Annotated in this window: 99 protein-coding genes and 1 tRNA gene (2 of these 100 cut by a window edge); 3 read left to right on the top strand and 97 right to left on the bottom strand. The window is 40.7% G+C overall.

The features are described 5' to 3' along the window. The 11 genes from gpmI to G586_RS21590 all read right to left on the bottom strand — a co-directional run. Positions 1 to 46 carry the beginning of a 2,3-bisphosphoglycerate-independent phosphoglycerate mutase gene (gene gpmI / locus G586_RS0103035; RefSeq protein WP_026526517.1) on the bottom strand. The gene continues 1,502 nt to the left of window position 1, outside the view, so the window shows 46 of its 1,548 coding nt (coding positions 1-46); the start codon lies at positions 44 to 46; its stop codon lies beyond the left edge, outside the window. A 132-nt stretch (positions 47 to 178) separates the two neighbouring features. Next, entirely contained in the window at positions 179 to 1,156 is a 978-nt protein-coding gene (locus G586_RS0103040) for a hypothetical protein (protein WP_155834011.1), read from the bottom strand. 8 nt (positions 1,157 to 1,164) lie between these two features. Beyond that, complete coding sequence (locus G586_RS0103045; RefSeq protein WP_026526519.1) at positions 1,165 to 4,344, bottom strand: insulinase family protein; 3,180 nt, start codon at positions 4,342 to 4,344, stop codon at positions 1,165 to 1,167. A gap of 209 nt (positions 4,345 to 4,553) precedes the next feature. Continuing rightward, positions 4,554 to 6,254, bottom strand: a complete 1,701-nt coding sequence (locus tag G586_RS21585) for a DEAD/DEAH box helicase (RefSeq protein WP_081674159.1) — start codon at positions 6,252 to 6,254, stop codon at positions 4,554 to 4,556. Between the two features lie 115 nt (positions 6,255 to 6,369). Beyond that, on the bottom strand, positions 6,370 to 6,906 hold the full coding sequence (gene pgsA, locus G586_RS0103055) for a CDP-diacylglycerol--glycerol-3-phosphate 3-phosphatidyltransferase (RefSeq protein WP_026526520.1): 537 nt from the start codon (positions 6,904 to 6,906) through the stop codon (positions 6,370 to 6,372). Further along, the gene (gene rimO, locus G586_RS0103060; RefSeq protein ID WP_026526521.1) at positions 6,890 to 8,332 is read right to left on the bottom strand and encodes a 30S ribosomal protein S12 methylthiotransferase RimO; all 1,443 of its coding nucleotides are present in this window, start codon (positions 8,330 to 8,332) and stop codon (positions 6,890 to 6,892) included. The genes pgsA and rimO overlap by 17 nt, the downstream gene beginning before the upstream one ends. An 18-nt stretch (positions 8,333 to 8,350) precedes the next feature. Next, the gene (gene rpoZ / locus G586_RS0103065; protein ID WP_026526522.1) at positions 8,351 to 8,632 is read right to left on the bottom strand and encodes a DNA-directed RNA polymerase subunit omega; all 282 of its coding nucleotides are present in this window, start codon (positions 8,630 to 8,632) and stop codon (positions 8,351 to 8,353) included. A 23-nt stretch (positions 8,633 to 8,655) separates the two neighbouring features. Further along, positions 8,656 to 9,279, bottom strand: a complete 624-nt coding sequence (gene gmk, locus G586_RS0103070) for a guanylate kinase (RefSeq protein WP_026526523.1) — start codon at positions 9,277 to 9,279, stop codon at positions 8,656 to 8,658. Positions 9,280 to 9,297: 18 nt separating this feature from the next. Further along, complete coding sequence (locus G586_RS0103075; protein WP_026526524.1) at positions 9,298 to 10,185, bottom strand: YicC/YloC family endoribonuclease; 888 nt, start codon at positions 10,183 to 10,185, stop codon at positions 9,298 to 9,300. Between the two features lie 219 nt (positions 10,186 to 10,404). After that, complete coding sequence (locus G586_RS0103080; RefSeq protein ID WP_026526525.1) at positions 10,405 to 12,198, bottom strand: Rqc2 family fibronectin-binding protein; 1,794 nt, start codon at positions 12,196 to 12,198, stop codon at positions 10,405 to 10,407. A gap of 137 nt (positions 12,199 to 12,335) precedes the next feature. Next, complete coding sequence (locus G586_RS21590; RefSeq protein WP_081674161.1) at positions 12,336 to 14,567, bottom strand: LTA synthase family protein; 2,232 nt, start codon at positions 14,565 to 14,567, stop codon at positions 12,336 to 12,338. 144 nt (positions 14,568 to 14,711) lie between these two features. Between G586_RS21590 and G586_RS0103090 the strand changes: the two genes are divergently transcribed. Next, positions 14,712 to 15,554 (top strand): hypothetical protein, encoded by an 843-nt coding sequence (locus G586_RS0103090; protein ID WP_026526526.1) that lies wholly within the window; start codon positions 14,712 to 14,714, stop codon positions 15,552 to 15,554. Between the two features lie 93 nt (positions 15,555 to 15,647). Here the strand turns inward: G586_RS0103090 and G586_RS0103095 are convergent, their stop codons facing one another. The 25 genes from G586_RS0103095 to G586_RS0103220 form a co-directional block, all read right to left on the bottom strand. Beyond that, a complete protein-coding gene (locus G586_RS0103095; RefSeq protein WP_026526527.1) occupies positions 15,648 to 17,300 on the bottom strand; it encodes a putative polysaccharide biosynthesis protein in 1,653 nt (550 codons plus the stop codon). A gap of 3 nt (positions 17,301 to 17,303) precedes the next feature. Continuing rightward, positions 17,304 to 18,749: a glycogen synthase GlgA gene (glgA, locus tag G586_RS0103100; RefSeq protein ID WP_026526528.1), complete on the bottom strand. Its 1,446-nt coding sequence runs from the start codon at positions 18,747 to 18,749 to the stop codon at positions 17,304 to 17,306. A 41-nt stretch (positions 18,750 to 18,790) separates the two neighbouring features. Beyond that, on the bottom strand, positions 18,791 to 19,885 hold the full coding sequence (gene trpS, locus G586_RS0103105) for a tryptophan--tRNA ligase (RefSeq protein ID WP_026526529.1): 1,095 nt from the start codon (positions 19,883 to 19,885) through the stop codon (positions 18,791 to 18,793). 700 nt (positions 19,886 to 20,585) lie between these two features. Further along, positions 20,586 to 22,232: a transcription termination factor Rho gene (gene rho / locus G586_RS0103115; protein WP_026526530.1), complete on the bottom strand. Its 1,647-nt coding sequence runs from the start codon at positions 22,230 to 22,232 to the stop codon at positions 20,586 to 20,588. A gap of 239 nt (positions 22,233 to 22,471) precedes the next feature. After that, the gene (locus G586_RS0103120) at positions 22,472 to 23,383 is read right to left on the bottom strand and encodes an SPFH domain-containing protein (protein ID WP_026526531.1); all 912 of its coding nucleotides are present in this window, start codon (positions 23,381 to 23,383) and stop codon (positions 22,472 to 22,474) included. Between the two features lie 22 nt (positions 23,384 to 23,405). Next, positions 23,406 to 23,855, bottom strand: a complete 450-nt coding sequence (locus G586_RS0103125; protein ID WP_035772342.1) for an NfeD family protein — start codon at positions 23,853 to 23,855, stop codon at positions 23,406 to 23,408. Between the two features lie 40 nt (positions 23,856 to 23,895). After that, positions 23,896 to 26,472: an ABC transporter substrate-binding protein gene (locus G586_RS0103130; protein WP_026526533.1), complete on the bottom strand. Its 2,577-nt coding sequence runs from the start codon at positions 26,470 to 26,472 to the stop codon at positions 23,896 to 23,898. Between the two features lie 42 nt (positions 26,473 to 26,514). Further along, positions 26,515 to 27,732 (bottom strand): ABC transporter permease, encoded by a 1,218-nt coding sequence (locus G586_RS0103135; protein ID WP_026526534.1) that lies wholly within the window; start codon positions 27,730 to 27,732, stop codon positions 26,515 to 26,517. Next, positions 27,729 to 29,450 carry an HlyD family efflux transporter periplasmic adaptor subunit gene (locus tag G586_RS0103140; protein WP_026526535.1) on the bottom strand — a complete coding sequence of 574 codons (1,722 nt, stop codon included), beginning with the start codon at positions 29,448 to 29,450 and terminating at the stop codon, positions 27,729 to 27,731. The genes G586_RS0103135 and G586_RS0103140 overlap by 4 nt, the downstream gene beginning before the upstream one ends. Before the next feature lie 93 nt (positions 29,451 to 29,543). Further along, the gene (locus G586_RS0103145) at positions 29,544 to 30,497 is read right to left on the bottom strand and encodes a carbohydrate ABC transporter permease (RefSeq protein ID WP_081674163.1); all 954 of its coding nucleotides are present in this window, start codon (positions 30,495 to 30,497) and stop codon (positions 29,544 to 29,546) included. A gap of 1 nt (position 30,498) precedes the next feature. Next, positions 30,499 to 31,494, bottom strand: coding sequence for a carbohydrate ABC transporter permease (locus G586_RS0103150; protein ID WP_081674165.1), 996 nt, complete (start codon positions 31,492 to 31,494; stop codon positions 30,499 to 30,501). 4 nt (positions 31,495 to 31,498) lie between these two features. Next, the gene (locus G586_RS0103155; protein ID WP_026526538.1) at positions 31,499 to 32,863 is read right to left on the bottom strand and encodes a PFL family protein; all 1,365 of its coding nucleotides are present in this window, start codon (positions 32,861 to 32,863) and stop codon (positions 31,499 to 31,501) included. 68 nt (positions 32,864 to 32,931) lie between these two features. Next, positions 32,932 to 33,204 (bottom strand): ACT domain-containing protein, encoded by a 273-nt coding sequence (locus tag G586_RS0103160; RefSeq protein ID WP_026526539.1) that lies wholly within the window; start codon positions 33,202 to 33,204, stop codon positions 32,932 to 32,934. A 25-nt stretch (positions 33,205 to 33,229) separates the two neighbouring features. Further along, positions 33,230 to 34,027 carry an MBL fold metallo-hydrolase gene (locus G586_RS0103165; protein ID WP_026526540.1) on the bottom strand — a complete coding sequence of 266 codons (798 nt, stop codon included), beginning with the start codon at positions 34,025 to 34,027 and terminating at the stop codon, positions 33,230 to 33,232. Between the two features lie 74 nt (positions 34,028 to 34,101). Continuing rightward, positions 34,102 to 36,270, bottom strand: a complete 2,169-nt coding sequence (locus tag G586_RS0103170; protein WP_026526541.1) for a cell division protein FtsA — start codon at positions 36,268 to 36,270, stop codon at positions 34,102 to 34,104. Then, complete coding sequence (gene coaE, locus G586_RS0103175) at positions 36,270 to 36,878, bottom strand: dephospho-CoA kinase (RefSeq protein ID WP_242831960.1); 609 nt, start codon at positions 36,876 to 36,878, stop codon at positions 36,270 to 36,272. The genes G586_RS0103170 and coaE overlap by 1 nt, the downstream gene beginning before the upstream one ends. After that, positions 36,865 to 39,591, bottom strand: coding sequence for a DNA polymerase I (polA, locus tag G586_RS0103180; RefSeq protein WP_026526543.1), 2,727 nt, complete (start codon positions 39,589 to 39,591; stop codon positions 36,865 to 36,867). Before polA ends, coaE begins: the two co-directional genes overlap by 14 nt. A gap of 23 nt (positions 39,592 to 39,614) precedes the next feature. Next, entirely contained in the window at positions 39,615 to 39,941 is a 327-nt protein-coding gene (locus G586_RS0103185; RefSeq protein WP_026526544.1) for a zf-HC2 domain-containing protein, read from the bottom strand. Positions 39,942 to 40,293: 352 nt separating this feature from the next. Then, positions 40,294 to 41,661, bottom strand: coding sequence for an MFS transporter (locus tag G586_RS0103190; protein WP_026526545.1), 1,368 nt, complete (start codon positions 41,659 to 41,661; stop codon positions 40,294 to 40,296). A gap of 52 nt (positions 41,662 to 41,713) precedes the next feature. Next, positions 41,714 to 43,141, bottom strand: a complete 1,428-nt coding sequence (locus G586_RS0103195) for a glycoside-pentoside-hexuronide (GPH):cation symporter (RefSeq protein WP_026526546.1) — start codon at positions 43,139 to 43,141, stop codon at positions 41,714 to 41,716. Between the two features lie 6 nt (positions 43,142 to 43,147). Continuing rightward, positions 43,148 to 44,629, bottom strand: a complete 1,482-nt coding sequence (locus G586_RS0103200) for a DUF6937 domain-containing protein (protein WP_026526547.1) — start codon at positions 44,627 to 44,629, stop codon at positions 43,148 to 43,150. Next, positions 44,622 to 47,114: a glycoside hydrolase family 2 protein gene (locus G586_RS0103205; RefSeq protein ID WP_026526548.1), complete on the bottom strand. Its 2,493-nt coding sequence runs from the start codon at positions 47,112 to 47,114 to the stop codon at positions 44,622 to 44,624. Before G586_RS0103205 ends, G586_RS0103200 begins: the two co-directional genes overlap by 8 nt. A gap of 194 nt (positions 47,115 to 47,308) precedes the next feature. Continuing rightward, positions 47,309 to 47,391: transfer RNA gene (locus G586_RS0103210), tRNA-Leu, on the bottom strand. Between the two features lie 185 nt (positions 47,392 to 47,576). Next, positions 47,577 to 47,855: a hypothetical protein gene (locus G586_RS0103215; protein WP_026526549.1), complete on the bottom strand. Its 279-nt coding sequence runs from the start codon at positions 47,853 to 47,855 to the stop codon at positions 47,577 to 47,579. 21 nt (positions 47,856 to 47,876) lie between these two features. Beyond that, positions 47,877 to 48,626 (bottom strand): alpha/beta hydrolase, encoded by a 750-nt coding sequence (locus G586_RS0103220; protein WP_051204464.1) that lies wholly within the window; start codon positions 48,624 to 48,626, stop codon positions 47,877 to 47,879. A 239-nt stretch (positions 48,627 to 48,865) separates the two neighbouring features. Between G586_RS0103220 and G586_RS0103225 the strand changes: the two genes are divergently transcribed. Next, the gene (locus tag G586_RS0103225; protein ID WP_026526551.1) at positions 48,866 to 49,066 is read left to right on the top strand and encodes a hypothetical protein; all 201 of its coding nucleotides are present in this window, start codon (positions 48,866 to 48,868) and stop codon (positions 49,064 to 49,066) included. A gap of 97 nt (positions 49,067 to 49,163) precedes the next feature. Here the strand turns inward: G586_RS0103225 and G586_RS24575 are convergent, their stop codons facing one another. The 13 genes from G586_RS24575 to G586_RS0103290 all read right to left on the bottom strand — a co-directional run bounded on the left by G586_RS24575 (position 49,164) and on the right by G586_RS0103290 (position 64,900). Further along, positions 49,164 to 50,702, bottom strand: a complete 1,539-nt coding sequence (locus G586_RS24575) for an Ig-like domain-containing protein (protein WP_051204466.1) — start codon at positions 50,700 to 50,702, stop codon at positions 49,164 to 49,166. A gap of 90 nt (positions 50,703 to 50,792) precedes the next feature. Further along, positions 50,793 to 52,442: a putative manganese-dependent inorganic diphosphatase gene (locus G586_RS0103235; protein ID WP_035772346.1), complete on the bottom strand. Its 1,650-nt coding sequence runs from the start codon at positions 52,440 to 52,442 to the stop codon at positions 50,793 to 50,795. A gap of 108 nt (positions 52,443 to 52,550) precedes the next feature. Beyond that, positions 52,551 to 53,339 (bottom strand): hypothetical protein, encoded by a 789-nt coding sequence (locus G586_RS0103240; RefSeq protein ID WP_155834014.1) that lies wholly within the window; start codon positions 53,337 to 53,339, stop codon positions 52,551 to 52,553. A gap of 157 nt (positions 53,340 to 53,496) precedes the next feature. Next, positions 53,497 to 55,224, bottom strand: a complete 1,728-nt coding sequence (locus G586_RS0103245; RefSeq protein WP_035772348.1) for an ABC transporter ATP-binding protein — start codon at positions 55,222 to 55,224, stop codon at positions 53,497 to 53,499. Further along, positions 55,217 to 56,956 carry an ABC transporter ATP-binding protein gene (locus tag G586_RS0103250; protein ID WP_026526555.1) on the bottom strand — a complete coding sequence of 580 codons (1,740 nt, stop codon included), beginning with the start codon at positions 56,954 to 56,956 and terminating at the stop codon, positions 55,217 to 55,219. Before G586_RS0103250 ends, G586_RS0103245 begins: the two co-directional genes overlap by 8 nt. Continuing rightward, positions 56,953 to 58,533 (bottom strand): RsmB/NOP family class I SAM-dependent RNA methyltransferase, encoded by a 1,581-nt coding sequence (locus tag G586_RS26875; protein ID WP_026526556.1) that lies wholly within the window; start codon positions 58,531 to 58,533, stop codon positions 56,953 to 56,955. Before G586_RS26875 ends, G586_RS0103250 begins: the two co-directional genes overlap by 4 nt. Continuing rightward, the gene (locus tag G586_RS0103260) at positions 58,523 to 58,897 is read right to left on the bottom strand and encodes a metal-dependent transcriptional regulator (protein ID WP_026526557.1); all 375 of its coding nucleotides are present in this window, start codon (positions 58,895 to 58,897) and stop codon (positions 58,523 to 58,525) included. Before G586_RS0103260 ends, G586_RS26875 begins: the two co-directional genes overlap by 11 nt. A 168-nt stretch (positions 58,898 to 59,065) precedes the next feature. Next, complete coding sequence (gene rny / locus G586_RS0103265) at positions 59,066 to 60,625, bottom strand: ribonuclease Y (protein ID WP_155834015.1); 1,560 nt, start codon at positions 60,623 to 60,625, stop codon at positions 59,066 to 59,068. A gap of 102 nt (positions 60,626 to 60,727) precedes the next feature. Next, entirely contained in the window at positions 60,728 to 61,351 is a 624-nt protein-coding gene (locus G586_RS0103270) for a RecX family transcriptional regulator (RefSeq protein ID WP_026526559.1), read from the bottom strand. Positions 61,352 to 61,356: 5 nt separating this feature from the next. Next, positions 61,357 to 62,427, bottom strand: coding sequence for a recombinase RecA (recA, locus tag G586_RS0103275; RefSeq protein ID WP_026526560.1), 1,071 nt, complete (start codon positions 62,425 to 62,427; stop codon positions 61,357 to 61,359). A 203-nt stretch (positions 62,428 to 62,630) separates the two neighbouring features. Further along, the gene (locus G586_RS0103280) at positions 62,631 to 63,041 is read right to left on the bottom strand and encodes a hypothetical protein (RefSeq protein WP_026526561.1); all 411 of its coding nucleotides are present in this window, start codon (positions 63,039 to 63,041) and stop codon (positions 62,631 to 62,633) included. Positions 63,042 to 63,190: 149 nt separating this feature from the next. Next, the gene (locus G586_RS0103285) at positions 63,191 to 63,952 is read right to left on the bottom strand and encodes an RNA polymerase sigma factor region1.1 domain-containing protein (RefSeq protein ID WP_035772351.1); all 762 of its coding nucleotides are present in this window, start codon (positions 63,950 to 63,952) and stop codon (positions 63,191 to 63,193) included. 72 nt (positions 63,953 to 64,024) lie between these two features. After that, a complete protein-coding gene (locus G586_RS0103290) occupies positions 64,025 to 64,900 on the bottom strand; it encodes a membrane protein (RefSeq protein ID WP_026526563.1) in 876 nt (291 codons plus the stop codon). Positions 64,901 to 65,124: 224 nt separating this feature from the next. Between G586_RS0103290 and G586_RS0103295 the strand changes: the two genes are divergently transcribed. Continuing rightward, positions 65,125 to 69,396 carry a 2-hydroxyacyl-CoA dehydratase gene (locus G586_RS0103295; RefSeq protein ID WP_026526564.1) on the top strand — a complete coding sequence of 1,424 codons (4,272 nt, stop codon included), beginning with the start codon at positions 65,125 to 65,127 and terminating at the stop codon, positions 69,394 to 69,396. 57 nt (positions 69,397 to 69,453) lie between these two features. Here G586_RS0103295 and G586_RS0103300 read toward each other — a convergent pair whose 3' ends face one another. The 48 genes from G586_RS0103300 to G586_RS27330 all read right to left on the bottom strand — a co-directional run. Continuing rightward, the gene (locus G586_RS0103300; protein WP_026526565.1) at positions 69,454 to 69,930 is read right to left on the bottom strand and encodes a hypothetical protein; all 477 of its coding nucleotides are present in this window, start codon (positions 69,928 to 69,930) and stop codon (positions 69,454 to 69,456) included. A gap of 129 nt (positions 69,931 to 70,059) precedes the next feature. After that, positions 70,060 to 71,034, bottom strand: coding sequence for a homoserine O-acetyltransferase MetA (gene metA / locus G586_RS0103305; protein ID WP_026526566.1), 975 nt, complete (start codon positions 71,032 to 71,034; stop codon positions 70,060 to 70,062). A gap of 55 nt (positions 71,035 to 71,089) precedes the next feature. After that, entirely contained in the window at positions 71,090 to 73,114 is a 2,025-nt protein-coding gene (ligA, locus tag G586_RS0103310; protein WP_026526567.1) for an NAD-dependent DNA ligase LigA, read from the bottom strand. Positions 73,115 to 73,192: 78 nt separating this feature from the next. Beyond that, a complete protein-coding gene (locus G586_RS0103315; RefSeq protein WP_051204470.1) occupies positions 73,193 to 73,906 on the bottom strand; it encodes a pseudouridine synthase in 714 nt (237 codons plus the stop codon). 114 nt (positions 73,907 to 74,020) lie between these two features. Then, positions 74,021 to 74,860 carry an adaptor protein MecA gene (locus tag G586_RS0103320; protein ID WP_026526569.1) on the bottom strand — a complete coding sequence of 280 codons (840 nt, stop codon included), beginning with the start codon at positions 74,858 to 74,860 and terminating at the stop codon, positions 74,021 to 74,023. A gap of 123 nt (positions 74,861 to 74,983) precedes the next feature. Further along, positions 74,984 to 75,979: a hydrogenase expression/formation protein HypE gene (hypE, locus tag G586_RS0103325; RefSeq protein WP_026526570.1), complete on the bottom strand. Its 996-nt coding sequence runs from the start codon at positions 75,977 to 75,979 to the stop codon at positions 74,984 to 74,986. A 13-nt stretch (positions 75,980 to 75,992) separates the two neighbouring features. Next, positions 75,993 to 77,039 (bottom strand): hydrogenase formation protein HypD, encoded by a 1,047-nt coding sequence (hypD, locus tag G586_RS0103330; protein ID WP_026526571.1) that lies wholly within the window; start codon positions 77,037 to 77,039, stop codon positions 75,993 to 75,995. 3 nt (positions 77,040 to 77,042) lie between these two features. Continuing rightward, complete coding sequence (locus tag G586_RS0103335; protein WP_026526572.1) at positions 77,043 to 77,261, bottom strand: HypC/HybG/HupF family hydrogenase formation chaperone; 219 nt, start codon at positions 77,259 to 77,261, stop codon at positions 77,043 to 77,045. 19 nt (positions 77,262 to 77,280) lie between these two features. Then, positions 77,281 to 79,719: a carbamoyltransferase HypF gene (gene hypF, locus G586_RS0103340; RefSeq protein ID WP_026526573.1), complete on the bottom strand. Its 2,439-nt coding sequence runs from the start codon at positions 79,717 to 79,719 to the stop codon at positions 77,281 to 77,283. Between the two features lie 2 nt (positions 79,720 to 79,721). Then, complete coding sequence (locus G586_RS0103345) at positions 79,722 to 80,237, bottom strand: 4Fe-4S dicluster domain-containing protein (RefSeq protein WP_026526574.1); 516 nt, start codon at positions 80,235 to 80,237, stop codon at positions 79,722 to 79,724. A 29-nt stretch (positions 80,238 to 80,266) separates the two neighbouring features. After that, positions 80,267 to 81,352 carry a hydrogenase large subunit gene (locus tag G586_RS0103350; RefSeq protein ID WP_026526575.1) on the bottom strand — a complete coding sequence of 362 codons (1,086 nt, stop codon included), beginning with the start codon at positions 81,350 to 81,352 and terminating at the stop codon, positions 80,267 to 80,269. A gap of 20 nt (positions 81,353 to 81,372) precedes the next feature. Continuing rightward, positions 81,373 to 81,705: an NADH-quinone oxidoreductase subunit C gene (locus G586_RS0103355; RefSeq protein ID WP_026526576.1), complete on the bottom strand. Its 333-nt coding sequence runs from the start codon at positions 81,703 to 81,705 to the stop codon at positions 81,373 to 81,375. After that, positions 81,705 to 82,379, bottom strand: coding sequence for an NADH-quinone oxidoreductase subunit B family protein (locus tag G586_RS27325; RefSeq protein WP_026526577.1), 675 nt, complete (start codon positions 82,377 to 82,379; stop codon positions 81,705 to 81,707). Before G586_RS27325 ends, G586_RS0103355 begins: the two co-directional genes overlap by 1 nt. An 11-nt stretch (positions 82,380 to 82,390) precedes the next feature. Continuing rightward, positions 82,391 to 83,257 (bottom strand): respiratory chain complex I subunit 1 family protein, encoded by an 867-nt coding sequence (locus G586_RS0103365; protein WP_035772353.1) that lies wholly within the window; start codon positions 83,255 to 83,257, stop codon positions 82,391 to 82,393. Then, positions 83,257 to 85,194 (bottom strand): NADH-quinone oxidoreductase subunit 5 family protein, encoded by a 1,938-nt coding sequence (locus G586_RS0103370; protein WP_242831961.1) that lies wholly within the window; start codon positions 85,192 to 85,194, stop codon positions 83,257 to 83,259. The genes G586_RS0103365 and G586_RS0103370 overlap by 1 nt, the downstream gene beginning before the upstream one ends. Before the next feature lie 140 nt (positions 85,195 to 85,334). Further along, positions 85,335 to 85,772 carry a MarR family winged helix-turn-helix transcriptional regulator gene (locus tag G586_RS0103375; RefSeq protein ID WP_026526580.1) on the bottom strand — a complete coding sequence of 146 codons (438 nt, stop codon included), beginning with the start codon at positions 85,770 to 85,772 and terminating at the stop codon, positions 85,335 to 85,337. A gap of 157 nt (positions 85,773 to 85,929) precedes the next feature. Beyond that, positions 85,930 to 86,217, bottom strand: a complete 288-nt coding sequence (gene minE, locus G586_RS0103380; RefSeq protein WP_026526581.1) for a cell division topological specificity factor MinE — start codon at positions 86,215 to 86,217, stop codon at positions 85,930 to 85,932. Between the two features lie 15 nt (positions 86,218 to 86,232). After that, positions 86,233 to 87,021: a septum site-determining protein MinD gene (gene minD, locus G586_RS0103385; protein ID WP_026526582.1), complete on the bottom strand. Its 789-nt coding sequence runs from the start codon at positions 87,019 to 87,021 to the stop codon at positions 86,233 to 86,235. Between the two features lie 22 nt (positions 87,022 to 87,043). Continuing rightward, positions 87,044 to 87,799 carry a septum site-determining protein MinC gene (locus tag G586_RS21605; protein ID WP_051204472.1) on the bottom strand — a complete coding sequence of 252 codons (756 nt, stop codon included), beginning with the start codon at positions 87,797 to 87,799 and terminating at the stop codon, positions 87,044 to 87,046. A 101-nt stretch (positions 87,800 to 87,900) separates the two neighbouring features. Next, positions 87,901 to 88,851: a translation elongation factor Ts gene (tsf, locus tag G586_RS0103395; RefSeq protein WP_026526583.1), complete on the bottom strand. Its 951-nt coding sequence runs from the start codon at positions 88,849 to 88,851 to the stop codon at positions 87,901 to 87,903. A 150-nt stretch (positions 88,852 to 89,001) separates the two neighbouring features. Then, complete coding sequence (rpsB, locus tag G586_RS0103400) at positions 89,002 to 89,745, bottom strand: 30S ribosomal protein S2 (RefSeq protein WP_026526584.1); 744 nt, start codon at positions 89,743 to 89,745, stop codon at positions 89,002 to 89,004. A gap of 221 nt (positions 89,746 to 89,966) precedes the next feature. Next, positions 89,967 to 90,839 carry a hypothetical protein gene (locus G586_RS0103405; protein ID WP_026526585.1) on the bottom strand — a complete coding sequence of 291 codons (873 nt, stop codon included), beginning with the start codon at positions 90,837 to 90,839 and terminating at the stop codon, positions 89,967 to 89,969. Positions 90,840 to 90,870: 31 nt separating this feature from the next. Then, entirely contained in the window at positions 90,871 to 92,190 is a 1,320-nt protein-coding gene (locus G586_RS26510; RefSeq protein ID WP_051204474.1) for a DUF6115 domain-containing protein, read from the bottom strand. Positions 92,191 to 92,256: 66 nt separating this feature from the next. Continuing rightward, complete coding sequence (locus G586_RS24585) at positions 92,257 to 92,616, bottom strand: hypothetical protein (RefSeq protein ID WP_051204476.1); 360 nt, start codon at positions 92,614 to 92,616, stop codon at positions 92,257 to 92,259. Positions 92,617 to 92,688: 72 nt separating this feature from the next. Further along, complete coding sequence (locus tag G586_RS0103420) at positions 92,689 to 94,272, bottom strand: DUF342 domain-containing protein (protein WP_026526586.1); 1,584 nt, start codon at positions 94,270 to 94,272, stop codon at positions 92,689 to 92,691. Between the two features lie 26 nt (positions 94,273 to 94,298). Further along, a complete protein-coding gene (locus tag G586_RS0103425; protein ID WP_026509943.1) occupies positions 94,299 to 95,072 on the bottom strand; it encodes a FliA/WhiG family RNA polymerase sigma factor in 774 nt (257 codons plus the stop codon). 16 nt (positions 95,073 to 95,088) lie between these two features. Further along, positions 95,089 to 95,667: a hypothetical protein gene (locus G586_RS0103430; RefSeq protein WP_026526587.1), complete on the bottom strand. Its 579-nt coding sequence runs from the start codon at positions 95,665 to 95,667 to the stop codon at positions 95,089 to 95,091. Continuing rightward, positions 95,664 to 96,149 carry a chemotaxis protein CheD gene (locus G586_RS0103435; RefSeq protein WP_026526588.1) on the bottom strand — a complete coding sequence of 162 codons (486 nt, stop codon included), beginning with the start codon at positions 96,147 to 96,149 and terminating at the stop codon, positions 95,664 to 95,666. The genes G586_RS0103430 and G586_RS0103435 overlap by 4 nt, the downstream gene beginning before the upstream one ends. Positions 96,150 to 96,161: 12 nt before the next feature. Beyond that, positions 96,162 to 96,800, bottom strand: a complete 639-nt coding sequence (locus tag G586_RS0103440) for a chemotaxis protein CheC (RefSeq protein ID WP_026526589.1) — start codon at positions 96,798 to 96,800, stop codon at positions 96,162 to 96,164. A 23-nt stretch (positions 96,801 to 96,823) separates the two neighbouring features. Then, on the bottom strand, positions 96,824 to 97,303 hold the full coding sequence (locus G586_RS0103445; RefSeq protein WP_026526590.1) for a chemotaxis protein CheW: 480 nt from the start codon (positions 97,301 to 97,303) through the stop codon (positions 96,824 to 96,826). 33 nt (positions 97,304 to 97,336) lie between these two features. After that, positions 97,337 to 99,505 carry a chemotaxis protein CheA gene (locus G586_RS0103450; protein WP_026526591.1) on the bottom strand — a complete coding sequence of 723 codons (2,169 nt, stop codon included), beginning with the start codon at positions 99,503 to 99,505 and terminating at the stop codon, positions 97,337 to 97,339. Between the two features lie 69 nt (positions 99,506 to 99,574). Then, complete coding sequence (locus G586_RS0103455) at positions 99,575 to 100,648, bottom strand: protein-glutamate methylesterase/protein-glutamine glutaminase (protein ID WP_026526592.1); 1,074 nt, start codon at positions 100,646 to 100,648, stop codon at positions 99,575 to 99,577. Beyond that, positions 100,649 to 101,371, bottom strand: coding sequence for a flagellar brake protein (locus tag G586_RS0103460; RefSeq protein WP_026526593.1), 723 nt, complete (start codon positions 101,369 to 101,371; stop codon positions 100,649 to 100,651). Positions 101,372 to 101,396: 25 nt separating this feature from the next. Then, positions 101,397 to 102,317: a MinD/ParA family protein gene (locus G586_RS21620; RefSeq protein WP_051204478.1), complete on the bottom strand. Its 921-nt coding sequence runs from the start codon at positions 102,315 to 102,317 to the stop codon at positions 101,397 to 101,399. A 47-nt stretch (positions 102,318 to 102,364) separates the two neighbouring features. After that, positions 102,365 to 103,669 carry a flagellar biosynthesis protein FlhF gene (flhF, locus tag G586_RS0103470; RefSeq protein ID WP_026526594.1) on the bottom strand — a complete coding sequence of 435 codons (1,305 nt, stop codon included), beginning with the start codon at positions 103,667 to 103,669 and terminating at the stop codon, positions 102,365 to 102,367. 1 nt (position 103,670) lies between these two features. After that, positions 103,671 to 105,725 carry a flagellar biosynthesis protein FlhA gene (flhA, locus tag G586_RS0103475; protein ID WP_196811539.1) on the bottom strand — a complete coding sequence of 685 codons (2,055 nt, stop codon included), beginning with the start codon at positions 105,723 to 105,725 and terminating at the stop codon, positions 103,671 to 103,673. 120 nt (positions 105,726 to 105,845) lie between these two features. After that, positions 105,846 to 106,994 (bottom strand): flagellar biosynthesis protein FlhB, encoded by a 1,149-nt coding sequence (gene flhB, locus G586_RS0103480; protein ID WP_035772361.1) that lies wholly within the window; start codon positions 106,992 to 106,994, stop codon positions 105,846 to 105,848. Further along, positions 106,981 to 107,760, bottom strand: coding sequence for a flagellar biosynthetic protein FliR (gene fliR / locus G586_RS0103485; protein ID WP_026526597.1), 780 nt, complete (start codon positions 107,758 to 107,760; stop codon positions 106,981 to 106,983). The genes flhB and fliR overlap by 14 nt, the downstream gene beginning before the upstream one ends. Positions 107,761 to 107,774: 14 nt before the next feature. Then, on the bottom strand, positions 107,775 to 108,044 hold the full coding sequence (gene fliQ, locus G586_RS0103490) for a flagellar biosynthesis protein FliQ (RefSeq protein WP_026526598.1): 270 nt from the start codon (positions 108,042 to 108,044) through the stop codon (positions 107,775 to 107,777). A 218-nt stretch (positions 108,045 to 108,262) separates the two neighbouring features. Beyond that, the gene (fliP, locus tag G586_RS0103495) at positions 108,263 to 109,195 is read right to left on the bottom strand and encodes a flagellar type III secretion system pore protein FliP (RefSeq protein ID WP_026526599.1); all 933 of its coding nucleotides are present in this window, start codon (positions 109,193 to 109,195) and stop codon (positions 108,263 to 108,265) included. 4 nt (positions 109,196 to 109,199) lie between these two features. Beyond that, positions 109,200 to 109,544, bottom strand: coding sequence for a flagellar biosynthetic protein FliO (locus G586_RS0103500; protein ID WP_026526600.1), 345 nt, complete (start codon positions 109,542 to 109,544; stop codon positions 109,200 to 109,202). Positions 109,545 to 109,563: 19 nt separating this feature from the next. Beyond that, the gene (gene fliY / locus G586_RS0103505) at positions 109,564 to 110,838 is read right to left on the bottom strand and encodes a flagellar motor switch phosphatase FliY (RefSeq protein ID WP_026526601.1); all 1,275 of its coding nucleotides are present in this window, start codon (positions 110,836 to 110,838) and stop codon (positions 109,564 to 109,566) included. Between the two features lie 4 nt (positions 110,839 to 110,842). Then, positions 110,843 to 111,826, bottom strand: a complete 984-nt coding sequence (gene fliM / locus G586_RS0103510; protein WP_026526602.1) for a flagellar motor switch protein FliM — start codon at positions 111,824 to 111,826, stop codon at positions 110,843 to 110,845. A gap of 69 nt (positions 111,827 to 111,895) precedes the next feature. Next, on the bottom strand, positions 111,896 to 112,435 hold the full coding sequence (locus G586_RS0103515) for a flagellar basal body-associated FliL family protein (protein WP_026526603.1): 540 nt from the start codon (positions 112,433 to 112,435) through the stop codon (positions 111,896 to 111,898). A gap of 19 nt (positions 112,436 to 112,454) precedes the next feature. After that, a complete protein-coding gene (locus G586_RS0103520; protein ID WP_026526604.1) occupies positions 112,455 to 113,459 on the bottom strand; it encodes an OmpA family protein in 1,005 nt (334 codons plus the stop codon). After that, positions 113,459 to 114,265, bottom strand: coding sequence for a motility protein A (locus tag G586_RS0103525; RefSeq protein ID WP_026526605.1), 807 nt, complete (start codon positions 114,263 to 114,265; stop codon positions 113,459 to 113,461). The genes G586_RS0103520 and G586_RS0103525 overlap by 1 nt, the downstream gene beginning before the upstream one ends. A gap of 38 nt (positions 114,266 to 114,303) precedes the next feature. Further along, on the bottom strand, positions 114,304 to 114,546 hold the full coding sequence (locus G586_RS21625) for a flagellar FlbD family protein (RefSeq protein ID WP_035772364.1): 243 nt from the start codon (positions 114,544 to 114,546) through the stop codon (positions 114,304 to 114,306). A 576-nt stretch (positions 114,547 to 115,122) separates the two neighbouring features. Next, on the bottom strand, positions 115,123 to 115,343 hold the 3' portion of the coding sequence (locus tag G586_RS27330) for a flagellar hook-basal body complex protein (RefSeq protein ID WP_051204480.1). It continues 2,464 nt past the right edge of the window; only the last 221 of its 2,685 coding nucleotides appear in the window; the start codon falls outside the window, past its right edge; the stop codon is at positions 115,123 to 115,125.

The following is a 115,343-nucleotide window of genomic DNA, read 5'->3' on the forward strand; positions in this document are numbered from 1 at the left end:
CGAATCCGTCCATAATTAATAAAACTGTTGGTTTAGAACCCTGCATATTATTGCCTCCATTGTATAAATATAATGCTTATAATGTAGAAAAATAAGCGATTAATCGGTTTCCACAAAGTAGTATACCCATAAATCGCTTGTTTTTCAAATAAACTTTTTATATTAATTCACATTATATCTAGTTTAGCGTTTTCTCTAATCTCTCAATATGCTCCCTTACAGCATTCCTCTCATCTTCTGTCATCCTCTTCCTGTTTCCTCCGATGACATTGTATTCCACAACCTTAATCAGCTGTGAACTTCCGCTATTTAGTCCTTCATCGATTTCAAGCTCATTTTGAAGTGACAAAATAGCGATAACAGAGTTTAGAACATTGCCATTTTCATCAGCAGCCTTATATAAGAAATCACGGACAGGCTTTTTAACCTCTTCCGAATATGTATCCTCAGAATCAAGCATAATTTCAGCTGCCACAAGCAGAAGCATGCTCTCTTCTATAAGGTCACCGCCACCATATGAGAGACGTTTTGACATATCACTAAGTCTTAGCTTATATCTCTTCTGTCTGGACATCTTCTGCGGCATTCCTGCCATAAGAGAATGGTCGTAGGCATTTCTTATATCCTTATCTGTTTTCAAAAGCTCGGTAAATGCAAGCATAAGCGCGGTAACTGTTTTGCTGCTAAGATCATCGTCCCTGCTGCTCATTCTGATTACGCTATCTCTCTCATTTGTATCATCATTTTCATCATCAGCCTCCTTAAACTGACGTGATATAAGGAAATGAGCAGCGTCAAGTGCTGCGTGCATAATATCTCTTGAAAATACCGGATCAAGATTCTCGTATACTCTGGATCCAATACACATTACAGCCGAAAATACCGCAATTTCAAAGATGGACTCATCATAAACACCCTTATCAATATTATTCATAAGGCCAAGTTCTCTGTTTTCATAATCCCGGTACATTTTTTCCAGAACATGACTTGTGGATTCGACCATATTCCTGATATTTTCGATATCACCATAACTCGTATTTTTTTCAGATAATAATTCAAACTCATAAAGTCTGAATGCAGTACCAAGATCAGCAGACTCGTTTTGAAGAGCCATAGCTCTCTCAATAAATTTATTCTCTATAATCTCGTTTTTCATCATGCGTACTATTGTAGTTTAAAGTTCAAAACTTCGTCAAATGAATCCTTATCTGCTGTAATCTTTGTTTCATTTCCTGTGGTAGCTACAGCCGCATTTTTCAAGACATTTTCAAAACACTGTGCTGCTTCTTCCTGCAAACCGATATCGGTATTTCTTATGTCATTAACAGCCTCAATATAGCCGGTTTCATCAAGCCCTAAGATATCTCTGTGAATCCTCTTTACAACATCATTCCAAATGCCACTCGTGTTGGCAGCATCACCATAAGCTCTAAGAACATAGCCCCGGTAGTCCTCTTCGTCAAATTCAGAAGTTTTAATATATTCCGGTATCTCCATAAGGGCATCTATTGATTCTTTTACATTTGGATCCGAGTATGTATACCCGATAAATTGGTCGCAACTCATGGCTGCTTTACAAGCCGCTGAATAAGCACCCATTTGAAATCTAATCTTTGGTGTTACATACTTATCACTTGCTGCGTAAATAAATGGTATATATGCTCCTCTGAAGTTTTCGTCAGTTTTAAAATCTCCATCAATAGAAGTATAATACTGAGAATCCTCAACAATGATTCCGGTCTTGAGTGCATGCACAGGAAGCTCATAACTATTTTCACCGACTTCACTCTCAGGAAGTTCACCAAATTTTGTTGCTGCGGTTTTAATAACTTCTTCATTCTCTGTTTTATCTGCAGCGGATGCGAATATAAGATTTGTCTTTGTTAAAGCCTTTTTCCTTACAGCATCTATATCTGATACCAAGGCTTCAAAAGCATCATCGGAATCAATGTTTTCATCGATATCTGAGATATTCTCATAAAAACCGGGATCATAAATATCAAGCGAAAACCTTTCCGTATCAGCTAATAACGTCGTTCCGGCTGCCTGAGAATAGGACCTGGCCAGGGTAAACGCATCAAACTTTGCAGGATTATAGTTCTCGCGATTTTGTGATATAACATGCTTGATATTTGCTTTGTCACTCAAATCGGTATCACAAATGACATTCATAACCAGATCCAGTGACTTATCAAAATCTTCGTTTAATCCTCTCCAAAGAACATCAAGTATTGGTCTGTGATTTTCCTTTGCCTCCTCATTAGGATAAAAGAGGCTCAAAGAAAATCCATTCAAATATTCGCTTTCAAGTAGTGTTAGCTCGTCTGTATTATATTTTGAAGTATTTACTTCAAAGAAGAAGTCTGTATAAAGCATCAGTGTTCTGATTTCTTCTTTTGATAAATTACTTAAATCAAAGTATATTTCATAATATCCGCCCCTTGATGCATCAACATCTCCCAAATAATATGTAATTCCATCCTCCTGTCTTTTTTCAAATGTCGCCGTCTCAAATTCCGGCAAATCTTTAATATCAATCAAAAAGTCATTATTAGAAAGCTCTTCTTCATTCCATTCATTAAACTCTTTTGTCTTCTGTACTAATTCCTGAATCTCTTCATCTGACATCTGTTCCTTCATGTTTTTCAGGTAATCAGCTAATTCTTTATCGTGTTCCTCTGCCAGCCCGGGCTTAGGTATGCATGCAATAAGCGCACTCCTTCTGGGTGTCAATGCCTCCTTTGCAAGCTTTTTAAATGAAAGCTGATCCTCATCTGCAATAAGCTCATCAAGGATTCTTTCATATTCTTCATAATAGTCGGTTCTTCCGGTTCTTCCCCAATATGTGTTATAAACACCGCTTAAGTTAACTCCCACATTTGAAGCGTCTCTAATGAAAATCGTACTTAACTCTGATTCCTTGACATCTGCTTCAAATATCTCCTTTGGAATTCCGTTCTCAGCTATCTCCGTTAAGGTATACTCTGCTATTTCCTTAAGTGTCTGCATTTGATCTTCGTTAGCATATTGCATCGAAAATAGAAGCATTGGCTTTGCCACATCCGTTCCGACAGCAGCGTAGACAGGATTTGAAATGCCTTCTTCTATAAGCTTCTTATTCATACATGACGCATTATTGTTTATAAGTGTTGTCAAAAAATCAAGCTGAATAAGTTCATCGGGAGTAGCATCCTCCGCATCAATACCATAGTAAATTACACCACTGTTCTCTACAGAGTCGCCTTCATATGCCGGGATATATTCAACCTTCTCAACATATCCATCCTCTGCATGAGGATCTTCATATTTACTAAGATCTGTTCCATAAACATCGTATTTTGAAAGATACTCTGTGTCGAGGAATTCCAAAAATCTATCAATATCAAGATCTCCATAAAGTGAGATCAGACTATTGTCAAAATGATAGCATCTTTCATAAGTTTCAACCGTATGTTCATATGTAAGATCATCATAATGATGTTCAGCTCTGCCGATCATATTAGATGCAATCTGACCGGGGAACAAAGCATCCAAAATCGCATTTATACCCTCATCGCCAATGTCAGTTAAAAATCCATAATCCTCAGCATAAACAGTTCCGTTAATACTGATATCACCTTCAGGATCATCAAGCTCAAATCTTATTGCTTCTCTGTCAAATATTTTTTCATTTTTCAAAATATCAGGATCAACCATACAACTCATGTATGCATCCATCATTGTCATGAGCTGATCCTGACTCATGGATGAAACAGGATAATATGTTGTAAGCAGATTAGTATGTGCATTTACATAGGTATTATAGGATTTATTGATAACATCAAAGAAAAGGTCCTTAGAAGGATATTTAGCAGAGGACGCAATTATTGCATGCTCAAATACATGATTAGTATCGGTTTCGTCAATATAGGGAGTCCTATATGCGATACAAAATGACACTTCCGGGTCTGAATTCTTGGTGTAAACCAGATCTGCTCCGCTTTTTTCATGCTTGAAGGAATAGATATCTGAACTAAGAAAACGGCTACTATATAGATCATTTAATTTAAATCCGTGATAAGTCTCACCAACAGTCATTTCACCTGCGGCCTCATCACCGGCATCATTTGCTTCATCAACATTTTCTGTTTCTTCATCTGAATTTTCATAAGCCGTTTCATCGACACTACTAGCTTCTTCAGAAGAATTCTCTATTTCTTCATCCTTACTACTTTCTTTTGCACTGTCCGAAGCCTCAGTAGTCTGTGAATCCTGCTTGTTCGCATTATTATTAGTCGTTTGCGCACTACCGCATCCGGCAAGCAGACATGATGTAAGTATTATTGCTATTATTTTCTTTTTCATTCTAATCCCTCCAACGTTTTTCGTTTTCAGTTCGTTATCTGGAAAATTGAATACTTCTCCACATTAATCGCAATCACCTACATTTTAACTTCACTAAAAATCGCTCTCAATTAAATGTCTATTAACTTTTTCTTACATTAAAATAAGCAAACATGCGAAAAAAAGCTTCATGGAATTCTCTTCCACGAAGCCTTTTAGCAATCTATAATTTAGTTTTCTCTTCTTGCACCAAGCTTTTCTGTTTTAGGTCTTGTATTTCTTCTAAATTTATCACCTGATGCCTTCTTGTGAAGTCCCTTAGGATCATTGATACGTCTGCTGTCATGTCCGTATCTGGAATCGCGGCGTCCCTTGCCGTCTCCTCTGCCTCTTCCGTCTCTTGATCCATGGCCATTTCTACCATCGCGGCCATCACGTTCGTCTCTTCCGTAGCGTCCGCCATTTCTATTTCTGGCATCTCTGCTCTTCTGGCCTCTGTAAATATCGCGCTTTCTCGGTTTAAGATCGAGCTCTTCAGGAGCCTTACCCATCTTGAGTCTCATAAGACCTGCTGCGAGCTGTTCGATTGTATACTCATCCTCAGCAACCTTATCATTTAAAAACTCAAGGCAATCTGTGATCTCACCTGCCTCAATAAGATCAATAACCTCTGAAAAAAGTGTTCTGGCCTTTGCTCTTGTTATTTCCTTTACTGAAGGAACCTCTCCTTCTTCGATCTTAGTATGGCAGATTCTCTCAATATCTCTGAGCTTATACATCTCTCTCGGAGAAACGAGTGAAAATGACTGGCCGCTTTTTCCTGCACGTCCTGTACGTCCGATTCTGTGAACATAATACTCAATGTCCTCAGGAATATCGTAGTTGAATACAGCAGTTACTCCGCTTACATCAATTCCTCTTGCAGCAACATCAGTCGCAATAAGGAAATCAGCCTGTCCGAATCTGAAAAGGTTCATAACTGTATCTCTCTGATACTGTGAAAGATCTCCATGAAGTCCCTCAGCTCTGTAGCCCTTATTCTTTAAGTTGCTTGTAAGCTCATCAACCTTTCTCTTGGTATTGCAGAATATAAGACTTCTCTTAGGCTGATGATACTCGATAAGTCTTGTGAGTACTTCCTCTTTATAATTGGAGGGAACCACATAATAGTACTGCTCAATAGACTTAACAGTGATTTCCTTGGGAGTCATCTTTATGTACTCAGCATCATGCTGATACTTTCTTGTGATCTGAAGAATAGGCTCAGGCATTGTAGCAGAGAAAAGCGCTGTCTGTCTCTCCTCGGGCATACCCTCAAGGATGGTCTCAATGTCATCCCTAAAGCCCATATCAAGCATCTCATCTGCTTCATCCAAGACAAGTACGCGCACGTCTGCCATTTTCATGGTATGACGTCTCATATGATCCATAACACGTCCGGGTGTTCCAACCACAACCTGAACTCCTGATGAAAGCGCTCTGATCTGTCTGGAAATATCCTGTCCGCCGTATACCGGAAGCACCTTAATACCATGCATGTACTTACCAAAGCTTCTAAGATCATCAGCAGCCTGCATAGCAAGCTCTCTTGTAGGGCAAAGAACAACAGCCTGAAGGTGTCTGTTATCAGGGTCTATCTGCTGAAGAAGCGGAATACCGAAAGCTGCTGTCTTACCTGTTCCAGTCTGAGCCTGTCCGATAATATCAACGCCCTTCATCATCACAGGAATAGCTGCCTTCTGAATAGGTGACATATACTCAAAGCCCATCTCAGTGATAGCTCTCAGAATCCTTGAGTCGATACCCTCTGCCTCCTCATATCGAGCCTTCTCCTCGCTATGAGGAGCAGCTTTTACCTTCTCCTTGGAGGCGGTAACAGCCTCAGATATTCCTTCAATGTTTTTCTTGATCTCGTCTAAAATATTCGACATAAAAATCCTTTCGTTTTATAAAATAAAAAGGGGACAGCATAAAATGTTGTCCCCAAAGTAAACATATACACAAATTGAAACTATAGCACGAAATTAAATAATGTACAAGTGCGAATTACATGTCTCCACTCATAACATCTTTGTTCTTAATGATGTAATCAAGAAGTGAAATGATTGTAAGTGCAAGTGCGATGTACATGATAATTGTAGTAATAAGACGAAGCTGCGGAATATTAACTATCATCAGAATTACCATAAACATCTGGAAAGTAGTCTTAAACTTCCCCCAATAGCTTGCTGCGATAACGCGTCCGTTCTCTGCTGCAATAAGTCTGAATCCGCTAATAATAAACTCTCTCGCGATGATTATTACTACGATCCAGGAAGGAATCTGTCCAAGTTCTATAAGGCAGATCATTGCACTGCAAACAAGAAGTTTATCCGCAAGTGGATCCATAAATTTACCAAAATCAGTTACAAGATTATATTTTCTTGCTATCTTACCATCTGCAAGATCAGTCAGTGAAGCAATTATAAATATTGCAAGTGCTATCCACTTATCTGCCGGTCCAAAAATATTAGCCAGCAAGAAAATCACAAAAAAAGGAACTAAAATTACTCTCAGTACTGTAAGCTTATTCGGTAAATTCATTTTCATCTTCTTTCCCCTCCATTAACTCCCCAATCAGGTCATAGTCATTTGAACCGGTAATAAGTACATCGACAAACTGTCCGCTCATGAGATCATATGGAACATTCATGATAAAAAGATATCCATCAACATCAGGAGCATCCATATATGTTCTGGCTACATAAGTACTGCCTTCGTATTCATCATCGTCATCATCAGCAATCCTGCCTTCAATAACAGCACTTACAACCTGTCCAACTCTGTTTTTTGCAGCGGCAAATGCAATTTCCTGCTGCGCTTCCATTATATCATCTCTTCGCTTATTCTTCACCTCTTCTGAAAGCTGATTTGGCATTTCTCCGGCAACAGTTTCTTCCTCCTGAGAATAAGAAAAGCATCCGAGTCTGTCGAATTTCATTTCCTTTATAAAGGAAAGCGATTCGGCGTGATCCTCCTCTGTTTCACCGGGGAAACCGGCGATAAGAGTAGTTCTGATACAAATATCCGGAATCTGTGATCTTAAATAGCTTATCCTTTCAGCAATATCGGCTCTTGTGGTAGCTCTCCCCATTTGCTTTAGGATGTGATCAGATCCGCTCTGAAGCGGAATATCCAGATAATTGCAAACCTTAGGCTCATTTTTTATAGTCTCAATAAGCTCGTTGGTGATTTCCTCCGGATAGCAGTACATAATACGTATCCATTTTAAATCCTCAATCTCAGCAAGCCTGTGAAGCAGCTCAGGAAGCGACTTTTTCCCATATAGATCAATTCCATATAAGGTTGTTTCCTGTGCAACAAGAATTATCTCTGTAACTCCCTGATTCACAAGTGCCTTCGCTTCTTCGATAAGCTCTTCCATAGGAACACTTCTGTATTTTCCCCTTACCTTGGGGATTACACAGTAGGTACAGTTCTTATTGCAGCCCTCTGCAATTTTTAAATAATTGTACTGACCACCAGTGGTCTGTACTCTTTTAAAATTACCCTTAGGCTTCATATCGAGGCTATCAAGAAATATTCTTCTGATCGATGAAGTATTGGCGCACTCAGGTCCATCATCCTGGCTTTTCAATATATCGCTATCACCATTTTCAGCAAGGACGCTGTCAAGCGCCTCAACAATGTGCTCTACAGATGCGGTACCAAGAATCCTGTCAACTTCCGGAATCTCTTTTAGTACTTCCCCGCGATATCTCTCAGCAAGACATCCTGTAACAATAAGAGCTTTGTACTTACCGCTTTTTCTGTACTCACCAAGCTCTATGATGGTATTTATACTTTCTTCCTTCGCATCACCAATAAAGCAGCATGTGTTGACCACTGCTGCTTCTGCTATTTCTTCATCATCTGTAAATTCATGCCCCCGCTGTGACAGCATTCCGAGCATGACCTCAGAGTCAACACGGTTTTTGTCACAGCCGAGAGATACAAATAATATTTTCATATAGGTTACCTGAAAGAATTACTCTTCACTTGTTTCCTCTTCGTTAACATCAAGAAGAGCTTCCTTCTCCTCGTCAGAAAGAATTCTGAGTTTATCAGCGTTGAGCTCATCAACAGCGATTGAAAGGAACTTCTCCCTATCCTTAACTCTTACCATAGGCTCATCACCTGCAATAAGCTGTCTTGCTCTCTTAGCTGTTGCCATGACGATGGAATATCTTGAGCTGATGATAGGCTCATTTCCTTCTTCAACGTCCTTATTAACTACCTTCATAAGATCAACATATGACGGATGTATCATGTTAGTCCTCCATTATTAAAAAATTACTTTAGCTCTGACAGCTGCGCTCTTATTCCCTCTATGAATTCCTTGTTACGGGAAGGAGCAAAATGTGCTGCCTGTATTATCTCATGCATCTGCTTAACGCAGGTGTCAAGATCGTCATTGATTACTATATTATCATACTCGTCAATACCCTGTCCCTCTTCTTTTGCTCTGAGCATTCTTCCGTGTATGACTTCATCTGTTTCCGTGCCTCTTCCGCGAAGTCTTTTCTCGAGTTCTTCAACAGAAGGAGGTGTTACGAAAAGAAGCAGCGCCTCGGGGAATTTCTTCTTTATCTGAAGCGCACCCTGTATCTCAATTTCAAGAATTACATCTTTACCTGCATCAAGCTTTTCCTGGACAAATTTCTTGGGAGTCCCATAGTAATTGCCAACGTAGCATGCATGCTCGTAAAGCCCGTCCTCTGCAATCAGCTTCTCAAATTCTTCCTTTGACATAAAGAAGTATTCTCTGCCGTTTTCTTCACCGGGTCTGGGACTTCTCGTGGTAGCTGATATCGACAATGCATAATTGTCATATCTGTTTATAAGCTCCTTCATCAAAGTTCCCTTGCCGGCTCCTGAAAAACCGGAAACAACAACTATAATACCTTTGTTATTCATTTAGTCTATCTTCCTATCTTACTCAATATTCTGAATCTGTTCACGCACCTTCTCAACATCAGTCTTAAGACTGATTCCTCTGTCAGATATCTCAAGGTCCGTAGATTTTGACAAGATAGTATTGGACTCTCTGTTCATCTCCTGTGCAAGGAAGTCCAGCTTACGGCCAATTCCTTCCTTATCATCGCCCTTATTAAGAGCATCCCTCATTGCCTTCACATGACTGCGAAGTCTGACAAGCTCCTCATCAACGGAAACCTTATCAGCGTATAAAGTAACCTCCATGATAAGTCTGTTCTCATCAACCGCCTTATCCTCAAGGAGTTCCTTAACCTTATCCCTTAATCTGTTTCTGTACTCCTCGATGATAACAGGAGATCTCTCGGTGATGAAATCAACACTCTCAAGCATTCCTTCAAGCTTCTCATCGAGATCCTTATGAAGGAATTCTCCTTCCTTCTGCCTTGCAGCCAGGAACTCTTCACCGGCCTTATCAATGGCCTTTTTAAGAGTCTCCCACATCTCCTCTTCGTCAAGCTCTGCATCTTCCATACTGAAAACATCAGGATATTTTGACAAAGAAGAAACTCGGATATCATTATCGATACCAAAGTCCTTAGACATCTGCTTGAGATACTCAAGATATTCAGCAGCGATCTCCTTATTGTATCTTACTCTGGTATCTGTCTCGGAAAAGTCCTCATATGTTATGAAAACATCAACCTTTCCTCTTTTAACAAATTGCTTAAGTTCATTTCTGATCTTAGATTCAAGTGCGTTAAACTTCTTAGGCATCTTGATGTTAATGTCGAGATACCTGTTGTTTACGGACTTCATCTCTACCGTAAACTTGTGCTTCTCATCGGCCACCTCACTGCGTCCGTAGCCAGTCATGCTGCAAACCATAAGTTCCTCCTAAGGATTGTAAATTGACGTTCCACGGATTTCTATTTTCTCTCAAGCTATAATAGAAATACCTCTTTTAATAATATGTGAGAACACAGTAATAGTCAATGTTGAAAGCGGTTTTATAGTTCTTTGTTGGTAATACTTATTAATACAACAAAATCTTTCAATGATAACACGCGTGTTCTTGCGTTTTATTTTTATCATTTTAACTATTTTTTATTCAACTTCCTTCAAAGCTGAAATATCCGTACTGATTACCATTGAATAATTTGTGTAATAAACCACAAATCCTGGCTTTGCGCCGCCGGGTTTTTTAACGTCCTTGCGCTTAAGGTAGTCGATCTCAACCTTATCCTGATCCTTGCCCTTGGAGTAGTATGCAGCAAGTGAAGCAGCTTCCTCAAAGGTTCTGTCAGGAACTTCCTTGCCTTCGGTTATGAGAACAACGTGCGATCCCGGTATCCCCTTTGCATGGAACCACCAGTCACCACCGTTTGCCATCTTGAAGGTCAGCTCATCATTCTGGTAATTATTTTTGCCGACATAGATGTGGAAGCCATCACTGCTTATGTAATGGAAGGGCTTACTCTTTGATCTTTGGTTTCTCTGATTCTTGCCGTTTTTGCCCTTGCCACTTATTCTGTCAGCTGCGCTGCCCTTGATATAGCCGCCTTCAATGAGCTCTCGCCTGATATCCGTGAGGTCTTCTTCCTGTCTTGCTATATCCAGTGACGCAGCAATCGATTCAAGATGTGAAACTGTCTCACTTACTTCTTTCATCTGAACCTCGAGAGCCTCAGCAGTTCTCTTCATCTTGGTATATTTATCAAAGTACTTCTTAGCGTTCTGAGCTATTGTGAGCGTGGGATCAAGTGTTATCTTTACATCTTTTCCTGTATTGTAGTCATTTACAGTAATGGACTTAGCATCAGGCTCAGCATTATAGCCGTAAACCGTAAGGAGTTCACCGTAAATCCTGTATTTATCCTTCTTCTCCGTATCCCTAAGCTGATTGGTCTGAAGGTCCAGGGTTCTGATATTCCTCTCAAGAGCTGTGGCAACAACCTTTCTAAGATCAGATGATTTCTGACGTATCCTTGTTACAGTATTTTTCTCTGAATAAAAATCCAAAAGAAGCGATGATATTTCGTCGTACTCCTTGTACGAAGAATCGTCTCCGGAATGGAACATTGTAAGCGGAATCGCCGCATATTCCTTAGGCTTATCGTTTATATATATAAGCTCAGGAGAAAACTCATCATTCCTTATCTGCTCCATCATCTCATTAAAAGCATCCCACAATCTAACAGATTCACCATTTTCCAAAGCAATAGCAGACTTATCAGAGTCAATGTCAGCTCTATAGCATATCTCTCTTGATATCACAGGTGAAAGTCCAGTAAAGCTCTCATACAAAGCCTTGAAAACAGGCTGCCCTTTAGAAGGCACAAGGCTCATGAACTCATCCTTTGTAGCCTTTATCGGATTGATCTTATCCTGCGCTGTCGGTACAAAATAGTCTCTTCCCGGAAGCACCTCACGAACTGAGCTCACTGAAGAAGGGATATGCTTAATTGAATCAATTATCTTATTATCCTCATCAACAAAAATAATATTGCTGTATTTTCCCATAAGCTCCATCAAAAGTGTCTTATGGCGAAGGTCTCCCATCTCATCGAGGTGCTCGATCTCAATTCTTATAATTCTCTCAAATTCAGGCTGATAAACATCTATAATCTTGCCGTTCTGAATGTGCTTTCTAAGAAGCATGCAGAAATTAGGCGCTGTCATAGGGCTCTGCTTATTCTCATCCGTCATGTAAACAAGAGGAAGCGAAGCATCAGAAGACATAAAAAGTCTTCTCTGTCCTCCGCCGTTTTCTACTGCCTTGCGGACAGTTATGAGAAGCTCATCCTTCTCTGTCTGTGCAATCTTATAGATTCGTCCGCCCTTTAGTTCTTTTTTTATGTCGCGCACAATGTTCGCAACTGTAATTCCATCAAATGCCATGTTACCCTCATCCGTCAGCTTCGCTGACACCTGTCTTCGCTCCGCTTCGGTCCGCGCAAAACCGACATCCCCCGGATGTCGTGCGCCCCCAAAGGGGGAAGGCATATATTATTTTGTCACCCCACATAGGAGGATGTTTAATATCTTCTACATTCCTTATCCAGAAGATCAAAATTTACATAATCGGCAATTCTGCCGTTTGAATTGTTTACAACGGCAAAATGTAAGCCTTTTCTTTCGATCATGATATTGTCACCATTAATCTTAAGCATGAAATCCTTATCATTAAAGCTGTCCCAGCTTCCCTTAAGGTGATAAGAAAGGTTTTCATTCACTTTTCCCTTTACATTCACGCTATCCTTTGTAGCATAGCTGTCATTAAGCTCGCTATTAATTGCAGCGACAAGTGTAATATCCTGTCCCTTAGGAATATCACCGTTTATTCCAAGTGCTTTTAGTGCTTCAATGTTTTCGCCGGTCAGCCTCATGGCACCGCTCTTTCTTGTTGTGATGAAAACAGTATAATCACCGCTATCTGCATAAGATTTAAGTGCCTCCAGATATTCCTGAAAATCTGTCTGCTTAAGGTTCATATCCCCTCTTTGCGTAAACAGATTTATGTCAGAGCCCAGTGCTCCTCTGCAATATACATTAAACTCTGTGTCCTTTGGATTAATATCTTCCAATGGAATCTCAGCTACGTAATCGCCATCAGAATTTTGTTCCATCACATAGGTCCTTTGATTATCACTATTACCCTCGACATTTACAACAACGTCTATGCTTTGAATTTTCTCTACAACGCCCTTTATATTACTTACGACTACTCTTACAACATCTCCGTCAATAGTTATGTCGGTATCTGCAGATGCACCTTCATAATTCTGCTCCATTGCCATTTCATCAGTGATGCCTGCAAGCTCATTCATGAAATGTGACTTCCTGTTAAGCTCACTTGTCATGGTATCCATCTCATTTATTTCAAGAAGAGTTTTCTCAGAAGAAAACAGATTTGTTCCAAGTCCCAGTCTGTCACCTTCTATCTTTGCACCAAGAGATGCAATTGTGGTGGGGTACATATCAAAGGTTGTATATGCTCTCTTTTCGCCAAGCTGTTTCGATACTCCTGGATTTATAAAGCAGGTATATACAGTTCTTGTGTAGTCCTCTGGAATCATCGCACAAAAATCCGCATCCATTGTAGGATGGTCACCTACAAGAACAATAGTTGTGTTTTCATAAAAATCCTGTTCCTGTATCCAATTAACGAATTCAACAGCCTGTCTGCTTGCACATGAAAATACATTTGAATACTGGTCATCAAATTCATCCTCACAAAGTCTGCATACATAACCGTCTTCAAAGTGTGTATCAACGGTTAGAAGAGTCAGGTTAAAGGGCTCATCGCTTTTTGAGAGCTCAGTCAGCCTGTTCTTTGCGTATTCATAAAGCTTTTCATCTTCAAAGCCCCACCATACTCCGTAATCCTCAGGAATCCATCCCTGAGCCTTAGCATAAGGATAGTCAACGATATCAAAATCTCCGTGAGTCTTAAAGAAAAGCTCTCTTCCTCCAAAGGTAGCATTGGATCCACACAGGTATTCCTGATGATAGCCTTCGTCCTTAAGTACATCACCAAGTGCCCTAACAGTAGGGAAAAATGTCTCCTGCTCGGACATACTGTTAGCATCGATACTTATCTGTAGGGGAAGTCCTGATGACTGTGCAAAAATAGCACCCATAGTCCAGTCAGTACCAGGCATGGAATAACCGCCGTTTAACTTATCCGTTCCTTCTCCAAAGAACTCATTTTGGAGCGCAAGATCAGTCAACTCCGGGATTCTGCTCTTTTCAAATCCGCCGCCATGCTCTTTGTCGGTGTCAGTTACCTCTGTAGATTCCAGATAAATGTAAACAAGGTTCCTCTTCTTTTCAGGGAATTCAATTTTTACTTCATGAGGATCAGCATAATTGTCCTTGATAAAGGTCGATGCATGAAGCTGCTGATCGATATAGGAACTCATATCAAGCTGTATCCATGTGTAAGTAAGAGCAGCTATAAGTGCAGCTACCGAAGCAGCAATTGCAATCAAAACTCTTTTCCCACCAAGTGCTTCTTTTTTCACAAAAGTAAGAAATAAGAAAAGCACCAATGCAGCAACACATGTTGGCAAGAAAGCTCTCATAATAAATAGCTTAATCATCGCATGAGATGCTCCAGAAAGAGACATCTTGACGTTGAACATAAGCTCATTAACAGTCATAGTATTCCAGGTATTGAAAAACCACAGCGATGTAAACATTAATAAAAATGGAATAGCCAGTATTATTGTTAAAATGAGATTTTTAATTATATTTCTTTTCTTCACGATTGTTCCTTAAATGTTATAATTATTTTTGGTTTTACCAAACTAGATTATTTTAGCATAACAGACAAAAGCATAAAAGCAATAACGCCCTATTATTCCAATGCCGGCGCCAAATATTATTCTTTTATCAGGGAATTTGTTCAAATGAAAATAAGACCTCTTAAAAACTTCACAAGTCTAGCAGTTCTTGGTACTCTGCTTTTTTGCATTTCTTTTATTTGCGGATGCGGCAATACCGTTCCGGATAACATCAATGCTATGCGCAGCACCTTTTCAGAAAATAAATATATAATTCATGCCTGCGGATTTATAAATGATGATGAGGGTAATGAATACGATTACACAAACTCAAAGGAAGCTCTTGAAAGAAGTCTTTCTGTAGGAAACAGAATTATAGAAATAGATTTCCACTACACAAGCGACCATGCTCTTGTTTGCGGAAAAGCCTGGGGAGATCTCTATCTTAACGGAAAACAAATGACACCGGGAGAACCGCCTACTCTTTCAGAATATTTGCAGTGCAAAATATTAGATAAATTTACTGTCCTCACCTTTGATGATATAGCGCAGTATATGCGAGAGTACAAGGACATGATAGTCGTTACGGATACAAAGGAGACAGACATCGATACCTATAAAATGATTGCCTCTGACTATCCTGATATTGCAGACAGATTTGTAGTTCAGATATACCACGCTACCGAATATGATGCAGTAAAAAAAGCAGGCTTCCCTTATATTATCTATACATTATATGAAACCGAGAATTCCGAGCGTACTAAAGAAGCTCTTTTAAAAGCAGCAAAAAAGCCTCTTGTCGGTTTCACTTTTCATATTGATCTAACTAACGACTCGGAATTTATGGATGTAATGAAAAAGTCAGATACGCCTCTATTTGTTCATACCGAAAACGATGAATCAAAAATAAAGGAATATCTGACTGATGGTATTTCATGTATATACACAGATAGGATTGACCTAAAATAAAGCAAATTCCCTCTTAAAATGCCAAGGTATAGCGTACGCCCATTCCCTCATCGGATTGCTCTTCATACATATCACTGGAGTAATTCTGATATATCATGCATTCATAATATGAGCTTTTTTAAGAATACCAACAATTTTACTACCTTTAGGGAACGACAGTAATTCTTCTTCTGTCACGCCCTTCATCTTAACCATTCCTACAGCATATATTAGAACTGCCACAAACATTGCTACAAGTACAGCAATGAGATTTGCAAAATACTCTCTTGGTAATATCATTCCAATAAGGAATTTGAACAGCATATGTACTCCAAATGCAGCGCCTCCCATAAGTACTGAAACAAGTACCGGGATAATATACATTTTCAGCACATCCTGTTTAACATCAAGATATCGAGAAATAGACCATTCGTTTAGCACACACATCATGAGTGAATAAATTATAGCTGTGATGGCCAAAGCTTTGTTCCCAATATTGGTAAACAGCAAAAGCAGTACAAGTGCCACAGTCTGAACAATTAACGCTATAGCAGCATTAATAACCGGGATATTAACCTTTCCGATTCCCTGAAGTATAGCGTTACTTACAGTAGAAAGTGAATAAAACACAACAGTCACAGCCAATATCTGCATCAGAACACCTGCTTCATGTAGCGATGACTTCTGCGGGAAAAGAAGCATTATTATTGGCTCTGACAAAGCAAAGAGTCCCGCCGCAGATGGTATTGCAATCATGTTAATAAGGGTATATACCCTGACAACCATCTGAGAAGTTTTCTTATAATTCTTCTGCGCAAAGTATGTTGAAATGTTCGGTATGATAGCAGCTGCCGCAGCTGCAGCAATTCTTATAGGAAAATTACTTATTACCACCGATTTTCTTGTATAGACACCGAATCTGGTAATGACCTCATTATGCGGTATTCCTCTATAGCCAGTCATAAGCTTGGTAAACAGTGTCTGATTAAGTGTCGTTGGAAGCTGATAAATAAATGTACTGAAAATAAAAGGCGTTACTATCATGATTATCATTCTGAATATTTCATTGTATGTCATATCCTCATGATGATCATGAATGACTTTTCTTTTTATATAGTCCCTATTTATGTTATAAACAAAAAACATAAATATTAAAGCTATAACCACACCTGAGCCGGTACCAAGCGCACTTCCTATAGCACCATACATCGCTCTTGTGTGCTCATCGTACCCTCTCGAAACAGCAAGTCTTACAAGCAAAAGTGCCATACCAACTGAAACAATAGCATTTAAAATCTGTTCGACCAGCTGGGATACACTGGTTGGAACCATTGTCCTGTGAGCCTGAAAATATCCTCTGAGAACACCTAGCGGTCCAAATATAAATATTATGGGTGCAAACACTCTGACTACAGGAATCGAATTACCTGAAACAATCAGAGGCGCACCAAATAATAAAAAGATGCTTCCTAGTCCGCCCACTATGCACACATAAATAAGCGCACAGTGAAATATCCGCTGTGCGTTGCGATATTCGTGAACAGCAAGCTTCTGCGATAAGATTTTACTCATCGCAGAAGGTATGCTATATGACGAAATAAGCAATACAATATTATAGATATTATAAGCTGTACTGTAGTAGCCATTACCCTCATCACCAATAATTCCGGTAAGAGGTCCCTGATATAACAGACCAATTATGCTGCATATCAGTCCAGCCATTGCAAGGATTCCGCCTTGCACAATTACATTTTTCTTTTTACTCATCTTTTAGGGTCTAAGCCAGTCGTACATCTCCTGATATTTGGATGCTGATACTTCCCATGAGAAGTCTGCAGCCATTGCACGATCGATCATCTTGTTCCATTCACGCTTGTTGTCATAGTAAACTCTCTCAGCTTCGCGTACAGTACGCATCATCTCATGCGCATTGTAATTGAGGAAGCCAAAGCCTGTTCCCTTACTCTCATATTGGTTGTAAGGTTCAACAGTATCTGAAAGACCACCTGTCTGTCTCACAATCGGTACAGAACCGTATCTGAGCGCCATCAACTGTGAAAGTCCGCAAGGCTCGAAAAGTGAAGGCATAAGGAATGCATCAGAAGCTGCATAAATCTTATGTGATAAAGGATTGGAATAATAAATATTCGCTGAAACCTTATCCGGGAACTTCCATGCAAAATGACGGAACATGTTCTCGTACTGTTCCTCACCTGTTCCAAGAACAACTATCTGAATTGCATCCTGGCAAAGCTCATCAAGAACATAAGCAATAAGATCAAATCCCTTCTGATCAGTAAGTCTTGAAATAATACCGATCATCATGATCTTATCATCCTCAGGGAGACCAAGCTCTCTTTGAAGTGCTCTCTTGTTCTTAACCTTTTCTTTACGGAAGTTAATAGCATTATAAGGATAGTCGAGGAATTTATCTGTCTCAGGATTGAACTCAGTATAATCTATACCGTTAACAATTCCTCTAAGGTCATGATTTCTTGCTCTGAGAAGTCCATCAAGTCCCTCGCCATAAAACTCGGTCTTAATCTCCTCAGCATAGGTGCTACTAACAGTTGTAATAGCATCTGCATAAACGATACCACCCTTTAAGAGGTTAGCATCCTTATAATATCCAAGCTTATCGGGTGTAAAGTAATAATCCGGAAGTCCGGTAATATCCTGTACATCCTTAGCATCCCATTTACCCTGGAACTTAAGATTATGAATAGTCATTATTGACTTTATACCACGGAAAAATTCATTTCCCTGGAATCTCTCCTTAAGGTAAACAGGAATAAGTCCTGTCTGCCAGTCATGACAATGAATAATGTCAGGTCTGAAGCCTATTACAGGAAGAATAGAAAGTGCTGCCTTACTGAAATAAGCAAACTTTTCAATCTCCCAGATTACATCTCCGCCATAGGGAGCGCTTCCACCAAAGAAGTATTCATTATCAATAAAGTAATACTTAATACCGTCAACCTCGGCATAGAAGATTCCCACATATTCACTCTTCCAGTGGAAATCCATGTAAAAATTGGAAACATATTCCAATTTATCTCTCATCTCCTGTGACATGCAGGTGTACTTTGGAAGGATAACTCTTACATCAAAGTATTTCTTGTCAATATCCTTAGGCAAAGATCCAACTACATCTGCGAGTCCGCCGGTTTTAATAAATGGTACGCCTTCTGATGCAACAAATAGAATGTTCTTCATTTCGTGCCTCCATCATTGGAAGATTATTTTATTTCAGGTTATCAATCCTCTGTAACCTGATATTTTGCAGACTGCATAGCTATGAGCTCATCATCTGAGAAGTAATCGATTCTCATAGCCTTCTTAACATCACTTAAGGTCTTGGCTGCAACCTCTTCTGCAACCTCAGAGCCCTTCTTAATGACATCGTATACATAAGGAATATCCTTCTGGAATTCCTCTCTGCGCTTTCTGATAGGCTCAAGCTCTGTCTGAAGGACGTTGTTAAGGAACTTCTTCACCTTAACATCTCCAAGACCGCCTCTCTTATAGTGAGCCTTCATCTCCTCAAGATTTGCATAATCAGGAGCAAATTCAGCAAAATGTTCATCTTTTGCAAAAGCATCAAGATAGATGAATACAGGGTTATTCTCGACTTCACCCGGATCCTCAACACGAAGATGATTAGGATCTGTAAACATGCCCATTACTTTTTTCTTAATTGATTCCGGTGATTCGGAAAGATAAATGCAGTTGCCAAGTGACTTACTCATCTTAGCGGTACCGTCTGTACCGGGAAGTCTAAGGCATGCCTTGTTATCAGGAAGAAGAATATTAGGCTCGACAAGTGCCTCACCGTAAACTGAATTAAACTTTCTGACAATCTCTCTGCACTGCTCGATCATAGGCTCCTGGTCCTCTCCAACCGGAACGGTTGTTGCCTTGAATGCAGTAATATCAGCAGCCTGGCTGATAGGATAAGTGAAAAATCCAACAGGAATACTTGTCTCGAAATTACGCATCTGGATCTCAGCCTTAACTGTAGGATTTCTCTGAAGACGGGATACTGTGACAAGATTCATGTAATAAAACGAAAGCTCTGTGAGCTCCGGTATCTGTGACTGTACGAAAAGAGTGCTCTTTGCAGGATCAAGACCCACTGCAAGATAATCAAGAGCAACCTCAATAACATTCTGTCTTACCTTCTCAGGATTCTCAGCATTGTCTGTAAGCGCCTGAGCATCGGCAATCATAATAAAAATATCATCAAACTCACCTGAGTTCTGAAGCTCTACTCTTCTTCTGAGTGAACCGACATAATGACCGACATGAAGCTTCCCTGTCGGGCGATCGCCGGTTAGTATAACTTTGCGCATAACTTTTTTCATCTCCTTATATTTGTTCCAGAACCAAGATTCATTATACCAGGCTCTAAATATTGATTATATCAAAATTCCACACTTTTTTATATATAAACAAGCCGCTTATATCAATCCCAAATCAACATTCAATAATTGAAAAATCGTACAAACCTCTCTGAATCTTTGATTTTGAAACAAAAGTGGTTTTTTGAACACTGAATCATATAGAAATAGTATACCATGTTTTGCTCAAAGTCGCTTCATTATTGGAGAAATCTTTTATATATATTCCAAATTAAAATCACAGAATATTCTAAATCTCGTTTGTGATTAGATATAATTTCGAATTATTTTATATTTAGTTTATGATTTGTCCATATTCTGTACAAATTTAAACCTTACTATATATTTAACAGGAGTTAGAACTTCTGACTCCCCCAACAAAACTTTTTTCATACCGGGTTGTCGGGTTCCCCACCTGACAACCCCTCCTCCCAAAGATTACACGCTACGGCGTGTTTTTTTTTGGATAAATACGGTCAGAAATTGGATATACCAGTCTTAAACCTCCAATTGCAAAAAACGCACAATCGGTTTAAGACTGGTATATCCGATTTCTGACCTTACATATCGATAAAATAAAAAAACAAAACACTCTCTGCGTTTTTTCAAAGAAAAAGACCGAAGACTTATTCAAATCTCCGGTCTTTCTTTATCAATATCTGGCTATCTGTTTTTCAACCATGCGTACAAATTCTGTGTTGGTGCGTGTTTTTGCGAACATGTTGATACACTGGTCAACTGCTTCGTCTGCCTTCATGCCGTTAAAGCCCTTTCTGAGTGCGTTAACTGCGGCAAGCTCATCACGCTTAAGAAGAAGATCTTCTCTTCTGGTACTGGACTTAGGAATATTGATTGCAGGGAATATTCTTTTCTCCTGCATCTTTCTGTCAAGAACCATTTCCATGTTACCTGTACCCTTGAATTCCTCGTAGATAACATCATCCATCTTGGAGCCTGTCTCAACAAGTGCAGTTGCGAGAATCGTAAGACTTCCGCCCTGTCTCATTTTTCTTGCAGCACCAAAGAATCTCTTCGGCATATGAAGTGCTGCGGGGTCAAGACCACCTGAAAGTGTTCTTCCTGACGGAGGAACAACTATGTTATATGCTCTTGTAAGTCTTGTGATTGAATCAAGGAGTATCATAACGTCTTTGTTGTGCTCAACAAGGCGCTTAGCTCTTTCAATTACCATTTCTGATACTCTTTTATGATGCTCAGGAAGTTCATCAAATGTTGAATAGATTACTTCTGCGTTAGGTCCTTCAATACTCTCCTTGATATCTGTTACTTCCTCAGGTCTCTCGTCGATAAGAAGAACTATAAGGTGTATATCAGGATTATTCCTTCTTACTGAAAGTGCCACATCTTTGAGAAGTGTTGTCTTACCTGCCTTAGGCGGTGATACGATCATACCACGCTGACCTTTTCCTATAGGTGAGATAAGATCCATGATTCTCATGGAAATAGGGCATCCGGGATGCTCTAAGACAATCTGCTCTTCAGGGAAAATGGGAGTCATCTGCTCAAAATTCCATCTGCCCATAGCAACTTCCGGTTTGTATCCATTTATAGAATTAAGCTGAAGCAAAGCTCCAAACTTATCGTTTTCTTTCTTCTGTCTTGCTATTCCTTTAAGAATATCTCCGGTCTTAAGGTTATATTTTCTGATCATTCCGGGAGCGACATATACATCATTCTCACCGGGAAGATAGTTTTCGCAACGGATAAAACCAAATCCATCCTGCATAACCTCAAGAATACCGTCAGCCTCAATTCCGTTTGCAATTTCAGCTTCATCGGCAGGTGTTTCCTTCTTTGCATAGGAATCCTGACCATCTGAACTACTCTTCTGTTCCTGCTGCTTATTCTCTATGGTTTTATTATCTGAAACAGGCTTTCCTGCAGGCTTATTATCAGCCTGTGGCTTACCAGAAGGTTTACCTTCCGTCTGTGCCTTTGCAGTAGGCTTATTTTCAGCTGGTGACTTTCCGGAAGGCTTGTTCTCGGAATTACTTTGACTCTTGTCGTTTATAATAACCTTCTTTTTAAGCACCTTCTTTACGGGTGCTTTCTCAGCATCCGATGAAGTCTTTACTGCCTTCTTTTCAGGCTCTTCCTTCTCAGAATCTGTCTTATCACTTGCCTTACTTTTAGCCTCCTCTGCCTGCTGCTTTTCATAGAGCTCTAAAAGTGCATCAATAAGATCTGACTTTTTCATAGTAGTAACGCTCTTAATGCCATTACGCTTTGCGAGGTCACGCAGTGAAGCCAGTGTGAGTGTTTCTAATTTTTCTCTCAAAATATATTCCTTTCTACAAAATAAATTAAATTAAGTTATGTAAAATACAATTGGAAAAGTAATCGAAAACTTATTAAACCTAAGTCTGATTGTCGATAAGCTAATGCTTCAAGATTAAACTACCTTCGACTAATGTTCACATTACATCATAAAAGAATAAATATCAATAGAATTTTTTTTAAGAATTTATTAAATATAAGGGGAATTTAAGATTCCCCTTATATTATCAGTTTTACAACTTACTTGGAAACAATTTCCTTTAATGACTCTGCAAGACCTGCAACCCCTGCAATATTACTGGGAACAATGATCTTTGTTGCCTGTCCGTTAGCAGCCTTTTCAAATGCTTCAAGGCTCTTGATAGTAAGAACAGATTCATCTGCACCTGCTTCCTTAAGCATTGCAATACCATCAGCATTAGCCTTCTGGACACTTCTTATAGCCTCTGCTCTACCTTCAGCCTCTCTTATCTGTTTTTCCTTTTCAGCTTCTGCCTTAAGGATTGTTGCCTGCTTGTCAGCTTCTGCCTGAAGAATTTTACTCTGCTTCTCACCTTCTGCAACTGTGATAGCTGACTGCTTCTCACCTTCTGCAAAGAGAATCTTCTCTCTCTTTTCACGCTCAGCCTTCATCTGTTTCTCCATGGCGTCACGAATCTGCTCCGGAGGATTGATGTTCTTAAGCTCAACTCTTGTGATCTTGATTCCCCAGGGATCAGTTGCTATATCAAGAGCATCCTGCATCTGTGCGTTAATCTGATCACGACTTGTGAGAGTCTCATCAAGTGTAAGTGAACCGATAACATTACGAAGTGTTGTTGCTGTAAGATTCTCAATTGCTCCGATCGGATTTCTCACGCCATAAGCATAAGCCTTAGGATCAGATATTCTGAAGAAAACAATTGAATCAATCTGCATTGTTACGTTATCCTGCGTAATTACAGGCTGAGGCGGGAAATCACAATACTGTTCCTTAAGGTCAACCTTTCTGGCGATTCTGTCAATAAACGGAACCATAAAGTGCAGACCAACATCCCATGTCTCTTTGTACGCGCCAAGACGTTCAACAATGAATGAATGTGCCTGTGGAACGATTTTGATGTTAAGTGCAATAAGAATCAGAATTAGAACAATAGCGACGAAAATATACATATCTTCTCCTCCTTCATACCTTTTATGCTCTCTTTACGATGAGCTTATTTCCCTCAACTCTTTCGATAATAACCGTTTCGCCGGATGTTATGGCAATATCATCAGCACTTCGCGCATTCCAGGTAGTACCATCAAGTACTACAGCGCCGGTTTCTTTGATGTTATCAATATTCTTACTTACTGTAACCTTACGCCCAACCAGAGCATCAATATTGGTTTTCACTATTTTCCCTGAAAGGAGCTTTACCGATATGGGCCTTACCAGTAGCAGCATCAAAATTGATACCAGAATGAAGATCACTATTTGCAGCGGTAGGTTTCCACCGGCCACGGCTACTATAAATGCAGCCAGTGCACCGATGGCAAACCATATCGTAGAAAGTCCCTGTGTCAGGATTTCAAAAACAGCCATAATTACTGCCAGTATCAGCCAAAAGAACGTAGGCGACACCCCAAACAACGTATTATACATGCCAGTCACCTCTTCCCCAAATTAAGTAAGCAGACAGTTATCAGCTAATCTCATTTACATAGATCTGAACACGGCTCTGAATAATATCAGCAACTTCCTTTGCAGACTTCTGTCCGCTGAAATAAGCGGCAGCTTCTTCAGCAATGATATTAGCTACTTCATTATTTGCATTACCAACCTGATCAATGCTGTTAATAAAGTCAAGAATCTCATTAACTTCATCATCAGTCATAGGATCAACGATAACCTCCTGATCACCAACGTACCAGGTATCATCATACTCAATTTCCTTACCGTCCTCATCAATATAGGTCGGCTTTTTCTTGATTTTCTCAGCAAGCTCATTAACCTTATTCATGTTAACAGGCCATGCACCATCAATAGTTTTCTGATACTCATCAGAGAGGAAGAATCTCATAAACTCCCAACAACCGTCCTTAACCTTAGAAGTTGCACTCATTGTGAGCTGAAGGTTAGGATAAAGGGCTGAACCACTACCATTATCAGACGGGAATCCTACTGCCTTAACAGGCTGACCAAAGGTACCCTTCGCTTCGTAGTTGTAATCTGAGAAGGTATAAAGATAAAGTCTCTCAGCAAGTGCCATTCCTCTTCTGTAATATGAAGATGTCTCATAGCCATAGTCATCTTCCTCAAGCTCCTCAGGGAACTCATTTACAAATTCAAGAAGATGAATAAATGCGTCAGAATCATAGCTGCATGTAAGTGTTGACCAGTCAATATACTGTGAACCTGAAAGACTAAGTGCCATCTCCAGAACATCATCTCTTGTTAAAGGTCCGAAGATATTCTTATGCTCAATATTCTTCTCCTTTACAAGCTTCTCAAGCTCATCAATTGTCCATGTGTAATCATCATCGCCAACATCGCTCTTCGGAGCAACTACAGTCTCAACATAGAAGCTGGGAATCAGCTTATACATCTTACCATCAGTCTTAAATGCTTCCATAACATGATCCATGTACTGAATCTTACTAAGCTCGGGATCATTCTTGAAGTAATTAGTCATATCTTCAAACAGGCCCTTGGAAATATAAGAATCTACAGGCATATCTGAATCAAGCACAAGAATATCAGGAGCATTTCCTGAAACAATATCTGTATTTAGCTTATTTGCTCCTCCTGACATATCACTGTCGGAGTCAAACTTAGAATAATCACTTATTACAACACGATATTCATCATTCTGCTTATTAAACTTGATAATCTGAGCTCTTACATCATAGTCAATGTAGTTACATCCCAAAATGATCTGCTTTCTTTCGCTTACAGTCTTAGGATCAACCTTTGTAAGATATGTAAGGTTATAGTTCATATCCTCTGTAGGAATCAGAGCCACAAACTCAGTATCAGAAATCGGTGCAAGCTGAGAAACGCCATAGGTATCGATATCTGAATCAACGAAATTAAGGAGCATCTTTACCTGAGGATCTCCAAGCTTATATGAATAGATACCCTCTGATCCTGATGCAAAGAGATCATTTTTACCTGCTCCTGAATAGAAAGTGTATTCATAGAAAGTTGTATCAACAGCTCCAACCTCAGTCGCTTTATCAGACTTTAGATCAAGCTTGTAAAATGTCTGCTCGTTACCATTTACAAATGCTGTAAAGCTGCCGTCACCAAGCTTGTAAACTGAAGCCGAAAAGCCATATTCATCGTCAACATTTTCAAAAGCAATGTCAGACTGCTTTGTACCGTCAGCAGTACTGTATTTATGAATACCCAAGGTATCTGAAACAAGAAGTGTTTCATTATCAGCTACAACAAAAGAATTCACGTAATAATATGACTCGGTAGTAGTATCGAGCTCCTGTCTCCATACCTCTGTACCATTATTATCATATTTAGTCATATAATACTTATCAGAATCTTCTGAACTACCAAAATCTACCTGAGAAGGCTCTTCTATCGGAAGAGTAACATCTCCCTGACCACCTTCGGCAGGTTCAGCAACAACCTTCTCTTCAGCCTCTGAGTTTGAGGTCTCAGAACTTGTATCATCAGCCTCTGTGCTTGTCTCTTCAGCATCTTCGTCTACATCTTCTGAAGCCTCATCTTCAGCTGAGTACTGAATTACATCGCCCTCAACCTCACCATCACCATCACCTTCAAGTTCAATACCACCATCGTCTAATAAGATCTCTGAGGTAGGTCCATCTACACCCTCAATACCATAGTCACCGAAATAATAACCGGCATACTTGACCTCTAAAGTGTATACAGATCCATCATCAGAAAGCACAGTATTATACAGCGTAAGATTTTCTTTATTAGCAAGCTCAATAGTCTCTAAGTTACTGCCATCCTTATCAAATGTATAAACGCATGTCTTGTTGCTTCCATCGTCATTTATTACATTTGCGACAGCATAAATTTTATCACCATATGTACCAAGTGATGATATGTTTGAAACATCAACATTTGCTCCCAGATTTATCGGATTATCCTTGAACACATATGCACTGGCATCATGACTTGCCTGATCTTCAGGAGCCACTTCCTTCTTCTTTCCGCATCCACAGCCAACCATCGTCACAGCCATAACTGCAGCAAGAGATGCGCTCAGGATTCTCTTTAGATAAATTCTCTTCATTAAATATCCTCCTTATTTACGTACAAACCAACTGAATAAACGTTAAAAATATTTCCATTTTTCGTTATGATATTTCATGTTTGATTCAAGATTGTACTTCCAGTCAGCGGCCTTTTCAACGAGCTGCGAAACGGTCCACTTCCTGTGTCTATAGGCCTGAATCACAATAATAGCAACCATAATAAAGATTATTATCTGGCATATTATCTGAATCAGAAAAATAACAGCAAGAATGTTTTCATAAGCTCTGGCATTATTCTCCCAATATGGGTAAATTACCGGCTTAGTCTGCATTCCCCTGGTATTAAACTTACCAATAAGATCAAGCAGATGCCTGTCTTCAAACCTGGCTGAATTGTCAACTACCTCAACCTGAGTTGTATTAAGCCCAAGCTTATCGATAACAAAATTTGCAGCATAGTTGTCTACTGTGTTGGGCATAACTACTTCCATACATACAATGCCCTTTGCCTGGGTATCAACATCTGAGGTTCCTGCTTCTGCCTCTTCATCATTCTTTGACGCTACAGTGAACTTACCAAGTGTTCCATCAGTTGAAAGTACGGAAGCATCAATCTTACCATATGTCGCAAGAGACTCAAAGGACATAAAAATTGTAGGAAAAACCATACCGGATGCCTTGACATATTTTCCGCTGTCTTTTTTTACAACTCCGGCAATATAATGAGGCACTCCTCCAAGGATGATGCTTTCACCAACTATATCATTTGATCCAAAAAGCTGCCATGCAAGCTCTTCATCCAATATGACATAGTCCTTCATAACTATATCGCCCGTGAAATAGTTACCACTCATGACCTGCATAGGATGAAATTGGAAAAAGTCTCCGCCAACACCAATAGCGACAGCAGTTACAGATTTCAAACCCCTGGTTATTTCAATACTGCCAACACCGCTGAAGCAATAATTCCAGACAGCATTGCCACCCTGGGTACTTGCATCAGCCTCCTGAAAGCCGTCTGCTATGAGGCCTTTATTTATCTTGTAAGCATACTCACTAACAGTATCGGCATTTACTCCCTGTGCCTCAGAAAAGAACATGCTGACCTGCCCGCATCTTGTCTCATCTGACCATCTTTTTCCCATCATCTGATCATATTGATGATTCGCAGTGTAATTCCTATATGCATCAAGACCCAAAACAATGAGAAAAAGTATCAGTATAACTGAAAAGTATATGATCTGCTTTAAGCGCAGATTTTTGAAAAAATTCGTAATGTTATCTTTTATCTTTATCATTGATTATTAGCCAGTCTTACCTGATCACCTGATTTAATGGGGCTTGTTGCCGTTGTGATCACATATTCATCTCCCTCTAAGCTACCGTTAATAGCTGCTGTTGTATCATCTGAAGCAAGAACTTCAACGTCAACACGCGAAGCTATATATCTGTTACCAAGAGGACTGGACTTAGACTTAACGATAAGGATAAATTTACCGTTTGAATCTTCTCTTACTGCTCCTGCAGGAATAGTAAGATCATAATTATCAGACTTCTCACCGATCTGAAGGCTTACAGACTGACCATTTTGCACTTCCGGACTCTCAATTGAGAATGTAAGAAGCTTCTTTGTGTTGGGGTTCTGCTGGTCAGCAGTAATTGACTTAAGTGTTGCCTTAAAGTCTGTGTAGTACCATGCATTCTGAGGCTCTGCAATGTCACCGACCTTAAGCCTCTTAGCCTGATCTATTGTAACTGAAAAGCTTGTCTGCATTCCCTTGCCATCAATCTGGATTCTTGCAACCGGATTCTCAGCACTTGTGGTCTCACCGGCCTTCATATAAAGCTCAGCAATAAGACCGTCAACAGGAGCTGTAATTGTAGCTCCAACGGATTCCTTTTCAAGCTTTTCAACTGTTTCCTTCTGTTCCTCTATCGCATCTCTCTGCGAATCAAGCTCAATCTCTTTTGAAATTTCAGTAATGAGCTCTGTTTTATCAGTAGAAGCTCTTTCAAGTTCAAGAGAGGTTTTATTCTTAATATCCTGAAGTGTTGCAGACTGTCTCTGGTAATCACTATCTACCTGACCTGCCTGAGTAGTGATCTGTGATACGTCTTTAGTACCATTAGCCTGCTCAAGCTGAAGCTGGTTTTTCTCTTCTTCTAACGTTGCAATATATTCTTCAGCAGCAGCTTTCTGAATTTTTAGCTGTTCCAACTTCTTTTCTGCATTTTTCAGTTTCTTTTTAGCATCTTTATATTCCTGAGAATCTGTACCATAATTCTTCTTTGCATTGTCTCTTGCAGTCTCAGCTTTATCTACAGCACTTTCAGCACTAGTAGTATCAATATCTGATTTAGCAGACTCCAAAAGCTGATCAATCTCTGTGATTCTATATGTAATCTCAGCTTCTCTGTACTGAGGTGTAGCCTCATCGTAGTTATACTGTGCAGCTGTATATGACTGCGACTGAGAGTGCTCATCAATTGCAGCCTGTGCCTGCTCATCAGCAAGCTTTGCAGCGTCATATCTGTCAGTAGCAGATTTGAGTTTTGCCTGGAACTGATCCATTGTAAGTGTCTGACCGTTTCTTATACGATTAATGGCTTCATTTGAAAGATCTCCAGAAAACAGGGCTGTCTCATAGGTCTGCAGAAGATCATCAAGCTTTTGTCTTGCATCAACAAGCTCTGTTGATTCCTTATCCTCAAGATAGTAAATTGTATCACCCTTCTTTACCTGTGCTCCAACCTCTACGGCTACGCTCTTAATTACGCGCTCCTGGCTGACCTTAACTTCATAAGGATCCTTTGCCTCGACCGTACCTGTTCCTCTGATTACAGGTGAAATTGTTCCATCCTGAATCTGCTGAATAGCAACTTCAGGAAGTGAATAATTCATGATTGTGTTGGAGAAAAAAGTAAGTAATAGAAGGATTGCCAAAAAGGCAATTGTAATATCCTTTATTATGTCCTTTCTACTCTTCCTTGGTCTTTCATTTCTTACTTCAGACATACCTTTAATTCCTCTTCCCTTAAATCTAATTCGCGCCTGCCGTTTTACTCCTTTATATTTAATGCAGGCTATAACACAAAATACAGTGACACTCTATCCTTTCAATCCGCCCTGATATGATATACCTTCAATCAGATACTCTTCCCCATATAAGAAAATCAAAAGCGGAGGCACAAGGTAAATAACCGCAACCGCAAATGCAAGGCTTATCTCACCGGTATTTATCTTAGACAAGAATACCGACAGCGGATGAAGCTCATCATTATTAAGCAAAATAAGCGGCTGTTCAACCATATTCCAATAATCTATGAATACAAGAATGGCAATGGATATAAGTCCGCTTTTACAAAGCGGCGCGCATATCTGTGTGAATATCTGCCATTCACTTGCACCATCTATCGATGCAGCTTCCATAACTTCTGAAGGAATTCTTCTTATAAACTTCGTAAGAAGATAAACTGCAAAGGGTGAAAAGAATCCCGGAAGCCATATAGCCCATCTGGTATCAAGTATTCCCAACCATGAAGTTACAAGATAATTCGGAACCAGTGTTACCTGATAAGGCATCAGCATCATAATGATATACAGGAAAAATATTATTTCTCTGACTTTACCTTTGTATCTTGCAAACCCATAGGATGCGAGCATTGCGATAAGTAGCTGCACTGTAAGGATCGGTACAACATATATCATACTATTCCAAAACTTCAGCAGATATTCCGGCGATTTAAACAGTACAGTATAGTATTGGTCAAACGTAACTATATCCGGAATAAACTTAAGGTTTACAGTTTTGGAGATGAATACCTTTCCTCCTGTTTCGGTAGTCTGAAAGACCGCGCCGTAATTGGCACTTATTTCAGATGAACTCATGAAGGAATTAGTTATTGTAAGTATTATCGGAAGCAGGAATAATACTGCAAAGATTGCGCATATAATTGTTCCTGCAACAATACCGTATTTATATATCTTTTTCTTTCTTCGTGCCTTCCGTATGGCTTTTTCATAAAATGCCACTTCACCGGTTGGCAGAGTCAGTCCCGCCATATCAGCCTTCTATATCCTTTCCGTACCGGTTTTCAGTATTAAACATAATAAGCATCAGAATAACGATCACCAGAGCCATTATGATAGCTGAAGCTGAGAGTTTCTGATAATCGACGGAAGCAAATGTATTATTCATAAAATGCTGCATCATATAGAGCGTCTTATATGGATAATCTCCGGTCATTAAGTATATCTCTCTAAATACCTTGAATGAATTTATAAGAGACATTATTGTTACAAAAAGTATTGTTGATGAAAGATATCTCATCTTGATGGTCCAGAATATCTGACTGTCAGTAGCACTCTCCAGTCTTGCAACCTCTATCAGATCCTTAGGCACACTGGAAAGCGCAGCCATAAACAGGATCATGTTATATCCCAGGTTTTTCCACAGGAACAAAACCACAATAACTATCTGAGCCTTATCAGATTTAAGCCAGTCTATCTTTGGTCCGCCAAAGTACATACCTACCACATTTACTATTCCGTTAAAGTGGAACAGAACCTGCCAGATAAGCACTATTGAAGCAATCGGAACCATCATAGGGCTCAGGAAAAAGCTTCTGAACTGGCTCTTGAATGGTATTCCGGATTCCATGACAACAGCTAGGAATAGTGATAACCCAACTGCCAAAGGAACCGCAATTATAGAAAACATAAAAGTATTATATGCTGCCTGTTTAAAGGCATTGTTAGTAAATACTCTGACAAAATTAGAAAAACCAACAAATTCCTTCTGAATCGGGTTGTTTACTACAGAATAGAAAACAACCACACAGAAAGGAAGCACAAAGAATGTAAGAACTCCCATCAAGCTGGGTAAAAGAAACGCCCAGGAAACAAGTGTCTCTCTGATTGTCTTTTTGGTGTTTCTATTTTTCTTAACAGGACGAGGCTTGTGTTCATTAGTCTGACCTGCAGCGTTTCTTCTCAGATATCTATTTAATTTTTCTGATAATCCCGAAACCTTTTCGGGAATCTTTTTAATTTTATCCATAGAATCAGTTTTTAAAGCTATGTATAGGAGCCGGTATCCTTCCTCCTCTGTTTACGAATTCATCACATGAAAATGTATTAACACTCATAATCGGACCAAAGCCTAAAAGTCCGCCAAAATCAACTGTCTCACCGGCCTTCTTGCCAATTACGGGAATAAGTCGTACTGCCGTAGTCTTCTGATTGATCATACCGATAGCCATCTCATCTGCGATGATTCCGGAAATAGTAGTACTCTTTGTATCACCGGGAATAGCTATCATATCAAGACCAACTGAGCATACGCAGGTCATTGCCTCCAATTTCTCAAGTGTGAGAGCTCCGGCATTTACAGCGTTGATCATGCCCTGATCCTCACTCACAGGAATAAACGCTCCTGATAAGCCTCCGACATATGAGGAAGCCATTGCGCCACCCTTCTTAACCTGGTCATTCAAAAGCGCAAGTGCAGCTGTTGTTCCGGGAGCACCTGCATGCTCAACTCCGATTTCGTGAAGAATATCAGCAACACTATCACCGATTGCAGGTGTAGGTGCAAGCGAAAGATCAACAATTCCAAAAGGAACGCCAAGTCTCTCGGACGCTTCCTTTGCTACAAGCTGACCTACTCTTGTTACCTTGAACGCAGTCTTTTTAATTGTCTCACAGAGGATTTCAAAATTCTCTCCTCTAACCTTCTCAAGAGCAGTCTTAACAACTCCGGGACCACTTACGCCGACGTTAATAATTCTGTCAGCCTCTGTCACACCATGAAAAGCTCCTGCCATGAAGGGATTATCGTCAGGGGCATTGCAGAATACAACAAGCTTTGTACATCCTGCGCTATCGTTATCCTTAGTAGCTTCAGCTGTTTTTACTATAACGTCACCAAGAAGTCTTACAGCGTCCATGTTAATACCGGTCTTAGTTGAACCGACATTTACTGATGAACAAACAACGTCTGTTGATGACAAAGCCATAGGAATAGACTCTATAAGAAGTCTGTCAGCCTCTGTCATACCCTTGCTAACAAGAGCACTGTAACCGCCAAGGAAATTTACGCCAACGTCTTTGCCGACCTTATCAAGTGTCTTGGCAATAGTAACGAAATCCTCCGGTGTCTTACATGCAGCAGCACCAATAAGAGCAATGGGAGTAACTGAAATTCTCTTATTGACTATCGGAATACCGAATTCTTTTGCAATATCCTCACCGGTCTGAACAAGGTCCTTGGCTGAACCGTATATCTTTTCATAAATATTCTTATTAAGTGTATTTAGATCTGAACTAATGCAATCCAAAAGGCTGATACCCATAGTAATGGTTCTGACATCCAGGTTTTCCTTTTCGATCATCTCATTAGTTTCAGAGACTTCGTTTATATTTATCATGATATCTCCTTAGAGTCTGTTTTAATGTTAAGCATCATATCTTTTGACTTAAATCTTCTATGTATTGATCAGATTCTATGCATAGAATCAAAGATTTCTTCTCTCTGACACTTTATAACTACTCCAATCTCTTCTCCAAGACTGTCAAGTGTATCAGAAACCTCCATAAAGTCAACTTTGCTCTTTGACATGTCAACAATCATCATCATATTAAAATATCCTGATACGATTGTCTGTGAGATATCAAGAATATTTATCCCGTTTTCTGCTAAAAAAGTACATACCTTGGCAATAATGCCAACAGTATCTTTACCGACTACAGTAATGATAATTTTGTTCATAATAGTTTACTCCCTTTTATTTTTTTCATACTTCGATAACAGGAGAAAGCTCGTTTCTCGCAGCCACCATTATCGGAAAATCATTTCCATGGTACGGGTTCTCACCCATTTCTATTTCAACCCTCACTGTCTCATATGCAAGCTCGGGAAGATTGTTTTCTTTACTCAGGTGTCCCAGGAGAATTCCTTTAAGATCATCGTGCAGGATCCTGCACAGAAGTTCCCCACTTTTTTCATTGGACAAATGTCCCTTTTCCCCAAGTATTCGTCTTTTTAATTGATAAGGATACGGCCCTGACTGAAGCATTCTGACATCATGGTTTGCTTCTATCAGTATGGCATCCATTCCTTTAAGGTTTTCAACTGTATAATCATTGAAGCAGCCAAGATCGGTTGCAACACCGATTTTCTTTTTTCCGCATGAAATTCTGTAAGCCACAGGCTCCAAAGCATCATGCATTATAGTAATCGGATTGATTATAAGATCCTTCAAAGGCACCTTTTCATCCGCACGAATCTCGTGAAATTCAGAAGACAGCATTTCACCCTTCTTATCGCTTAATCGTATTCCCTGAATGGTTCCCTTTGTTGCGAAAACCGGAATATCGTATTTTTTTAGGATAGTGTGAAGTCCTGCTATATGATCCGAGTGTTCATGCGTGACAAAGATTGCATCTATGTCGGCCAATGAAAGGTCAAGCTTTGATAAACCTTCTTCTATTCTTTTCTTACTACATCCCGTATCTACAAGGATGTTCGTGGTATCGGAACCTACGTAAATACTGTTCCCACTACTACCACTTGAGAGGCTGGCAAGTCTCATCTAATGCAATCTCCGTTTCCATACTAAATATAAACTGTGAAAAATATGTGTCTATTCAGTTAAAAAAGTATTTTCTACTTCCAATAGACTTCTATACGATCTCCCTCATGTATAGCCTGCATATAATCAGGAGTTCCACCATTTAGGGTCGTAACTATTGATCTTCCGTTAGGTCTCTTTAGATCAAAATCTATGACATCGAATATATCTACAAAAATATAATCCGATTTTCCATGAAGTACAATAGGCTCATTATTAACTGTTACATGAAGATCATGTGTTATTACACGTCTTGCAGGCGCTGAAGCCCTTGGAGGTGCTGTGGTTGTCACTCCGCCACTTATGCTTACACTTCCGTCTTCATTTTCTTCGAGGTCAAAATCTGCGTCAGCATCATAAGAAGACTCTTCGTTCTCCTGCTCGATGGCAACCTCATCTGCATCCGGGAAGTTAGCATAGTAATCCATGATAGCATCTGCCCCGGTCTTAAACTCAACCTTGAAGTTCTCATAGACAGGTGTATCACCGTTTGCTACTTCATTATTAACAGTAATTACCATATCTTCGGACAGATCAATATCAAGCAGCTCAGCTATCTGCGCAGCTGTCTCATAATCCAGAATCTTGATCTCATCGCCGGACTGAATATTGTAGTAGCCTGTCTGGACTTCACCATTAACCTCAGCAGTTCTCGGTACATCGATACTCTTTCCGTCAACCGTTATATTAAAGGTTCCGCCAAATTCAGGAATATCACTTATTTCACTCTTACCGGGTTTACCTACTGTTGAACTGGTTACCTCGATAATGTCATTTGCATGAATCTTGGTATGAATATCAGCAGGTGATCCATTTAGTGTTATAATTGCAGGTTCACCGGGCTCACCTCTTACCATTCTCTCCTGTCCGTTGACTGAAAATCTAAGCTCCTCGCCTCGTTTCGGGAAGAGATCCTCATTAGGAAAATCTGCCTGCATTGCTGCATCTACGATAGCAAGCTTACCGTTGTCATATATCTTGGTCTGTTGTCCGTTGAAGGAAACAAATACAAAGTTATTGGACTGCTCATAGAAGCTTATGCAAATTCCAAGAGGTGTGACCATAAGAGAATCACGTTCAATGCTGTCATCATCATTGAGGAAGCGTATGCTCTTCATAACTTCCTCGCCTCGAAGTGCAACACGCTCTTCAGGAATCTTCATCTCCTTAGCAAGAGCTTTTGTGTAGCCCGGAACACAGCCGCCGCCACCTACAACAAAGACAGCACTTACAGACTTATTGCCGTTGAGCTGCTTAATCTGCTGAGTTACCATCCTAGACATTTTCTCAACAAGGGGCTTGATCATCTTGCCGATTTCTTTTGCAGAGATTGTCTTTTCAAGGCCCATGATGTCAACATATTTAACCTGATCCATGTGACTTGCGTCTATTTTTATCTGATCTGCGGTATTAAAATCAACAAGGCAATGCTGAGCAATTATCTCAGTAATTGAATCGCCCGCGATAGGAAGCATTCCGTATGAGGTAATAGTTCCATCGTCAGTAATACAAATATCGGATGTACCTGCACCAACATCAACGAGGGCGAGGTTCAGCATTCTGAACTGCGGAGGAATAGCAACCATCATCGCAGCTATAGGCTCCAGAGTCATGTTAGCAACCTTAAGGTCTGCTCTTTCGCAGGCTTTATAAAGACCATCAACACAGTCATCCGGAAGGAAGGTTGCTATAAGATCGATGGCAACTCTGCCGGCATTATGTCCCTCCAGATTAGCTATCTGATAATCATCCAGATAATAATGCATTACAGAATATCCAACCAGATAAAACTTCATGTCTGACTGGTTCTGTGCAAGGAATTCCTGATATGCCTTCTCAACAGCCTTAGACTCCAGGTTATAAATTTCTTCCTGAGTCAGCTCTCTGTTATCAGTGAACTCTTCCTCGAAGTTTGTCTTCATTGTTCGAAGCACACGACCAGCGGCAGCTATACACACATCTGTCAGATGAATCTCTGTCTTCTGTTCAAGCTTTTCCTTTACACGCTTTATAGTAGCTCCAACCTTGCCGATGTCATGGATCTGTCCATCAAGCATAGCTCTGGTTTCATGCTTTTCTACGCACTGAGCAATGACATTGAAGATTTCATCCTCCATGTAGCCTACTGTGCCCACCACGCTTCTTGTTCCGATATCAAGACCGAAAACTACATTTTTTTCAGATTGTTCTACCATCTCAGCCATTAGTTTTCCCCCAGCTTTAAATCAATTTGCCTTTTAGTGTCATTTTCATCGCCGCTATTATCTATTACAAAATCCGCATATTTGCGAAATTCTTCATCACGTAGCTGCCCCTTTAAAATGTCATCGATTTTCTCATCAGAATAGCCTCTTGAAGCTTTAAGACGTGCTCGTCTGACATCCTCATCAGCATATATATACCAAAGTTCATCGACTACTTTGTCATAGCCGTTTTCTATAAGAAGTGCTGCTTCTATAAAAAGATAATCCAGTATCTTCCTGCTTTTTTCCTTCTCTATTTCACCGAAGATGTAATTGTTCACCGCAGGATGAAGTATCTCATTTACCTGCTTTAAAAGCTTTTCATCCGAGAATATCTTTGCTGCCATTTTCTTTTTGTCTATCTCTCCGTCTTCCCCAAGTATTTCATCGGAAAGAAGCTCGACAATAGGCTCGTAGCAGCTTTGCCCCTTTAGCTTAATATCATTTGCCACCTGATCGGAAAAAATGATACGACAATTGCAGCTTTCTTGTATGTAATTAAGTACTGTGCTTTTACCGGCTCCGACTCCGCCGGTTACCCCGATTACCTTCACTTTATTTTGCCTCAAACCAATCGGAACCAGTGTGGCATTCTGCCTCGAGCGGCACAAGAAGATCTGCTGAATTTGTCATCTCTTCTTCAAGAATGGCCTTAACCTTAGCTTCCTCTTCAATCTTAGTTTCTATCAAAAGTTCATCGTGTATCTGCAGAATCATTCTGGAAGATAGCTGTTCCTTCCTGATTCTTCTCCATACACGGATCATCGCAATTTTCATTATGTCAGCGGCAGTTCCCTGAATCGGCGCATTCATTGCGACTCTCTCTCCAAACTGTCTCTGCATAAAGTTGCCTGACTTAAGCTCAGGCATCGGACGCCTTCTGTTATAGAGTGTTACTGCGTAGCCTTTTTCTTTGGCATCTGCTACAGCACCATCCTGGTAAGCCTTAACTCCGGGATATGTGGCAAGATAATCCTCCATATACTTTTTAGCATCGGATCTTGAGATATTAAGGTCCTCACTAAGACCGAAGGCACTTATTCCATAGACGATACCAAAGTTTACAGCCTTAGCATTTCTTCTCTGTATATCAGTAACATCTTCAAAAGGTATGCCAAATACCTTGGATGCTGTAATTCTGTGAATATCTCTGCCTTCATGATATGCATCAATAAGGCCCTTATCCCCTGACATATGTGCAAGGATTCTGAGCTCAATCTGTGAGTAATCCGCATCAGCAAAAATATATCCGTCCTTAGGAACAAATACTTTTCTGATAGCTCTGCCAAGCTCAGTCCTCATGGGAATGTTCTGAAGATTAGGCTCTGTGGAGCTTATTCTTCCCGTAGCTGTTATTGTCTGGTTGAAGCTTGTATGTATTCTCTCGTCAGCTTCGATATAAGCCGCAAGTCCGTCCGCATATGTGCTCTTAAGCTTTGTAAGTCCTCTGTATTCAAGAATATCCTTAACGATAGGATTCTCAGGAGCCAGCTTTTCAAGCACATCTGCAGCAGTAGAATAACCGGTCTTGGTCTTCTTACCACCCTTAAGTCCCATTTTTTCAAACAGAATCTCTCCAAGCTGCTTGGGAGAATTTATGTTAAACTCCTCACCGGCCTCGGTATGGATACTTTTTTCAAGTTCATCGATCCTACCTGTTAGGCGCTTGCCATAGAGCTTTAATTCCTCGCGCTTAACAAGGATTCCCTCTCTCTCCATATCATATAAGATATAGCTAAGAGGCATCTCTATTTCATTCATAAGAGAAAGCATCTGTGAATCATCAAGCTTCTTCTCTATGAGAGGCGCGGCCTTGAAAGCAACATAGGAAAGATATCCTGTGTACTCTTTTCTAAGCTGCTTATCAGCGTTTGCAGGATTCTCTTTTCCAAAAATCTGAGCCTTCGATCTAATGGTCATCTGAAGATATTCAGAAGCAATATCCTCAGGCATATAATCATTTTTAAGAGGATTGTTTAAATAAGCTCCTATAAGGACATCAAAGGAGCCTTCCTTCTTGTCCTCATAATGATCCACTTCGTATGGAGTAAAGTATCTGTAGGCATGCTTTATATCGTAAAAAGAAAGCCTGCAATCCTTAGAAAGCCCGGATAGCTTTTCTTCCACGAAAGCCGCCGTTATTTCATCATTAAGTTCAAAATACGAAACATTATCATCAGCAAAGCAAATACTTACACCGAGAAGATCAGTTGTTTCCGCCGGTTCCTCAAAAAGTGAGAGCTGACCGATTTTTTCAGCCTTTTTCACACCCTGAGAATCAGAAATAATACCGATTCCTATAAATTTGCTACTGTCACCCGAAGCGTATTTTGCTGCAGCCTTAAATACATCTTCAGCTTCTGCCTTAGTATTTATCTCTTTGAAATCGATCTTAACCTCTGTCTTAGTTACATTGCCGTCAAATTTAGAGAGTAGATTCCTGAAATTGAGCCTCTTAAACATTTCATAGGCTTCGCGATTAAAGATGTCATCTATTGTGGCATTTTCAAAAGCATAGTCAAACTCAGCGTTGACATCGATGGTAGCGAGCACCTTACTTAAGTCGCATAGATCTCTGTTTGCTGCAAGTGACTCACGTATCGATTTCTTTGAAATGTTATCAAGGTTATTGTAAATATTTTCAATTGAGCCATAGGTTGTCATGAGCTCAATCGCTGTCTTCTCTCCGACCTTGGGAACCCCCGGAATGTTATCGGAAGAATCTCCCATTAGTGCTTTTAATTCGATAAACTGTATAGGATTTACCTTATATAGTTCCTCTACATCCTTGGCAAAATAGTTTTCAATTTCTGTTTTGCCGGCCTTAGTCTTGGGTATCCTTACACAGATGTGCTCTGTTGCAATCTGGAGTAGATCTCTGTCACCTGATACAAGCCTTACCTCCATGCCCTCTCTCTCACCGCGCTTCGCGATAGTGCCAAGGATATCATCAGCTTCAAGTCCGGGCTTCTCCATGCGGCAGATATTCATGCTATCGAGAACTTCCTTCATAAGAGGTACCTGTTCTCTAAGCTCCTCAGGCATTGCCTTTCTTGTTCCTTTATATTCAGGATATATCTTATGTCTAAAAGTGGGTTCATGGACGTCAAAAGCAACAGTCAGATAATCAGGCTGCTCCTCATCCATTAGTCTGAATAGAATATTCAAGAATCCATAGACGGCTCCTGTATGCAGTCCCTCTGAGTTTGTGAGATCAGGGAGACCATAGAAAGCTCTGTTCAATATACTATGTCCGTCTATAAGTAATAATTTTTTCCCCATTAAAATATTCCCCGGTTAAACTTTTATCTAAGTGCTATTGAAAGTGCTATTGCAGCTATAATTTCAAGAACGACCATAACCTGCAAAAAATATGCAGTCTTCAAAAGCCGCTTTCTGAGCCTGAGTCTTGTCCAGGCATCATTCATAGTGGATTGTAGTTCGTTTGATAAATTAAAGGTACTACCATCCTCAAGTCTCTGAATACCTGTTTCAATCAAAAACTGTATCGTAAGCTCTTCTTTGCAGCTCTTGCAAGAGTCTATATGATTTAAAAATGATTCAAGAGAATAGTTATCCAGCTCATCACCTAAAAAGTCCGGTATCATTCTCTGAAATTCCTTACAATCCATAGTATCGCTAACCCCAATATCTTGTATGAACATAATATCGCAAAGCATACTACTAAACAATATATAGCATACACCAAAACTGTCCACTTTACAATGTCATTGGGCCAAGCGTGGGGGATTTATAAAAGTGACGCTGATATTGTAAATATCTGATTCTCAGACCTCTGATTGCTTACGCAAAATCGGTCTGAGAATCAGATTTTTTTATATCAGCTGGATGTTCATATAGGCCACGCTGTGGGAATGATATTTTGGTGTGGAGTATTGGTTAGTGCAAGGTCAAGGTAGAAATAAAAAGGCCCAATGAATTGTTTTATTCATTGGGTCTTTTGTTTTGGTTAAATATTATTTGTTAAGCTGCTTTTTTGGTTTTTTTTAGTTCGTCGATCTTGCCAAGGATCATTTTTTCATTGTACATGAGGAATAGTGTTGCTCCGACAAGGCAGGTTACTGTGGCGATGACAGCTGTCATGCGGTATGATGCTGCTGTCTTTGCAACGGTTACGGATGTGAACACAACCATTGCAATTGCCTGACCCATCTTGAATGCAAAGGTTCTTGCTGCAAAGAACATTCCGCTTCTGTCCTCACCTGTCTCAAGTCTGTTCCACTCAGCAACATCTGCAACACATGCCTGAGGAAGAATACCAAGAATAGCCATGGGAATTGCTGCAGTAATCGCAATAATAAAGCCCCATGCAAGGCCCTTACCGCAAAGGGATGTGATAAGGAATACGAAGGAATAAGCAAAGAAACCTGTCACAATCAGTCTCTTCTTACCAACCTTAGGCGCAAGCTTATTAACCACAGGGTACAGAAGTACGCTGATAAATGTCATTGTAGCAGTAAGTGCAAAGGTCCATGTATCCTCAATCTCCATGAGCTGTGTCTCATAAAACGCAAGACCTGTCTGGAAAAGAGTAAGTGCAAAGAAATAAATCACATCACTGTAAACGAATCTTCTGAACTGTCCGTTAGAGAATGTTTTAAGCAGTGAGCTAAATGCCTTTGTCTGACTGGGCTTACTATCGATATAATCTCTTTCCTTTATATAGAAAGAAGGAATGAGCATTGCGATGCATGCTATTGTTGCCATTATTGCAACAGCAAGTCTTACAGAACCTGCCTGACCTGCAACACCTTCAAGCATTGAAGCAACATTGGGAAGCATGAAGGATATACTCTGTCCAACAATAAAAGTAAATGAAATGTATGTTGATACATTTATTCTATGTTCCTGTGTATCACCGAGCTCTGCAATAAGTGCATTGTATGGTGTGCAGAATATTGTCATGAACAGATAGAAAACCATAAGAAGTGCAAAAAGCACAACATCATTCACAACAACACTTCCTGTCTGAGGAAGTACAAAGAGACCGATAGTTGCAATCGCAAAAGGAATTGCAACCGTTCTCATGAAAGGAATTCTCCTTCCTCCCCTGTAGTTACTTCCATCTGACCATCCGGCGATAAGCGGATCTGTAATCGCATCAAAGATTCTTCCAACTGCAAGAACCAAACCAAAAAGTGTAAGTTTAAAAAGAATCGGGACCTGTGTTATACCCGTAGCAAAAATACCTGTGTTAGGATTTGTCGCGCTGGGGCTACCTGTATAATAGTAAACCATCCAGTTTGAAACCACACCGGACAGCAGGCTCCATCCGAACTGTCCAATGGCAAAAATCCATAGTAACCCATTAGTTATCTGCTTCTTATTCATTTGTAATACCCTCCCGCGTTCGTTTTCCCTAACAAACGCCCAATACATTAAATCATTTTCTGCTGGCAATTTCAGCAGTAATTTCCTCTATCTTTTCATCAGTTAAGACATATCTCTTCTTAAACCAGAAAATCGCAAAAATTATTCCAACAACCGGAATAGCTGTCATAGTCATTCGAAGCCCCATCTTCTGCATATTACTTACTCCGGCTGCATAGTTGATTGAAGCAGCATCAGCTGCTGTATCATTACTAAGTGAAAGTACCTGAAGTGCAAGCGCTGCTATAAACGCTGATATACCTGATGCAAGCTTTACAACAAAGGTCTGCATTGAAAAAATAACCGACTCATCACGTCTATTATTCTTAAGTTCGCCATAATCTACAGTATTAGCAAGAAATACTGTTGTAATTACAGAGAGCATTCCATTTGCTGAAAAAATGAAAAATGCAGGTATAAACAGAATATAAACATTATCCATTGATGTAGATGCAAGTATCAAAAGTGAAATATATCCTGCTATAGCCATTCCCATGCTGATAAAATAAATCTTTATGGAAGTGAAGAATTTTCTAAGCAGCGGATAAAGTATCATCATTGCAAGTATCTGTATTCCGCCACCAAAGGTAGAAAACAGAGTATATGCATCTCTCCATTTAATTCCACCGAAATCGTATTTAAAGAAATAAATAACAAGATTTGATGTAATATAAATCGAGCAGTTTACGATTACTATTGCCACAACGACAGCCATTGCCTGATCATTCTGTATTAGCGCTCTGAACATTTCTCCGACTGATGCTGTTTTCATATCAACTGTAGATTTTTCTTTTACGTTAATGCAGCAGATAACAGTGAAAATCACAAACAAAACAGCGATTATTGCTGAAAAATATGAAAATCCAACTCTTTCAATCTCTCTATCTGATACCAACTGTGGACCAAATACTCTTCCAAGAGCTGCAACAGACATTACTGTAACTATAGTAATGATTGCTGAACCCACTCCTGCACAGGAACGGGCAAGAGTTGTGAGACCTTCTCTCTCCTTACCACCTTCTGTAAATGCAGGAATCATTGACCAATAGGGGATATCCATCATGGTATAAGTAACGCCCCAGAGAATATATGTAACCGCAGCATAGGTCACAAGGCCGCTTCCGCTTAATGTGGGCGGCGCTGTAAACATCAAATACAGAACAATTGCATTAGTGATGGTTCCTATAAGCAGCCATGGTCTGAATTTCCCCCATCTTGTTTTGGTCTTTCCGACAATAGCGCCCATTATAGGATCGTTAAATGCATCAAATACACGGGCCACCATAAGGATTACGCCCATTGCTGCAGCACTTACTCCAAGAATATCCTGGAAATAATATAAAACGTATGAAGCAGAAAGCATGTAAACCATATCTTTTCCTACAGCCCCAAGGCCATATGATACCTTTGCTGCTCCTGATAATTTATTATTTTCACTCATATCACATTACTCTCCCTTTTTCATTCCCATGGCAAGTTCTACTACTTTGTATGCTCCATCGTAAAGCCCTGCCTTTTTATTCTCTATAATGTTCTCACACATCTCATCAAGAAGCGGTGTTGTAAGGAACTGATCCAGCATCTGAACCGTATGAGGTATGTCTCTGCACTCAAGAGTGCCGTCTCCCACCTCAGCTGAATGTATTGCGCCCCACATTTCATGCTTTCCAACTCTCTTGATAAATAGCTTGGGAACAGGATAAAATGCCAGTTCACTTGGCTTGGTAACAAGTACATCACAGCTTCTCATAAGAAGATTTGTGCAATAAACTGCCTCAAAAATATTTTCATGCCAAAATCCATGAATTCCGCTTATATCATTTGAAAGATCAAGCGCACACTCAGCAAATTTTTCAGTGTCCTTAAAGTCTCCAAGATGCTCGGTAACATGCTCTTTCATCTCAGGAATCTCATTTTTAAGATCTTCCCAAACCTGTTTGTAATCTCCAACATTTACATAAAGAGCAGCCTCTTTTGCTCCGATTTTAGGAAGCAGGTATTTGATTATAGCTGCGAAGATTTCCTTCTGAGCACCGGCTCCACCTATTGTAAGAAGGAATCTCATGGGCTTTTTGTCTTTTCTTCTGGCAGTTCTTGCAGCGCAGTCGCTCTCAATATTTGCTACAAGCTCATGATCGATATAGTGTCCTGTATAAACCAGATCCTTCTGCGGCATAGGCTTGCAGATTTCTTTTTTGTTCATACCGTTAAGAATTCTGTATCCCATATATGCATTCCTGCACTGGATTGTATGAACTGAGCCTTCCGAAAAATGAAGAGCCATCGGCCAGTTGTCCGGAACCGCATTCACAACATGCTTCATTCCTGCATGGATAGCGGCCTGCGCAGGCCATACATGAGTTGCAATAACCGGTATATCCTTTGGAACGTTTTTATAAACAGGTGCCATAAGCTCTGCATTTGCCTGATCTGCAGCATTATAAGAAAGTGCCCTGAAGCCCTCATAGTTTACAGGCTCCCATACAAGCTTATTAAATATCGGGTTCTTTGAAAGTCTTGACCCCAAGGAATAAAGGTCATTTTGGGCACTTATTACCTTAGTACAGGTTGTGTGGGGATAAGAGTTAAGATCCATCCAATAAGGTGTATACCCCAGGTGCTTTGCACAGGAAGCCATAGCCATGCTGATTCTGTAATGACCGAAGCCCATTCTGATGTTACCGACTATAAGTCCTTTTTCCTCATCAAAAGGAAGTGTTCCTTTTACATCGCTTCCTTCAGGCATAACTTCAACATTCTTAACTCCGAGGCTTTCACCTATATAAGCATTTTCCTTAATATTGATCGGATAATTGGCGTTTCTGTCATCTCCGAACTTCTTAATATTTTTATCTCTTGTTTTAATTGCCTTTCTATATACACTTTCAGGCATCTCATTTCCAAATATTACCCTGGATTTTTCAGACATTACCACTTATCCTTTCGTTAATCTTAAAATCTATTTCCTTCTTTATTTTTTCACCACCGGCTCTTAGGTTAATAGTCAATTTTCCTGTTGAGCCATGGTGCCTCTTGGATTTTACATAAGTGCCTGCCATACCACCCCTCATAGGAACAGTTCTCGGACCAATTATTTCAATTGCACCTTCAGCCTTAAGCTTCGCAGGCTCTGCAAAGAACGGAAGAACATTACCGTTCTGGTCAACAACCCTGATTCTTACAGCAGCTACGTCATAGGATCTGTTCTCCATAAGCTCCGTATGACTGACTGTTATTTCAAGGTCTACTCCTTTTACAGTCTCTTTTATTATTGTTGCAGCAACTTCTCCGTTCCTTATTGCTTCAAATTTGAATGAAGTTGCCTTTCCGCCCCAATCTCCGATGTATTTCTGGTAAATATCCACGATATCTTTAACCGACATTCTGTGGAAAGCCATCATTTCAAATCCCGTAATCTTATCTGATAAAGATAGATTGTTCATTCCATATCTGGCTGCAGTATTGAGTGCTTTTGTCACTCTTTTTGCAAATCCTTTGGAAAACTTTTCATTTTCCGCAAGGCTTTCCCCGATAAAATCGTCTACGAGTATCGGGCCATGATGGAGTTTTTTAAACGGAGTGTTTTTCGGATAGTACTCCTTAATAAACACGTCGTTTTTATACATCTTCACTGAATCAGCATTCGTAAATAGCCATATATCACCACGTATGCATTCGGGATGCTCTCCTATATCCATAGATGATGACAGCTCAAGAACAGTCTTATCATCTCCCTGCATCGCATAACTCATTGCTGCAAGCTTGGGATTTCTGAACATATCCATTACGCCGTGATAGCAGATCCTATCTCCCGATCCAAAGTCTTTGTGTGTGTTGTAGTCAAACATACACCAGCCAATGCCGCCTGCTATATCATTCTCACCGGCGATTGCATCCATGACTCTGATATGTCTTATGGCATGCTCAACCCTTGTGTCTTCACAGTCAAAGGCCTTGGTAGGATACATATGTCCGTTGTATTCCGTAACCATATATGCCTTATTCATATCAGGAGTAGCCTTACTCTTTTTTATACATCCCGGAGTCTTACCATTATGTGAAAAGTCGTTTAATGTGTATACATCCTCGAGAAGATTCATCTTGGTAGCTGCTCTGACACCGCCTGTCGCCCTTGAAGGATCAAGCTCATGAGAAATATGATTTGTCTTATCATAAAACTCATCATCATCGGCTGATTCATTTATCCTGACACCCCAAATGAATATGGAAGGATGATTTCTGTACTGTTTTATCATCTCTCTTTCATTCTCAAAGGCCTGTTTCTTCCATTCCTCATCACCGATGTGCTGCCATCCAGGCATCTCAGTAAAGACAAGTATTCCCATCCTGTCACAGGCATCAATAAAATCCTGTGACTGCGGATAATGCGAGGTTCTAACTGCATTAAGACATAATTCCTCTTTTATTATCCTTGCATCCTCTATTTGCATTGAAGCCGGCATTGCATAGCCAACATAGGGATATGACTGATGCCTATTAAGTCCTCTTAGCTTTAGCTTTCTTCCATTTAAGAAAAATCCGTCAGACTTAAAGGATGCGTTTCTAAAACCGAACTTGACTACCTTTTCATCAATTAAGACATCTGATCTGTACACGCGAACAACAAACTCATATTGTGCAGGATTCTTGATATCCCAGAGGACTACAGGAAGGGTATGATAATCAAGCTTCATTCTCTTCTCCGCAGCAACCCTGTTCAGCTCGGATTCATTTATATATTCGTCCTTGACAGTATCCGGAACTACTCCGGAAGCACGTCTAAGTGATTCTGTGACAGTGCACCCTTCCAGAGATCCATCTAACTTGATTCTCGCATGAAGGAAGGAACCTATCGCTCTTGGAACAACCTCGTCCTCACTTAAATCCGCAGCAAACACCTCCGGAACCTCTGTATAAACAAAAGCATCCTTAACATAAGTCTTATCAGATACCTCCAGATAAACATCTCTGTAAATTCCGCCGTAAGTCATGTAATCCACAACAAATCCAAAGGGCGGCACATTGAGATTTTCTCTGCTATCAAGCCTTACAACAATGGTGTTTGGCGAATCATATTTGATCTTATCTGAGATATCAAACTCAAATGCTGTATATCCGCAGGAGTGCTTACCGAGTAATTCTCCGTTAAAATAGATCGTCGCTTCATGAGCTGCACCCTCGAAATGAAGTGCCACTCTTTTTTCCTTCCAGATGTGGTCTGCTCTAAAGGTCTTACGATAGCAGCTCACCATCTGATAAACAGAATCATCAAAATAGTTAAAAGCTGTTTCCGCAACAGTATGCGGAAGCCTTACGTTTAAAAGAGCTGTATCCTGATAATCAGGCTTTATCATCTCTTCACTGAATTCATTCTTAAATTTCCACTCATTGTTTAAATAGAGTTTTTTTCTCATTTTCGATCCTCTGCTAATCCAGGAAACGTAGCGCAACATACACGTTTCCGTCAATTTATAGTAACATTCTGTGCCAATACTTACAAGAAACGAAATGCTCAAATCTCGTTTCCCTATTTTGTGCAATTGTACAATAAAAAATGGAATTAATTGAGAAAGGCGCTCAGGTTAATACCTGAACGCCATAATAATCGTGCCGGTGGTGGGACTTGAACCCACACGCCCGTGAGGACAACAGATTTTGAGTCTGCATCGTCTGCCATTCCGACACACCGGCCTGTCATAAGAATGGATCTCTATTGCGAAATCCTAATGCGCGAGCGGTGTTGCGAAGCAATTAATACCTCTCAGCAAGCTGCGACTCACCTATGTTAACATATCAAAATTGGATATTCAAGCACCAATAAAATATATTATGAATTAAACACAAAATAATTTTCTGTTTGTTTTAAAAATGAGCAATCAACCGTCCCATTCCTCATATTCAAAGGTGCATTCTTTCCTGCCGGCTTTTTTACCCAAAAGATAAAATACGCCTGCTATCACAATAACCCCAATAAATACTGATAATCCAATGATAATCATGTTCTTTTTATCATTATCAAGATCATCAAAGCGCTCACAAGCATATCCATATGCATCCTTTGCCTTAGTCCCCGTAAAAGCAAGAACCTTCTCTGCGCTTTTTTTCAGATCATCGATATCAATATCCTGCAAAGTTTTATCAAATAAACCAGCCATAATAATCCCCCTTATGCATGGTTAATCCATGTTTTCTTGTATAAATGATATCATTTCCTTGCCGGCTTTAACAACCTCTTTTCCATAAAAAACATGCCCTGCATCTGTTATCTGAATAATTTTCGCCGCCGGAAATTTCTTTCTTGCATCAAGGCTGTATGACATAGGAACAACCTGGTCTATATTGCCATGAAGAATAAGCACATTTCTGTCATATTTCTTCATGCAATCGCTAATATCAAGTGAAAAAGCGTCTTCATAATATTTTCTGCCAACCGGAAGACCAAATACCATGGAAATATCTTCAATCATATCCTTATGGGGATATTTGTTTTTAGCATCATCAAAAAGAACATACGCAGGATACAGAAGTACCATTGCTCTTATTTCTTTCGGAGCCTTTGAAGCAGCTATAGTAGAGGCAACGCCTCCCTGACTTTCGCCCATCAAAAAAATATTCTTCCTGTCCGCAAACGGAGCTTTCCTGATGTTTTCGATTACAGCCTGAATGTCATCACTCTCAGTAAGAACAGACATATCAGTCATCTTTCCATCACTTTTTGATAATAGTCCCCCGCCACAAAAATCAAATATGTAACAGCCGATACCTTCCCTTACCAGTAATTCCGCATAAGGTCTTGTTCCTTCCCGACTGCCACCGAACCCATGAGCCATTATTACAATGGGATACCTTCCCTTGGCATCGTCCGGTAAATATAGTTCCCCAGAAATGTGATACCCGTCTCTCTCCACTATATATGTCTTTTGCATATCAGCCTCACATATAATACAGAACGACATTTTTCCGATAACTATTTTATCAAAATACGATATTATTAACAAGTTTTGGACTATCTATAAACGGTTAAAAAAACATAAAAATAATCTTCATTTTTTCGAAAGAAATCTATTGAATTAATTTCATTATGTAATACAATATATAGTAGTTGAGGAGAAATACTATCAACAACATGTATGAATACTATTATTGAGTTTATATGGGGGTTCTTATGTCAGCTGTTTTAGCACAAGAATTTGATATTGATCTGCAGAGCGATAATAAAATTGATTATATGCTTATCAGACATATGCTTCGTTCCATAGGTCTTAATCATTGGTCTGTTTCCAAGGCAATGGATGAATATGACGTACCTGAAGAACAGCGCGAGATTTATATGGAGACAATTGCTGACAAGTTTTTTGTCAGTTAATCAAGATAGTTAAACCCTATTCCATAAGATGTAAAAATGGACATTATATAATGTCCATTTTTGCTGTACTTATTTCTTTTCATAAAAGCATACGACTCTATTTTACAGTAACCTTGCAGGTTGCTTTCTTTTTGCCATCCTTTGTGGACACAGTAATTGTGCATTTCCCTTTACCCTTGGCTTTAACAACGCCTTTGTTGGTAATCTTGGCAACCTTTTTATTACTGCTCTTCCATACGAGCACAGTATCCTTAGCACCCGTTGGCGTTATTGTGGCAACGAGAGTGAATTTCTTTCCTTTTTTTATCTTAAGCTTTTTCTTATTAAGCTTAATTGATTTTACACTTGTATCTCCGCCTGTGACAGTTACATAGCAGGTTTCCTTCTTTCCATCCGGCGCAGAAACCGTAACCGTACAGGTTCCGGCAGAAACACCTTTGACTTTTCCGGATGAATCTACAGAAGCTATCTCCTTATCACTGCTCTTCCATGTAAGATTTGACTCAAATTTTGCAGGCTTAACCGTGGCCTTTAGTTGGCTTGTGGATCCCGCCTTAATAGTGAGTTTATCCTTACTTATTTCAAGAGACTTAACTGAAATGAAGGAGCCGACTGTTCCGGTATTATAACTGGCCTGACTCATAGGATGAGCAGATGTAAATGACGTATCCAAGTACTGAGACCATCTTGTATGGTCATCAAAATCCTTATCGCTCTTCATAAAGTAAGAATACTTTTCTTCATCTTTTCCCGCATCCCATGTCGCATCAATGTTATAGTAATAGCTACCTACTCGCACGATATTCCATCCATGGCCTCCGGTACTGGTATTCCCCGCAACAAATCTGCAATCCACACCGGCATCGTTAAGAAGTCTGTACACCAGTAGTGAGTATCCCTGGCATACAGCACTATTGTTGATAGCCGCTGAATAGCAGGTATACTTAATAGTCTGTGAGCTATTATCATACCTGACGTTATCGCAAACATAATTGTAAACAGCAAGGATTTTATCATATTCTCCCTTTGAAGCAAGAGAAAGACTATTTGAAATCTGTTTTACCTTTGCATTTACAGACTGTTCCTGAGCAGCAGTCGTATAGTAGGTCATATAAAAGGTGAATGTTCCACTGGTTTTACCATCTTTTTTGTTATAGGCTATCTGCATTCCCATGCCGCTATAGCCCCATTTCAGATAATCGCCCTCATCTCCCTTACCGGTATGCTGCATTGCCATATTAAAAGCACTGCTTTCCATCGATACCATTGTCGCAGCATCATAGTTTGTCCCGGGAAGTTCAAAATAAACATAGACATTCTTGTCCTTATTCTTAAGCTTTTCTCTAATTACAGCAGCAGCCTCACCAACAGTGCTGACCTTATTCTCCGCATTAAGTACAGCCTTCTCTGTAACCTTGAGCTCACCGGCATGATAAAGATCGTTTACCGAAACCAGTCCCGCATACAAAGGATTCACAAAATAAACTGCATCTGTTGTAGGAAGATACTGTTCATTTTCCAGATTTTCTTCTGCTGATGAAATAATTGGATTTTGCGCCGAAAAACTCACGAAAAGAAAGGCTATCAGAGCGATAGCAATGAACCTTACTTTATCCCTCATAAAGAAATTTTTCATTAAATAACCCTCAATAACGAAAAAATGTTACTGAGGGTATTATAACACATTTTGGAATTGTTGACATTTACATAGTGATAACTGATTTTATTATTGCCGAAGAGCTTCAACAATAGTAGGAAGAAGCTGCTTTTTCCTTGAAACCACACCTTTAAGCAGAGCAATATTATCACTTCCTGCAACAACATGGAATCCGGCATCTATTATACTTTCAGCCTTATTTCCTTCAAAAGCCACAATTGATGATTCACTGATAATATTCGTCATCATAAAGAAGATCATATCAAGTCCATCACTTTGCATAATATTCTTAAGCTCCGGAAGTACTCTGTCCTTTATCTCGGCGAGTTCCTCTGCGCTCATGGAATTAACCTGTCCGATACCGATTGTCTTATCCTCAACAGTGAACTTTTTAAAGTCCTGATGAACAATCTGGCTTGGTGTCTTGCTACCCATGTTAGAGCCTGCACGGAACATCTCTCTTGCGAATTCCTCAACATCTATCTCTGCAATGGCAGCCAGTTCATTTCCCGCCTGCTTGTCTATCTCAGTGCATGTAGGCGATCTGTACATAAGAGTATCAGAAATTATTGCAGACAACATAAGTGAAGCCATTGTCTTGTCCACCTCTATGCCTGATTCCTTGTACATGGAATAGATAATCGTGCATGACGAGCCAAGAGGCTGATTTCTGAAAAATACCGGATTAGCAGTTTCTATCGATGTACCAAGTCTGTGGTGGTCTATAATCTCGAGAATTTCCGCACTATCCGCACCATCTACAGTCTGGCTCTTCTCATTGTGATCAACAAGCACCAGCTGCTTTTTTCTTGCCCCCAATAAGTTACGGCGTGAAATCATGCCCACATAATTATCATTCTCATCGAGTACCGGAAAATATCTGTGCCTTACCTGTGCCATAGTCTGCTGAATATCTTCGATAAAATCATTCATATGAAAAGAAACAAGCTTTTCTCTTTTCATGATGGAACCAACCGGCGCACTTTCATTTATAAGTCTTGCAACCGTGAAGGTATCATAAGGCGTTGTTATAATTCTGCAGCCTCTCTCTTCGGCCAGTTTCTTAATAGTATTGGTAACCTTAGCATCAATACACACAACAATACAAGCCGCTTCATTCTCAATAGCAACAAGCTGTGTCTCGTATCTGTTTCCACAGATTACTATATCTCCGGGATCTATTACCTCTTCCATAATTTCAGGAGATGCTGTAGCGATAAGGACCTTACCCGTTGTTATCTGTTCAGACATATCTCCCACAAGCATATTGCCATCAAGAGTATCAACAATGTTGCCATAATAGGTCTTGGTTTCAGAAAGTATTGTAGCATCATGAACCTCCATGCATGTTTCCATTATGTCATTGGTCGTAATAAGACCTGTAAGCTTGCCATTTTCAGTCACGCAAAGAGTAACTACGTTCTCTTCCTTCATTCTCTCCCATGCGCGTTTAAGGGAAATATGATCATCTTCCGCATGGAGATCACGTATCTCCATATCACAGACCTGAGTTCTGACATCCTTAGTATAAATCGGAGACTGAATTCCAAATCTGCCTAGAACGAACTGTGTCTCCTCATTCAAGTGTCCGCAGCGTCTTGCTTCGTATTTGTCCTCTCCCGCGATCTTATTCTTGAGATTTGCATAGCAAATGGCCGCACATATTGAATCTGTATCTGGGTTTTTGTGTCCGATTACGTATACCGGTCTCTTCTTCATAAATATCTCCTGAAAATTGTAAGTGATACCATTTATAGGAATATGTAATTTATCATAAAACAAAAGGACAGTAAATACTGCCCTTTTATTTTAACTCATTTTATAAAATTATTTTACTTTTTTTACACGAAGCTGAACAGGAATGTTGTCACCATAAGATGCATTACTAAACTTAATATAGTATTTCTTTCCTTTTTTAAGCTTGATTGTCTTGGATTTTGCCCAGCCCGAACCTGCCGACAGCGTTGCTTCAAATCTGTCATCTTTCTTTGTCTTTGACTTAAATCCTTCTACCTTTGCAAATGAGTAGCCTGAGGTCTGCGTATTAACTGCCGAAAATTTATATTTTCCGGTACTTGGTGCTTTAAATACGTACCAGTCAACATCGGAATCCGTATCGCAAACAGCTCCGTTATATGTTTTATTTAACTTAATCTTCGTTGCATTTGAAGCGTAATTATTGCTTTCCTTCTCAAGATTTCCCGGGTCTTTGAAGTAAACCTTAAAGACAACATCAAGCTCTTCATCATTGAAGAAAGGCGAATAAGTCAGCGTAGCAGTCTGTCCGGGTTTAAAGACAAACCATGCCGAATAACGCTTTCCATCTCCCGGATATATGGAGTCCGAATAGTAATTGCGATAGTCTACTGTAAGCACAGCCTTAAGTGGTGAATATTGATCCCTACCTTCAACCGCAGTCTCTACGATTGTCATAGCATCGCTAGGTGTCGAAAATGTGAATGACTGCGCTTTACCATCGGAAATCTTAATTCTGTATTCCTGATTACCATTTATTACTTCAGCTGCTCTAACCTCATATGTATTTACAGTAAATGCACCTAAAGCAATAGCTGCAGACAGCACTATCCCCGTGAGTCTTTTTAAAACTTTTTTCATATCATATTTCCCCTTTTCTTTTATTTCTGTGCAAAGCACAGCCGTTCCCCCTGATACATCGTGATACCGTTTTTCCGGTAAGCGATGCAATAAGTTCCGTTTTTACAAACAGAACTTTGTTATTATAACATAAATCAGATAATGAGAAAACACAGAATTATTGCTCAAACTGGCTTCTGTAAAGCTCTGAATAGAATCCTCCTTTTTCAAGAAGCGAGTTGTGATCTCCCTGTTCTATTATGCGGCCATCCTTCATGACCAGAATTCTGTCAGCTTCCCTGATAGTCGAAAGTCTGTGAGCTACAATAAAGCTTGTTCTTCCAATCATCATCTTCTGAAAAGCACGCTGAATTCTCATCTCAGTTCTGGTATCGATAGAGCTCGTTGCCTCATCAAGAATCAGCATAGGCGGAACATTAAGCATAATTCTTGTAATACATAAAAGCTGCTTTTGTCCTTGTGATAAAAGTCCGCCATCTTCTCCGATTACAGTATCATAGCCATTAGGAAGCCTTTTAATAAAGCTATGAGCATGTGATTTCTTCGCTGCTTCAATCACCTCTTCATCAGAGTAGCCTGCTCTTCCGAGAGTTATATTATCTCTTATAGTCCCTGTGCGAAGCCATGTCTCCTGGAGCACCATACCATAGTTCTCTCTAAGGTTTTCCCTCTTTAAGTCTCTGATATTTTTATTCTCAACTATTATGCTTCCCTTATCGACATCATAGAAACGCATGAGCAGATTTATGATTGTCGTCTTACCGCTTCCTGTAGGACCGACTATTGCAACTCTCTGTCCCTCTTTAACGGACAAGGTAAGATTTTTTATAAGCTCTTTTTCCTTGTCATAAGAAAAGAAGACATCATCTATCTCAATATTTCCTTTTACATCTTCAAGTTTTTCAGGTGCATTGGTATCTGAGATTTCAGGTGTTTCATCAATGAGATCAAAAACTCTCTTAGCACATGCAAGCGCATTTTGAAGCTCTGTAACAACTCCGGAAATCTCGTTGAAGGGCTTTGTATACTGAGTCGCATAGCTCAGGAAAATTGTAAGTTCACCAACGCTCATTAAAGATCCGACACACACGAAAGCACCAAATAGTGCAACAAAAGCATAAACAATGTTGTTAACTACTCTTGTGCTTGGATTTGTAAGCGAAGATATAAACGTTGCCTTAAGGCTTGTTGCAGCAAGTCTGTCGTTAATTTCATTGAAAACTGTCTCATTTTCCGCTTCATGCCCAAATGCTTTGACAACCTTAAGGCTACCTATCATTTCGTCAATAAGGGCAGTCTGCTCAGCTCGTGCCTTTGATTGTTCGCCAAAAAGCTTATATGATCTTGTGGCGATAAATCTTGCAACAAGCAGTGAAACAGGTGTAAGTACAACTACAACAAACGCAATCTGCCACTGAAGGTAAAACATAAAGGCAAGTGTACCAAGTATTGTCACAACTCCGGTAAAGAGCTGGGTAAATCCCATTAGTAGTCCATCAGCAAACTGGTCCACATCAGCAATTATCCTACTTACCACTTCACCCTGTGGATGGGAATCAAGATACTCAAACGGAAGTATCTGCAGCTTATCAAAAGCATCATTTCTCACGTCTCTTACAACACCGAAAGTAATCTTGTTGTTTACGCCGTACATAAACCACTGGCATAGTGCAGATACAATAACAACTATCCCCATTCTGATAAGAAGCTGTCTTACAAGGTCAAAATCAACGTCACCTTTTCCTATTATGCAATCCACTACCTGTCCTGCAATGATTGGTGCGTAAAGTGCTAGTATAGCCGATACAACAGCAAATAGTATGGAAAAGAAAATCAAAACTCTATATGCGGCTGCATATTTCAGGACTCTTTTAAGTTCACGCATTTGCAGCCTCCTTTCCAAACTGAGACTCATAGATTTCTCTATAGGTCTCACTGTTCTTAAGGAGTTCTTCATGGGTGCCGATGCCGTCTACGTGACCATCATCTAGAACAATTATCTTGTCGCAGAATCTTATGGATGCTGCTCTCTGGGAAACAATAAACGTAACCGGTTTATAAGGAAGCTTTGCTATAGCATTTCTAAGATTTTTATCTGTCATATTATCAAGAGCAGATGAACTGTCATCGAGAATAAGTACCTCCGGCTTTTTCACAAGTGCTCTTGCTATTGTCAGGCGCTGCTTCTGACCTCCGGAAAGATTTCTTCCTCCCTGTGTTATTTCAGCCAGAAGGCCTCCCTTCTTTTCTTTGACTACTTCTGATGCCTGAGCCGCATTTAGCGCATCCCACATTTCCTCATCACTGGCATTTTGGTTACCCCAGAGAAGGTTATCTCTGACCGTTCCCTTAAAGAGGACTGCTTTCTGAGGGACAATTCCTATTATTTCCCTAAGTGATTTAACACTAAGCTCTCTTACGTCCCTGCCCTTGAATCTGACAGTTCCCTCAGATGCATCATAAAATCTTGGGATGAGATTTATAAGCGTTGTTTTTCCGGAACCGGTTCCACCGATAACGCCGATTGATTCACCTTTCATAGCCGTAAACGAAACACCTGAAAGAGAATCCTCACTGTCCCCCGTGTATCTGGCGCATACATTCTCAAAAGAAATAACCGGCTCACCATCGGAAATCACAATGCTCTTTGCATCCAAGCTGCCATCTTCCATGGAGCCTTTTTTCTCAAGCATAAGCTGAACTCTGTTTCCGCATGCAAATGATCTTGTGATGTTTATAATTAGATTGGCAAGCTTAACAAGCTCAACAAGAATCTGTGACATATAGTTATAAAGAGCCACAACTGCGCCTGTTGAGAGAGCCCCGACATACACCTTATCCGCGCCCTGCTTTAAGAGGATTATTATTGCAAAATTAAGAACAACATAGGTTATCGGGTTCATTAAAGCAGAAATTCTTCCAACGTATTCCTGGAGCTTTGTAAGCTTCTCGTTTTTCTCCTTGAAAACTGTCGCCTCTTCATTCTCAAGTCCAAAAGCTCTAATCACTCTTACTCCGGAGAGATTCTCCCTTGTACGTCCAAGGACTTTATCAAGGAGTTCCTGCACCATCTTATATCTTGGTATTCCCCAAAGCATGATTCCAAATACAACAACAGAAAGAACCAGAATGGTTATAAGAAAAATAAGTGCCTGCTGAAAGTCGATCGTAAATGCCATGACCATAGCACCAAATACTACAAAGGGTGATCTTAGGAGCAATCTTAATGTAAGATTGACACCTGATTGTATCTGGTTAATGTCGCTGGTCATTCTTGTTATAAGCGTAGTTGTTCCAAGAGTATCTATCTGTTCATATGATAGTCCCTGTATATTCTTGAAAAGAACCTTCTTTATCGAAGCTGCAAAGTATGCAGAGGCCTTAGCAGCAAAATACTGAGCTGTGACAGAGCAAATATATCCAACAACTGCCAGCATTATCAGAACAAGACTCATCCTGATGATGTACGGTTTGTCACTGTTTCTGATTCCATTATCGATTATCGCAGCAACCACAAGCGGAACAATCAGTTCAAAGCTTGCCTCTAACAATTTGAAAAGCGGTCCCATGGCCGCTTCCAAAGTGTATTTCTTTATATATTTAAGTAGCTTAATCATGTATAAATTCTAAGTCCTTTCGGATAATGATTTTTAAAAATGCCCCCTGCATATTTAGCCCATCCAAGGCTATATCCCGCTGTTGTAACAAGATACCATCCGTTTTGCATGTCCGCTTCCCTAAAGCTCATACCACCTATAAACTGCATGGACTTTTCGGAAAGTTCGTATGTAAGCTTTACGTTCTCTTTAGAAAGTGTAAGAGCAAGAGCATGTGAAGGCTCAAATCTGCCGTTCTTAATTGTTCCAAGATGAAGTCCGGGACGCATTACAGAAAGGCCATTTATTCCCGGCATACCTTCTGGCGCAAGATAAAGCTGTTCGCCAAACATAAACGGAGTACCACTAAATACTCCCTCAATTCTTACTAAAGACTTGGCTCCTCTTTGGCCTTTTTTACCGGACTTATTCTTTTTATCACCTTTAGAATCATCAGATCTTTTCGCAGTTTCCTCAGCAAAAGATACATCTACAAGAAATTCATTGGCAAACTCGATAAATGACTTAATGTCATCACTATTTACAGTTTTAAGCTTACCATTAATCCCATAGAGTCCTTTATTTAAAGTGATATCGCCAGCCTTTTCAAATGCAGCAAGAAAATGGCCTTCGCCGCTTATTCTATGAGGCCATAATCTGACTGAGCATTTTGAAAGACTTGAATCAAGTAAATCTTTATCAATGTTTTCCAAGGAATTATTTTCATCTTGAGGATGACTAATTGCACTAAGTGCACCATCATTTAATATACTTTCAAGGTATCTGGCCTTTCCACGTTCCATGCCATCAAAGAGCTGTATATCTAATGGCTTTAGCCCCATCGATATCAAATTATGTACCTGAAGTTCATCCTCTTCAGGTGCAAAGGTACAGGTCGAATAAACAAGCCGCCCACCCGGAGCAAGCATTTTCACAGCTTCTATCAGAATGTCCTTTTGCCTTTTTGCGCATAAAGCAACATTTTCAAGGCTCCAGTTATCAATCGCCTCATCATTTTTCCTGAACATACCCTCACCGGAACAAGGTGCATCCACAAGTATCTTGTCAAAATATCCCTCGAAAATCTCCGAGAGTTTTTCAGGTCTCATATTAGTAACAAGTGCATTTCTTATTCCAAGTCGTTCAATATTCAGCGAAAGAATCTGTGCTCTCTTTTTATCTATCTCATTAGTAACAAGAATACCTTCTCCATTCATTCTGCAAGCAATCTGTGTACTCTTGCCACCAGGAGCTGCGCAAAGATCAAGTATCTTCTCACCAGGCTTTGGATCAAGATAATGCACCGGCGCCATAGCACTGGGCTCCTGAATATAATATAATCCGGCCTCATGAAAGGGGTGCTTTCCGGGAGCTCCATCGGAATATACCCTGGCATTCTTTTCCCAATCGACCTCGTTAGTTATTCTGATATCAGCGTTTTTTAGGTCATCCAAAACCTCATTTTTTAAGCCCGTTACTTTAAATGGGTTAATTCTTAACGCAGATATCTTCTCTCCCGAAATAGCTTTCTCAAAATCAGGATAATCTTCTAAAAGTAATGCTCTAATTCTATTTTCAAAGTTAATATCAAAGCTCATCTTTATGCTCTTTTATAAATTTCTTTATTCCTTTAAAGGTCTCAGGACTAATAATATGCTCGATTCTGCAAGCATCGTTTTCAGCAATTTCAGGGCTGACCTTAGCTGTAAGCATAAGGAACTTGGTAAGATTTGTATGTCTGTCATAGACACTTTTAGCCTTCTTTAAGCCATCTTCCGTAAGCTCAAGCTCACCATCATCAGCTACTGTTATATAACCGTTTTCCTTTAATATTCCAACTGCTCTTGAGACACTGGGTCTTGAAAACCCAAGTTCATTAGCAACATCTATTGATCTAACATATCCATTTTTCTTCTTTAAGAGATATATTGTTTCGATATAGTCTTCACCGGATTCCTGCATGATAACCTCCTTAAATCTGAAATATTCTGAGTAATAGTATATTATAAACTGTTAGCATCATCAAACAGAAACTTAAAGAAATATAAGTGTTTACGGCATGAAAATACCCTCATTACTGTTATCCAATAATGAGGGTATATATCTGTCTCTTCTGTAGTTACAGCGTAATTACTTCGCGTAATCAGTTGCTCTGCTCTCACGAATAATATTAACCTTGATCTGTCCGGGATATTCCATCTCGTTCTCAATCTTCTTAGCAATATCTCTTGCCATTAATACCATATCGGAGTCGCTTATCTGCTCGGGAACAACCATTACTCTGACTTCTCTTCCGGCCTGAATAGCAAATGAGTGATCAACGCCCTTAAAGCTTCCTGTGATCTCCTCGAGTTCTTTTAATCTGCTGGTATAAGTTTCCAGTGTCTCTCTTCTAGCTCCGGGTCTAGCAGCTGAAATTGTATCAGCGGCCTGAACCAATACTGCTATGAGTGACTGAGGCTCAACATCACCATGATGTGCCTCAACTGCATTGATGACGGTTGCAGACTCTTTATACTTCTTACAAATATCAACACCAAGTGAAATATGTGAGCCTTCCATTTCATGATCAACAGCCTTACCGATATCATGAAGAAGACCTGCTCTCTTAGCTATACGTACATCAAGCTCCAATTCTGAAGCCATAAGTCCACAAAGCTGTGATACTTCAACTGAATGCTTAAGTGCGTTCTGACCATAACTTGTACGGAAACGCATACGACCAAGAAGTTTGATAATTTCAGGATGAAGTCCGTGAACACCTGCTTCAAGTGCGGCATTCTCACCCTCTTCTTTAATCTTGTTGGCAACTTCCTTCTGTGCCTTCTCAACCATCTCTTCAATTCTTGCAGGATGGATTCTTCCATCTACAATAAGTTTCTCAAGAGCAATTCTTGCAACTTCTCTTCTGATAGGATCAAATCCTGAGATAACAACTGCCTCAGGTGTATCGTCAATAATAAGATCTACACCTGTCATTGTCTCGAGAGTTCTGATATTTCTACCCTCACGACCGATAATGCGTCCCTTCATCTCATCATTGGGAAGCTGAACAACTGAAATAGTTGTTTCGGAAACATGATCAGCGGCACATCTCTGAATCGCATTAACTACGATTTCCTTAGCACGCTTGTCTGCTTCTTCCTTTGCCTCCGCTTCCATGTTCTTAATCATGACTGCGGATTCATGTTTTACGTCATCTTCAACAATTTTTAAAAGATACTCTTTTGCCTGCTCGGAGGTTAAGCCTGAGATTTTCTCAAGTTCCTGTCTTCTCTGCTCATCCAGCTTTGCAACCTCTTGCGTTTTCTTGTTCAATGCATCTTCACGTGCATTTAAACTGGCCTCTTTCTTCTCAATTGCTTCTGATCTTTTCTCGACATTTTCTTCTTTCTGCTGAACTCTACGTTCTGAACGTTGAACCTCTGCTCTCCTATCCCTCACTTCTTTTTCAAGCTCATTTCTAGCCTTAAGTGATTCTTCTTTTACTTCCAGGAGTTTTTCGCGCTTCGATTCATCGGCAGCTCTTACAGCATCGTCGATGATTTTTCTTGCCCTTTCCTCTGCGGTTCCGATCTTACTCTCATTCTCCGCGTCAATTTTCTTTTGACGGAAGGTCATGATCAATGCGGTTACCAGTACTGAAATGACAAGAGTTGCTGCTACTGCTACAAGTATAATTGTAAGCATACAGGAGCACCTCCTTATTCAATTTTCATTGTACGATATTTTGTATAAAACGAATTAAAAATGCATTATTTCATACAATATAACAACATATTAAGTTTAAACTTAGATGGTGCTTGTGTCAAGAGATAACGCTTTGCCGATAACGTCATTACTAAAGCCTTTTCGATACAAAAAAGCCATCAGTTTTTGTTTCTCTTCAAATGTTATTGAATCAGGATCGTAGTGCTTCTTCTTTAGAAGACTTACACACAGTGCCAGTTCAGGATCATTGTCTTCCTCGGTATAGGCTTCACTTAAGAGTCTTTCAATAATATCCGATGAAACACCTTTTTGAATCAGATCATGTTTTATCCTGTTTCTGCTTCTAAGATTCATCTGATATGCTATATAATCTCTTGCAAATCGTTCGTCATCGATATACTTATATGATTTAAGATAAGAAATTGCATCGTCTATTACCTCTTCCGTATACATCCCTTCTCTTAACTTATCTCTAAGCTTGCGTTCAGTATAATCTCGCTTCTGCAAAAGATTCATTGCTCTAAGTTTAGCTCTCTTTGGAATTACCGTTTGGGTTATTTCATTAAAAACAGGCGAAGAAATCTCTTCGCCTGTATGCAAACCATAACCTCTAATCTCTCCCCTGTACAGGATAAATGCGAATTCACCATCTATAAATACTTTAGATCGCTTATTATCTAACGCTACTATATCCGTTACAGTCATAAATGTTATGCCTCTTCTGTTTTTGATGTCTTAGTCTTTTTTCCTGTGGCTACAGGCTCTTCTCCCTTAGCCTCTTCGCCACCTTCAAGACCATAATGCGCTCTTACCTTAGCAGCGATCTCTTCAAGAACCTCGGGGTGCTCTGCAAGATATGTCTTTGCATTCTCACGTCCCTGTCCGATCTTATCACTGCCGTACTGATACCATGCTCCGCTCTTGTTAACAATATCAACTGCTGCAGCAAGATCAAGAACATCTCCTGTATAAGAAATTCCCTTGCCATACATGATATCGAATTCTGCCTCTTTAAACGGCGGTGCAATCTTATTCTTAACAATCTTGACTCTGGTGCGGTTACCGATAGATTCACCACTCTGCTTAAGAGTCTCAATTCTTCTGACATCCATTCTGACTGATGAATAGAACTTAAGGGCACGTCCGCCGGTTGTGGTCTCCGGATTACCGAACATAACGCCAACCTTCTCACGAAGCTGATTTATAAATATAACTGTACAGTTGGATTTGCTGATAACAGCTGTAAGCTTACGAAGAGCCTGTGACATAAGTCTCGCCTGAAGACCAACATGAGAATCACCCATATCTCCATCAATCTCTGCCTTGGGAACAAGCGCTGCTACAGAGTCTACAACAACTATATCGATAGCGCCTGAGCGTACCATTGTCTCACAGATCTCCAGTGCCTGCTCACCTGAATCAGGCTGAGAAATATAAAGATTATCAACATCAACACCGATGTTCTTAGCATATACCGGATCAAGAGCATGCTCAGCATCAATGAATCCTGCAATGCCGCCTCTCTTCTGAACCTCTGCGATCATGTGAAGTGTAACTGTGGTCTTACCACTGGATTCCGGTCCATAAATCTCAACAATACGTCCCTTAGGAATACCTCCAAGACCAAGTGCTATATCAAGGCTAAGTGAACCTGTGGGAGTAGTCTCCACGCTCATCTGTGCTGAAGGATCACCAAGCTTCATAACTGCACCCTTACCAAATTGCTTCTCAATCTGACCAAGTGCTGCCTCTAATGCTTTCTGCTTATCTTCTCTTTCCATACTGATCTTCTCCTTTTCTTTCAGAACAAGCGTTCTGTAATGATAATAAAACAAATGTTCGTTTGTGTCAACATAAAAAAACTCAAATTTTTACCTATAAACAAATAAAAAATGGAAAAATTGGCGACACGCCATAATTAAGACTTTTGTATATTACACATACAAAATGGAAAAGTCAACAAGAAATATTTATCTTCCACCTATCACACTGAGAACGCAAACAAAGCAAGCTTAGAGATTACAAGCTCCCTTACGATCATTCCTGCTTTTTCCTTCTCTTCTGCAGAAATAGCAGCAAATTCATTCATGGTATAGATTTTTTCCTGATAATGATCAGCTTTGCCTTTTCTCAACTGACTGACTCTGATCTTGGACTTAAGCTGCTTATATACGCGGAACTCATAGTCCTCCTCAGTGATATAGTAGAGATGACTTTCCAGGGTTGTTGAGGGATCCATATCTTTTATAATGTATCTCTCAACAATAGTCTTAAACTTGAACGGTGCCATTTCATCCGCGAGGATATCCTTATAGCTGAGTCTTGCTCCAAAATAATATCTTGAAACATCCTGCATCATGTATTTAAAATCATCCTCGTTTACAATGTTATACAAGCACTTATCCCCTTTGCTCTAAACTGATATTATCATTTTCGGTGTCCAATATTTGCCACACCTGTCATAATTTTTGCCGGCTAACAAAAACAGCCGGCATTTTTATAATCTCATCAACAAAATTATTTCAATTTTCACTAATGATTAAATTATTTATTTTCAGGAGTATAACTAATATCCTCTATCTGATTACCGCATGCCTTTATAGCTTCGAGTATCTTTGATTTCTCCCAGCCTGTCTCTTCTGCAAGTTCATCAACCGTGCAGCTTCTTCTAAGTTCATCGGCAAGTTCCTTGGCCTTGTCCGCTACCTCCTGAACAAGCCGAACTGCTTTCTGTGCCCTTGCGGTTTCAGCAGCATCATCTTCAATCAGATTTTCCATGGCATCCATTACCATCTGTGCCAGATAAGCATCACATTCCTTATGGTCATCAACTGAAGAAAGATCATTTGACGCCTTCATAAGAGCGATATTCCCTTCCCCAATAAGGTCCTCCAGTAAAACGCCCTGCTCAGCATAGAGCTTAGCAACATCAACGACCATAGGGAGACTGAGCTCAACAAGTCTTTTCTTTGCATCTGCTTCACCGGCCATCGCAGCTATAGTTATAGCCTCTTTTTCACCATCCGAAACAGTTTCAAGCATAGAGAGCTCCTCAAGATATTCCGAGAGATAGCCCGTCTCCTCTTCGCTTAAATATTCTGTTGAATCAATTGCTTCACCCACACCAATATTGTGTGCTTTTAAGTAATCATAAATAAGGCTGTACTGTGCATCACTAAGTTCGAGTGCCTCAAATGCATCCCTTATTTCATCTTCCGTAACAGTTCCACCCTGTCTCCTTGCATGCTTTGTAAGCTCAGACAAGGTCTTGGCAAATTCCTGTTCTTTATTATCAAGATTAGACATATAAATCCCCTTTGTAATTCAGTTCTTTCTCAGGCTAGTTAAAATCAGCCTTATTACGAATACACTATTTAATCACTTTACATGAGTATGTGTAAACAAATGCTCCTGGCAATACTCATAATTGCCATTGCACTTAGAGCAGAATCTGAATTCCAGAGTCGGATCATCATTCTCAGATCTGCCGCATACTGCGCATTTATGCTTAGTTATGCCTGGAGGTGTTATCTTCACTGAACGCTTAAAGTCATTCCTTCTCTTAACCTCCTTGGGACGAAGGTGCATAAGACGGCCACCTGAAAACCAGAAAATCGCAAATGTAAGAAGTGAGGCTGTAATTGCAAAGAACAGATAGATATTACCACCTAAAAATGCCGAAATTGCTTCAAATGCAAGCCAACAGCCATAAACTATTCCAAGCCACTTCATCTTGAGCGGAATTATAAACATAAAAAGTACGACATTGTCAGGGAAGGTCGCTGCAAATGCAAGCAGAATCGACATATTTATATAATATGTGCTGAAAACATATGAAATTGTCTGCATAAGCATGGATATTTCCGTGCTACCAAGATCTGAACCATACATGATCATTACATATGCATAAGATAAAAATGATGCAATGATCATCAAAAGAAGTCCTGTGAATATATAGAGATTATACTTATATTCTCCCCAAACTCTCTCCATCGTAGTACCAATGGAATAGTAAAAGTACAGCATAATCAGCACGAAAAACAGATTACTCTCTGACGGTGGTACGATTATCCAGGTCACAAGTCTCCATACCTGTCCATGAAGAATAGCATATGGATTCAGAGTCAGGTAATTTAATAATCCCGACAAAACAGGCGCAAATCTTAAAATATAGCCTATGATATAACAAATTATCAGAATCAAAGTCAGATTCCTTATAGCATATTTTCCAAATTTCTTCTCAAATTCGCTCATAATACTCCAATCAAATCCCTTTTTAAAGGTTCAATTTTATTGCGCAGAATACGCATTTCTTTAAGAGTTTATCACACTTTTGGGCCTTTTGCACCTCAGTTTGCATAATTGATTTTTAAAGTTTCTTAGATTATAATGTAGCGTAATGCGCTTTTTATTAGCAATATAAATATAAGTAGTTACAGTACACATTTTAAAGTTTTAAGGTTCAGAGGTTTTTATTTATGATTTCAAAGGACTACACGCTTGGTATTGATATAGGTTCTACGACTGTCAAAATCGCACTTATGGATGCTGACAGAAATATTGTCTTTTCAGATTATAAGAGACATTTTGCCAACATTCAGGAGACCCTTTTATCACTTCTTCAGGATGCAGCTAAGGTAAGCGGTAATGTCACTCTTCATCCGGTTATAACAGGATCTGGCGGACTGACTCTTGCCAGCCACCTTGAAGTTCCTTTTGTTCAGGAAGTTATATCCGTATCTACCGCACTTAAGGCTCTTGCTCCGAAAACTGATGTAGCAATTGAGCTTGGTGGTGAAGATGCCAAGATTATTTACTTTGAAGACGGTAATGTTGAGCAGCGAATGAATGGTATCTGTGCAGGTGGTACAGGCTCCTTTATTGACCAAATGGCATCTCTTCTTCAGACAGATGCATCGGGTCTTAATGACTATGCCAAGAATTATCAGTCACTCTACACCATAGCTGCACGCTGCGGTGTATTTGCAAAATCAGATATTCAGCCTCTTATCAACGAAGGTGCGACTAAGGAAGATCTCGCTGCTTCAATTTTCCAGGCAGTTGTTAATCAGACTATCAGCGGACTTGCCTGCGGTAAGCCTATCCGCGGTCATATCGCTTTCCTTGGTGGTCCTCTTCATTTCCTTTCCGAGCTTAAGGAAGCTTTTATCCGCACATTGAAGCTTGATGATGAGCATATTATAGATACAGACAATTCTCATCTGTTTGCTGCAATCGGTTCAGCTATGAACGCAAAGGAAGATTGCTTCTATTCAATGGTTGATATGATTGGCAAGCTCAGTCACAAGATAACTATGGCTGCCGAAGTTTCTCGACTCGAGCCTCTTTTTGAATCTGAGGACGAGTATAAGGAGTTCTTAGACCGTCAGAACAATTATCGCGTAAAAACGGCTAAGCTTGATAACTATAGAGGCAATGCTTTTCTCGGAATTGACGCAGGTTCAACCACAACAAAATGCGCACTGGTATCAGAAGACGGTGATCTTTTATATTCATTTTATTCAAGCAATAACGGAAGTCCTTTAAAAACTGCTATCAGCTCCATCCAGGAGATATATAAGCTTATGCCTGAAGGCGTTAACATTGCCCGCTCCTGCTCTACAGGTTATGGAGAGGCTTTGCTAAAATCCGCTCTTATGCTTGATGATGGTGAGGTAGAGACAATAGCTCACTACAATGCTGCTGCATTCTTTGATCCTGAGGTTGATTGTATTCTTGATATCGGCGGTCAGGATATGAAATGCATTCATATAAAAAACGAGACTGTAGACAGTGTTCAGCTTAATGAAGCATGCTCTTCAGGTTGCGGAAGCTTTATTGAGACCTTCGCAAAGTCCCTTAATTATAGTGTTCAGGATTTTGCAAAGATCGCTCTTTTTGCTGAAGCTCCCATAGATCTCGGAACACGTTGTACTGTATTCATGAATTCACGAGTTAAGCAGGCACAGAAGGAAGGTGCTTCTGTCGCTGATATTTCAGCAGGTCTTGCATACTCTGTTATTAAGAATGCTCTTTTCAAGGTTATCAAGGTTTCTGACGCAAAAGAACTCGGAGACCATATTGTAGTACAGGGTGGAACATTCTATAACGATGCTGTACTCAAGGCTTTTGAGAAGATTTCAGGTGCCCAGGTTACTCGTCCTGATATCGCAGGAATCATGGGTGCGTTCGGTGCTGCTCTTATAGCAAGAAACAGATTCCATGAGAAAAACAGCTCTAAGACCACCATGCTTACTATTGATCAGATCAATAAACTTGAGTATTCAACAAGCATGACAACCTGTCAGGGATGTACAAACCACTGCCGCCTCACTATCAACAAATTCACAGGCGGACGTCAGCACATTTCCGGTAATCGCTGTGAGCGCGGTATCGGTAAAGTTAAAAATGCTGCAGGTATCCCTAATCTTTTTGATTATAAATATAAGAGAATTTTCGATTACAAGCCGCTTAATGAAGTCGAGGCAAAGCGCGGAACAGTTGGTATACCCAGAGTGCTTAATTTCTATGAAAATTATCCTTTCTGGTTTACATTCTTCACCAAGCTTGGATATCGCGTTGTTTTGTCACCCAGATCAACACATCAGATCTATGAGCTCGGTATTGAATCTATTCCCAGTGAATCAGAATGCTACCCTGCTAAGATCTCTCACGGACATATTGAATGGCTTATCAGAAATAACGTGGACTTTATCTTCTATCCCGGACTTTTCTATGAGAGAGATGAGGTAGAAGGTGCAACAAACCACTACAACTGCCCTATTGTTACCTCTTATTCCGAGAACATCAAGAATAATGTTGAATCAATAACAGAAGGCAAAGTAAAGCTCAGAAACCCCTTCATGTCATTTACAAGTCTTAAAACTGCAACCGACGCTCTCGTTAAGGAGTTTTCAGAAATTCCTGCCGGCGAGATCATAAGCGCTGCAAAGGATGGCTGGCATGAAATGGAAATAGCCAGAGACGATATCCGTAAAAAGGGTGAAGAGACTCTTCGCTGGATGAAGGAAAATAATAAGCACGGTATCGTTGTTGCCGGTCGTCCCTATCATGTGGATCCCGAGATCAACCACGGTATACCTGATATGATCTGCTCCTATGGTGTAGCAGTCCTTACTGAGGATTCCGTATCCCATCTTGGAACACCTGAGAGACCGCTTATCGTATCTGACCAGTGGATGTACCACTCACGTCTGTATGCTGCAGCAAGCTTTGTCCGCACCAGAGATGACCTTGATCTCATTCAGCTCAATTCCTTCGGATGCGGTCTTGACGCTGTAACAACTGATCAGGTTAACGATATCCTTTCAGGTTCTGATAAGATTTATACCTGCCTAAAGATCGATGAGGTCAACAATTTAGGTAGTGCCAGAATAAGAGTACGTTCACTCCTTGCTGCTATTCGCGTAAGAGCTCAGAAGGAAAACCGTGAGCGTCAGATCGGCTCAACAGCCATTAACAGGAAGCTTTTCACAGAGGAAATGAGACAGAATTACACAATCCTCGTACCGCAGATGTCTCCTATTCACTTCGACATCATAGAGCCTGCCATGGCTGCCTGCGGCTACAATATTGTTGTAATGCAAAACGACAATAAGCATGCTATCGACATGGGTCTTAAATATGTAAACAATGATGCATGCTATCCTTCACTCTGGGTTGTAGGTCAGATTATGGATGAGCTTCATTCAGGCAAATATGACCTTAACAAAACTGCAGTACTTATGAGTCAGACAGGTGGTGGTTGCCGTGCTACTAACTATGTTGGTTTTATCAGACGTGCTCTTAGAAAAGCCGGCATGGAGCAGGTACCGGTTATCTCTGCTAACCTTAGTAAACTCGAGGCTAACCCCGGCTTCCATATTAACTTAGAGCTTCTTCAGAGAGCTGCTTATGGTGCTGTATTTGGAGATATATTCATGAGATGCGTATATCGTATGCGTCCTTATGAGAAGGTACCCGGATCTGTTAATGCTCTTCACGAAAAATGGAAGAAGAAATGCATAAGCTTCGTATCCGAAAAGCATATGAGTTTCTTTAAGTTCCAGCGCATGTGCAAAGAGATTGTTGAGGACTTTGATAAAATCGAGATAACGGATGAAATCAAACCTAGAGTTGGTGTTGTTGGTGAGATCCTTGTTAAGTTTGCACCGGCTGCCAATAATCATCTTGTAGAGTTGTTGGAATCAGAAGGTGCCGAGGCAGTAGTTCCTGATCTTTTGGACTTCATGCTCTACTGCTTCTACAATCAGATATACAAGGCTGATCACCTCGGAACAAGTGCTAAGACAAAGGCTTTTTGCAGAGCAGGAATCTGGGCTCTTGAAAGACTCCGCGGTGGTGCAACAAAAGCATTTGAAAAGAGTGTTCACTTCGATGCTCCCACAAGCATCTACAAGCTCGTTGAATATGCAAAGCCTATAGTTTCAATCGGTAACCAGACCGGTGAAGGATGGTTCCTCACTGGTGAGATGGTTGAGCTCATTAAGGAAGGTGCTTCCAATATCGTCTGCACACAGCCCTTTGGATGTCTCCCAAACCACGTAGTAGGTAAGGGTGTTATCAAGCAGATGAGAAAGCTTTATCCCGGCTGCAACATTGTAGCAATTGACTACGATCCGGGTGCCAGTGAAGTAAATCAGCTTAACAGAATCAAGCTTATGCTCTCTACTGCTCATACCAAAGCACAAGAGGAAGTAAGACTGGAAGAAGCAAAGGCAATTTCATAATAGTTTATAAAGCAGTAACAGCCGGTGCAATTGCACCGGCTGTAATAATGTTCTAATTTATTTAGCTTTATCCTTAAGCTTATCTATGTCATCCTGAAGACGCTCCATAGCAAACTCATTAGACCTAAGAGCTAAATGAGCTTTTAGTGAACGGTTGTGTACATCATTCCTCTTCTTAAAATAATCAAGAAGACCTTCATCTTCAATTTTTAAATATCCGTCAGCTATGGCTCCGGGAAGAACGAACTTCTTTACCACATCAGAAAACTCAACTTCGATGTATTTGCCTTCCTGCTTAACAATGGTTCCCTTACCAAACTTCTCATGGCTGATTTTTAAATCCAGCGCATCTTTATCTCCAAGAGCTGCTGCTTCTTTATCGAGATCATCAATCTCTTTTTCCATATTGGCATGCTCAGCCTTAAGTTCTTCCATCTTCTTAGCATTTTCTTCAAGAAGTTCTTTGGTTCTCTTGGTTCTGGTCTTAGTTGTGGTCTTAACTTCCTTCTCTTCCTCTTCAAGATCTAAACCCATCGCATACCCCTTTTCCGCAGACGTAAATCTGCATTGATAAACATAATCGATATATAACATTTTACCTTATTTACTAGCGTTTGCGGTGGATATTAGTCTTTTTTCATAAAACTTTTATGTTTTATAAAGTCAATTCTTACTATTTTCTTCAGTCAGAATTTTCGTTGCCTTAAGCTTTCTCTCCTCATTGAGTATCTGTCCCCACTGATATGGAGTTGCCTGATATACATAATAATCAAGCCAGTTTGAGTAAAGATTGTTACAGTGTGATCTCCATGTGAGTCTGGGAGTATTATCCGGATCATCATCGGGATAATAGTTTTCAGGTATATGAATAGGCAGATCCTTACTGAGATCACGAATGTATTCGTTATGAAGAGTCAATCTGTCATACTCAGCATGTCCCATTACGAAGATGTTCTTTCCATCACGGCTCATGCACAGGAAAACTCCTGCTACTGTAGATTCGGCTAAAACCACCAGATCCTTGCAGGCATGAATATCAGCTGAAGGCGATTCAGTATGTCTTGAATGTGGCATTAAGAAAACATCATCAAATCCTCTTACAAGCGGCACCTTTCTATTCTGAACAGTATGCTCAAAAAGTCCGAAAAGCTTCTCCTGCAGTGGTCTTTTTTGTATTCCATAATGATAATATAGTCCAGCCTGAGCTCCCCAACAAATATGGAAGGTTGATGTTACATTAGTTTTGGACCACTCAAAAATATCACAGAGTTCATTCCAATAATCAACCTCTTCGAACTCCATCTGCTCTACCGGTGCGCCGGTAATAATAAGACCATCATAGGTATTTTCCTTAAGTTCATCAAAGGTATGATAGAACCTGTTAAGATGGTTGGGTGAAGTATTGAGCGATTTATGGCTCGAAACCCTCATAAATGATACGTCAATCTGAAGAGGCGTATTTGATAAGGATCTTAAGAGCTGAAGCTCAGTATCCTCTTTTAAGGGCATCAGATTCAATATACAAATATTCAAAGAACGAATATCCTGATGCATAGCGCGGTTCTCATCCACAACAAAGATGTTCTCTTTTTCAAGTATTCCCCGCACCGGGAGATCATTCATAATCTTAATAGGCATTTCATATCCTCCCCTGACCTTATGAATATAGGTAGATTCCTACAAGGTCTGTATATTATTTTATCATTTCCAAAAACTCAGCTTCACTGATTATTTTTATACCAAGATCCTGAGCCTTAGTCAGTTTACTTCCTGCAGCTTCTCCTGCAAGAACCATTGAAGTCTTTTTCGATACACTTCCTGCAGCCTTACCACCATTTTTCGTTATGAGTTCCTCAGCTTCTTTACGTCCAAGAGTCGGCAATGTACCTGTTACTACAATAGTCATACCACTCAGCTTATCGGAAGCCCCCTCATCCTCTGTAACAGTCATATTAACGCCGGCTTCCTTCATTCTAAGTATAAGCTGCTCATTCTCCTCATTATGGAAAAACTCGTACAAGTCATTTGCTGTAGTCTCTCCAATATCTGGCATGGATAAGAATCCATCCACTGTTATTTTGAAAAGATCCGTCAGATCAGAAACATGCTTCATGATCTCTCTTGCTGTAGCCTTGCCGACATTTCTTATTGCAAGTCCCGTAAGCAGCATAACCGGATCATTTGTCTTGGACTTTTCAATCTCTGCCAAAAGCTTATCCGTATTCTTTTCCTTACCGATTATACCTTTTTCAATCATCTCATCACGATATTTATAAAGCTCATAAATATCGGCATAATTCTTGAGGTATCCATCCTTTGTAAGTGCTTCTATTAAGGTATCGCCAAGTCCCATAATGTTCATGGCATCCCTCGATGTAAAATACGCTATAGTTCTTGTAACCTGAGCAGGGCAAGTCGGATTAACGCATCTTATATCCGCAGTATCCTCCTCCCGCACAAGCTTGTGGCCACATACAGGACAATTCTCCGGAGCCATGTAAATCTCTGAAGGCTCTTCAACGCATCCGTTCAGCTTAGGTATAATCTCTCCTGACTTAAAGAGCTTATATGCACCGCCTATACCAATCTTCATATCCCTTATATAGTCCTGATTATGAAGAGTTGCCCTTGAAACAGAAGTGCCGCAAAGTCTTGCCGGCTTTCCGGTCTCTCTGTCATGAAAGCTTCCTGTAAATGTAAGCTTACCTGTTCTTCCCACATCTACAATAATCTCATCCATAACTACTATTTTTTCTTCAGGCGGATACTTATAAGCGATATGTCCGCTGGAATATTTGCTGCCAGCCGGGAAGTCATCTCTCCATGCTGTTCGGTCAACCTTAATTACTGCCCCGTCAAGGTCAAAGGTAAGATCAAATCTCTCTTCGCCAATAGCATCAATAGCTGCAAGAACATCTTCCGCACTGCTACATAATCTGTGCCTTACCACCGGTATTCCTAAGCCTTCAAGAGTATCAAGTGCTCTGCAATGGCTCTCCATAAGCTCAGCAGGTCCATCCTGAACATTGAATACAAACATTCTAAGGCCACGTTCTTTTGTAACTGCACTATCAAGCTGCCTTAAAGTACCTGCAGCAAGGTTTCTGGGATTTGCTGCGAGCTTTTTCCCAAGCTTTTCCTGTTGCTCATTGAATCTGTCGAAATCCTCGTGAGACATGTAGACTTCCCCTCGAAGTTCAAGATACTCGGCATCATATTTGATTTCTTTTTGAACATCAGGAATAACAAGCGCGTTTATGGTAACATCCTCACCTATTCTTCCGTCTCCCCTGGTCTCAGCCATAACAAGCTTCATATAGCCCTGTTTATCCGGATCTGCCTCATATCTGAGGGTCATGCTAAGTCCATCAATTTTTTGTTCAACGGAAAACTCCGCTCCGGGATGCTTCTCATGGACCTTATTAATCCAGGAAGTCACATCTTCCTTGTCAAACACATCCTCTATTGAAAGCATAGGCACATTATGCGTTACCTTAACTCCCGCCTCTCTTTTAGCAGTGCCTCCAATGATCTGGCTGGGAGAATCCTTTGTAATAAGCTCAGGATACTCCTTCTCCATTTTCTTGAGTTCCTGCATCATCTGATCATACTCATAATCAGATATCTCAGGCGCATCCTGGTTGTAGTAAAGATCCATATTATGCCTGATCCTGTCGGCAAGCTCTTTATATCTGTTTTGTATTTCTAAATCCGCCATTAAAAATCTCCCCAATAATATTTGCCCACTTGTTCGAGCGTTTTTTCATATTCTCGTAAAAAGAAATGCCAGTTTCTTTTACTTAATTCCGACTATTTTGTATAAGTCCAAAAGCTCCTTGCCATCAAGAATCCTGTACTCAGAATATTTAAGCCCTCCAAGCTCAATATTGCATATCCTGACTCTTTTTAGCTTAATAACTTCGTAGCCGAAAGCCGCACACATTCTCCTGATCTGTCTGTTTAGCCCTTGCGTCAATATTATACGAAAACATGTGTCCGATATTTTTCCCGCCTTACATGGCTTTGTTGTCTGATCAAGGTCACTTAGATATACACCTTTTTCCATATCCTGTAAAAACCTGTCAGTGATTTTTTTATCCACCTCGACAAGATATTCTTTTTCATGACCGTTCCTTGATCGCATCATAGCCTGTATAAGGTCCCCGTCATCGGTAAGGATCATTAGTCCTTCGGATTCCTTATCAAGGCGCCCGGCGTAGGTCACACGCCTGTCAAATTTGAGATCTTCGATAATTGTTCTCTCTGCGTGTTCATCCTTTTCGGTACACACTACTCCAACAGGCTTATTATATGCAATTACTACTTTATCGCTGCTAAGCTTAAGTCTCTTTCCATCAAAAATCACTTCGTCATTTTCAGTGACTTTCATGCCCTGCGTAGCCCTTTGCCCACCTACGGTTATCTTCCCCTCGTCAATCAGCTTATCCGCTTCACGCCTGGAACACACTCCGCACATCGCGATAAATTTATTTAATCTAATCTCTTCCATATCACCAGATATATTCTTAAATCACTTTTTATGCGAAAAACGGAACGTCCTTCATTGGAAGTCGTCCCGTTTGGTAACTCTAAATTTATAAATACAGTGGTCCTTCTTCGAAAGTTATAAACTGCGGAGTCTCTCAATAGCGTCTCCGCTAAGTACTGTATCAAAGCTCTCATCCATGTGGCAGATAATAGTATCCTTCGTTGTAACAAACTTTCCGAATTCATAGCACACAGAGAAAATAGCTGCAAAGGTCTTTGCATTCTCATTTTTCCTGTCAAATACCATGTAAAAACTGTTATTGGAAGGGTTTCTATATAAGGAGCTTCCCATAACAACATAATCCGGGATCTGCTTACTTAGCAAAATCGCGGTACGAAGGTCTTTGATTTCAAATACAAAGGTCTTGAATCCAATTTTTTCGAGTTCATTTGTATTTCTGCTCTTATCCTCAGATTCAATTTTGGAACGTCTGACAGGATTCTTCTTTTTAACAGGAATCGTATCGCCTCCATTGTCCTTCATATCCTCACCGGTCTTCTCCACCATGTTCTTAACAGAATTGGTGAAATCCTTAAGACTCTGGAGATACTCACTGAGCTTGGGAATTCTGTCTTCCTCCGGTACATCGCCAAGTTCCTCAAGGAAATTCTTAGGGAATCTGAGACCGGCTTTCTCCGTAAGGTTCTTAAGCATATCCGCAAAAGCACCCTCTGTATTTTCAGAAAGAGTAAGGGAAATCGAATGATCCGGAAGAACTGTTATCTGCATGGGGGTGAATGCACCCTGAGGTTTATAGTCAACCTCAACTGCAGCCTTCTCCATTACACCATGAAGGAAATCCATGGCCTCCTGACTCTTATCAAAGAGATCCTCAAGACGAAGTCCCTGCTCATCCATATCATCTTCAGTAATTATGCAGTTAACTGTATCCTTATTTACTCTGGTAAATTTCATAATACTACTCCAAAATATGCATTACACTAGAACCAATAATAGATATTAGTTACTTATAAACACAACATATAGTGCATTATAACACAGTACCTTCAAATTAAAAAGAAAAGAATAAGGCACCCATCAACAGATTCTCGGTAATCCTTCTCCGTAAAGAGGTCCGATGAGTCTTGTTCCTCCAATTGCGGTATGAAGTACTACACCAGAATTATCGTCTTTTTTTACCTCTCCGATAATAGCAGCATTCTCACCATATTTGGATTTTCTTATTATGCTTAATGCTCTGTCAGCATCTTCCCCTGCAACCACGCTTATCATTTTGCCTTCATTTCCCATATATACAGGGTCAAGACCGAGCATTTTACAAAAATCTCTCACTTCATTACTTACCGGAAGCTTATCCTGATAAATATGTATTTCACAATCAGAAGCGCCTGAGAACTCATGTAACACCGTTCCAAGGCCTCCACGAGTGACATCACGCATAGCATGTACTTTTATGCCTTCGTCGATGAGACCTCTGCTCATCTCTACGAGCGGAGCATTATCAGATACAATACTGTTCTTTATGTTCATTCTGCCTGACAAAATGGCTGCATGATGATCTCCCAGATTACCGGAAACAATTATCACATCTCCGTCTTTGCAACCTGAGGGTGATAATGAAACTCCCTTAGGCATAAAGCCGACGCCGGAAGTATTTATCATTATTCCGCCAAAATCTCCACGTTTTTCAACAACCTTGGTATCACCGGTTACAACTACCACTCCGGCTTCTTTGGCAGTATTCGCCATTGACTCGATTATCTTATCAAGATCATCAAGATCCATACCTTCTTCAAGGATGCATCCACAGGTAATGTACTTTGGAACAGCTCCGCTCATAAGAAGGTCGTTTACAGTGCCGCATACCGAGAGCCTTCCTATATCTCCACCCGGAAAAAAGTAGGGCGTAACAACAAAACTATCCGTTGTAACAGCAAGTCTCTCATGCCCCGGAACAACAGCTGAATCCTCAAGCTGATCCAGGTATTCGTTTTTGAAATGCTTTGCAAATATATTTTCAATTAGCTCAGTAGTAGAAGCTCCGCCGCTTCCATGTGCCATAGTAACTTTCATTTAAATTTATTCCTTATCTCTTTTTCCTTCCGGAAATATAGTAGTTATAGCAGCTTCCCTCAGTAGAAACCATACATGCACCATGAGCATCCTCAGGCGTACATTTTTTGCCAAACAAAGGGCACTCTTCCGGTGAGATTTCGCCTGTTAAGACTCTCGCACAGCTGCATCCGGGAGGCATATGATCCTCATCGAGTCCATAGCTTCCGGCATCATATTCTCCGTACTTTTCTTTAAGTCTCATTCCGGAACCGGGTATCATTCCCATCCCGCGCCAAGAAGCATCGCAGGGTTCAAAAAACTCTTCGACCGCTTCTCTTGCTGATTCATTTCCATTTTCTGAAACAGCACTCTTGTAAACGTTCTTTAATCCGGGCTTATCTCTCATTCCGCAAAGTGCATAAACAGCAGCTAAAAGTCCCGGCCCGTCAAAGCCTGCTACCACAAACGGAAGTCCTGTTTCCTCGGAAAGCTGTTTAAACAGGTCAGAGCCTGTTATGACGCTGACATGCCCGGGAGCAAGAAAACCATCTATATTGTCGGTATTTTTACAAACCCACCTTATGACCTCGGGCATCGTCTTAAGCGACGTCAAAAGCTTTAAATTATGAACATCCTGCGCAATAATCTCTTTTAAAACCATTGCATAAACAGGGGTTGTTGTCTCAAACCCTATAGCAGCAAACACATAATTTCTGTCAGGATTTTTTGCTGCCATTTTAACCGCATCCATGGGGGAATAAAGCATTTCGACACGTCCGCCCATGGCTCTTGCATCAGCAAGGCTCATCTTTGAGCCTCTTACTCTGATAAGATCACCAAATGTAAGAACTGTTGTGTTCTCAGTAAGTGAAAGCTCGGTAAGCCGGTCAATAACTGCAGTAACTGTTACACAGACAGGACAACCGGGTCCTGAAATAAGATGTATTTTCGGAGAAATCATTCCATGGATTCCGTTCTCGGAAATTGCAGCGGTATGTGTCCCGCATACTTCCATGAATCTGAGTTCCTCTCCATCATAGTCCTTTAGTTTTTCTTTAATCAGTTCTAATTTGTTCATATCTTAAATCTGAATATCCTCGATTTCACGGAAAAGCTCTTCCATTTCATCTGCCTCATCATCGCTCATTGTCTGGATGATGCAGCCTGCATGAACAAGAACTCTGTCTCCAATTTTAACCTTTACAAGTCCGGCTTCTGCCTCAACTGTATTTCCCGAGAAATCTACAGTTGCCTTTGTTCCGTTAAGTTCTACAATGCGACCCGGTATTGCTACGCACATATTTATATCCTTTCTAAACTCATAAATCAGCCAGATATATCTGACCTACACTAATTCCCTGATCATTAGTAGGAAAAACGCGGTTATAGTATACCACAAAACCTTCTTTTACAAGTAACCTTTCACATAATCCCAAAAGAAGTCTGTTTGTAAACACACCACCCGAGAGGCATATATCTCGGATTCCGCATTTTTCACTTATTCGAATGCATAAATCTTTGGTGATCTCTGCAAGGGCATAATGAAATGCATACGCAAGTCTACCTGTATTCTCGCTTGCCAAGTTACAAACCATATACTCTAACACCCTACTTATATCAGGGATGAGCCTTCCATCCTTTTCATTTAGAACTACCATATCCGAAAAAATGCGCTCTTCGATGTATTCCCCGCAAAGGATGTCCTCTGATGTCTTATCATAAAAGCTATAGTTTCCAGATACTTTATCCAGATACTCCTCGGCAGCATTTTGAAGTCTTATTGCACATTCACCTTCATACGAATTATAATCGCATACACCTAAAATACAGCTTACAGCATCAAATAAGCGCCCCATACCGGAATTAGGATGGGCATTTATGTTATTCTCTAGTGCTGATTTCAAAAGCTGAAGCTCTGAATCCTTAAGCATTTTTGCCGGAATATCAAGTCCTGCATCGTAAAGATAACAGGCAGCGGAAACCCTGGCATTTTTCATAGCCTCGTCCTGTCCGACTATTCTTACAGGCTTAAAGTGTGCCGCTCTCTCAAATTCTCCGCCTCTGCAGATGAGGAACTCACTTCCCCATATCGTCTTATCAGTTCCAAAGCCTGTTCCATCAAATGCGACTCCTATGCAATCCTTAAGTCCATGCTCAGCCATGACGGATCCAATATGTGCATGATGATGCTGAATTTGCTTAAATTCAATATCCTGATGTTTGTCTGCTAATATCTCTTCAGACTCTTTAGTATAGTCTTTTGCAATAGCTGTTGAATGATATCCCGGATGTAAATCTGCAATAATGATTTTTCTGTCCGCCTTTAAGTTGGCTGTCTTGAAAATCCTTTCAAAATCAGATAATTCCTTCTTCTGAAGCTTAAGGATACTATAATCCTCCATATCTCCGAAAAACTGACTTTGAATTATCTTATCTCCAAATCCGATTGCAAAAGCATTTTTAAGATCCGCACCAAAAGCTTCATATATCGCATTTTCTTTAAGAGTTTTCTCCAAAAAAAGAGGAAGTGGCACGTATCCTCTTGCTCTTCTTACAAACCTCGGAGATTCTTTTCCCTTACAATTCTTTATAATCTGAATAACAGAGTCATCAAGCGGCCTTAGAATCTCTCTTTCATTAAAAAGTACACCGTCTATCTTATCGAAGAATTTGAGGTTAAATTCCTCATCTGATATGATCATCGGCTCACCGGAGATATTACCACTTGTAACTATGAGTTCCTTAAATACTTTAGTAATAAGCTTATGAACTCCTGTAGATGGCAAGAAAGCTCCTATCTGTCTTGAATATCCACAGACATTTTCAGCGAAAGGATCCTCTTTTTTATCAAGAAGAACAATAGGTCTTGCAGATGATAAAAGATAGTCCTTTTCCATTTCCGATACATTACATATTTTTGCAATATCAGATAAATCATCGAACATAATAGCAAAGGGCTTTTGCTCACGGCCTTTAATTTCACGGAGCCTTTGCACAGTCTCAAAATTATAAGGACTTGCAACGAGCTGATATCCACCGATGCCCTTTAATCCGATTATTCCACCATTTTGTAGGATTTCAATTGCTCTAATGATGGCTTCATCGCCTTCACGAGTTTCTATATTTTCCTCGCATTCATGTTCATTACATTTCACCTTAGATGCATTGGACTTTTCTTGTAAGATCACTTGAGGTCCGCATTTGTGACAGGAAATTGTCTGTGCGTGCCTTCTTCTTCCCTCACCATATTCCAAACTGCATTCATTGCACATTGAAAAGACGTCCATTGTGGTCGTCTCTCTGTCATAGGGAAGTTCTTTTAATATAGTAAATCTCGGTCCGCAAGAAGCACAGCTTATCAATGGATATCTATATCGCCTGTCCTTTTTATCTAACAACTCTTTCATACAGTCAGGACATATTCCAATATCCGGTGGAAATACAGGGAGATATGTTTCATCAAATTCTCCGCTACTTCCTACAATACGAAAACCGGAATGTCTGCTCAGACTTTCCGGTTCACTACTTTTAAGATAATCCAATGATACATGTAAAACTATGCTTCCGGAAGGCGAAGAGTTTTTTAGTTCATTAACAAATGAACTGATTTTTTCTTCGTCTCCCTCGGCAATTATCTGGGCAATACCACCAAGATTTTTCACTTCTCCACTGAGCTCATATTTATTTGCAAGCTCTGCTACATACGGTCTGTATCCAACTCCCTGGACAGCACCGGTAACACGGATAAGTGCTTTCATTATCATTCATCCTTTTTCTCTGCTGCAGGTGCCTCTGCCTTAGGTGCTGCTGCATTTGCTGCGGGTGCTGCTGCATTTGCTGCAGGCGCATTACCTGCTGCAGCTGCCTTAGCTGCTGCTGCGGCTGCCGCACGTTCCTTAGCTGCCTTCATAAGAGCTTCCTGAGCTGCTATAGCCTTCTCAGACTGCTTGAAGGTCTTTGTAACCTTCTCTGATCCGGGCTCGGTAAAATGTGTGTCCATTGAAAGACATTTCTTAGGACAGTTATCTACACAGCATCTGCACTGAATGCAGCTCATAGGTCTTATTGACCATGTCTTTTCAGTCTTATCTACTGAGATAGCATGTGTAGGGCACTTAATAGAGCAAAGTCCGCAAAGTATGCACACGTCCATATCATTTTGTACATGACCGCGGGTACGCTCAGGATAAACCTTGGGCTCGAAAGGATATTTACGAGTCGCAGGCTTTGAGAACAGATTTTTAATTACTGTTGTATTAAAATTTATAAGACTCAAATCTTCCTACCTTCTTTCCCTAGTGTTAATTAGCGTTCTGTACAACTGATACAAGGATCAATAGTAAGTACAAGGATCGGTACATCTGCGAAGTCACAACCTGCAAGAATATCAACAAGTGCAGGAATGTTAGCAAATGTAGGTGTTCTAACTCTCATACGGTCAATAAACTTTGATCCGTTAGCCTTTACATAATAGAGAGCCTCACCTCTGGGCTGCTCAATTCTAGCCATATATTCACCGTTAGGGAACTGATTCGGCTTAACCGGAACATCAACAGCGCCTGCAGGCATCTTATCTATGCACTGACGCATGATGTCGATTGACTGATAAAGTTCCTTAATACGAACCACAGTACGAGCATATGAATCACAATCTGTGCTGATGATAGGCTCAAATTCAATCTTGTCATAAGCACAATATCCTGTGGATCTGATGTCTCTTGCAATACCGCTGGCACGAAGGAAAGGTCCTGCTGTTCCAAGAAGGTCAGCCTTCTCGGGAGTAAGGATACCAACACCAACAAGTCTGTTCTTAACAGCAACGTCATCAAAGAAAGGCTTGCTAACCATCTTAAGGCCCTCTTCGATACTATCAAGTCTCTGTCTGAAATCTCTAAGCATATCATCGGGAATATCACGACGAAGTCCGCCAATCTTCATTATTGAAAAGATTACACGGCCACCTGTAGCCATTTCAAACATATCAAGAATCTCTTCACGGATTCTCCAGCACTCCATATAAAGTGACTCAAATCCAAATGCATCTGCAAGAAGACCAAGCCAAAGCATATGTGAATGCATTCTTGAGAGCTCTGAAAGCATAGTTCTTAAAAACTTAGCTCTATCAGGCACTTCGAGGTCCATTATATGCTCAACAGCGTCACAGTAACCAAGTCCGTGACCAAGTGAACAGATACCGCAGATACGCTCTGCTACATAGACCATCTCATGAAAATCTTTTTTATCTACAAGCTTTTCCAGACCACGATGGATAAATCCAATGGAAGGAATAGCCTGAACAACCTTCTCATCCTCAAGTACCAGATCAAGGTGAATCGGCTCCGGCAAAACGGGATGCTGAGGTCCAAAAGGAATTACACTTCTAGTTGACATAAGTTCTCCTTATCAAATAATTATTTAAATGGTGTCTCAATCGCTGTGCGATAGAACTTTCCTTTGTAGTCAAGACTGATCATCTGGATATCAATTCCAAACAGATCATGCATCTCGTTTTCATACAGAAAAGCACAAGGGAATACATGGCTAATACTGTTTATCGGCTGTCCATCAGTAAGAATGATCTTTACCTGTAAAACATCAAGGGCCTTACCAAAGCTGTAAACAAGTTCATAGCCATCTGCTGTTCTTGTGGAGCACTGCTGCATAAGATGGTATCCGTCAAACTTAAGCCTCTGCGCCTCGTCGATGATTTCCTCCGCCTTAACAATCTTAAATTCAGTATTCATCAGGCGTTTCCTCCTTCATCTTTTTTAGGTGCAGCAGGAGCTGCGTTTGCAGGTGCCTTAGCCTGTGCTGCTGCAGGAGCTGCCGGCTTCGGTGCGGGCTTAGCTGTCTGTGCGATCTTAGCCTCAGCCTGCTCTCTTAAAGCCTCTTCTGTCAAAACTGCATCGTACTGGGTAGCCGGATCATAATCATCAGCCTTCATACGAACTGCAATCTTACTATAATCAACTGTGCAGTAGCCCTGCTTCATTGATTCCTTAACCTTTACTCTCTTTTCCTCGAGGATAGCAAGTGCCTTAACCACACCATCAATAAGTGCTTCAGGTCTTACTGCACATCCGGGAACATATACATCAACCGGAACTACCTTATCGGAACCTCCAAGTATGTTATAGCACTCCTTGAAAATACCGCCATCACAGGAGCAGATACCACAAGCGATAACAACCTTGGGATCAGGCATCTGATTGTAAAGCTGTCTGACAACCGGAGCTGTCTGTGCATTGATTCCGCCTGTAAGAAGGAGAATGTCAGCATGCTTGGGATTTCCTGTATTTATAATTCCGAATCTCTCAACGTCATAAAGGGGTGTCATTGTTGCAAGAACCTCAATATCACATCCGTTGCAACTGGATCCATCATAATGTAACACCCAGGGTGATTTTGAAATTTTCATAGTTTCTCCTTTTATTTAATAACACTTAAGATAAGCAGATTTGTTCCTGCTGTAACAAGGATTACAACCCAGCTTGAAACAAGCATCACCATGTATTTAACACGGGGGAATATGTTATCTATCAGTGTCTCCATAAGATAGAAAATAACGCATGCGATAAGAGCCCATACAATACTGATAGGATTATTGTAGATAAAGAACATAGCAACAATACCCATCATAAGAACTTCATCGTACCACTCTGCGATCTCATATAAAGCAAGGTTGGTACCGGAAATATCTGATGTAAGACCCTTAACCATCTCCTGGTGTGCGTGATGAGAAGTACTCATATCAAAAGGAGATTTTCTGAACTTAATTGTAAGTATGAACAAAAAGCCTAAGAGCATTCCGGGAATCTTGATAATTGCAGGTGCATTTGCCTGTGCAAGATCATTCACCATAAAGCTTCCGTTTGCTTCATAAAAGCCAATAGCAACAAGAAGGATCATGGGCTCATAGCACATCATCTGCATAAGCTCACGGTTTGCACCAAGTGCACTGTAAGGTCCGTTTGTTGAATATGCAGCAAGTACCATCATAACCTCTGACATAGACAGAGCGAAGAATACAAGCAGCATATCGCCGCCACCAAAGAAAAGTGCGCCTGTGAAAATAGTAAATATTGTGTAAGCGATCACAAAGAGAACCTGGATACTGTTAACAACAGTAGTCTGCTTTGCAAGAAGCTTAAATACATCATAAAAAGGCTGAAAAAGCGGCGGTCCCTGTCTTCTCTGCATTCTTGCTGATACTATACGATCGATTCCTTCCATAAGGCCGCCAAGTATCGGAGCAAGTAAAATATAAAGAACAACCTTAATAACTGTCATAATCATCAGATAGCACCTCCGCAAACTATAATCAGCATTACGATTACGATTATTGCAGAAATCACAATACTGGGTCCAAGAAGCTTATCCTCGCCGAAGTACTCAGTCATGTACCAGTTGGACATGTAAAGAGGTCTCTCATTGCCGAAAGAGTCAATATAATTACGGTCATCACCCGCATTAACTCCGGCTACATAGGACATAGTCATCTTACTCTTCTTACCGATGGCAAGAATTCTGCTTCCAATAGGAATAGCAAATATCATAGCTACCATGATCATCATGATGATGACATCGGAGCCACCGATTACATTAGGAATATTCTTGTGGAATGCTTCATTAAGAACAGGCTGTACCATAATGTCTGACATCTTAGGGAAAGCAAAACACATAATAACGATCAGCATTGTAAGCGGAACAAGAGAAATCTTCTCACTGTTGGGAGTGATATCCTCAAGCTCATATGACTGGTGAATTACTGTACAAATCTTACCAAGCCACTTTGCCCAATAGAAAAGTGTTGATCCTGAACCGAATACAAGGAAAAGTACCAGCCATACTGAGTTAGAATCAACGAAGGACTTAAGAGCTGCCCACTTTGAAACAAGCATTCCGAAGGGTGCCATGAACATTCCGCAGATACCGATGATCATGATAAATGCAAGCTTAGGAAGCTTAATGATAAGACCATGCATATCCTCGATATCACGGCTATGCATGCAGTTCTCAATATCACCGACTGTCTGGAACAGAAGTGACTTGGATACTGCGTGGAAAAGGATCAGCATTGTAGCTGCCCAAACACCCTCTGTAGTACCTGTGCCTGCGCAGGCTGTGATAAGACCAAGGTTTGAAATTGTTGAATAAGCAAGCACCTTTTTACCATCACTAACAGTGATTGCAAGAAGAGATGCTGCAAAGAATGTAAATCCACCGATAACAGTGATCATGATTCCTGTAAATGTTCCGTTAAGCATGGGTGAAAGTCTGATAAGCATGTACACACCAATCTTAACCATGGTTGCTGAGTGCAAAAGCGCACTACTGGGTGTAGGTGCAACCATCGCACCAAGGAGCCATCTTGAGAACGGGAACTGTGCACTCTTTGTAAGAGCAGCGAATGCTATAAGAGTAACAGGTACCATTACAAACATATTATCTCTAGGAACAAGTCCTGTGAGCTGACTCAAGTTGGAAATGCCAAGAACGAGATTGCAGATAAGAAGAGCCGCTCCAAATCCGCATCCTCCAAGAAGGTTCATCCACAGAGCTCTAAAGCTGTTATTAACAGCTTCTTCTGTTCTGGTATAGCCAATAAGAAGGAATGAACATACACTTGTGATTTCCCAGAAGAAATAAATCCAGCCGAGATTATCAGAAACAATAAGACCAAACATCGCACCTACGAATACAAACAAAAGTGCAAGGAAATAGTTTGATCTGTCATCAACATCTGTATGGTGATTGTGATAATCCTTCATATATCCCACAGCATAGATGCAAATAAGGATACCAACAATACCAACGATAAGAATCATAACTGCAGAAAGGAAATCCACTCTCAAATGAGGAGCTCCCTCAACAGCATATCCTGAGAGTTCCATTGCAAGAACAGGTATAGTTCCGATCATGGACAAAAGTATCGCATAATACTTTTTATATTTTATACTCAGGAAAATAACCACTGCCATGAGAAGTAACTCTCCGCCCATGATAATGTGGTCGTGCGGAGCAGTTGCAGTCAGATATGTATTGCGAGTAGTTCCCTTCATTGAAAGAACTCTTATGCCCACCATAATAGCGGTAGCCATAACGCTGAATCCTCCTACAATTGCAACGAAATTGCGCAGTAGTGATGAATTCTTAATGCAGAACATGAGAACTGCAATTACAAATGGAAAAAGAATCAGGAAACTTACTGCCTTTAAAATTGAAATAGTCAAAGATTCTCCACCCCTTTCAGGATAATATTTTGGGCATACTTCTAGTGCTGTTCTCGAAATGTGCCCTACATATACTACCACAAAACCCTAAGTTTTTCATAAAAAATTGTTATAAAAAAAACAAATTATTTATAAAAAATTTAGCGAACATTTGAAATTATCAGATAGAGCAATCTATAAAGTTCCTTAGCATCTTCAGGACTAAGTTTTACGCAGCTTCCAATCTTTTCCGGAATCACTTTTGCTTTGTCCTTAAGGGCCTCACCCTCCTCAGTTATTGAGACTAAAAGATTTCTCTCATCCGTCTTGGATCTTGTTCTTTTAATATATCCTTTGCTTTCGAGCTTTTTAAGAACAGGTGTAAGAGTACCTGAATCAAGGTAAAGACATTCTCCAAGACTCTTTACATTCATCTCCTTCTTATCCCAAAGTACCATCATAGTGATATATTGCGTATAAGTTAAATCTACCTCATCCAAAAACGGCTTATACGCTCTAATGATTTCTTTTGAACACGCATAAAGCGGAAAACACAACTGATTCTCAAGCTTTAATGCATCAAAATTCTCTTTACTCATTTTTCCCTCCGAAACAAAAAATTAAATTGCAAGCAATTATACTGCTTATTTATCATAGCATAATACTAGATAAAATCAAGTTTTTTAATAAATATATAATCAAAATTTAAATCAATTATTACAAAATTAAAGGATGCTTTAGCACCCTTTACATTTTTTATCCTTCAATATTATGCTTCATGTGCCTTATAGGAATATTTGCATATAATGCAGGTACAGTTTTACCGTCCGTATCTGCCCCCTCTGTTTCCATCTGAGTAAACTTTATATCAAGTCCTGTCTGGTCAACCTCTGCATACTTGGAAAGAACTTCAAGTATATCATTCTTTATTCGTTCCATAAGTTCAGGCGAGCAACTTTGTCTGTCAGAGACAAGAACAAGCTTTAAACGATCCTTAGCGGCCTGACTTGAAGTTTTTTTCTTAAAAATATCTGTCAGTTTCATGGCGAATCCCCCTTATCACCTAAGAAAAACGCTTGCAATAGCTGCAAACAAACCTTTCCTCTCTTCCAACTTAAGGAAAGGAACTGACTCACCAAGAATCCTTCGGCAAATATTCATATATGCCTGACCGGAAAGCGAATTATCACCTGCAAGAGGTTCTCCATTATTTGTCGCAATAACAATACTCTCATCATCGGGTACAACACCCAGAAGTTCAACGGCAAGAATATCTACAACATCATCAGCGCTCATCATATCTCCGCGCTTAACCATTTCAGGACGAATCCGGTTTACTACAAGCTGTGTCTTACCTATTTCATTTGCTTCAAGTAGTCCAATTATTCTGTCAGCATCCCTGACAGCTGAAACTTCGGGAGTAGTAACAACTATGGCACGCTCAGCACCTGCTATCGCATTCTTAAATCCCTGCTCGATTCCTGCAGGACAATCCATGATAACATAGTCAAAATCCTGCTTAAGTTCCTCCGACAGCTTTTTCATCTGGTCCGGAGTCACACTTGTTTTATCCTTAGTCTGTGCTGCGGGCAGGAGAAACAGGGTATCATATCTCTTATCCCTGATCATAGCCTGTTTAACCTTGCAACTACCCTCCACAACATCAACCAGATTATAAACAATGCGGTTTTCAAGCCCCATTACCACATCCAGGTTTCTTAGTCCTATATCAGTATCAATAAGAACAACCTTCTTATTCAGCTTCGCCAAAGCTGTACCGATATTAGCAGTGGTAGTTGTTTTTCCGACACCACCCTTGCCGGAAGTCACTACTATTACTTCACCCATAAAAAACCATCCCTCCAAAAAACTATTGTATAAAACGATTATCGCGCAAAAACGCTGAATCGTAAACCTCTTTTATGATATGTCCATCTAAAATATAGGCAACTTCGGTTTTCTTTTCAGGTTCACTCTTTTTAAAGCCCTTAAATTTGAGCTTCGGCCCTTCGTCCGAATCCGGTGATATCGCGATTTTATCAGCAATCCTGATCTGTAAAGGATCAAGTTCAAGTGCCATTACAAAAGTATCTTCATCACCTGACGCTCCGGAAAAGGCACTTCCCCTTAATGAGCCAAGCACAAAAATATTACCATCCGAAGTAACTGATGCTCCGGGCTTAACATCACCCATAATTACAATACTTTTCTCAGAGACTAATGTTCTGCCGGAACGAAGTGTACCGTAGTGAACAATAGCTTGTTCCTTAAGATTTTCCAATACTTCATCAATGTCAGGCTCTTGCTCAGCGGTTTTTTCTTCATTTTGTTGTAGTTCCGGTTGTTTTACATAGCTTGCGAAAATCCTGTCTGTATCAGGATCGTCTCTTAATACACAACAAACATTTATATTACAATTAGCTGAAATAACATCAAGAATTTCGTTCTCTTCTTTGTCGCATATATTTCTGCCTCTAATTATCATCCCCATAGAGGCTCTTCCAAGAAAAGATTTAGATTCTCTAAACTTCTTTGCTATCTCATCTATTAAGACATCAAATGATGCTGAAGAATTAAGTTCCAGAATTATTCCTGTTCCTGTACCTTTGAGATTAACCAACCCCATCTGCAATAACTCCTCCAAAAAACATTTTTCATTAAAATTCAGAAAAAAGCCCCTGCCGTTTAATAACGGCAAGGGCAATCAATTTTTATAATTGATAGGAATTACTGCATTCCTGCCTGCTTAGCAACTTCTTCTGCGAAGTTCTCTTCTCTCTTCTCGATGCCTTCACCGGTCTCAAAACGAATGAAACGCTTAATTGAAAGATTAGCACCATTCTCCTTAGCAACCTGTGCTACATACTGAGCAACAGTCTGCTTTCCATCTTCAGCCTTAACAAATACCTGCTGATTAAGGCAGATCTCCTTAAGCTCTTTCTGAAGACGACCCTCGAGCATCTTCTCGATGATCTGCTGAGGCTTTCTCTTTCCTTCAGGAAGCTCTTCGTTCTCCTTTGTAGCCTGAGCAAGAAGGATCTCCTTCTCGTGGTTTCTGAACTCCTCAGAAACATCATTCATATCAACATACTTAGGATTAAGAGCTGCAATCTGCATTGCGATGTTCTTGATAGCTTCCTTGATGTTATCGTTAACAACATCTGTATCAGCCTCAACAAGAACTGAAATTCTTCCGCCACCGTGAACGTAAGGAATTACGATTCCGTTCTCAGCTGTAACCTTCTCGAAACGACGAATGCTGAGCTTCTCTGAGATAACTGCTGTGATCTCGATAAGTGCTTCCTGAACAGTCTTAGAAGCATCTGCATTCCACTTCTCAGCCATGAAGCTATCCATATCCTTAGAATCAGATTCTACAGCCTGCTTAGCAACTGCCTCAACGAATGACTGGAACTGCTCGTTCTTAGCAACGAAGTCTGTCTCTGAGTTAACCTCTACAACTGCTGCTGTCTTGTCATCCTTAACAGCGATTCTTGTAAGACCCTCAGCTGCGATTCTGCTAGCCTTCTTCTCAGCCTTAGCCTGACCGTTCTTTCTAAGGAACTCAACTGCTGCATCCATATCTCCGTTTGTCTCGGTAAGTGCCTTCTTGCACTCCATCATACCTGCGCCGGTAGACTCACGTAACTCTTTAACCATTGCTGCTGTGATAGCCATGTATTTATCCTCCAAGATATTTGATTTTATCACCCTCATCCGTCAGCTTCGCTGACACCTTCTCCCTAAAAGGCGAAGGCTTTATATCTTCAACGAAAAAAGATTGATGAGTACATAATGATTTATATCACTAATATATTTCTAACAGAATTACTCTTCAGTAGCCTCAGCTGCCTCTTCCTCAACAGCATCCTCAGATGTGAGGTTCTCAGCACCCTGGTTAGCCTCGATAACTGCATCAGCCATCTTACCAACAAGAAGCTTTACTGCACGGATAGCATCATCATTACCAGGAATGATGAAGTCAAGCTCGTCGGGATCGCAGTTTGTATCGCCGATACCGATAAGTGTGATTCCAAGTGCCTCTGCCTCCTGAATGCAGATTCTCTCCTTCTTAGGATCTACTACGAAGATTGCATCAGGGATTCTCTTCATGTCGCGGATTCCGCCAAGAACCTTGTCAAGCTTCTCATATTCCTTCTTGAGCTGTGCAACTTCCTTCTTGGGAAGAACATCGAATGTTCCATCTTCCTGCATCTTCTCAAGCTTCTTAAGACGCTCGATTCTGCTCTGGATTGTACGGAAGTTGGTGAGCATACCACCAAGCCATCTCTCGTTTACATAGTACATACCGCAACGCTCAGCCTCAGACTTAACTGCATCCTGTGCCTGCTTCTTAGTACCAACAAAAAGAACTGTACCACCCTGTGAAGCGATCTCAAATACTGCCTTGTAAGCCTCGTCAACCTTAACGACTGACTTCTGAAGATCGATAATGTGGATACCATTTCTCTCTGTGAAGATGTAAGGAGCCATCTTAGGGTTCCATCTTCTTGTCTGGTGACCAAAGTGTACACCTGCTTCAAGTAACTGTTTCATAGATACAACGCTCATGTTATTACCTCCATTTGGTTAATCTTCCGCATATCTTTGCCTTTTGACCCGAAGGGGCGTTAGTTCCTTCGGAAGGTTCTCATCCTATCCATAAAGGACACCGGATGAAATCTGGAAATGCGTGTTTATTTGCAACACTGCCTGCAAAAAGGGCATAAAAAAGCCCAAATGCTCACAGCTTCATAAGAATACCATGATTTTGGGCTTTTGACAAGACATTTTTACCTTGTAATTATAGAAGCAATCTCTTCAAAAGATGCGCCTCTCGGAATCTGCTTGGTACCTGAGCGAACTGATCTGTCCTTTCCGGTACTAATAAGATATTTATTGAATGATACTCCGTCAGTTATAACTCCTGATTCTCTTAAGATTCTGGCACAGTCATCAGAATCACTACCGCTCGGAAGCACAACTACAATGTAGTTTGTATCTTCTGTCTGAGGCTGTGAAGCTTCCGGTTGTGAAGCTGCCGGTTGCTCAGCTGCTGGCTCTTCAACTTCAGACTGATTATTCACTACTTCTTCAGCTTTAGGCTGTTCTGTTTCTGCTTCTGCCTCTGGCTGCTTTGCGGTGCTATTATTTGCAGCTGCATTATCACTAACAGTTTCTTCCACGGTTGAATCCGCTGTTGCCTGATCATCAATTACTGTTTCTGTTTTTTCTGCTTCAATCGTTTTAGTAGAAGCCATTTCAGCGGCATCATCAGAAGCGAGCTTAACATCTTCTTCGGATTCAATGCTTTCACTGTTTTCTCCACTCTGCTCGCTTTTTTTCGACGCTTCATCCATTTCAGGAATTGGTTCACTTGGCGAAGGCTCGGTTTCGTTGATTTCTTCAAATATTTCTTTTCCTTCTTTATCCATTTCCGTATTGGATGTAGTGTTATTCGCTTCATCTGTAACCTCCGGATTCTTTATTGTCTCCGAATAACTCGACAAAGTACTTTCAGCCTCTACCATTCCAAGCTGCTTTGCTCTCTTGATTATCTCCTCATCGCTCATCTTGCTGCCGGGATTACCAAGAACAATTCCCATTATCACAGCGGTGAGGACAGTTCCTAGTCCAAGTCCTCTTAAATAGTATTTTAGTTTCATAATTAGTTTTTATTCCCCCCAAAATCGCTTTTTAAATTATGGAACTGCGATTTTTCTTATGCTTTCCCGCAAGGTCTATTACCAGTTTTACCTCTCCTATCCCAAGTCTCAGTTCTCTTGCTATCACAACTGCGGATTTACCTTGTTTATGCATATCAAGGATTTTCTGATTCCTTGAAGCGGGATCACTAATTATTTCATTATTATTAGCCGGTTCGTCAGTATTTATCTTTTTTCTTGAAGCATCCGAGATTGAAACAACCTTCGCAGGTTTCTCAGTAACTTCATCAGCTGTATCATCGACGAAATCCTCTTCATTAGAATCCGGCCAGTATTTTGCATGAAGCTCTAAAGGCTCATCCTCACCAAAATACTCATTATCAAACATAGCCATGTCCTGCATCTCAGACTGTGATCTGATAACCCTGTTCTGAGTCTTTTGCGCTGTTGCTTCATCCGCTCTCTCTAAAATATCTGCCAAAGACGAGAATTTCACATCTGTCTGATTCTTAGTCGCGGCATCGAATTCAGCCTGCATTCTGGCTTGCATTTCAGCATTCATTCCTGCTGCTTCTTCAACTTCAGCAAATCTCCTTGAAGCCTCTTCGACCTCAGCTTTTCTTCTTGCTTCTTCCTCGGCTGCAGCCTTCATTCTTGCTTCTTCCTCAGCTGCCGCTTTTCTTCTTGCCTCTTCCTCGGCTGCAGCTCTTCTTGCAGCTTCCGCCTCAGCCTCAGCTTTTCTTCTTGCTTCCTCAGCTTCGGCTCTTCTTTGTTCTTCGGCTTTTCTTCTTGCTTCTGCCTCTAATTCAGCCTTTCTTCTGGCTTCAGCCTCCTGCTCAGCTCTTCTTCTCTCTTCAGCTTCACGAAGAGCCTTCTCCCTGGCTTTTGCCTGAAGCTCAGACTGCCTTTTAGCTTCTTCTTCAAGCAGTGCCAGTCTCCTTGCCTCAGCATCTTTCACTTCTTTAGCAGCACGATTAGCCTCAGAAACAGTGTTTTTGAGGTTCTTGTGCTTGTCATTAAGCATATCATACATGAAAACTACTTCATCATGATTTTTATGGATATCATTCATGACAGTATCTGAATATTCACTTATGGCAGACATCTTCTCATTAGTGACCCTGTCCAAAGCACGTTCTGCTTTATTAATAGCCTCTTCAAGACTATCATCAAGCATCTCATCAATATTACTCTGAGAATTCTTAACGGCCTTCGACACCATGTCATTAATCTTCTGATTTGTTCTGTCAAAATCAAAACCTGAAGATTCTTTGCCCCCCGGAATAAGATACCCTATTATAACCGCAAGGATCCCTGCGGCGATCAAAATTATTTCCGTAACACTTATCATAATATCCCCACTCTAACCCAAGTATTCCGCTCCCATCAGAATATACTCTCTAGTATTATAAAGTGTTCAGATTTTGAAGTCAAACCCCGAAGAAATATGCATATCCAAAGGTTTTCCGTCCGCTCCTATGAGGGTTTCGGAAAGCTTTTCAAGCTCCTCCGGTGATTTGTACTGATGCTTGCCTTTACCGCCATTTCCAAAGTATTCATTCTTACCTTTTTCTTTGGCGTCATGCTTTTCCTTTTCCTGCTGAGAGGCATTTTCCTTCCTTGTTACAGAATTGGCCTTCTGATCAGTTTCCTTATTGAATTCTGTTTGGAAAGCATTCTGATCAGAGAAGACTTTATTGTCTTCATTTTGCTTAATCTGCGAAACATCATTGGTTCTTAGCATGTTTCCGTTAAAATCAATTCTGCTTATAGACATAAATACCTCCCTTCTCCCGCGATTTTTCTCCTCCTTATATAATAATTATATCGTATAAAAACTTGATTTTCATTAGATTGGACCCGATTTAACTATGCCATCTTTTAGAAAAAATTTACAATAAGTAGATTCTGTTTTTAAAATTAAATGCTGGTCAGCAATATTGATTGTTATACCGGGATAAGCAGTTCCTTCAACTACAACATAAGCCTCCTTGGAATCGGCAAGCTTTTGTTGAAGTGTCTCAAGTTCCGAACTGTTCTTTTCAATCTGAGTTACCAGAACTTTGTTCATGGTAATTAGTTGCTGCGCCTGTCTCGTCTGGTCGGGTGACAGCTGTGCTCCGGAGCGCAGCCTCTTTGTAATGGATTCAACTGTTGGCTTTATTGTCTCTAGTCTTTTGGTCGAATCCGAAATTGCTTTATTCAGTTCTCTGATTCTTACTTTAAGCTTAGGATCTGCACCTACTTCAATAATCGTAGTAGCTCCCATATCACTACCAAGATCCTTAGCTATTATTCTATCCGTAGCAGTAACTCTTCCTCCGGCAATGAAACCCTTTTTTCCCTTAACAGTTATTTCAGTTCCGGATGCCACATTAGAATGAAGGATACTTTCACTGGTAATGCTTCCCTTTGCCGTAACATTCGCATTCTCAATAAATTTGGTAATGATATTGCCTCCGGCTTTGATCTCGCCCTTACCCATGCCGTTTATTCCACGCTCAAGAATAATGTCACTTCCGGCATTAAGACTTGCACCTTCGACAACTCCCTTTACATGGATATTGGCTCCGGCTTTAATAGAAAAACCGGCTGCAACTGTTCCTTTTACTTCCACACTGCCATCGTAATTGATATTTCCTGTAGAAACATCAACATTTTCAAACGCTATAACATTACTTACAGTGACCTTGTTGTCCTTAATTGTTACATGACCATCAATAGCAGCAAACAGCGCAAGACCATCATCCGAAAGATAAGTATTTTTTCCGCCGGCCAGCCTCAGTGGCTTTACGGGATGAGGACGCAGTACCTCTCCGTAAATATTCTGTCCGGGGTCACCCGGATCTTCCGGAGTTAATACAGCAAGCTGTGTGTCCTTCTTTACGTGATTGATAATATTCAGATTAAAATAGTCTACGCTTCCATCCTCATGCATTGTAGGTGTTGCGCGCAGATTAGTCTTGAAAAGGTACTCGATTTTTGCATTACTGCCTTCTCTTGTTTTTTTACCTTTTGCTACAACAAACTCTTTGCAATATTCTCTATCAGAAAAATATTGTGTAATCGCTTCGGAATCTATACCAAAAACTACGTTCTTGAAGGTCAGATCTTCTATGAACTCTCTTGGTGACATATTCTCAGCACCTTCTGAAGGAGCATAAAAAAATACCGAGGCCTCCATACGATCACGCGAAATAGTGAGCCTGTAGCTCTCCCTTTCGGGGAAGGTGGGATTGTCGTTTAATACGACAATCTCTCCATTCGCTTCCGTAACAGCCTCGTTCAATACAGGAGGTCTATAACTAATAGATCTTTCATCAAGATATGCTTTTACAACGTCATACTGAAGAGCTTCCCCATCATCAGTAGGCGCAAAAACTTTAATGCCGGTCGAGTTGGGCATAGTGATTAGCTGAAAATAACCGTTCATTTATACCCTCCTGCAGTTTAGAATACTTAACCAAGCTGCGTAAGAATTCCCATGTACTTTCCGAGTTTCTCCCTCATCTTCTGAAGTGCTCTTGTGTGAAGCTGCGAAACTCTGGATTCAGAAACTTCAAGTACATTACTTATTTCTTTAAGTGTTAATTCTTCATAATAGTACAAAAGAATAACTTTTTTCTCTTTATCAGTCAGAAGGGCAAGACTCTCTGCAAGCATCTTCTTAAGCTCTTCTTTTTCTATTGCTTCTTCTGGTTTCTCAAAGCTGGATGCAAGATTATTAGTATCCTCAGGCACATCGCTTCCCTGCTCCATAAACTCGTTAAGGGAAACCACGCCTGTAACCTTCATCTGATTTTGCCAGTTTACATACTCATCATCAGAAATACCGAGTTTGGACGCGATCTCTGTATCAGTTGCAGGATGTCCCTGTTCCTTTTCGATCTCATGTATTGCAGCCTCGATTTTTTTCTGCTTCTGACGTATTGTTCTGGGAATCCAGTCCATCTTTCTGATCTGGTCCAGAATAGCACCTCTGATACGAACACTTGCATAGGTCTCAAATTTGACATCCTTCATAAGATCAAACTTATCAATCGCGTCAATAAGACCGAAAATGCCGTAGCCTACAAGATCGTCATACTCAACGTTGAAGCCCAGGTACATGGAAAGTCGCCCCGCTACAAGCTTAACAAGCGGAGCATACTCTAAAATAAGCTTCTCTCTGAGTTCAGGCGCTTTATTCTTATGATATTCGTTCCAAAGCTTACTTCTTCCCGCCTCATCCATACGTTAACAGTCCTTATTAAAATCCTGAAAGGTCATCTCCGATTTCAAAATCGTTGATATTGTCGTATGAATAGTCTTCATCCGACAGACCATCATTCTCTGCTTCCATCGCTTCACGAGCAGCGGCTTCTTCAGCCGCCAGTCGCTGCGCTTCAGCAGCCGCTTCGGCAGCCGCCAGTTCGTCAGCCTCTCTTTGAGCAATAGCCTCTTCCTGTGCCAAAATGGCATTCTCTTTAGCCTTATTGAGGTCATCAAAATGAGTAACTAAAAACTCAAAAAGTCTGCCAACGATAAAGAATATTACCAGTGAAATAAAAAGGGTTCTGATCCAGGCACCGATTTCGTAATGCTGCAGCATTGTATATATTGCCATAAATCCACTTCCTGCAAGCATAACGAAAGCGGTTATCAGCCTGACCTTCGGAGCCTCAGTTATTACTATGGTCTCCGTGTGAAATTTTCTCTCTTTTTTCTCTTCCGGAACCTCTTCGGTTCCTTCTGCCAGATTTTCTCCGGATTCTTCTCCGGTCTCATCAACTGGCTTTTCTTCGCTGGTTTTTTCTACTTTTTCTTCAGTATTCTCTTCAGCACTCATATCGTCTTTTCCGGCTTCCCCACAGCTCTTATAACAAAGTTACCATTTTCAGGATAGAAAATAACAGTACGTCCATAAGAATCTCCGGTATCCTGCGCTAAAATCGGGATACCAAGTTCCTTAAGCTTTTTAATCGTAGCTGCCACATTCCGCTCACCTACACGCATGGTCGCATTGCCAGAATTAAATGCAAACATCTGTGCACCACCGGCAATCTTTGCTACAAGACGTGATTTATTAGCACCTTTGGCCACAACCTGCCTGATAAGCTCATCAATTCCCGTATCCGCAAATTTGGGGATATTGGAATTATTCTTGATCTCCGTCGAGTCAGGAAGCATAATATGTGCCAAACCGCCTATTTTAGTAACCGGATCCCTTACAGCAATCCCTACACAGGAGCCAAGTCCAAGTGTCGTGATTCCGTCAGGAGAGACGCAAATATTAAGATCGGCCATACCAACCTTGATTATTTGACTCATTCACTTAGCTCCTTATCCACTAATGGTTACATCTCCCATTCCAAGAGATGAAAGTATCTTAGCGTAACCTTCCATATCCGGCAGCAGAATGAAATATCCACTTAAGGTCTCAGTATCAAAAAAGCTTGTCTCAATAAGCAGAATCTTATCGCCCATCATACCGAATTCGATAGCCGGTACCGATAATATAGCTCCGGCCATATCTATTGCGACAAAAGGTACTGAAGGTAAAAGTTTTAGATTGGTGATCATAGAAAGGGAATTCAGGTATGAACCTGTTATAATATTTCCAACTTCCTTGATTGCTGAAAGTTCAGTATCATCAAACGGGTCATTTTCATCCTTATCCTTATTTCCCATCAGCATATTGACCAGGTGTCTGGCAGCCTTCATTCCAAGAAGGAACATAATGCTACCATTAATATCTCCTTCAACACTCAGATATATACCGGTCATTATCTGCTCTGCACCACCCATCAGGTCCCCGACATCCTTGAAATCAAGAAGTCTTACCTGTGGAACAGACATATCCACCTTAGTGTTAAGCATTTGTGCAAGCGCCGTAGTCGCATTACCAGCACCAATGTTTCCAAGTTCCTTTAAAACATCAAAATACTGACTGGAAACATTTTCCAAACTCATCTCACTCAAAGGTTTTCCTCCTTAAAATACGCTTAAGCTTTAGCCTTATCCTCTTCCATCTCTACCATTCCAAGATCAAGAATAGAAACAAGTCCACCTTCATATTTTCCAACGCCACTTATAAAACTGTTAAGCTTCTTGCCCTTATCGGCACTGTAGGTTACTTTCTCGATACTCTTTGCCCCAAGAGTGAGAACCTGATTAACCTGATCAACAATTATGCCAATAAGAGTATCCTCTTCAGCCTTAAGAATGATGATACGGCTCTTGTCCGTAATCTCATCCTCCTCCATGTCCATCTTGAGTCTCAAACTCATTACAGGAACAATGACACCACGGATGTTAATAACACCCTTAAGGTAGTGCGCAACCTGCGGAACTCTGGTGATCTGCTGCATACGCACGATGTTATCAATGTACTTTATATCAATTCCATACTGTTCGTCGCCGAGTCTGATGATAATATACTGAATCAGTTCGCCGACATCCTGTGTATCTCTTAATTCGTTCATAATGTCATCCTTTCTTCAATTTGGAAGTTTGCGTTATGCTAACTGATTTGTATCAAGGATCAGGGCTATCTCACCATCTCCAAGGATAGTAGCACCGCTGATCATACGGCACTTATTCATGTATCTGCCAAGAGGCTTGATAACGATTTCCTGCTGGCCCATCAGTTCATCAATTACAAGGCCAAACTGCTGGTCGCCCTTTCTTGTAATAACTACTACAAGATCTTCGTCCTCAGCCTTCGTACTCTCTGTATCAAGAGCTCTGCTTACACGAATAATAGGAGTTACGCTTCCGCGAAGATTGATGACTTCCTTATTCTCAACTGTCTTAATGTCTGTCGGTGCTACATCTTCAATACTCTGGATGGAATCAAGAGGAATAGCATACTTTTCATTTCCTACAACAACCATCAGAGCCTGAATAATAGCAAGTGTAAGAGGAAGTCTTATCTGCCAGGTACTTCCTTCACCGAGCTTTGTCTTAACACTAACTTCACCGGAAAGGGATTCAATCTTTGACTTAACTACGTCAAGACCAACACCTCTTCCTGAAACTTCTGTAACCTGTTTTGCAGTTGAAAATCCGGGATGGAAAAGGAAATCTATGCACTGCTGTTCTGTAAGAGTAGCTGCCTCATCTGAAGTAACAATACCCTTTTCAATAGCCTTATTCTTTACGATCTCAGCATCAATACCATTACCATCATCACCGACCTCGATAACAACGCTGTTACCATCCTGGAACGCATGCAGGAAAATATGACCTTCTTCAGTCTTACCTCTTTCTGCACGGAGTTCAGCAGATTCAATACCATGGTCAGCACTGTTTCGCAGCAAGTGCATCAAAGGATCACCAATTTCATCTACAACGGTACGATCCATTTCAGTATCTTCACCAGTCATGGTAAGTTCCATGTTCTTACCAAGCTGCTTATTAAGATCTCTGATCATACGAGGGAATTTCTGGAGTACGCTTTCGATAGGTACCATTCGAACTTTCATGACAGATTCATGAAGATTGGTAGTAACGCTCTCCAGATATTCAATCTGTTCGTTTACGTTGCCGCTTACAATTCCTGCGGAATTAGCAGCTGAGATCAAAGAGTTCTTCGCAATGATAAGCTCACTTACAAGATTCATCAGGACATCCAGTTTATCGATATCCACACGAACTGTACGATTAACAACGGGCTTACCAACAGGTTTCTTTCCTCCTGCATCCTTTGCAGGCGCTGCCTTCTCGGCAGGTTTAGGTGCAGGTGCTGCAGGTGCCTGTGCCGCAGGTGCCTGTGCTGCAGGTGCTGCCGCTGCAGGTGCTGCCGCTGCAGGTGCTGCTTCTTCTGTGCTTGCGGATGCGCTTGGATCATAATCACCAATTTCGCAATCCTCAATCTCAGAAACGCTCTTTACGATTTCCTTAATCTTTTCCTTATCTTCTTCGTCTGTTGAAATAATTAGACTAAAATTGAATTCAAATTTCTCATCCTCAATATCCGAAGTAGAGGGCTCCGATGTCATAAGTTCACCGATTTCCTCAATACCCTTGAATACAAGGAATGCTCTGGCTGCTTTAAGAATGCAGCTCTCCTGGATCTTTACGTTAAGGCCATAAAGCTTCTTACCCTGTCCCTTAAGGTCTTCAAGATTAGCCTTGGTATCAGGATCAAGCTTAATTGCTCTATAGTCCTTGGTAGGATCTGCATCAGGTGCAGGTCCGTTTGCTGTGGGTGCTGCCGCTGCAGGCGCTGCTTCAGCCGCAGGTGCTGCAGGTGCTGCTTCAGCTGCAGGTTTAGCTGCGGGCGCAGCTCCACCGCCTGAAGCTCCTGCTCTAATATCAGCAAGCGCTTTTATAATGTTAGCATTTTCCTCAGTTCCTTCATCCTGTGACTCAGTGATATTATCCACATAAGCCTGAATAGCATCCAGACACTGGAACAGTGTATCGATCATGCTAGAATCGATTTTGAGTGTGCCGTTACGCACATCAGAAAATACATCTTCCATATCATGGGTCAGATTCTGCATATTCTTATAACCCATTGTTCCTGCCATTCCCTTCATGGAATGGGCAGAACGGAAGATTTCGTTAATACAATCCTCGTTCTCCGGATCCTGCTCCAACTGCATGATGCTGTCATTCAGTGTTTGCAGATGCTCCTTTGCCTCGTCAAGAAAGACGCCTAGATACTGAGAAACATCCATAATCCCTTTACCTCCATAAGAAAACGTCACGTTTACGTTAAGTAAAAGGACTGGAACCAGTAAAGATAATCACTTAACGCCAACGTTCATAATGATTTCCTGGGCTACGTCATCAAGTGTAACGACCTGATTAACAAGACCAGCTGTTGCCAACGCCTTAGGCATGCCATAAACTGTGCAGGATGCTTCATCCTGACCGATGACATGAACCTTCTTAACTGATTTCAGGTTTTTAATTCCCTCAGTGCCATCCGCACCCATTCCGGTAAGTACTACGCAGCAGATGCTGTCATAATCGGAATCCATAAGAGACTCATACATAAAGTTAGCGCAAGGTCTCACGCCTTCTCTTGTGGGTCCGTCCACATAATGGATGGTATGCTTTCCACCGGATGTGAGTACATGCATGTGCTTACCGCCTCTTGCAATATAGACGGTACCTGCCTGAAGAACATCTCCTTCTGCAGCTTCCTTAACATGAACCTCTGAAAGAGAATCCAGTCTCTCAGCAAGTGAAGCTGTAAACCCTTCCGGCATATGTTGTACAAGTACAACCGGTGTTTTAAGATTCTTGGGAAGTTTGGGAATAACCGCTTGAAGCGCACGAGGCCCACCCGTAGAACTGGCAATCGCAACGATACGATTTCCTGTGACCTTGTCTGCATGCTTAGCGACAATATCCACCATCTTACGAGAGGCTTTGATCTCATCGATTGAAAAAGCCTTCGCACTAACCGGCGCTTTGGACTCGCAAACAGCTGCTAATGTCCTTGTAAGCGAACTGGTGAAATCATCGCCACGGCAATCCGAGGCGCGATCCGGTTTATGAATAAAATCAAGGGCTCCCAGTTCCAGGGAATCGAGGGTAACCTTTGCTCCTTCTTTAGTATCTGTACTACACATCATTACCTTCGCCCTTATTTTATTTTTATTGATTTCCTTGAGTAATGTTATTCCATCCATACGCGGCATATTAACGTCCAAAATTACTGCATCGTATGAATTTTTCTTGAGAAGCTCAAGGGCTTCAACTCCGTCTTTAGCCTTATCTACAACCTGAAATCTAGAATCTGAGTTAATAATATCACTAAGGACGGTTCTCATAAGTGCAGAGTCATCAACTAACAAAATTTTTTTCGACATTTAGTTTTGCTTCTTTCTGATTTTTCGTTCTTCCTCGAAAATAAAATGGATAATATCTTCTCTGGAAGTCTCATCAATGTAGGTGTACTGTATGCGGTGCTCATACAGCCCTGGCCTGTTTTCAAGTTCCTGTACCCGAAGTACGGTGCACACCATCTCGTACTCCACATTATTAATGTTTCCGGGCAAACGATATGAACAGTAAATTGTACTGCCCTCATCATACTGGAAATTAGCGACAAACCTTAAGCCGCCTCCACTAATATCCACTATAACGCTCCGCTGAAGAGGTTTATTTGTTCCTAAAAGAAGTCCCCAATTACGTCTGATGGCTTCAACTTCCTCCTCAGAGAATATCCTTGATCTCAGTTCCAACGCACAACTAAATCTGTAATACTCTCTTCTTTGTAACCTCTGAAGGTTGCTTAGTAAATCCAGGACAAGAATATAAACATTATTGCTTCGATATCTGTCTATAATCCTTCCGTAGCACTGAAAAAGTCCCCTGGCGCTGTAAAAACACAGGCTGTATTCACCGTCAACGGGAAGAAGCACAAGCTTCCCCTTATCCATTGGCATTAATACTTCAATCCTGTCCTCCGACAAAACATCTGTAATCTTACTCAGGTGAATTTTCTTCGTGCGGCTGTCATCGTCCATCCAAACCTTGCCGATGGCCTTCAGTTCAATTTTATTGCCTGGCGCAATGTAGTCCGCAAGCATGTAGGTACCCCTCTTACCTTTTTTATTACTGTCCGGAAGCCTTATCTCCGGTATTCTTCTCTGAGTTTAATTTACGACCGGTTATTATATGTGAGAAAAATGCTGCCATTCCCCTTGGCTTATACTCATTATCCACATCTTTATTTACAAGAGATCTGGCAATCTGCTCAAATGCCTTAGAAGACTTGGAATTAGGGTACTGTATTGAAACCGGTGACTGCTGCATTACCCCTCTCGCAAGCATCTGATCCTGAGGAATTGCCCCAAGATATGTAAGCGGTAGCTTCAAATATCTTGCAACAACAGCATTTAATTTGTTGAAAAGCTGCTGTCCCTCTTCTGCTGATGCAACCCTGTTCGATGCGACTTTAATTTTCGTGCTGTCCCTTAAAAACCTGGGTTGCTGATTAAGTGCCTTAAGAAGTGAATACGAGTCTGTTATGGAAGTAGGCTCTGGGGTGGTCACAAGAATGATCTCACCACTGGCAACCAGAAAATCCATTACCGCACTCGAAATACCGGCACCCGTATCAATTATTATAGTATCTGCAATGGCATCAAGTTCTGCCAAATTAACAATTATATATTCAAGGTAATTCCTGCTAAGGTTATACATTCCTGAAATTCCTGATCCGCCGGATATAAATCCTACTCCCTCAGGTCCCCAGGTAATAATATCCTTTATATTCTTACCCTGATAGATAAGGTCACTCAGATTGTGCTTAGGTATAGTACCAAACATGATCTCAATATTAGCAAGTCCAAAGTCCGCGTCCAGAATGATAACTCTCTGTCCCATTCTGCGAAACTGTATGGCAAGGTTGATCGCAACATTGGATTTTCCAACTCCACCCTTGCCACTGGTTACCGTAATAATCCTCGCAAGTGGCCTTTTCTTTGTATTTCCTGCTTTTATAATACGTCTTAGCTGTTCAGCCTGATCCATAAAAATAATCCTGTCTCTATTCTATCAAAATATGTAAAAATCATCTACTATTTTCCGCCAAGAAGACCTTTTACACTTCTCTGTGCATCAAACACCGCTATATCGCTTGGAACATTCTGTCCATTAGTGATATATGACATAGGTGCTCCCGTATGCATATGTATATTATAAAGGTTTCCAGCGGATCTGGTTTCATCCATTTTTGTAAAAATCAGCTTGTACTTAACGAGTTCCGAATATCCATCAGCTATCTCGATAAGATCTCTGTATTTGGTTGTCGCTGAAAGTACCAGATAATTCTCAGTTTCACAGCATTCCTCAAGAGCCTTAATGAAGCCGATCATTGTAGCCTTCTGCTCCTCATTGTGAAGGCTGTGACCTGCAGTATCCACCATAAGATAATCATAGTCCTTAAAGTCTTCTGCAGCCTGTTTCATCTCTTCAACAGAATAAATAACTCTGAAAGGAATATCCATGATAGTAGCATAAGTTTTAAGCTGTTCAGCAGCTGCTATTCTGTATGTATCTACCGTAAGCAAAGCAACCTTCTTTTTTCTATTGATACAAAGATCCGACGCAAGCTTGGCTATTGTAGTTGTCTTGCCGACACCTGTAGGTCCTATAAATATCTCAGCAATGGGTCCGTCAGGGTTTTCCTTGATTCTGCTGGCAGGTCCGAATTTGAGGACCATTTTCTGATATACATTCGCAAGCACATATTCCATAGGAATGTTAGGCTTACTTACCTTCTCGACCTCATCGGTGAGCTGGTTCGCATAAATCTCATCCACTTCATTTTCAATCAGTGTGTTGTAAAGAACACGCACAAAGGATAACGTCTCTTCAGAAACAGTATTTTTCACTTCCGAATTGTCAGCAAAAGAATCAAGAGTTTCACTTCTCACATCATCTTTTTCACTCTTAAGATTCTGCTCAATGAGATCATGAAGGCTGTCGAGCTTCTCCTCAATAGCGCTGCTCTCTTCCTGCTGCGGAATGTATTCCTTTGCAACTTCGTTTTTGGAAGGTGCAGAAGGTGTAGAAGAGACCTTGAGAGGCGGTATCTCACCGTCTGCCTGTGCTTTCAAAAGCTTATCTGCCATTGATGTAGGTCTGCCAGAAGGCTTGCCTCCTCTTCCCTGATCTTTAACAGGTTTTACAGGTCGAATCGTCTTTGAAGGTTCGTCCTCAAGCGCCACTGTAACCTCAATCTTTGAGGGTGCGAACAATGCAAAAAAGCCGCTCTTTTTTACAGGCCTGACATTCATTATTACAATGTTGTCGCCCAGCTCCTTCTTTGCATACTCTGTAGCTTCTGATTCAGTTTTTCCGGTAAATTTTTTAATAATCATATTATGCCGCTACCATTCCTACAGATTGCATCTCAACATTGGGTTCTACTTCATTATATGAAAGAACTATGAGATCCTTGTAATAATCCTCAGTCATTTTCTTGAAGTACATACGCACTATAGGTGAGGTCATGATTATAGGTATCATACCTGCATCCTCAAGCTTCTTAGCCTGCTCACCCACTGACTTGAGAATTGCTTTCGTCCTTGTGGGATCCAGAGTAAGATATGCCCCTGTCTCTGTCTGTTTAACAGACTGCATTATCTCCTGCTCTATCTTGGGATCAAGCGTAATAACACTTGTGGTCTCTCCGGGATAAAAGTATTTATTGGAAATAGCACGTCTTAGGCTCTGTCTTACATATTCGGTCAATATGTCACTATCATGGGTCGAAGGTGCATAATCTGCAAGAGTCTCGAAAATCGTCACAAGATCTCTTATGGAAATACCCTCCGAAAGAAGATTCTGAAGAACCTTCTCAATCTCACCAAGACTCATGAGCTTAGGCACAAGCTCGTCCACCAGTGCAGGATTGTTCTCCTGCAGGTTGTTGACAAGATTCTGTACATCCTGCCTCGTAAGGAGCTCTGCGATATGGTTCCTGATAACCTCTGTGAGGTGTGTCGCTATTATAGAAGGCGGATCTACAACGGTATATCCCAATGACTCCGCACGTTCTCTCTGACTTTCAGTAATCCAGGTAGCCGGCAGATGGAAGGAAGGCTCAAAGGTAGGAATACCGGTGATTTCCTCCTCAACATTACCGGGATTCATTGCCATATAGTGATCAAAGAGAATTTCACCATCACTTACCTGAATACCCTTAATTTTTATAATGTACTGATTGGGATTTAGCTGAATATTATCACGAAGTCTGATAATAGGTACTACAGTACCAAGCTCCAAGGCTATCTGCCTACGTATCATAACAACTCGGTCCAGAAGGTCACCGCCCTGATTCACATCGGCAAGAGGAATTATTCCATAACCGAACTCAAGCTCGATAGGGTCCACCTGAAGAAGACTGGTAACGTTCTCAGGCTGTCTTATTTCTTCAGCCTGCTGCTCCTCCTCAGCCATAACTTCTTCCTCTGTGTGTGCGATCTTCTTTTCTCTGTCCATAAGGAATCCCAGACCGGCAATCAATCCTCCAAGAGGTATATATAGTATATTGGGCAAAGGTGTGAGAATACCTAACGCGGCCACTACAGCACCAACTAGGTAGAGAGTCTTGGACATGGAAAAAAGCTGCCCGATAAGAGCAGGTCCAAAATCTGCTTCCTTACCACCCTTGGTTACAAGGATACCGGTGCTAAGTGAAACCAAAAGAGAAGGTATAGAACTTACAAGTCCATCACCCATGGTAAGAATCGAATATTTATCAAGGGCATCAGTGACAGCCATATCCTGTCTTAACACACCCATCAAGATACCGCCGACAAGGTTAATAACAGTTATGATTAGACCTGCAAGAGAATCTCCCTTAACATACTTCGTAGCACCATCCATTGCTCCGAAGAAGCTGGCCTCGTTCTGAATCTTCTCTCGTCTCTCCTTAGCTTCCTGATCAGTTATGGCACCAGTATTAAGATCGGCGTCAATCGCCATCTGCTTACCTGGCATAGCATCCAATGTAAAACGTGCCGATACTTCAGCAACACGTTCAGAACCTTTGTTGATAACCATGAACTGAACAAGGATGAGCATGCCATACACGATAGCACCAATGATAAGATCTCCGGCACCAACGAAGGAACCGAACACCTCAATAACTCTACCGGCGTCTCCTCCTGTCAGAATGAGACGGGTAGATGATACGTTCAAAGCAATACGGAAAATAGTCGTGAACAAAAGGATAGTCGGGAAGAATGACATATCCAATACTTCCTTTGAAAACATGGCAGTGAAAAGTATTACAAAGGAAAGTGACATATCAAATGCCAAAAGAACATCCATTAACCATGTCGGTATACGGATAATGAGCATCATTACGGCCGCAACAAAATAGAGTGCCACACCATAATCGAAAGCACGTTTTCTGATAATCTCGAGCATTTTATCCCCCCTTCCCCATTTTTTCACAACTATACATATTCAGTATAGCGCATACCATATATTGTGTTCAAGAGGAAAATAAGGCACAAGACCACCATCAGGACATTTTTATAATCACACTTATACTTTGCCCTGTAAATGATAGACAAATGCAAGAACTTCAGCGACTGCCTGATATAATTCAGGCGGAACAAATTCACCGACTTCAACATTTGCATACAGCATCCTGGCAAGAGGCTTATTCTCAACGATTTCTATACCATTTTCTTTAGCCACATCCTTGATTCTCTGTGCGAGATAATCTTCACCCTTGGCAACAACCTTAGGTGCATCATAAAGCTCAGCATCATACTTAATGGCAACAGCATAATGAGTCGGGTTCGTGATGACAACGTCCGCCTGCGGGAGTTCTTGCATCATTCGCCTCTGAGAAGCCTGCATCATTCGTCTTCTCTGCTGACCCTTGATCTGAGGGTCTCCTTCAGTATTCTTATACTCATCCTTCACTTCCTGCTTGGTCATTCTCATATCCTTTTTGAATTTCCTTCGCTGGAAGATTACATCCGCAGCTGCAATTACAACGTATATTGCAGCAATTCTTATACCCACATCTATTATCATAGATCCCATCAGACCTATAGCCTGTTTTAAAGGCATATCATAAAGAGTAAATAAGGATGCTGTAACTCCGGTAAAATAGTTATATACAACAAAACTTATAATTGCTATCTTGGCAAGCGACTTAATGAGCTCAAAGAGAGACCTGGATGAAAATATCTTTTTAAATCCACTGATAGGATTCAGTTTGCTAAATTTTGGCTGCAACGGTTTGGTAGTCACCTTCCAACCAACCTGAGCTATATTGGCAGTAAGACCTATCAGTATTGCCACAGCAAAAAAAGGCAATGCTGTCAAAAACATGACAATTACCGCATGCTTCATCATTGCCTGAATATCCTGAAAAGGAGTATAGCCCTCATACATGATAATTGTAGTTGGAATCTGATTGTATACATACCTGAACATTCCGGAGAAATTATCGCCCATGTATCCATACAGGAATCTGATCATGAGAAAGAGCGCCAGTAGTCCCGCTGCATTTCCAACCTCTCTGCTATTTGCAACCTGTCCTTCATTTCTGGCATCCTGGAGCTTTTTGGCGGTAGGCTCTTCAGTCTTCTCACCACCCGGTCCATCAGCAAAGAACTGCAGATCATAAGAGATCATAAAATCACTATGCAATTTTCCATAATCTTCACACAAGGTCATTTATAAACTCCGTCATCATCTGCCGCATATTTGAGAAAATAAAGTCCGAGGCATTATATAAAAGCGTACTTGTTATATACATAATAAGAAGCCCCACGATAAGCTTAAGCTGCATACCTACTGCGAACATATTCATCTGAGGTGCAACTCTCGCAAGCACACCAAGTATTACGTTCATCATAAATGTAACAATAAAAATCGGCAGGCATATTCTAAATCCTATGATCATATATGCACTCAAAAACTTAACAATAGAATTAAGAAGCTTATCTGAATCAAAAATCGCTCCATTCACAGGGATCAGTCTGAAAGAATCAGCAAGAGCAGAAACAAAATATCTGTAAAGTCCGCTGACAAGCATCATTCCCAAAAATGTGTACTGATACAAAGCACCTGTCACAGGAACCTGTTCTCTGCTGTTAGGGCTCATTACCTGCACCATTGACAAGCCAACCTGCATATCCGAAATCTGACCAGCAAGTGATGCAATCGTCGTACATACCTGCGCAGAGTATCCGATTATCAGCCCGGTGAAAAACTCCTTAATGACTATAATCGTATAGCCAAGAATGGTGTTATATTCAATTGTATTAACCGGTGCAAATCCATACAAAAGTATGCTAAGGAAAATCGAAAACCCGATTTTCACTCTTTGAGGAGTACTTGGTGTACTAAAAAAGGGCGCAATATAAACAAACATTGTCACCCTCACCAGTATCAGCAAAAAAACCTCAAGGTCACCATAGGAGAACGAATAATCTATCAAATCGTCTTCCTCCGCTAATGAATATACAGGGAGAAGTCTGACCAAATTTTTATTACATAGTTCGAAAGCTCAGTAAGCATCCAGTTTCCAAGAAGCATGAGAGCAAGGAATGTAATAATGATTTTAGGAACAAAGGTCAGTGTCTGATCCTGAATTGATGTAACTGTCTGAAAAATCGAAACCGAAAGTCCGACTATGAGCGATACAAGAAGTACGGGTACAGCTATTTTTATAACCATAAAAAGGCCGTTACTCATTATGCTTGTTACGTCATCTACTGACATAGTGCTCTCCTTTCTTAATTCCCCTCATCCGGCCCTGCGGGCCACCTTCCCCCAAAGGGGGGAAGGCTTTTTTACTTTGCCTTCTCCCTTTGGGAAGGCTTTTTTACTCTGCCTTCCCTTTTTGGAAAGGCTTTTTTACTCTGCCTTCCTTTTTTGGGAAGGCTTTTTTACTTTGCCTTCCCCCTTTGGGGGAAGGTGCCCGAAGGGCGGATGAGGGTTTAATAAAACGTCTTAACAAGACTACCAATTATCAAATTCCATCCATCTGCCAATACAAACAACAGAATCTTAAACGGCATCGAAATCGTCGTAGGCGGTAGCATCATCATACCCATACTCATAAGTACCGAAGCCACAACCATATCGATGACTATGAACGGAATATATATCAGGAAACCAATAATAAATGCTGTCCTAAGCTCACTGATTACAAAGCTCGGTATAAGTACCGCATTGGGAATACTGTCAAGCTCGCCATCCCATTCGATATCATCTATTTCCATAAAGAGACGAACATCTTTAGTCTGAGTCTGTCCATACATAAACTCTCTTATAGGAATCATTGCAGTATCAAAGAATTCCTGTTGATCAATCTCTCCCTTATCAAACGGAACAACCGCCGTCTCATAAACCTGTGTAAGAGTGGGCTGCATAATGAAAAATGTAAGGAAAAGTGCAAGCCCCATCAGAACCTGGTTAGGCGGTGCCGTCTGAGTAGCTATCGCAGTTCTTGTGAAATGAAGTACAATGATGATTCTGGTAAAACAGGTCATCATTATAAGTAAAAACGGCGCCAGCGAAATAAGAGTCAACGTAATAAGGATTCTTAGAGCACCATTGATGGTACCGTTGCCATTGTCATAGGTCACGGTTACCGTATTTGCTATATTTAGTTCCTTCAGATCATCTGCATCTTTGGCAGAACCGGGCTTAGTAATATTAGTCCTCTCGCTATCCGTTCCTGTCAGATTCGTTTCTCTGTCAACAGTAGGATCTGTTGGGTGCGTATCATCGACGTATGAAGTTGATGCGTGAATCGTCACCGAACCACTGTTAAAAATACAAAAAGCCATAACGAAAGAAAGGCATATCAAAGAAATGCCTTTCATTAGTAATGGCTTTAAATCATTTACTCCCCTGAAAATTTTCATACCTTTACTTCTTCTTAAACCGCTCCAATACTTTTTCGAATTCTTTGGAAAAATCCATAGGATCATTCCCCTTTATTGCAGGCGGTTCATACTCATCCTCCGAAAGCTCGGACAACAATGTAACCGTATCCTTACAAACAGAGATTACCAGATACTTATTCACTACTCTCACAATCTGGAGATATTTATTTGTGGAAATCCTACAGGTCTCCATAACCTCCATATTGGAAGTGAAGATGGATTGCTTTTGATATTTGGCAATCCACTTTGTTACATAATAGGTCGCAGCCAAAACCAGTATAAATATTATCAGTACAGTAACCAGCTGCGCTACTGATGAAACACTCATTTTATTGACCTTCCAATAATCACTGAACTATTTCTGTTACACGAACGCCAAAGCTCTCCTCAATAACTACAACCTCGCCCTTGGCAACAAACTTACCGTTAACAAGAACATCAACAGGTTCACCGGCTACCTTTTCAAGCTCTATGATGGTACCCGGGGCAAAATCAAGAATATCTGATATCGCTTTAGCTGTTCTTCCAAGCTCAACAGTAACCTCAAGAGGCACATCCTTGATAAGACCAATATTCTCTCCGGCCGCCATCATCGGGTTGCCTGCTGCAAAGCTCTGGAACTGAGCAGGCTGTACATTCGCGCCCATCATCTGCGGCTGCATCATAGGCATTCCCATTGGCATCATAGGCATTCCCATCTGAGGCATTCCCATCTGAGGCATTCCCTGCATCATGGACGGATCCATACCGGGCATAGCTCCTGGCATAGCAGCTCCTGCATCGGGCATAGGCATTCCCATATCCGGTGCTGCAGGTGCCGGTGCCGGCGCAGGTGCCGGTGCTGCTTCCTCAGCAGGCGCTTCAGTACTTATAGTATCCTTCAGACTCTTAGCAAAGTCGATAGGATACAACTGCATAAGTGTAGAGTCGACAAGCTCACCGATCTGCAGCTTAAATGTTACGCGGCAGAAAGTACCTGTCAGGAACTCGGAAATCTCACTGGGATCGTCATCGATCATATCGAGAAGGGTTGCCTCCGGCGGGCTGATATCTACCTTCTCTCCGATCATAGTTGAAAGTGATGTTGCCGCAGCACCCATCATCTGGTTCATCGCTTCTGAAATAGCGGAAAGCTGCAGTTCTCCAACCTCACCCTCTGTATTGGTTCCGTCACCACCCATCATAAGGTCGGTGATAACCATAACATCGTGCTCTTTCAAAATAAGAATATTGGTACCTTCAAGACCAACAGTATACTTAATCTGAATAAATACGCAGGGCTTTTCATAATTTTGCAGAACTGTATTCCAGTTTGCCAACTCAACCTGAGGCGTAGTGATATTAACCTTCTGATTGACGAGTGAATACAGGGTTGTCGCAGAGGAACCCATACTGATATTGGCCACCTCTCCAATCGCATCCTTCTCCTCATCATTCAAAAGGCTCTCATCGATTTCACCGGCTACAAAGCCGCCGCCACCGCCTGAAGGAGCCTCTGCAGCCGGAGCATCCCCACCTGCGTCTGCAGCCGGAGCATCTCCGCCACCGGCGTCGCCACCTCCTGACGAATCCATACCGGCGAGCAGTGCATTTATTTCTTCCTGTGAAAGCATTCCATCCATGCTGCTACTCTTCCTCCTCTCTTATTACCGACGTTATTCTGACGGCGTACTTATCTTTTGCGGTTCCGGGCAGAGCTGTGAATTTATATATATCACCAACATATACCTGAAGCTCGCTGTTTACCTGACTCTCAAGTCTGATTATGTCACCCCGTTGGAGCTGAACAAAATCACTGACTGAAACATTGCATCTTCCAAGAATAGCCTTAACCGGTACATCCACATGTCTCACAAGAGACTCAAGATGCTCACCGTAAGTATCATCATCATGCTTCTGCATAGTTGAAAACCAGAACTTGGTATTCAACTTATCCATGACACTCTCCAACGTGAAGTATGGCAGACAGATGTTCATAAGTCCTTCGACATCACCTATCTTAATGTTAAGTGTCACGATCGCGATCATATCTGTAGGTGAGATAACCTGCGCAAACTGTGGGTTGGTTTCTATTCTCTCCATAATGGGATTGATCGCAAGAACGTTCTCCCATGGTTCAACCATAAGCTGCATACATATGGTTATCAGCTTCTCGATAAGAGGCATCTCTATATCGGTAAATGGTCTTGTCTTATCCAGTCCAACACCTTCGCCTCCAAGCATTCTGTCTATGAAAGCAAAACCGATATTAGCCTGAAGCTCCAAAATTATTGTTCCCTGCAGTGGCAGGAAATTGATAATTCCCAGAATTACCGGGTTACTCAGAGCATTACTAAACTCTGAGTACGTAACAGTTTCCGAGTTAGCAACAGAAACCTGTACGTTTTTTCTTAGATAAAGCGGAAGCGTTGTTGACAACAGTCTTCCATAATGTTCATAGATCATCTCGAGGGTTCTTAGATGTTCTTTAGAGAACTTCGCCGGACGTTTAAAGTCGTAATCCTTGACCTTTTTCTCGTCCGCAGCAGACATCTGATCTACGTCAAGTTCACCGGTATTAAGAGCCGCCAGTAGATTATCTATCTCATTCTGTGATAATACTTCACTCAAGCGTAGATCACCTCACTTTTACGGTAAAAAACCTTATTCATAATAAACTCTTTTCATACTCCCCATATATTACTGATATACGCTACCTGAGAAACTAACCTCATATATGAATCCCGAGTTGAACAGCTCCTGGATTCTCTCAAGCAGAGCTTCTTTAGCCTCATCCTCATGCGTTCTTATCTCATCAAGTGTATACGCACCAACTACCTCCGTGATAATTGACTTAATCTTATCCTGATAGGTGGCAAATGTTGTGCCATCCGCACCGTAATAGGTCTCATAGTCCTCATTGGATTTATCAAGGGATAAAACTATAGTCGTAAGCATATAATGTGACTTGCCGCTTCCATCCTCCTTAAGTGAAATGGTCATATCAGCTATTGAATAAGGAACCATATTGCTGATATCAACATTGCCGGTAGCCGATCCGGAAAATCCCTGTCCGTTCTCGCCTCCATTGGCCTCAATCTGAAGGGCTGCAGCTATGTCACCGATCAGAGCAACTGCCTGATTATTTGTTGTCATGACAGTCAGCATCATGAAGCCTGTCATAGCGGTATTAACAAGAAGTAATGCCAAAATAATAATTGCAAGCAGGTTCTTTTTCATGTTTTGTTCTCCCTCATAATTAGTACATAGGACTTAGTGGATTGTATATTCTTATCTCAACTCGCCTGTTCCTTGCTCTGCCCTCAGGGGTAGAATTGTCGGCAACAGGTTCATACTCTCCTCTTCCCGAATGCTTAAGCTTAGAAGGATCAAGAGATGTATTCTCGATAAAGTAATAGAATACCGAAAGTGCTCTTGCATCGCTAAGCTCATCGTTATTGGAAATCTTGCCACCTTTTCGGTTCATCGGAACATTATCAGTATGTCCCTCAATCTCTATGGTACCTCCGGCATATCGCTCAAGGACTGATCCAACCTTATCAAGTATGGCATCAGCACCCGGCTTAAGATCAGCATTACCGGTATCAAACAGGATAGCTCCCTGCAATGTAAGCTGTACGAATTGACTGGTAAAATTAACATCCACCTGATTAGTGATATCCATTGCATCCAGCTGTTCCTGAACCTGTGCGGCGAGAGATTCTGAAGCCTTGAGCTGTTCCGCTTCTGCAGCCTCCTGAGTTTCCTCAGTGGTAGGCTCAGCCTCTACCGGTGTACTCTCCTGCTGTTCATCAGTTACTTCACCCTCAGAACCCGTTCCCTTGGAACCGCCTTCGAGTCCGGAACTGATTCCACCTGATCCCTCTCTTATTCCTTCGGTTTCGCCGTCCTGAGTAACACCTGCACCGCCACTCTCACTGGCATCTGTTCCCTCGGAATCTGTCAGGTCTTCTTCCTGAGATCCGCTTTGGGCAATACCCATGGAAATAATATAATTTGACAGCTGATTAAGCTGTGAAATACCGTCTCCTACCAGTGCTCCCTGACCAAGCGCTGCTTCACCACCCTGAAAAATACCAAATGCAGAGCTGAAAGATGCTGCTACCTCTTCAAACTTTGCTGCGTCCATTGTCGCCATTGAGAACAGTAGCACGAAGAAACACAGCAGCAGATTCATCAGGTCACCGAAAGTACCCTGCCACGCAGGCAAGCCCGGCTTTATCTCTTCTGGTTTCTTAGCCATTACTCTCCTCCGCCTCCATCGCCTGAACCATTCTCTGCTTCATATGCTGCTCTGTTGGCAGGTGACAGGAATGACTTCAGCTTTTCCTCAGTAACACGCGGATTTTCACCTGCCTGAATAGACAAAAGTCCTTCAATAATAATACTTTTAAGTGTGTATTCAGCGTTATCCCTGGCCTTAAGCTTATTCTCAGCCGGGTAACAGAACCAGTTAGCCAAAACCGAACCATAGAATGTAGTGATCAAGGCAACGGCCATGGACGGTCCGATTGATGAAGGGTCTGACATGTTCTGTAGCATAAGAACCAGTCCGAGCAGTGTACCGATCATTCCCCAGGAAGGTCCCATGCCGGCAACATCGGCAAAGAATGAATAATTCTCCTTATGTCTCTCTGACATGGCATCTATTTCGGCCTCAAGAATAGCCTTAACAAGTTCAGGCTCAGTACCATCAACGATAAGACCTACACCCTTTTTCATGAACGGATCTTCGATATTACTTGCTGCTTCCTCCAGTGCCAGTAGTCCTTCCTTACGAGCAGTATTAGATAGATCAATGATCTGCTTGATAACACCCTTAGCATCATCATTAGGCATTTTAAAGATAAGCGTGTAGGACTTAAGTCCGCTTATAAAGCTGGGCATAGTTCTGGAAGCAAGAACCGCCATAAAAGCTCCACCAAATGTGATCATCGCGGAAGGCGCGTCCACGAAATATTTAACACCGGTGATACCGGCACCAAATACGATACTCAAAATCATGAAAACGAAACAAAGTAATACACCAAGTAATGACGCAATATCCACTTAGTTTTCTCCTCTCATAAGAAATTTAGCAAAAGGGATTAATGCAATGCTTCATGCACACGAACCGTCTTCGCTTCCTGACTGCTTGATACAAGCGGCGCTCCTGTTTGAATCCCCCATCTGTCGTTACATCTCTTCATGACTTCAACCAGTGACTCCTGAACAATGAATTTCCTCCCGTTAGCCATAATAACTACTGTATCGGGAGTAGATTCAACGGTTTCTATCAGATTCTCATTGACCAGTATTGTCCGGCCATCCATTCTGGTAATCTCTATCAATTCTATTTACTCCGTTTTTTGTAAAAAGTTTTCAAGCGTAAGCAGTACTACAATATCAAATTTTCATATGTAAATTTAATTAAGACAATTTTAACACGATTTTTTAATATAATGTGTTAACAAAAGTAGCAAAAACACAGCATTTGAATTTTTATTTCAAATATTATTGATTATTTTAAAATTTTATTACATGCTATATCTTGTGCATACTTTAGAATCTATTATACAATATCTCGTGATTTTATGGAACAATTTCTTAGGCTTTTGGAAAGAATTTAAATGCGCTCACAAGTTTAATGTTTTTTTGGAGTTTGTTAATCTGGATTTTATATATTTGACTCTTCAATACTATTTAGTTATGTAATAAATTTTCATATCAAAAGGAATATTTTGAAATTTTATTACAATCATTCTATGCTCACCATCTACTCTCAATCAAAATTCCACCCATAGTGATTGAACAGTGAACTGCTTCTATATACAAATAAATAATTAAATAAACAGATACATAAAAGAGCGCTTTACCTAGCGCTCTTTTATGTATTATTCACTTATCTCCCCCGATCTAAGTGATTATTATCTCTTCAGATTTGTAAGCTCCTCAAGAAGTGTATCTGATACTGTAATGATTCGGCTGTTAGCCTGGAATCCACGCTGTGTTGTGATCATGCTTGTGAATTCACTTGAAAGATCTACGTTTGACATTTCCAGAACACCGGTTGAGATGTAGCCACCGTCTGTTGTTACATCCTGGATTGTTGCTTCACCGGAGTTAAGTGTCTGAGTGTAGAGGTTGT

Origin of the sequence: Butyrivibrio sp. VCD2006 (assembly GCF_000423925.1) — a bacterium.
In the GTDB taxonomy this organism is placed as follows: domain Bacteria; phylum Bacillota; class Clostridia; order Lachnospirales; family Lachnospiraceae; genus Butyrivibrio.

What these genes read in the sequence shown, in the direction of transcription:
- G586_RS0103040 (WP_155834011.1), bottom strand. Translation starts at nt 1,156, where the DNA reads ATGAAAAACGAGATTATAGAGAATAAATTTATTGAGAGAGCTATGGCT.
- G586_RS0103045 (WP_026526519.1), bottom strand. Translation starts at nt 4,344, where the DNA reads ATGAAAAAGAAAATAATAGCAATAATACTTACATCATGTCTGCTTGCC.
- G586_RS21585 (WP_081674159.1), bottom strand. Translation starts at nt 6,254, where the DNA reads ATGTCGAATATTTTAGACGAGATCAAGAAAAACATTGAAGGAATATCT.
- pgsA (WP_026526520.1), bottom strand. Translation starts at nt 6,906, where the DNA reads ATGAATTTACCGAATAAGCTTACAGTACTGAGAGTAATTTTAGTTCCT.
- rimO (WP_026526521.1), bottom strand. Translation starts at nt 8,332, where the DNA reads ATGAAAATATTATTTGTATCTCTCGGCTGTGACAAAAACCGTGTTGAC.
- rpoZ (WP_026526522.1), bottom strand. Translation starts at nt 8,632, where the DNA reads ATGATACATCCGTCATATGTTGATCTTATGAAGGTAGTTAATAAGGAC.
- gmk (WP_026526523.1), bottom strand. Translation starts at nt 9,279, where the DNA reads ATGAATAACAAAGGTATTATAGTTGTTGTTTCCGGTTTTTCAGGAGCC.
- G586_RS0103075 (WP_026526524.1), bottom strand. Translation starts at nt 10,185, where the DNA reads ATGGTTTGCAGCATGACTGGCTACGGACGCAGTGAGGTGGCCGATGAG.
- G586_RS0103080 (WP_026526525.1), bottom strand. Translation starts at nt 12,198, where the DNA reads ATGGCATTTGATGGAATTACAGTTGCGAACATTGTGCGCGACATAAAA.
- G586_RS0103090 (WP_026526526.1), top strand. Translation starts at nt 14,712, where the DNA reads ATGAAAATAAGACCTCTTAAAAACTTCACAAGTCTAGCAGTTCTTGGT.
- G586_RS0103095 (WP_026526527.1), bottom strand. Translation starts at nt 17,300, where the DNA reads ATGAGTAAAAAGAAAAATGTAATTGTGCAAGGCGGAATCCTTGCAATG.
- glgA (WP_026526528.1), bottom strand. Translation starts at nt 18,749, where the DNA reads ATGAAGAACATTCTATTTGTTGCATCAGAAGGCGTACCATTTATTAAA.
- trpS (WP_026526529.1), bottom strand. Translation starts at nt 19,885, where the DNA reads ATGCGCAAAGTTATACTAACCGGCGATCGCCCGACAGGGAAGCTTCAT.
- G586_RS0103120 (WP_026526531.1), bottom strand. Translation starts at nt 23,383, where the DNA reads ATGTATATTTTCGTCGCTATTGTTCTAATTCTGATTCTTATTGCACTT.
- G586_RS0103125 (WP_035772342.1), bottom strand. Translation starts at nt 23,855, where the DNA reads ATGTATAATACGTTGTTTGGGGTGTCGCCTACGTTCTTTTGGCTGATA.
- G586_RS0103130 (WP_026526533.1), bottom strand. Translation starts at nt 26,472, where the DNA reads ATGAAGAGAATTTATCTAAAGAGAATCCTGAGCGCATCTCTTGCTGCA.
- G586_RS0103135 (WP_026526534.1), bottom strand. Translation starts at nt 27,732, where the DNA reads ATGATAAAGATAAAAGATAACATTACGAATTTTTTCAAAAATCTGCGC.
- G586_RS0103140 (WP_026526535.1), bottom strand. Translation starts at nt 29,450, where the DNA reads ATGTCTGAAGTAAGAAATGAAAGACCAAGGAAGAGTAGAAAGGACATA.
- G586_RS0103145 (WP_081674163.1), bottom strand. Translation starts at nt 30,497, where the DNA reads ATGGCGGGACTGACTCTGCCAACCGGTGAAGTGGCATTTTATGAAAAA.
- G586_RS0103150 (WP_081674165.1), bottom strand. Translation starts at nt 31,494, where the DNA reads ATGGATAAAATTAAAAAGATTCCCGAAAAGGTTTCGGGATTATCAGAA.
- G586_RS0103155 (WP_026526538.1), bottom strand. Translation starts at nt 32,863, where the DNA reads ATGATAAATATAAACGAAGTCTCTGAAACTAATGAGATGATCGAAAAG.
- G586_RS0103160 (WP_026526539.1), bottom strand. Translation starts at nt 33,204, where the DNA reads ATGAACAAAATTATCATTACTGTAGTCGGTAAAGATACTGTTGGCATT.
- G586_RS0103165 (WP_026526540.1), bottom strand. Translation starts at nt 34,027, where the DNA reads ATGAGACTTGCCAGCCTCTCAAGTGGTAGTAGTGGGAACAGTATTTAC.
- G586_RS0103170 (WP_026526541.1), bottom strand. Translation starts at nt 36,270, where the DNA reads ATGGCTGAGATGGTAGAACAATCTGAAAAAAATGTAGTTTTCGGTCTT.
- polA (WP_026526543.1), bottom strand. Translation starts at nt 39,591, where the DNA reads ATGGGGAAAAAATTATTACTTATAGACGGACATAGTATATTGAACAGA.
- G586_RS0103185 (WP_026526544.1), bottom strand. Translation starts at nt 39,941, where the DNA reads ATGGATTGTAAGGAATTTCAGAGAATGATACCGGACTTTTTAGGTGAT.
- G586_RS0103190 (WP_026526545.1), bottom strand. Translation starts at nt 41,661, where the DNA reads ATGAATAAGAAGCAGATAACTAATGGGTTACTATGGATTTTTGCCATT.
- G586_RS0103195 (WP_026526546.1), bottom strand. Translation starts at nt 43,141, where the DNA reads ATGAGTGAAAATAATAAATTATCAGGAGCAGCAAAGGTATCATATGGC.
- G586_RS0103200 (WP_026526547.1), bottom strand. Translation starts at nt 44,629, where the DNA reads ATGTCTGAAAAATCCAGGGTAATATTTGGAAATGAGATGCCTGAAAGT.
- G586_RS0103205 (WP_026526548.1), bottom strand. Translation starts at nt 47,114, where the DNA reads ATGAGAAAAAAACTCTATTTAAACAATGAGTGGAAATTTAAGAATGAA.
- G586_RS0103215 (WP_026526549.1), bottom strand. Translation starts at nt 47,855, where the DNA reads ATGGCTGGTTTATTTGATAAAACTTTGCAGGATATTGATATCGATGAT.
- G586_RS0103220 (WP_051204464.1), bottom strand. Translation starts at nt 48,626, where the DNA reads ATGCAAAAGACATATATAGTGGAGAGAGACGGGTATCACATTTCTGGG.
- G586_RS0103225 (WP_026526551.1), top strand. Translation starts at nt 48,866, where the DNA reads ATGTCAGCTGTTTTAGCACAAGAATTTGATATTGATCTGCAGAGCGAT.
- G586_RS24575 (WP_051204466.1), bottom strand. Translation starts at nt 50,702, where the DNA reads ATGAAAAATTTCTTTATGAGGGATAAAGTAAGGTTCATTGCTATCGCT.
- G586_RS0103235 (WP_035772346.1), bottom strand. Translation starts at nt 52,442, where the DNA reads ATGAAGAAGAGACCGGTATACGTAATCGGACACAAAAACCCAGATACA.
- G586_RS0103240 (WP_155834014.1), bottom strand. Translation starts at nt 53,339, where the DNA reads ATGAAAAAAGTTTTAAAAAGACTCACGGGGATAGTGCTGTCTGCAGCT.
- G586_RS0103245 (WP_035772348.1), bottom strand. Translation starts at nt 55,224, where the DNA reads ATGCGTGAACTTAAAAGAGTCCTGAAATATGCAGCCGCATATAGAGTT.
- G586_RS0103250 (WP_026526555.1), bottom strand. Translation starts at nt 56,956, where the DNA reads ATGATTAAGCTACTTAAATATATAAAGAAATACACTTTGGAAGCGGCC.
- G586_RS26875 (WP_026526556.1), bottom strand. Translation starts at nt 58,533, where the DNA reads ATGAGCTTTGATATTAACTTTGAAAATAGAATTAGAGCATTACTTTTA.
- G586_RS0103260 (WP_026526557.1), bottom strand. Translation starts at nt 58,897, where the DNA reads ATGCAGGAATCCGGTGAAGACTATATCGAAACAATATATCTCTTAAAG.
- rny (WP_155834015.1), bottom strand. Translation starts at nt 60,625, where the DNA reads ATGCTTACAATTATACTTGTAGCAGTAGCAGCAACTCTTGTCATTTCA.
- G586_RS0103270 (WP_026526559.1), bottom strand. Translation starts at nt 61,351, where the DNA reads ATGACTGTAACGGATATAGTAGCGTTAGATAATAAGCGATCTAAAGTA.
- recA (WP_026526560.1), bottom strand. Translation starts at nt 62,427, where the DNA reads ATGGAAAGAGAAGATAAGCAGAAAGCATTAGAGGCAGCACTTGGTCAG.
- G586_RS0103285 (WP_035772351.1), bottom strand. Translation starts at nt 63,952, where the DNA reads ATGTCTAATCTTGATAATAAAGAACAGGAATTTGCCAAGACCTTGTCT.
- G586_RS0103290 (WP_026526563.1), bottom strand. Translation starts at nt 64,900, where the DNA reads ATGAGCGAATTTGAGAAGAAATTTGGAAAATATGCTATAAGGAATCTG.
- G586_RS0103295 (WP_026526564.1), top strand. Translation starts at nt 65,125, where the DNA reads ATGATTTCAAAGGACTACACGCTTGGTATTGATATAGGTTCTACGACT.
- G586_RS0103300 (WP_026526565.1), bottom strand. Translation starts at nt 69,930, where the DNA reads ATGGGTTTAGATCTTGAAGAGGAAGAGAAGGAAGTTAAGACCACAACT.
- metA (WP_026526566.1), bottom strand. Translation starts at nt 71,034, where the DNA reads ATGCCTATTAAGATTATGAATGATCTCCCGGTGCGGGGAATACTTGAA.
- ligA (WP_026526567.1), bottom strand. Translation starts at nt 73,114, where the DNA reads ATGGCGGATTTAGAAATACAAAACAGATATAAAGAGCTTGCCGACAGG.
- G586_RS0103315 (WP_051204470.1), bottom strand. Translation starts at nt 73,906, where the DNA reads ATGGAAGAGATTAGATTAAATAAATTTATCGCGATGTGCGGAGTGTGT.
- G586_RS0103320 (WP_026526569.1), bottom strand. Translation starts at nt 74,860, where the DNA reads ATGAAATTTACCAGAGTAAATAAGGATACAGTTAACTGCATAATTACT.
- hypE (WP_026526570.1), bottom strand. Translation starts at nt 75,979, where the DNA reads ATGAAAGTTACTATGGCACATGGAAGCGGCGGAGCTTCTACTACTGAG.
- hypD (WP_026526571.1), bottom strand. Translation starts at nt 77,039, where the DNA reads ATGAACAAATTAGAACTGATTAAAGAAAAACTAAAGGACTATGATGGA.
- G586_RS0103335 (WP_026526572.1), bottom strand. Translation starts at nt 77,261, where the DNA reads ATGTGCGTAGCAATACCGGGTCGCATTGTAGAACTTAACGGAACAAAG.
- hypF (WP_026526573.1), bottom strand. Translation starts at nt 79,719, where the DNA reads ATGAAAGCACTTATCCGTGTTACCGGTGCTGTCCAGGGAGTTGGATAC.
- G586_RS0103350 (WP_026526575.1), bottom strand. Translation starts at nt 81,352, where the DNA reads ATGTCAACTAGAAGTGTAATTCCTTTTGGACCTCAGCATCCCGTTTTG.
- G586_RS0103355 (WP_026526576.1), bottom strand. Translation starts at nt 81,705, where the DNA reads ATGAATACTGAATTTAAGATTGTTAAGGCGGAGGAAATCATCGACGAG.
- G586_RS27325 (WP_026526577.1), bottom strand. Translation starts at nt 82,379, where the DNA reads ATGAAAATTTCAAAATCACCCTGGGTGTTACATTATGATGGATCCAGT.
- G586_RS0103365 (WP_035772353.1), bottom strand. Translation starts at nt 83,257, where the DNA reads ATGATTATGACAGTTATTAAGGTTGTTCTTTATATTTTACTTGCTCCG.
- G586_RS0103375 (WP_026526580.1), bottom strand. Translation starts at nt 85,772, where the DNA reads ATGAGTAAAGAGAATTTTGATGCATTAAAGCTTGAGAATCAGTTGTGT.
- minE (WP_026526581.1), bottom strand. Translation starts at nt 86,217, where the DNA reads ATGAAACTGACAGATATTTTTAAGAAAAAAACTTCAAGTCAGGCCGCT.
- minD (WP_026526582.1), bottom strand. Translation starts at nt 87,021, where the DNA reads ATGGGTGAAGTAATAGTAGTGACTTCCGGCAAGGGTGGTGTCGGAAAA.
- G586_RS21605 (WP_051204472.1), bottom strand. Translation starts at nt 87,799, where the DNA reads ATGGGGTTGGTTAATCTCAAAGGTACAGGAACAGGAATAATTCTGGAA.
- tsf (WP_026526583.1), bottom strand. Translation starts at nt 88,851, where the DNA reads ATGGCTATCACAGCAGCAATGGTTAAAGAGTTACGTGAGTCTACCGGC.
- rpsB (WP_026526584.1), bottom strand. Translation starts at nt 89,745, where the DNA reads ATGAGCGTTGTATCTATGAAACAGTTACTTGAAGCAGGTGTACACTTT.
- G586_RS0103405 (WP_026526585.1), bottom strand. Translation starts at nt 90,839, where the DNA reads ATGAAACTAAAATACTATTTAAGAGGACTTGGACTAGGAACTGTCCTC.
- G586_RS26510 (WP_051204474.1), bottom strand. Translation starts at nt 92,190, where the DNA reads ATGATAAGTGTTACGGAAATAATTTTGATCGCCGCAGGGATCCTTGCG.
- G586_RS24585 (WP_051204476.1), bottom strand. Translation starts at nt 92,616, where the DNA reads ATGTCTATAAGCAGAATTGATTTTAACGGAAACATGCTAAGAACCAAT.
- G586_RS0103420 (WP_026526586.1), bottom strand. Translation starts at nt 94,272, where the DNA reads ATGAACGGTTATTTTCAGCTAATCACTATGCCCAACTCGACCGGCATT.
- G586_RS0103425 (WP_026509943.1), bottom strand. Translation starts at nt 95,072, where the DNA reads ATGGATGAGGCGGGAAGAAGTAAGCTTTGGAACGAATATCATAAGAAT.
- G586_RS0103430 (WP_026526587.1), bottom strand. Translation starts at nt 95,667, where the DNA reads ATGAGTGCTGAAGAGAATACTGAAGAAAAAGTAGAAAAAACCAGCGAA.
- G586_RS0103435 (WP_026526588.1), bottom strand. Translation starts at nt 96,149, where the DNA reads ATGAGTCAAATAATCAAGGTTGGTATGGCCGATCTTAATATTTGCGTC.
- G586_RS0103445 (WP_026526590.1), bottom strand. Translation starts at nt 97,303, where the DNA reads ATGAACGAATTAAGAGATACACAGGATGTCGGCGAACTGATTCAGTAT.
- G586_RS0103450 (WP_026526591.1), bottom strand. Translation starts at nt 99,505, where the DNA reads ATGGATGTTTCTCAGTATCTAGGCGTCTTTCTTGACGAGGCAAAGGAG.
- G586_RS0103455 (WP_026526592.1), bottom strand. Translation starts at nt 100,648, where the DNA reads ATGTCGAAAAAAATTTTGTTAGTTGATGACTCTGCACTTATGAGAACC.
- G586_RS0103460 (WP_026526593.1), bottom strand. Translation starts at nt 101,371, where the DNA reads ATGCTTGCGGACTACATTGCGCCAGGCAATAAAATTGAACTGAAGGCC.
- G586_RS21620 (WP_051204478.1), bottom strand. Translation starts at nt 102,317, where the DNA reads ATGGATCAGGCTGAACAGCTAAGACGTATTATAAAAGCAGGAAATACA.
- flhF (WP_026526594.1), bottom strand. Translation starts at nt 103,669, where the DNA reads ATGATTATTAAAAAATTTACCGGAAAAACTGAATCAGAAGCTACAGAG.
- flhA (WP_196811539.1), bottom strand. Translation starts at nt 105,725, where the DNA reads ATGCTCGAGATTATCAGAAAACGTGCTTTCGATTATGGTGTGGCACTC.
- flhB (WP_035772361.1), bottom strand. Translation starts at nt 106,994, where the DNA reads ATGACCTTGTGTGAAGATTATGGAAAATTGCATAGTGATTTTATGATC.
- fliQ (WP_026526598.1), bottom strand. Translation starts at nt 108,044, where the DNA reads ATGTCAGTAGATGACGTAACAAGCATAATGAGTAACGGCCTTTTTATG.
- fliP (WP_026526599.1), bottom strand. Translation starts at nt 109,195, where the DNA reads ATGAAAATTTTCAGGGGAGTAAATGATTTAAAGCCATTACTAATGAAA.
- G586_RS0103500 (WP_026526600.1), bottom strand. Translation starts at nt 109,544, where the DNA reads ATGAGTGTTTCATCAGTAGCGCAGCTGGTTACTGTACTGATAATATTT.
- fliY (WP_026526601.1), bottom strand. Translation starts at nt 110,838, where the DNA reads ATGGATGGAATGCTTTCACAGGAAGAAATAAATGCACTGCTCGCCGGT.
- G586_RS0103515 (WP_026526603.1), bottom strand. Translation starts at nt 112,435, where the DNA reads ATGAAAAAGAACCTGCTTGCAATTATTATTTTGGCATTACTTCTTGTT.
- G586_RS0103520 (WP_026526604.1), bottom strand. Translation starts at nt 113,459, where the DNA reads ATGGCTAAGAAACCAGAAGAGATAAAGCCGGGCTTGCCTGCGTGGCAG.